This window comes from Salmonella sp. 741265055_HSA, assembly GCF_046569525.1.
Taxonomy (GTDB): domain Bacteria; phylum Pseudomonadota; class Gammaproteobacteria; order Enterobacterales; family Enterobacteriaceae; genus Salmonella; species Salmonella enterica.
Genome location: NZ_JBKFSQ010000001.1, coordinates 1 through 115343, shown reverse-complemented (window position 1 = coordinate 115343; position 115343 = coordinate 1). Strand labels below are relative to the sequence as shown.

Here is a 115343-nt window from a genome sequence, read left to right as displayed (position 1 = left end):
ATCAACGGATAATAGCTGTTTCAGAATGTCTTCGGGTACTTTATTTTTCTGATTTTCTTTCATCATCATACCTATTGATTGTTATTTTCACGTGATAATGATTTACGTCAGGAAGGTCATTTAAAAACGTCGCTGGATAAGATGCTCGGCGGATAAAATTGTCCAGTCATCGCCATCAAACTGTGTAAAGGTCGCTCCCATTACTGTCAGAATGCGCAATAATTTCCTGCGTAGCATGGCTTTTTTTTCATCCAGAACATCGGTGATTATCAACATCTTTAAACATGTTAACTGCGGGTGATGTACAAATATCCCGCGTAAAAGTCCCAGTAAGTGAAACAATTGCTGTGGTCGAGGTTGCCCGGGCGTCAGGCGCCTGAACTCACAAATAATCATTTCTTTTGCCTCAATACGATAGATCACCAGGTAAGGCGATAATATAAACTGCTGCCCAAGTAATATGGCGGTCTCCCCTAAATATGCAGGCTCAGTAAACACCTGATGCCGACGCAACCATTGCTCTATTTCTTGCACCATGTTTACCTCGTTAATGCCCGGAGTATTTCAGCAAGAACCGTGACCAGTGACGCCCCACCCCCATGATTTGCTGCATAATTTCAGCTGCTTTCTCCATAATATCCGTCAGGCATTTATTATAAGATTGGGCCCCATTTTCTTGCAGCTCGGCAATCGCTTTATCTTGATCACTTTGACGTTGCGCTACACCGGCCCCCAGCCCCATGACTCCCCCGACAGTGTGGCCTGTGGCTTGACCCGCTATAAGGCCGCTTTCCCCGCCTACAGCCCCGAGTCCTATCGTCAGTACTCCCGACAACATTGCGCCACACGCAGTAATCATTGATGCTTTAAACGCTTCATCAATTGTTTTCATTTGCGTCTGTAAAGCATTGACCTGCAGGTCCCAGGCCAGCCGTTGTTTTTCTACGTTATAGCTGCGCATGATATCGCGCAGCTTTTTGGCAAGCTCCATTAACTTCGTCCAGATATCATCAAATAACAGAAGCATTGATTCAGTACCCATTCCCTCCCCGGAGGGTGATGGAGTGGAAGAAGGCGTTAACAAGGACGGCGTTGGTAATACCAGTGCTACGTTACTCGCTTCCATATTTTTATCCTCAGATTAAGCGCGACAGCCAGCTATTCTCGCCTGAACGCTACTATAGTGATCAATGGTCTCTAATACATCTCTAAGCGCGGCACCGCTACTCTTATAAAGCTCCTCTAAGCGTTTTTGTTCTATCTTTTTTTGGTCTTCCGTTTGTTGCAAAATGTAATCCAGAAACCGTTGCTGAGTTATTAATTGCTCTATTTTCTTTTCGAGCTTCGCTTTATCTGCGTTAACCATGCCAGTATTCATCTGACTGGCACCCTCGGTTGCACATCTGATAGCCTGTAAGCCTTTAAATGAACAATCACTCAGTAAGGCATACAGGATTTTTTTGAACATATTCCAGAGAACTTTATTACGAAAATTTTTTAACAGAAACTTTCCCCCTTCTTGCGCACATTTTTCCAGGGCTTCTTTTGCCGCTTCTTTTGCCATGGCTTTCACCCCCTCTTTCGTAAAACTTTTTCCCGCATTTTTTGTCATATTATTTTCTACCTTACGAGAAAACTCAGCAGACTCCTCTTCCATCTCGCCCGGCGAAACCATTTCACGTTCAATCGCCTCAAATTGTTTGGAAAACTTTTCGCTCACCTCTTCGCCAAACTTTTCAGCCAACTCCTCTATTTCTGCTTCCCCTGCACCAACCATACGCTCAACCATTTCTTCGCCTAAGCCGGAGTCAAGCACTTTTGCAGCTGCGCCAGATAAGCCTCTCGTCGCCATAAAAGCACGACCAATCTGGAAAACATCCAGTGCCATCGCGACGACTTCACAACCAACTTGAATTTTACTTGCCACGTCAATAATCGCCTGACAGGTATCGTGGTCAGCACCGCACATCATTGCCGTTTCGGCTCCGGCTTTAACCATTCCTGCACAACCTGCGGCTATATAAGCTACGCCGCTAGCCATTTCTGCGGGATTACCGGACAGAAAACCTTCCACAACTTTTAAGGCGCCAATCACGGTTTCAAATATGCCAGTAAGCCAGTCAAAAATAGCGCCAAAAATGCCCGCTTTACGCGCTTTATCCTCCTGCTCTATCGCTTTCTGGATCTGCTCCTGATACTCCTTTACCTGCTTATTACGCAATGCATTTTGCACCTCAGTTGCCCGCTCAAGCTGTTGACATAACGATTGAGCGTTATTACCAAAGACGTTGAGTATTAATGACGTCATCATCATTGATAAAACAGTGGGATTGATATGCAAAAAGTCAGGCAATGATGATGGACGCTTATCATTTCCGGGTACGGCATCAAGCAGTTGCTTCAACGCATTGCTTGCCTCCTGAAGACTAATTTTCCCGGATAGCAGACACGCGGCGTTGCCATCGCCAAAAGTAGAATTCACACGATGCTGGCGCTTTCCCAGCGAACCTGAGGAAACGCAACTGACATTGCTTAAGTGATGATGTGTTAAGGCGGTTACTCCTGCGGCGCTATCGCTATTACTGTGAATTCGATTCATTTTTAGCTCCTGTCAGAAAGTTGCTGTAACATCTTTTCTGCACGCAATCGAAGGATTTGATGTTCACTGACCTCGCCGCAAATACGCACCACGGCCTTTAACGCTTTTATTGCATAACAAACGTTATCACACGCGAGGTAGCATTCCGCTGCGGCCCATGGCGCCTGCGGCGCATCAATCTTAATTTGTGCCGCGCGTCCATAAGCGTATATCGCTTCCCCCCAATGTTTTTGAGCCTGGCAGCATTCCCCTAACCGAAACCAGTAGTCAAATGACCAGGCATCATATATCGTCAGTAATTGAAAAAGTCGCGCTGCGCCGGCGAACTCTTTTACCTCCATAAGCTGCATGGCATAGTGATACAGAGTATTAAGCGGCTGTGTAACATCGTCATCCAACAACATACGCAGCGAGCCGCCACGCCGGAAAAATCGCATCGTGTCATGTGCCTGTTGTAGGGTCGGGTCTTTTTTCATGAGTACGTTTTCTGAGCTATCATACTGGAAATTTCCCCCCACTTACTGATAAGCCCCGTCAGTTGGGTAAGGACAGCGTTAAGCTCCTGAGACATTTTTTGAATTGTTATCTGCCCCTGACTCATAAGATCCGTATTCCGGTTGGCGTCATTATCCAAAGCCGCTTTGATCGCCTGTAGGCCACCTTTATCCAGCTTCCCATGATCGCCATATTTAGCCATATAATCCTCAATGGTCATACCATCGATGAGAATACCGTGTTCACGCATGTATATAATGACATCCTCAGGCACCTCCTCTTTGGTTTTAGCATCCCCTTTGGCTGCTTTAGCAATCACCTCATCCATCTCATTTGACTTTGCCTGGGTATTTCTGGCACGTTCAGCGTTCCTCTGGACTTCAATAAATTTATCGTTTGCAATAGCCTGAATAACCATAAGGAGAATAAGCAAAACACTATACCCTTCGGCAAACGGATTTTGCTGGGATAAGTCATCCTGACTCCCGGTATCAGTGCTGCCGACGCCGAAGCTATGTTTAAACACAATAGGGCTTTGATTTCCCCATAAGATGTTTCCTGAAGACATGATGCTTTACCTTTTTGTTTTTCCTGACGGTATCTCCACCGGGGCTTGAGCATTAAGTTGTTGCAATCGTACTTCAAGTTGTTTAAACAAACTTACTATTTTCTTTAAATCCTTCTCGGCCTCCTGGTTAACCCCGGCAACGCCTTGTGGAAATAGGTTATGAAGAATACTCTCTGTCTCTCTGCTCTTTTTTGGGCTCTCTGCCCTTTCAGAAAGCTGTTGACTCACCTTAGCCCTGATTTGGTGAAATTTTTTAAGACAGTGATTTAGCTGCATGTAACTTTGCTCTAAATCACGATATTCACTAACCGCAGCCTTTTTCTTTATCATCATTCACCTCCACACGATAGATAATTAACGTGCTAACCAAGAGCTTATCCCATTAGGGCTATTTTACTTGCCATTTTGGTCCTGGGCAGTGCTCAAAATCCTCACGTACTACGTGTACGCTCCGGTTTTTGCGCGCTGTCCGTGTCCAATCTGGCTGCACCAATAACGCCTGGTGGGATAGGCTCTAAGATATTTTTACTTTACTCTTGCTCACTCACTACAAGTGCGCTGTTATGGTAACGATAATAAATAGTTTTGATAATATTTTCGGCCTGTTCGATCGCTTCAAGCAATAAGGTGTTTTGCTGATATTGCTGCGGATCCTGTAACTTACCGTTGTTCTCTTCTAACTGTTGCCGGGCAGCCCTTAATTGTAAAATTATTCCTTTGGCCTCTTCACGCGAATGAAGCAGCAAATCTTCTAACCGGGTCAGAGTTGTCATTTTCCACTCACTTAAAATCTAATGGATAGTTAATCAAAGTATCATAATGTTTAATCGTTACCACATCGGCACTCAGATGGACAATTTCTCCCCCATTGGGTAACAATGCCCCTACGCGTAAACGCTCTTTGTTCGTCAGTAATAAATAATTACCATGACGACTCTGTACAAAGCCAGCCACTGGCGCAGGCAGATACCTGCTTTCATCATGAGAAAGCGCAATATCCTGATAAATTAAAGAAAGAGCAGGGTCCTTTTTCTTTAATGCTGCTAATGTTTCTTGCAAAATGCGTTGATGCGATTCATCCAGTACACCACTGATAACAAAAGAGCGCCGCATTGGCGTAACATTGACAAGCCCCACTAAACCGTTCTCTATTATCGCAGCAATAATATCATCCCCCTGAGATTGATGAGAATGACTAATCTTCCAGTGCAATAATCCGGGAATATCTGCAAGTAATGGTTGAACCTTACGCCATTGCTGATCCATCTGTATATCATCATGAATTAACACGCTCCCCGGCCCTTCGCTGGATACTTCAGCATGCGGGTAACCCATTTTTATCAAAACATCCTGCACTTCTCGTATCAATAAGTCATCACAGATTACACCATCCCGATACATGACCCCCCATGATTCGAGAGTCGCTCTCACCTTTTGCATCTGTTCGCGTGACGAGCAATAACCGGACAACTGCAGGCTTCCATCCTCTTTCCATTGCGCCCGCACATAATGAATGTTGCTTTTGTCTAATAAAAACTTAACCCGCAAAGGTAAGTCATTTACCGTTTCAGGCTGACCGCCAACACTTAACAGGACACCCATCCCACCGATGAAAACCAAGAATACGCCAGTCAACCACCAGTACCCTGATCTGGAAACGGGTATTTGATAACCAGCAAGTTCACAATCCTGTTTACCAAACGCGATAGCCACTCCCGCAACCTGCAAAACCCCACTGGATGGTAGCGGCTTATTTGGATTAAATCTGCGGCCATTAACTCTAACTCTGGCTTTCCCGGCATCAACAAACAAACTATCTGCCTGTTCTCTCAGAATAATTTTTTCATTTATAGTAAGCGGAATACAAATATCGCACCCCTTCTCCCCCAGTGACAGGTTCCCTTCATTCAGCCAGACTTCCCGGCCTTGTAAGGCGTGACCTAAAAAACGTATTTTCCAGGAACTTTTTGGATTAACCATGAGATATGCCATTATTTACTACTGAGGCTTTAATCAAAAAAAGCCTGATTACACTATGTACTTGCGTCGTATCATTGCGAAACAAATGACCTATGACAGGAATATCACCCAATAATGGGATTTTGTTTTGCGAGTGGATTTGTTTACCTTGTTTAAATCCTCCCAGCAATAGACTTTGTCCGGCCAATAATGTGGCTTGCGAAGCAATTTCCGAATTTTGCACTTCGGGCAGCGGGTTTGTTTCGCTTTGCGTATCACTTTGTTGTCCATCCTGAATATTAAGATTAAGCATTATTTTTTGCGTGCCATTGTCATTTAACAACCGAGGTGTAACGCGCAACAAAGAACCCGTAGTGATGGATTCAAGTTTAGCCACTTTTTCCCCCTGCAGTTTGGTATAGAAAGTAATATTTTTATCCAGTACCGCCTGGATATTATTTAAAGTCACCACAGATGGTTGGGAAAGTACATAAGCCTGAGAGCTTTTTTCCAGTGCATTCAAACGCACCATAAAGTTTGAGGTATCGCTGATTACCGTTGAAAAACCGTTAGCACCACCGTCATTCAAACCTGTATTGAACGCAATTTTCTTTCCACCCAGCGACACTGCCGTTCCCCAGTCGATGCCTAATTGATTAATATCTCCAGCATTAACATCAATAATTTTTACCGAAATCTCTATCATCTGCTGGCGTTGATCTAATTCTGTGATGAGTTTCTGATACCCGGCCATATTGGCCGCATAATCACGAACGATCACTGCATTCTGGCGTGGGTCGGCAGCAAACATGGGCAATGTCTGTGTAGCGGGTGAACCATTGTTCGTCAATGACGCCGGTTCGCTGGTTTTACTCATCTCACGCAATACACTCACGACCCCAGGAACCACGACGGCCTGATCGCGATATTGGTATTGGGTATCCATCGCAGTGGCATACTTAAGCGTGAATATACTCACACTAACCGCACTGTCTTTTCGTTTGATTAACGCATTATCCAGCACTGAAGCTAATTGACTAATACGAGTCAGACAACTGGGAACACCACTCACCTCCACAGCGCTGGTACCGGTAATTTCTTTAACCTCGCATCCCGGTGATGAAAGGATATTCTGGCTGCGTAAGTAATGAATGAACCGTCCAGTAGACAAAATATTGAAAGTGATAACCTGATGTTTTAATAAAGATGCTGGATATACATATAACATGTTGCCATCAAACCAGGTAAGCAAATCATATTGTGCTGCCAGGTTATTCAAAATATCGATCGGTGATCCAGGCGGAATTTTTCCACTAAATGTAGCTGTTATCGATGGGCTAATAGTAATAGCCGTATCATAGTTTTCTGAGAGCAGATGTAAAACCTCTGCTAATGGCATTTGTCTGGCATAGAGGGTGAAGTCATTGCCTTTCCATGATAACTCATCACTCTTTGCCGCATTGAGTATAAATAGTAAAATTAAGATCAAACGTTTATCTACTACCATTTTATACCCCACCAGAATAAAGTTTATGGTGATTACGTATTACATTTTTTAAAATGCAAGTTAAAGCCAGGTGTTTTTCTATCTCAATAGCAATAAGCTCAGAGCTACTACTTGTGGTATAATAACCGTTTAACCATCCTCCATCCGCAGTGAGCTGTATAGCATAATCATAGACGTCCGGGTGCGCTGCAAGCAGTAGTGTCACATAGGCAAGACAAGGCTTAGGTAAACTTTCCAGGTCATTTAAGAACAAAGAAATAGAAAATGCTTCTGAGAAAATTTCTCCTCTGGCAGGATGCCCATCAATAGTCATTATCCAGGATCGGCTATTACCTTCGGCCTTGATATCCTGAATTAATGGAATGCCTTTTAAAACTGCCAGCATGAATCCCTCCTCAGACATAAAAGAGAGTTTCTATCAAATTCGCTCACAACCACATCCGTAAAAAGCCTGATTCACATTTATTTCAACTATACTCTTCTTGTACAATATCAGGATGCTGTCTACATATATCTTGTCACAGGCGATTCTATCATTCGGATTTTTCGATGAATTCACAATTACATTTTCAGCATCGACACAAAAAATTACAATTTGAAAAATTATTTATTAAATAAACTGTTACGATGTTTTCACATCGCCACCTTATTAAAAAGTAATTGTAGTCATCGAGTGGGTTATATATGAAGAAATTTATCTTCCTAATGATAACACCATCGATTAATCTTCTGGTGAAACTATATATACTGCGATAGTGATCAAGTGCCAAAGATTTTGCAACAGGCAACAGAAGGAAAGCATTATGAATTTGCTGAATCCCAAGAATACGCTGCAAACATCTTTAGTAATCAGGCTAATTTTTTTATTCTTATTAACAATAATAATTATTTGGCTGCTATCTGTACTTACTGCAGCTTATATATCAATGGTTCAGGAACGGCAGCATATAATAGAGGACTTATCCGCTCTATCCGAGATGAATATTGTACAAAGCAATCAACGATTTGGAGAGGCTGAGCGTGACGCTAAAAATTTAATGTATCAATGCTCATTAGCGACTGTGATTCATCATAACGATACTTTTCCTGAGGTGAGTCGGCGTCTATCTGTCGATCCTTCAAATTGCACGCCGACGCTAAACGGAGAGAAGCATCGTCTCTTTCTGCAGTCCTCTGATATCGATGAAAAAAGCTTTCGTCGCGATAGTTTTATTCTTAACCATAAAAATGAGGTTTCGGTATTATCTACTGATAACCCTTCAGATTATTCTACTCTACAGCTTATAACGCGAAAAAGATTTCCTTTATACCCAACCCATGCCGGGTTTTACTGGAGTGAACCAGAATACATAAACGGCAAAGAATGGCATGTTTCCGTTGCGGTTGCCGATCAGCAAGGTGTATTTTTTGGGGTGACGGTTAAACTTCCCGATCTCATTACCAAGAGCCACCTACCATTAGATGATAGTATTCATGTATGGCTGGATCAAAACAACCACTTACTGCCGTTTTCATACATACCGCAAAAAATACGTACACGACTAGAAAATGTAACGCTGCATGACGGATGGCAACAAATTCCCGGATTTCTGATATTACGCACAACCTTGCATGGCCCCGGATGGAGTCTGGTTACCCTGTACCCATACGGTAATCTACATAGTCGTATCTTAAAAACTATCCTTCAACAAATCCCCTTTACATTAACAGCATTGGTGTTGATGACGTCGGCTTTTTGTTGGTTACTACATCGCTCACTGGCCAAACCGTTATGGCGTTTTGTCGATGTCATTAATAAAACCGCAACTGCACCGCTGAGCACACGTTTACCAGCACAACGACTGGATGAATTAGATAGTATTGCCTGTGCTTTTAACCAACTGCTTGATACTCTACAAGTACAATACGACAATCTGGAAAACAAAGTCGCAGAGCGCACGCAGGCGCTAAATGAAGCAAAAAAACGCGCTGAGCAAGCTAACAAACGTAAAAGCATTCATCTGACGGTAATAAGTCATGAGTTACGTACTCCGATGAATGGCGTACTCGGTGCGATTGAATTATTACAAACCACCCCTTTAAACATAGAGCAGCAAGGATTAGCTGATACCGCCAGGAATTGTACACTGTCTTTGTTAGCTATTATTAATAATCTGCTGGATTTTTCACGCATCGAGTCTGGTCATTTCACATTACATATGGAAGAAACAGCGTTACTGCCGTTACTGGACCAGGCAATGCAAACCATCCAGGGGCCGGCGCAAAGCAAAAAGTTGTCATTACGTACTTTTGTCGGCCAACATGTCCCTCTCTATTTTCATACCGACAGTATCCGTTTACGGCAAATTTTGGTTAATTTACTCGGGAACGCGGTAAAATTTACCGAAACCGGAGGGATACGTCTGACGGTCAAGCGTCATGGGGAACAATTAATATTTCTGGTTAGCGATAGCGGTAAAGGGATTGAAATACAGCAGCAGTCTCAAATCTTTACTGCTTTTTATCAAGCAGACACAAATTCGCAAGGTACAGGAATTGGACTGACTATTGCGTCAAGCCTGGCTAAAATGATGGGCGGTAATCTGACACTAACAAGTGTCCCCGGGGTTGGAACCTGTGTCTCGCTAGTATTACCCTTACAAGAATACCAGCCGCCTCAACCAATTAAAGGGACACTGTCAGCGCCTTTCGGCCTGCATCGCCAACTGGCTTGCTGGGGAATACGCAGCGAATCACCCCACCAGCAAAATGCGCTTCTCAATGCAGAGCTTCTGTACTTCCCCGGAAAACTCTACGACCTGGCACAACAGTTAATATTGTGTATACCAAATATACCAGTAATAAATAATTTGTTACCTCCCTGGCAGTTGCAGATTCTTTTGGTTGATGATGCCGATATTAATCGGGATATCATCGGCAAAATGCTTGTCAGCCTGGGCCAACATGTCACTATTGCCGCCAGCAGTAACGAGGCTCTGACTTTATCACAACAGCAGCGATTCGATTTAGTACTGATTGACATTAGAATGCCAGAAATAGATGGTATTGAATGTGTACAATTATGGCATGATGGGCCGAATAATTTAGATCCTGACTGCATGTTTGTGGCGCTATCCGCTAGCGTAGCGACAGAAGATATTCATCGTTGTAAAAAAAATGGGATTCATCATTACATTACCAAACCAGTGACATTGGCTACCTTAGCTCGCTATATCAGTATTGCCGCAGAATACCAACTTTTACGAAATATAGAGCTACAGGAGCAGGATCCGAGTCGCTGTTCAGCGCTACTGGCGACAGATGATATGGTCATTAATAGCAAGATTTTCCAATCACTGGACCTCTTGCTGGCTGATATTGAAAATGCCGTATCGGCTGGAAAAAAAATCGATCAGTTAATTCACACATTAAAAGGCTGTTTAGGTCAAATAGGGCAGACTGAATTGGTATGCGATGTCGTAGACATTGAGAATCGCGTAAAAATGGGGAAAATCATCGCGCTGGAGGAACTAACCGACTTACGCCAGAAAATACGTATGATCTTCAAAAACCACACCATTACTTAATATTATCTTAATTTTCGCGAGGGCAGCAAAATGAAAGAATATAAGATCTTATTAGTAGACGATCATGAGATCATCATTAACGGCATTATGAATGCCTTACTACCCTGGCCTCATTTTAAAATTGTAGAACATGTTAAAAATGGTCTTGAGGTTTATAATGCCTGTTGTGCATACGAGCCTGACATAATTATCCTTGATCTTAGCTTACCTGGTATCAATGGCCTGGATATCATTCCTCAATTACATCAGCGTTGGCCAGCAATGAATATTCTGGTTTACACGGCATACCAACAAGAGTATATGACCATTAAAACTTTAGCCGCAGGGGCTAATGGCTATGTTTTAAAAAGCAGTAGTCAGCAAGTTCTGTTAGCGGCATTACAAACGGTAGCAGTAAACAAGCGTTACATTGACCCGACGTTGAATCGGGAAGCTATCCTGGCTGAATTAAACACTGACACGACCAATCATCAACTGCTTACTTTACGCGAACGTCAGGTTCTTAAGCTTATTGACGAGGGGTATACCAATCATGGGATCAGCGAAAAGCTACATATCAGTATAAAAACCGTCGAAACACACCGGATGAATATGATGAGAAAGCTACAGGTTCATAAAGTGACAGAGTTACTTAACTGCGCCCGAAGAATGAGGTTAATAGAGTATTAACCAGGGGCATCCGATGGTATTAAGCATTGGTCATATTTTGATGAGCCTTACGCCACGTAGTATTGCTCATCATCGACAAAATCCATACGGATGCCCTGGTATGCCGCACCATTTATCACTGCCTTAGAGCCTATCCCAGTAGGTGTAATTGTTGAAGCCAGTTTGGGGCAGGCCAGCGCGCAGAAACCGGAGCGTACACGTAGTACGTGAGGATTTTGAGCACTGCCTGGTCCCAAAATGGCGAATAAAATAGCCTAATGGGATAGGCTCTTAGTCTTCATTTAATCATGATATAGTAGAATCCCCTTATTTAACGGGCTTTACCATGTCGTATTCTATCGGCGAATTTGCCAGACTATGCGGTATCAATGCCGCCACGCTAAGGGCATGGCAGCGACGCTATGGTTTATTGAAACCGCAGCGTACTGATGGCGGACATCGCTTATACAGCGATGACGATATTCGACAAGCGCTTAACATCCTCGACTGGGTGAGAAAAGGCGTACCGATAAGCCAGGTCAAACCCTTACTGTCGCGTCCGGTCATTCGCCTGGGCGATAACTGGATAACGATCCAGGAGACGATGCTTCAACATCTCCACGAAGGGCGAACTGACGCGCTACGGCAGTTGATTTATGACTGTGGCCGGGAATATCCCCGTGCAGAACTGGTGACCCATTTATTGCGTCCGTTGCGCAGCAAAGTGTCAGCGCATCTTCCCGCCGTGATGACGCTGCGCGAAGTACTGGATGGCATCATTATTGCCTACACCTCTTTTTGCCTTGAAGCCGACAGAAAAGCGCCTGGCCACAACGCATTTATTAGCGGATGGAATCTCTCGGATCACTGTGAAATCTGGCTGGAAGCGTTGACTCGTACCGGACAAGAGCTGCGGCTCAATGTGCTTCCCTCTCCACCAACCGTGCTGGTACCCGAGCTGTTCGCCCAGAGAAAATGGTTCCTGGTGACCACCGGAAAGCTCACTGCCGGGCAGAAAAAACAGCTTGCCCAGTGGCGCAACATTGTCGCTTCGCTGGAGGTTATCACACTATAAGCGCTGAAATAGATTTCTTCCCCTCATGCTATCTTATTGATATTTAACTACGTCAAAAAAATCCCCGCGAAAACTTAGACAAAAAAACAAAGTTGTGTAAGTTTTAAATCAGCGTGAGATAACATTTTGCGCCATTGGCGTCAGTCGTCGTACTTTCAATAAGGGGGAATCATGAATAACAAACCCGTAGTCGGCATTAGCGGATGTCTGACTGGCGCCGCGGTACGCTTTGATGGCGGACATAAGCGTATGGATTTCGTCATGAACTCTCTGGCATCGTGGGTGGCCTACAAACCGATCTGCCCGGAGGTGGCGATCGGCCTGCCCGTTCCTCGCCCTGCGCTGCGTCTTATCCAGACGACCTGTGGCGACATTCGGATGCGCTATAGCCATGCCCCGCACGATGACGTCACCGAGCGAATGAATGCCTTTGCCGATCGGTTTCTGCCAACAATAGGCGAACTGGCGGGGTTTATTGTGTGTGCAAAATCGCCCAGTTGCGGAATGGAGCGCGTTCGCCTGTATGATGAAAAGGGTAACAGGGGCCGCAAAGCTGGCACGGGGCTGTTTACCGCCGCGATGATGGAGAAATATCCCTGGCTGCCGATAGAGGAAGATGGTCGCCTGCACGATCCGGTACTACGCGAGAACTTCATCGCACGTATCTTCGCGCTACATGAATTAAATGCGCTACGCGCGCAGGGCTTGAGTCGTCACAGTTTGCTCGCGTTTCATAGCCGATACAAACTTCAGCTTCTCGCCCATCACCAGGCCGGCTATCGCGAAATTGGCCCTTTCGTCGCGCGTCTGCATGAGTGGGACGATCTGGATGCCTTCTTTGTCCGATACAGAGAAAAACTGATGGCTATCCTGCGCCATCCCGCTTCACGTAAAAATCACACCAATGTGCTGATGCATATCCAGGGCTATTTTCACCGCGCGTTGAACAGCAGGCAACGCACGGAATTACGCGAGGTGATTCTCGGCTACCGGGCGGGCCGACTACCTATCCTGGCACCGTTAACGCTGCTGAAGCACTATCTGGCGGAACATCCGGATGACTATCTACGCAGCCAGAATTATTTTGAGCCGTACCCTGATACGTTAGGGCTGCGCTTAGCCATCACCTGATAACCCTGCGCATCGCTAACGGCGGGCAACAAGCCCGCCATGGTGACAATCGCGACGATTCAAAGGCGATTTCGTTATTGCCACCCTGATAGCGGCTATGACCGCGCCAGAGCGTTAATCACGGTTTCCATCGCCTGTTTTTCTAACGCGCTACGTTGGATGCGTTGATTCGCCAGCGCGGTTCTTAACACGCCCGCAATAACAATATATTTAGGCTCCTGCCCTAGATCGCGCATTTCCAGCACGACCTTGCCCACCACCCGGCACATCTCGCGGTACAGTTCGTCATCTTTTGTCGGTTTTGTCATACGTTTTACTCGTCGCCAGCTCAAACCAACAGAATATAACAGTCTTCTCAATTAAACAAAATTTGATTCAAATCAAAGAAATAACGCGATTTATTATTCATGACTCATACGTTGTTCGTATTCTGGTCTCTGGCGAGACCATTTTTTCGAAACGCCTAATCAGCTCCGCCAGGCTACCGGCCTGCATTTTTTCCATAACTCTGGCGCGGTGAACCTCTACGGTACGCACCGCGATATTCATCGCTTCCGCAATTTCACGGTTCATAAATCCTTTTGCCACCAGGCTGGCCAGCTCACGCTCTTTCGGCGTCAATTGCTGGTAACACAGTATAATCTCACGGCGCGCCACCGCTGCCGATGAAACCGTCAGCGCACGCTCCAGCGCCGCCTGTAGCGGTTTTACCGATACCGGTTTTTGCAGAAAATCGACGGCGCCGCGTTTCATCTGCTCCACGGCCATCGGTACATCGCCATGCCCGGTAAGAAAAACAACCGCCAGGGTACTTCCGCACTGGCGCAACGCATCATGAACGCCCTGCCCATCCAGTACCGGCATTCGCATATCCAGTAATACGACCCCGGCCTGATACAGACTGGCCTGCGCCAAAAAATCCGTCCCCTGCGCCCAGCATTTTACGTCATATCCCAGACTTTCCAGTAAAAACGCGCACGCGTTAGTGACCGCCGTATCATCATCCAGTAGATGAATTGTCGCCATCCCTGCCCCCATGCTCATGTAAGAAATGTATCGTGACCATCGTTCCCGACAGACCGTCCGGCGCGGTCTGGTTCCTGATGCTGATATCGCCCCGCCCATACCGCACCAGCCGCTGGCAAATTGCCAGCCCTAAGCCCATCCCCTCTTTGCGGGTGGTCATAAACGGCTGAAACGCCTGGCGTAATAGCGCCTCATCGATTCCCCCGGCGTTATCCTGTAAAACGATACTGATGCCGTTTTCAGTGCGTTCAGCAACGACCCATAAATGGGTGGCGCCCGCCTGAGCCGCATTAAGAATGATATTCGCCAGTACCTGCTCCAGCAGCACTGACGGCAGCGTTACGCGCAGCGCAGCGCTAACCTCGGTATGCAGAGTCACTGCCGGAAACTGTTGCGCCATACGCAACAATTGCCAGACATGATCAATCGCCTCGCGAATGGCTATGGCCTTCCACGCTTCGGTTAGCACCGGGTTGCCCTGCGCCTGGCTAACCCAGTGACGCAGGTTACGCAGAGTATCCGCACCGCGTTGCGCCTGCTGGTCAATCTGCTCCAGCGCCGGCAGCAAGGGATGCTGTTCATCTGCAACGCGCAGTCGAATCAGGCACCCCTGGGCATAATGTCGAATCGCGGAAAGCGGCTGATTAAGCTCATGGGCAAACCCGGAGGTCATTTCACCCAACACGCTCATTTGCCGGGCGGTTTCCAGCGCCCGCTCATGCTGATGAAGAACTACGCTATTACGTTCCAGTTGTTTTCCGCGTCGACGCACCAGCAGCATGACCCAAATATAATTGAGCGTGAGCAACAGGAACGCCAGAATCACGCCGCCAACCATTAGCTGGTGCTGGATTAACCAACTTTTGACATCCAGCCACAGTCGACGCTGCTGAGGGTGCTGACGAACATCACGCAGCAACGCTTCTACCTGACTGGTCGACGCTGGCGCGCCCCAGTGAAATGACGCGGCGGCGGGCGCGTTGAATAGCGCTCGCGTTACGCGATCCGCCAGCGCATCGCTTACCGCAGGTAGCGCCGCGAACGACCAGTCAGGATATAACGGCGTACTGGTTAAGCAAGGCAGGGGCGTCGGTCGGGCAAGCAGCGCGATAAAGTCCTTTTTATTAATCAAGCCTTCCTGATCCATATTTTCTAACAGGCACACTGGCACAATTGCCGCCTGCACCGCTTTTTCGCGCAGCATATAGACTAGGGCATCGCCAGGAAATCCGGTAAAACGAAGATGAAAATCGCGCTCCGGGCGTAAGCCCGCGTCGCTGAGCGCTTTATAGCCTAATAAATAGCCGCCAAACGCCTGAGCATCAATCGCGCCGACTGTCTTACCGATGAGATCATGCGCCGTGGTGATGCCGCTATCGCGCCGGGTCAAAATCACGCTGCCAATAACATTACTCACCGCTTTCCCATCGCGCGTGGAGCGCAGGGAAGCTAACCAGCGGAGCGGCGCATGGCTGTTCAGTTGGACAAATTGCGCCGGGTTGGTTATCACAAACTGCACGGTTCCCTGGTTAACGGCTTCCTGCATTTGATGCAGATCCAGCGGCTGGATGTGAAAGGTTTCGCCTGGAAGCTGTTGGCTTAATGTCTTTGCCAACGGTTGCCAGTGGCTACGCGTAGACGCCTCGCCGCGCATGGCCAAAATACCGATATTCCACGTCCCTGCCCACGCGCCATGACAAAGCAGCCCTACTGCCGCCAACACCGCCAGGCGCCTTACGGTTTTACCTCTCACCCCAATATCCCTGTCAATTATGTTGTTTTAGATCAACAACAAGCCGGGTATGTGGTTAACCACAATAGAGCGTACCCCGCCTCGATTTTTACACTGTAAATCATCAACATTTTTTATTCATTACACATAAACCAACATCGTGACAAATGTTTCATTGTTGGCAATGTGGACGGGAGTCAATATGGACAACAGTAAACGGCAATTTCTCCAGCAGCTCGGCGTCCTGACCGCTGGCGCCTCGCTGGTTCCGCTGGCTGAAGCGAAATTTCCTTTTTCGCCGGAGCGGCATGAAGGCTCTCCCCGACACCGTTACGCCATGCTTATCGACCTGCGGCGTTGTATCGGCTGTCAGTCCTGTACCGTAAGTTGCACTATTGAAAACCAAACGCCGCAGGGCGCGTTTCGTACGACGGTAAACCAATACCAGGTCCAGCGTGAAGGTAGTCAGGAAGTCACGAATGTGCTGTTGCCGCGTCTGTGCAACCATTGCGATAACCCCCCCTGCGTGCCGGTCTGCCCGGTACAAGCCACCTTTCAGCGGGAAGACGGCATTGTGGTGGTGGATAACAAACGCTGCGTCGGCTGCGCCTATTGTGTACAGGCGTGTCCTTACGACGCCCGATTTATCAATCATGAAACGCAAACTGCCGATAAATGCACGTTTTGCGTCCATCGTCTGGAAGCCGGACTGTTACCCGCTTGCGTAGAGTCCTGCGTCGGCGGCGCGCGTATTATTGGCGATATCAAAGATCCCCATAGCCGCATCGCCACCCTGCTTCATCAACATCGCGACGCTATCAAGGTATTAAAGCCGGAAAACGGCACGTCGCCCCATGTTTTCTACCTGGGTCTGGACGACGCCTTTGTCACCCCATTAATGGGCCGTGCGCAGCCCGCGCTTTGGCAGGAGGTCTGAATGACGCATTCACTCATCATTGAAGAAGTGCTGGCTCACCCGCAGGACATTAGCTGGCTGCCGTGGGCGGTACAATATTTCTTTTTTATTGGCATTGCCGCCTGCGCCGCACTGTTTGCCTGTTATCTTCACTGGCGGAAAAAAGACGCCGCAACAGAAGAAAATCGGGCATTACTGATTGCCATTACCTGTGCGATTACCGCACCGCTGGCGCTGACGGCGGATCTGCACCAGACCGCCCGCGTCTGGCATTTCTATGCCTGGCCGACGCCCTGGTCGTGGATGCCCTGGGGAGCGTTGTTCCTGCCGCTGTTTACCGGATTTCTCGCGCTGTGGTTCCTGGCGCAGCAGATAAAACGATTATTCAATAAAAGTTACAACGTCACAAAATGGTTGGCGTTAGCCAGCGCGCTTTGCGCGGTGGGCCTGTTGATTTATACCGGCCGCGAAGTCTCCGTTGTGCTGGCGCGCCCAATCTGGTTTAGCTACGCCTTCCCCGTGGCGATGTTTCTTAGCGCCTTACAGGCGTTCTTCGCGCTGATGATTGTCGCCGCCCGACGCGACTCGGTAAGGCTGCCAAAAATATTGTGGGGACAACTCTGGACGCTGGCGGCGCTGGGGCTGGTTGTGGCCATGTGGGTTAGCGGCGATACGCTTTCCGGCACGGCAATCCGTCAGTGGATTACTGTCGCCCTGTCAGCCAAATATTACGCTGTCGGCTGGCTAGCGCTGTGGGTATTCACACTACTGTTCTGTAGCCTGGCGCTACGTCATCCGTTATCGCAGCTAAGACGCGTCCTGCTGGTTCTGAGCGCGCTGGCGCTATGTTGGCTGATGCGCTGGACATTGTTGATTCAGGTACAAACCGTACCCAAGTTCAACGCGCAATTTAACCCTTACTCGTTACCAGGCGGAACGGATGGCTGGCTGGCTATTCTCGGCACCTTCGGCCTGTGGATAGCGCTACTGATTATTATTCGTGAAACGCTGAACGGACTCACCAGGAGATTACAACATGGCTAATTTAACCCGTCGTCAGTGGCTAAAAGTCGGTCTCGCCGTCGGTGGGATGGTCACTTTTGGTCTGAGCTACCGTGATGTGGCGAAACGCGCAATTGATGGCCTGTTAAACGGGACGTCCGGCAAGGTAACGCGCGACCGCATCTTTGGCAATGCGTTAATTCCGGAGGCGCAGGCGCAAACGCACTGGCAGCAAAATCCACAACAAACCATCGCCATGACGCAATGCTTCGGCTGTTGGACACAGTGCGGTATCCGCGCCAGGGTAAATGCCGATGGCAAAGTGATACGCATCGCCGGCAATCCCTATCACCCCTTGTCGCAGGAACACCCGATTGACTCATCCGTGCCTTTTAGCGAAGCCATGGAGCAACTGGCGGGAGAAAGCGGTCTTGACGCCCGCTCAACCGCCTGCGCGCGCGGCGCCACACTGCTGGAAAGCCTGTACAGTCCGCTGCGACTGCTTGAACCAATGAAACGCGTGGGTAAACGCGGCGAAGGGAAATGGCAGCGCATCAGCTTTGAGCAGCTTATTGAAGAAGTCGTGGAAGGCGGCGATCTGTTTGGCGAAGGTCATGTGGACGGACTGCGCGCTATTCATGCGCCGGATACGCCAATTGACGCAAAGCATCCCAGTTTCGGGCCCAAAACCAATCAGTTACTGGTCACGAATACCAGCGACGAAGGCCGCGATGCGTTTCTGCGTCGTTTTGCGCTAAATAGCTTCGGCAGCAAGAATTTCGGCGCGCATGGCGCCTACTGTGGACTGGCTTACCGGGCCGGCTCCGGGGCATTGATGGGCGATCTGGATAAAAACCCGCATGTCAAACCCGACTGGGAAAACGTGGAGTTTGCGCTCTTTATGGGCACCTCCCCGGCACAGTCCGGTAATCCCTTTAAACGCCAGGCGCGTCAGTTGGCGAGCGCCCGGCTGCGTGAGAATTTTCAATACGTCGTGGTCGCCCCCGCCCTCCCCTTATCAACGGTGCTCGCCGATCCTCGCGGTCGCTGGCAACCGGTCATGCCCGGCAGCGATTCGGCGCTGGCAATGGGGATGATCCGCTGGATCATAGATAATCAACGTTATAATGCTGATTATCTGGCGATTCCCGGCGTACAGGCGATGCAGCAGGCCGGCGAGCAAAGTTGGACCAACGCCACGCACCTGGTCATTGCGGATGAACTGCCGACGCTTGCCGGACAACACCTGACGCTACGCCATCTTACGCCCGATGGCGAAGAGACCCCTGTCGTACTGAATACCGACGGCGAGTTGGTCGATGCCTCCACTTGCCGACAGGCACGGCTTTTCGTGACGCAGTACGTTACGCTCGCCGACGGCCAACGGGTCACGGTGAAGAGCGGGTTGCAACGCCTGAAAGAGGCGGCAGAAAAGCTCTCGTTGGCGCAATACAGCGAACAGTGCGGCGTGCCGGAAGCGCAAATTATCGCGCTGGCGGAAACCTTTACCGCTCACGGACGTAAAGCCGCAGTCATCAGTCACGGCGGCATGATGGCCGGCAATGGGTTTTATAACGCCTGGTCGGTCATGATGCTTAACGCGCTGATCGGCAACCTCAGCTTGTCCGGCGGCGTCTTTGTCGGCGGCGGCAAATTCAACGGCGTTAGCGACGGCCCCCGCTACAACATGAACAGTTTTGCCGGAAAAGTGAAACCGTCCGGGTTAAGTATTGCCCGTAGCAAAACCGCTTATGAAGCATCGGAAGAATACCGCGACAAAATTGCCGACGGGCAATCCCCTTATCCAGCCAAAGCGCCGTGGTATCCCTTTGTGGCAGGCCAGCTTACCGAACTGTTGACCTCCGCGCTCGAAGGCTATCCTTATCCGCTTAAAGCCTGGATTTCCAATATGAGCAACCCGTTTTACGGTGTTCCCGGTCTACGCGCCGTGGCGGAAGAAAAGCTAAAAGACCCTCGCCGACTGCCGCTCTTTATCGCGATTGACGCCTTTATGAATGAAACGACGGCGCTGGCGGATTACATTGTGCCGGATACGCACAATTTTGAGAGCTGGGGATTTACGGCGCCCTGGGGCGGCGTAGCCAGTAAAGCCACTACCGCCCGCTGGCCGGTTGTCGCCCCCGCCACTCACCGAACGGCGGACGGGCAACCTGTCTCAATGGAAGCATTTTGTATTGCGGTAGCAAAACGGCTCCATCTGCCCGGCTTCGGCGACCGGGCGATAACCGATCCGCAGGGCAATGCTTTTCCACTGAACCGGGCGGAAGACTTCTATCTGCGCGTAGCCGCTAATATCGCCTTTATGGGCAAGACACCGGTCGCGCCGGCAAATCAGGAAGATATTTCGCTTACCGGCGTCAGCCGCATTCTGCCAGCAATTCAGCACACGCTTAAAGCTGATGAGGTTGGTCGTGTGGCGTTTATCTACTCGCGTGGCGGCCGGTTTGCGCCCGAGGATAGCGGCTATACGGAGCAACGGTTAGGTAACGCGTGGAAAAAACCCTTACAGATCTGGAATGCAGATGTCGCCGCCCACCGTCACGCCATCACCGGGGAGCGTTTCAGCGGTTGCCCGGTCTGGTATCCGGCGCGTTTGTCAGATGGTCGTGCGATTGACGACCAGTTTCCCATTGGGCAATGGCCGCTGAAACTGATTTCATTTAAATCAAATACCATGTCCAGCTCAACAGCCGTCATCCCGCGCTTACACCATGTGAAGCCAGCAAACCTGGTGGCGCTGAATCCGCAAGACGGCGAGCGTTATGGACTGCAACATGGCGATCGGGTACGGATCATTACGCCGGGCGGTCAGGTCGTGGCGCAAATCAGTTTGTTAAATGGCGTGATGCCAGGCGTCATCGCCATCGAACACGGATATGGCCACCGCGAGATGGGCGCAACGCAGCACTCTCTGGATGGCGTGCCTATGCCGTATGATCCACAAATCAGGGCAGGCATAAATCTTAACGATCTGGGCTTTGCCGATCCGACAAGAACCATTACCAACACCTGGCTCGACTGGGTTTCTGGCGCGGCGGTACGTCAGGGGCTGCCGGCAAAAATCGAGCGTATATAACCCCAGGGCCGGAGAGCGATATCGTCTTATTTCGTCGAGGGTAGCGACTGATAAGCGAACGCTGTCCGGCTGCATATACTCACTGAATCGTGCAAGCCCAACTATTTTACGTTCACCCCGTCATATTACATAGAAAATATATGACAACACTCACAAAACTATTTCCCCCTTCTGTAAGCAATTAATATTTAACACATTGACTGCGCTTCTGATTATTGACATTCATTTGAGGTTACTTCCGGTTGACCGCATAATCTGTGATTGAATTCACCGCATGACAACATTGCTATAAATACAATTCAACTCACTACCCGGAGGCAATATGTTTAAAGAAGAAAGACGTCATGCCATCATTAATTTACTGATAAAGGATAATAGTGTTAGCGTCAGTAAACTTTCAGACCTTTATAAGGTTAGCCAGGAGACTATTCGTTCCGATCTACGCTATTTCCAGAAATCAGGTATGCTTCAGCGTTGCTATGGCGGAGGGATTTTAAACCGTGACGCGCTGAGTAAGCTTATCACTGAAAATAAGATTGATATCTCCAGCACTATCGCCACACCAATCCATCAGGATGCAAAACTGCGCCGGGAAAGCACAAAAAAAGCAGGCAAGGTGTGTGTTTTAGGCTCATTTAATATTGATGTTTCAGCAACCGTGCCGTGGTTTCCACAAAGCGGAGAATCCATTCTGGCCAGTCAATTTGGATTCTATCCTGGCGGTAAAGGAGCCAACCAGGCTTTAGCGGCAAACAATGCCGGCGCTGCGGCACATTTTATTTTTAAAGTGGGCAAAGATCAGTTCAGCGCATTTGCTATGAATCATATTATTCAATCAGGCATCGCCTCATACAGCGCGTATCAAACAGATAAAGCGCCCACCGGTAGCGCATTAATCTATGTCTCCGCCGTGGATGGCGATAATATTATCGCCATCTACCCTGGCGCCAATATGATGCTCACCACGCAAGAGATTAACGAGCAACACCGTTATATCGCCGAGTCTGACGTTATGTTAATGCAGCTCGAAACGAACATTGAAGCGTTGACTGAATTTATTCGCCTGGGCAAACAAGAAAATAAAATGATCATGCTGAATCCTGCCCCCTATACGAAACAGGTGACGCATTTACTATCTGATATTGACATCATCACGCCGAATGAAACTGAAGCCTCTTTTTTATCCGGCGTAACTATTACTGATATTAATGATGCGAAAAAAGCCGGAAATATTATTCTGCAATCCGGGGTGAAAAAAGTCATCATTACCCTTGGCGCCCGTGGTTCTCTGCTCTGTGAGCACGCCCGCACGTTGTATATTCCTGCGTGGAGCGCCGTGGTAAAAGATGCCGCTGGGGCCGGTGACGCTTTTAATGGCGCCTTAGCCGCCGCGCTGGCGCGACAAGCAGATATGGTCGCAGCCATTCAATATGCCTCCGCTTTCGCTTCTCTGGCGGTGGAACAAGTCGGTGCGTCGAGTATGCCTCAGCACTTGCAGGTTTTACATCGAATGCGTACCCAATCTAATAAAGTCATTAACATTAATTAACAGGTGACATAATGAAAATTTTATTTATTGGCGAATCCTGGCACATTCATATGATTCACTCTAAAGGTTTTGATAGCTTTACATCGAGCAAATATGAAGAAGGCGCAGACTATTTATTATCCTGCTTACGCCAGGGTAATATTGATGTGGACTACATGCCTGCCCATATTGTGCAAACTCGTTTTCCGCAAACCGTCGAAGCATTAGCCTGCTATGATGCGATCGTCATCAGTGATATCGGTAGCAATACGTTCCTGTTACAAAACAGAACGTTTTATAATATGGACATTATTCCTGATGCGTTACAACTTATCACGGATTATGTTGCTGAGGGCGGCGGTCTGTTGAAGATCGGCGGGTATTTATCCTTTACGGGAATAGAAGCAAAAGCCAATTATAAAAATACGGTTCTGGCGGAGGTATTGCCGGTTGATATGCTGGATGTAGATGACCGCGTAGAACTACCGCAAGGATGTAAAGCAATAAATACTGCGGTAGAGCATGTTATTACCCAGCCATTTAGTGAATGGCCGCCGCTGTTGGGTTATAACAAGCTTATCGCCAAAGAAAATAGTCAAATCCTTGCTGAAATTAATGGCGATCCACTGTTAGTTATGGGTACTTACCATAAAGGGAAAGTATGTTGCTTTGCCAGTGATTGTTCGCCGCACTGGGGAAGCCCGCAGTTTCTGCAATGGGAACATTACGCCACCTTCTGGTGTAATGTTTTACACACAATAAAAAAATAATATTATCCAGGCGAATATAAATTTCGCCTGCCCTGCCACACACTGAGTCATTAAGAATATGAATGATACTTATCTCTATGGCGAAATGTTTTCTGAAAACATATTGACAAGCTATCGGATTTATGGAGACAGAAAATCATTACTCACGCCGCTCATTATCCTTCACGGCGGCCCTTCTGGCGGCTTTGATTATTTATTAAATTATCGCCGTCTGGCTGATGACGGGCGCATGGTAATATTTTACGATCAATATGGCTGCGGTCGTTCAACGCATTTTCCTCATGCCGATGCGTCTTTCTGGACGATTGCGCGTTATCTCCGTCAATTAACCCAATTAATTCATCACCTGGGTATTGGACACGGGTATTCGATACTGGGACATTCCTGGGGCGGAATGCTTGCCGCAGAGCACGCCTGCTTACAGCCTGCCGGGCTTCGCGGGACGATACTGGCCAGTTCGCCGGCCAGTATCGCCCTGTGGCAACAGGAAGCCATACGGCTCTTTAACGCTCTGACGCCAATGTCCGATGACGATATCAAAAACGTCATTATGCCCGCCGTCATTTATCAAAACCCACCGGAACAGCTGGTCGCTTACTATGCCAGGCACGTTTATACCCTCGCGGAAGAAGCCGTTCATGTTCAGCGATCTAATGCGCAGTTCGCCGCCGACCCTACGGGTTATCACATTTTATGGGGAACCAATGAACTGGCGGCAAATGGCAAACTTGCCGACTGGGATATTACGCCCCATTTGTGCCAGATACGCTGTCCTGTTCTGGTACTACGCGGCGAAAACGATCAGGCAACCGAGCGCGTCGTCTCGCCGCTTCTCTCTCACATTTCAGACTGCCGCGCGGTCACTATTCCCGGCAGCAGCCATAACCCACATGAAGAAAATATCGCGCCCTGCCTCGCAGCGGTAAGCGCGTTTTTACGCGACCTGGCATAAAAAGCCATTAAGGTATTTATCATGAAAAAAGTCAAAAAATTGTCTCTTACCGATTTAGTGCTTTATGGTCTGGTGTTTATGGTGCCTATCGCACCAGTCTCTCTTTATGGCGTCGTTTATAATCTTTCGCACGGTATGGTTGCGCTGGTTTATATTATTGGCGCTATCGCGATGTTTTTTACCGCGTACAGCTACTCTACCTTATCGCAGCATATCTCCTCGTCGGGTTCGGCCTATGCGTATGCTGGCGTATGTATTAATCCCGCCGTAGGGTTTCTTACCGGATGGATATTATTGCTGGATTATCTTTTGTTCCCTACGCTTGTGGCAGTGCTGGGCGGCGTCGCGGTCCACGCTATTTTACCGCAAATCCCGGTCTGGGTCTGGCCGTTGATTTATGTGGCTATTGGCACCGGAATCAACTATCTCGGGATACAGCAAACGGCGAAATTCGATAAGTTACTGGTCTTTATTCAACTCGGTATTCTGGCGATTTTCGTGCTACTCATTGTCCGTCTGATGATGCAGGACAGTAGTCAGATAACGCTTTCCTTCCGGCCTTTTTTCGATTCACAGTGGTTCACCCCAGGGCTCATCGCGACGGCGATTTCGGTGGCTGCGCTGAATTTTCTCGGCTTTGACGCTATCAGTACATTAAGTGAAGAAAGCGAAGGCGGGGGACGCGCCGTCAGTAAAGCAACGCTGTTGGCGTTAGTTTTGGCGACGGTATTGTTTATTATCGTTGTAGCGTTTGCGGCTTTCGCCACCGGTAATGTCGACCGCTTCGCGGAAGGTAATGCGACGAATGAAGCATTTTTCACCATTGCCGGCAACGTTGGCGGTATCTGGCTCAAAGTGGCGTTTTCCATCATTGTGGCGTTTGTGTGCGCCGTCGGCAACATTATTACCGCGCAAACGGCGGTGTCCAGAGTGCTATTTTCAATGGGGCGTGACCGAATGTTGCCTGCCTTCCTCGCTCACGTCCATACCACGCGTAAAACGCCAGATTATGCCATTCTGTTTACCGGCGGCGTCACCCTGCTGCTCAGCTACCTGTTTTCCGGCAAGATTGAATCTATCTCCACGCTGGTGAACTTTGGCGCGCTTTTCGCCTTTTTTGTCGTGAACCTATGTGTGTTTATCCTGTTCAATTTCCGGATGAAAGCCCAGCGGCGCATTTTCGCCCATGTCATTTCGCCGATCATGGGGATGATCGTCATCGGCTACGTCTGTTTAAACATGAACATTCACGCTCTGGTACTCGGAATTAGCTGGGCGGCGATCGGGATAGCGATTCTGTGCTATCGAAAAGCGCATAACCAAAACATCGCCATCGACCTGGAAGGCAAAAAGTTGCTCGATTGACATTATGCGCAACAATACCCGCTGTTGCGCAACGCCGCCCCTGTTCGGGCGGCGTCATCACCAGCGACATCGTAAACAGCGTAATAACAAACCGTTGTGGATCTGCACAGATGTCTTTTGAAACAGGGTTTTCATTTTCCTTTTCTGTAAATTTCAGCGTATAATGCGCGCCAATTGTCTCTTGAATGGTTTCAGCGCATTGGACTGTAAAACTCAACGACTAAAATTATCCCCTTCCCGTTGGGCTGAAACGCGAGCACACATTCCTCTGCACGCTCTTTCGATGTCACCTATCCTTAGAGCGAGGCATCATCACTTTAGCAACACAGGCTTAGCTTCCGGGCCGTGCGCGCCCGAAGCCAGATTTCCATATCCTCCTCAACTTAAAGACTAAGACTGTCATGAAAAAGACGAAAATTGTTTGTACTATCGGTCCGAAAACCGAATCCGAAGAGATGTTAAGCAAAATGCTGGACGCGGGCATGAACGTGATGCGTCTGAACTTCTCTCATGGCGATTATGCAGAACACGGTCAGCGTATCCAGAACTTGCGCAACGTGATGAGCAAAACCGGTAAAAAAGCCGCTATTCTGCTTGATACTAAAGGGCCAGAAATCCGCACCATTAAACTGGAAGGCGGTAACGACGTTTCGCTGAAAGCGGGTCAAACCTTTACTTTTACCACCGACAAATCCGTGGTCGGTAATAATGAAATCGTTGCCGTCACCTATGAAGGCTTCACCAGCGACCTGAGCGTTGGCAATACCGTACTGGTTGACGATGGTCTGATCGGTATGGAAGTGACCGCCATCGAAGGCAATAAAGTCATTTGTAAGGTGCTGAACAACGGCGACCTGGGCGAGAACAAAGGCGTTAACCTGCCGGGCGTTTCTATTGCTCTGCCGGCGCTGGCTGAAAAAGACAAACAGGACCTGATCTTCGGTTGCGAGCAGGGCGTTGACTTTGTTGCGGCGTCCTTTATCCGTAAACGTTCTGACGTTGTCGAAATTCGCGAGCATCTGAAAGCCCACGGCGGCGAAAACATCCAGATTATCTCTAAGATCGAAAACCAGGAAGGCCTGAACAACTTCGATGAAATTCTCGAAGCTTCCGACGGCATCATGGTTGCGCGTGGCGACCTGGGCGTAGAAATCCCGGTTGAAGAAGTGATTTTTGCACAGAAAATGATGATCGAAAAATGTATCCGCGCACGTAAAGTCGTGATCACCGCGACTCAGATGCTGGATTCTATGATCAAAAACCCGCGTCCGACCCGCGCAGAAGCAGGCGACGTTGCGAACGCCATCCTCGACGGTACGGATGCGGTTATGCTGTCCGGCGAATCCGCAAAAGGGAAATACCCGCTGGAAGCCGTTTCTATCATGGCGACCATCTGCGAACGTACCGACCGCGTCATGAACAGCCGTCTGGACTACAACAACGACAGCCGTAAACTGCGCATTACGGAAGCAGTATGCCGCGGCGCGGTAGAAACCGCCGAAAAACTGGAAGCGCCGCTGATCGTGGTAGCGACCCAGGGCGGTAAATCCGCTCGCGCCGTGCGTAAATACTTCCCGGACGCCACCATCCTGGCATTGACCACCAATGAAGTGACCGCCCGTCAGTTAGTACTGAGCAAAGGCGTGGTATCGCAGCTGGTGAAAGAAATCAATTCTACTGATGATTTCTACCGTCTGGGCAAAGATGTCGCCCTGCAAAGCGGCCTCGCCCAGAAAGGCGACGTCGTCGTGATGGTCTCCGGCGCGCTGGTTCCAAGCGGCACCACTAACACCGCCTCTGTTCACGTACTGTAATAATTGTTGTGTGAATTAATTTGTTTAAAAAAGCGCCCTTCCGGCGCTTTTTTTATTTAATCGATAGCCACTATTAATAAAAAAATCAAATCGGATTTTACTATCTAATTGCGGATTATCTAAGAAGAATCCGATGGAAGCCCCCTGTTTTCTTTCGGTTTTTTAGGGACTTTCATGCATTTCGATGCTTCTTTGAGCGAACGATCAAAAATAAGTGCATTCCCATCAAAAAAATATTCTCAACATAAAAAAGTTTGTGTAATACTTGTAACGCTACATGGAGATTAACTCAATCTAGAGGGTATTAATAATGAATCGTACTAAACTGGTACTGGGCGCGGTAATCCTGGGTTCTACTCTGCTGGCTGGTTGCTCCAGCAACGCTAAAATCGATCAGCTGTCTTCTGACGTTCAGACTCTGAACGCTAAAGTTGACCAGCTGAGCAACGACGTGAACGCAATGCGTTCCGACGTTCAGGCTGCTAAAGACGACGCAGCTCGCGCTAACCAGCGTCTGGACAACCAGGCTACTAAATACCGTAAGTAATAGTACCTGCGTAATAAAAATGGCGCACATCGTGCGCCATTTTTTTGTCCGTCGTTTGCTGCGAAGGCTACTGCGTCGCGCGCGTTTGCCCCTCTTCCCCGACAAAACCGTTCTGAGCGGATTCGACTGCGGTCGTATTTACCGCTGGCGTCTGCCCGGCGCTCACGCTGACAGGATACCCGGCTCGCCGGTATAGCGCCTTATCGACCAGGCGACTATCCACCCCTTGCGCGTTTCTGAACGCGGTAAATTCCGCAGGCAATACGTAAGGCATTGTCTGCACGTTTTGCTCTTCTTCCGGCGATAGCGGCCTGTGTACCTCTACATAACGAATGCCATTCGGCTCGACAGAGAATTTCACCGGCTGATTAATCACTTTTACCGGCGTCCCCGTTCTGACCTGCGCAAATAACGCTTTGATGTCCGGCGCGTTCATGCGAATGCAACCGGAACTCACGCGCAGACCCACGCTATCCGGCGCGCTGGTGCCATGAATGAGATATTCCCCATTACCGTGCGCCAGACGCAGCGCATAGCGTCCCAGCGGGTTATTTGGCCCGGCAGGGATCACCGGCGGCAGCGTGATCCCCCGCTCAAGCGAACGTTGGCGTATGCCCGCCGTCGGCGTCCACGTCGGGTTGGGGATCTTTTGCCCTATCCGGGTGTCCATGACGGGAGTTTCCAGTCCCTGCAAACCGATGCCGATGGGATACACCTGAACGCGGTTTTCTCCCGGCGGGTAATAATACAACCGTAGCTCCGCGAGGTTGACGATAACGCCCTCCCTGGGCGCATCCGGCAATAGCATCTGCGAGGGAATGGTAATTAGCGTACCGGGCTTAGGCACCGGCGCAATCGTATTGTTCGCTTCAAGAATGAGCATCGCCGCCGTATCAAAACGCCGGGCGATAGCCTGCAGGTTTTTATCACCTTCCTGTACGGTATAGGTTTGATTCTGACCAATAAGACGGCTGCCTTCGGGCGGTAATGGATAATCAACCGCCCAGGCTGCCTGTAACGCGCTATACGCGCCGATAATAGTTAGCGTAATGAAAGACGCACGTTTCATACCAAACCTCCTGTATTCCTGGTGATGCCCTCTGCGACGACTGGTAGCGCTTCGCTTATCAGAACAACAAAATATACGCTCTGTCCACTCTGGATAAAGCGACGTCGCCGTCCGACAAAGGATTTGACATCAGGTAGAACGCTGTCTGTACAGTTTAGCTAAGAGTGGCGGCCTTAGCGCGAATTGCGCGAATCATTGCTTCCAGCCCCTGAGAACGAGAAGGCGTGAGGTGCTGCGTAAGCGCCATTCTTTCGAACCATGGCCGGACATCAAAATGCACAATATCCTGCACCGTCATTTGGTGGTACAAAATAAATACCACCGCCATAAGGCCTTTAACGATCGCCGCGTCGCTGTCGCCCTGCAATTCGATAATGCCGTTGGCGTTTCGCCGCATCACGATCCACACCTGGCTCTGACAGCCATGAATCGTATTTTGCGGATTGCGATCCTGCGGATTTAACTCCGCCAGGCGCTGCCCCAACTCAATAATATATAAATATTTCTCTTCCCAATTAGCGCAACGCGTAAAGTTACGCAGCAATTTTTCTTTATCCGGTAGCGCAGCCATAAAACCTCACTGTTATCCCAATAAGCGGTGGATACGCGTTAATCCTGCCACCAGTCGGTCCACTTCTTCATGGGTGTTATACATCGCCAGCGAAGCCCGGCACATTGCTGGCACGCCATACCAGGCCATGAGCGGCATCGCGCAGTGATGCCCCGTTCGTACCGCGATACCGTAATTATCAAGAAAGCTGCCAACGTCGTAAGCATGGTGTTTACCCAGATTAAACGCGATGACGCCCAACCGCTGCGCCGGGCCATATAGCGTGATATCAGGCACCTGCGCCAGTTGCTCCAGCGCATAGCGCATCAGCATCTGCTCATAATCGCCAATCTTATCCAGTCCCAGCGACGTCACATAGTCAATCGCCGCGCCCAGACCGACGATGCCGCCAGTATTCGGCGTTCCCGCCTCAAAACGCCAGGGCGCTTTCGCCCATGTCGTTCCCTGCGTCAGGCTGACGGTCGAAATCATCGATCCGCCCCCTTCCCACGGCGGCATTTCTTGCAGCAACGCCTCTTTAACATACAGAATGCCGATGCCGGTCGGCCCGTAAAGTTTATGGCCGGAGAAAACGTAAAAATCGCAGTCCAGCGCCTGGACGTCAACAGCATGGTGCATCACGGCCTGGGCGCCATCCACCAGCACTTTCGCCCCATGCTGGCGCGCCAGCGCAATCATGTCCGGCAGCGGGTTTTCCGTCCCCAGCACATTGGAAACATGGGTAATGGCCAGCAGTCGAGTCCGGTCATCGAACAGCGCAGCTAAGGTCTCCAGCCGCAGCGTACCGTCATGATGCAACGGGATCACGCGCAGTTCAGCGCCTTTGCGCTCGCACAGCATCTGCCAGGGAACGATATTGGCATGATGCTCCATCTCGCTGATGATAATGTTATCCCCGGCGCGAATATTTTCCGTTCCCCAACTGTTGGCGACAAGGTTAATGCCCTCCGTCGTACCGCGCACGAACACCAGTTCTTCTGCGGAGCGGGCGTTAATAAACCGCGACGCCTGCTTACGCACATTCTCCATGCTTTCGGTCGCCTGTGCGCTTAACGTATGGATACCTCGATGTACCGCAGCATAGCCGTGACGGTAGAAGGCAGATTCAGCATCAATCACCTGATTAGGTTTTTGAGCGCTGGCTGCGCTGTCCAGGTAAGCCAGCGGCAGGCCGTTAACTTCACGCTGCAGTATGGGAAAATCCGCCCGTACTTTTTCTACAGGAAATGTCATACCAGGCCTCCGGGCAGTCGCTGGCCGATTCGCGCCAGCACCTGCTGTTTAAGGGCGCTATCATGGATAGCTTCCGTTAACTCTGCGGCAAACGCGTAAAGAATCATGTGCCGCGCCTCCTGCTGTCTGATGCCGCGTGATTGCAGATAAAACATCTGCTCATCGTCAATACGCCCGATCGTCGCGCCGTGGCTGCACTTCACGTCATCGGCATAGATCTCCAATTGCGGTTTGGTATCGACTTCAGCCAGTTTCCCCAACAACAGGTTATTATTGGTCATCTGGCCGTCGGTTTTAATGGCGTGTTGCGCCACATTAATCAGGCCATTAAAGATCGCGCGTCCTTTGTCGCTGACGATGGTCTTGTGCAACTGGCGGCTGTTACAGTAGCCTTTGTTATGTTCCAGCCATGTCCGCGTATCGCAGACTTCATTTTTCACCGGCATCGCCAGACTATTCAGTCGAAGCGTCGCGTTTTCACCATTCAGTTGTGAGCTGCTGTGGTGACGTAGTACTGCGGCGCCCAGCAGAAAACTGTGGCTAAACGCCGAGGCGTCTGTCGCCAGCAGAAGATCGTTATGCGCAAAGTGGTAGCTGGACGCATTTTCAAACGCCAGTTTGATATGGCGCAGTTGCGCATTGTCTGCAACGTTCATCGTCAGACGCGCGCCGGTAAAATGTTTTGCCGCTGTAAGGCTGACATAATGCTCAATAACCGTCGCTTCCGCGCCTTCCGCCAGCGCCAGATGGTGGCGATAATGCGCGGTATTCAGCTCGTCGCCATCCACGCCCTGCGTGATATGCAGTAACAGTAGCGGCCTGGTCGGACGCTGATTTCGCCGTACCTGTATATACGTGACACATTGCGCCAGGCTTTCCGTCAGATGCAGAAAAACCTCGGGATGTACCGGCGCGGCAAGCGTCTGGCGCTCATCCCTGACGCTAACGTTAAATCCGCTGTTTTGCGTGCTATCACTGAGCTCTGGCATAAACCGTCCGTCGACAAACACCAGCCGCACGGCATCGATTTGCAGCGCCAGCGCATCACGCTGTGCGGTGCTGATAGTCGTACACTGCTGAATAAACTGGCTATGGGTTAAGCCCTCCAGCGGCGTGTATTTCCAGTCTTCATGTTTACGTGTCGGCAATCCCAGACGCAACATCTGTTGTAAATGTTGTCTTGCCTGCTCAGTTCGACTTTCTCCTTTTTCTTCAAAGAGATGCTGCCATTGCTGTAGCGCTTTACTGCTGTTCGGTAAGCCAGCCATAACCCTGCTCCTCCAGTTGTTTGACCAGAGTAAAATCGCCGGATCGGACAATTCGCCCCTGATAGAGGACATGGACGTAATCGGGCTTGATATAGTCCAGTATGCGCTGATAGTGGGTCACGATAATAAAAGCGCGTTTATCGTCGCGTAACGCGTTGACGCCTTCCGCCACAATTTTCAACGCATCGATATCCAGTCCGGAGTCCGACTCATCAAGGATGCACAGTTCCGGCTCCAGCACCGCCATTTGCAAAATATCATTGCGCTTTTTCTCCCCGCCGGAAAAACCGACGTTTACCGAACGGGTCAGTAAATCTTCCGGCATTTTCAGCAATGCGATCTTTTCTTCCATCAGATCCTGAAAATCAAAGCGATCCAACGACGCCTGCCCGCGGTAGGCGCGCACGGCATTCAGCGCGGTTTGCAGGAAAAACTGGTTACTGACGCCGGGGATTTCTACCGGGTACTGGAAGGCCATAAAAATCCCTTCGCCCGCCCGTTCCTCCGGCGACAGTTCAAGCAGATCTTTACCTTTGAACGTAACCGAGCCGCCGGTGACCTCGTAATCTTCACGTCCCGCCAGGGTGGCGGAGAGCGTGCTTTTCCCGGAACCGTTCGGCCCCATAATGGCGTGAACTTCGCCGGGGCGAATCTCCAGATTCAGGCCACGCAAAATCGCTTTTTCTTCCACACTGACCTGTAAATCTTTAATGCTTAACATGGGTTTTCCTTCATCATTAACCGACGCTGTGCTCAAGGCTAATCGCCAGCAGTTTTTGCGCTTCAACGGCGAACTCCAGCGGCAGTTCCGAGAAAACGTCTTTACAGAAACCGTTGACGATCATCGAAATAGCGTCTTCTTCGCTGATACCGCGTTGCAAACAATAGAAAAGCTGATCTTCACCGATGCGTGATGTTGTCGCCTCGTGCTCCAGCTGCGCGCTGTTATTGCGGCATTCAACATACGGGAACGTATGTGCGCCGCAGTCCGCGCCAATCAACATGGAGTCGCATTGGGTGAAATTTCGGGCGTTGGTTGCCGTCGGCATAATTTTTACCAGCCCACGGTAGCTGTTCTGGCTGTGGCCGGCGGAAATGCCTTTTGAGATAATGGTTGAGCGCGTGTTTTTACCGATATGGATCATTTTTGTGCCGGTGTCAGCCTGCTGATGTCCACTGGTCAGCGCAACGGAATAGAACTCGCCGATAGAATTATCACCGCGCAGAATACAGCTCGGGTATTTCCAGGTAATCGCCGAACCGGTTTCCGACTGGGTCCACGACATCTTGCTGTTTTCCCCTTCGCACAACGCCCGCTTGGTCACAAAGTTCAGAATACCGCCCGTGTTGTTGTCGCCCGGGAACCAGTTTTGTACGGTGGAATATTTTACTTCAGCATCTTTATGGATGATGACTTCCACTACCGCGGCGTGGAGCTGATAACTGTCGCGTACGGGCGCGGAGCAGCCTTCGATATAACTCACATAGCTGCCTTCATCCGCCACCAGAATCGTGCGCTCAAACTGACCGGTTTTCTCAGCGTTAATGCGAAAATAGGTGGATAACTCCATCGGGCAACGCACGCCTTTGGGAATATAGATAAATGTCCCATCGGAAGCGACTGCCGCATTCAGCGCGGCAAAAAAGTTATCGTTCCCCGGCACGACGGTGCCAAGATATTTCCTGACCAGGTCAGGGTGATCGTGTATCGCTTCGCCAAAAGAACAGAAAATAATGCCCTGTTCCGCCAGTTTTTCACGGTATGTGGTCGCTACGGAGACCGAGTCAAAAATCGCATCGACGGCGACCTCTTTCCCTTCGCGAACCGGAACGCCAAGTTGCTCGAAGGCGTCTTCAACCTCTTTACTCAAAAAGGTATTCGCGCCCGTTTGCTGTACGGCTCCCGGCTGGGAAACGCAGCTATCGTCGCAGTTTCCGCATGATGGCGCAGAGTAATAGCTGTAGTCCTGATAGTTCAGTTTATCGTAGTGCGCCTTCAGCCAGTGCGGTTCATCCATGTCCAGCCAGGCTCTATAGGCATTGAGACGAAATTCCAGCATCCACTCAGGTTCGTTACGCTTTGCGGAAATCGCGCGCACCACCTCTTCGCTGATGCCTTTTGCCAGTTCATCAGTGGGTAATTGCGTGAAAAATCCTTCTTTGTAATTAAGGCGTCCGCCTGTCCAGATGCCGACCTCTTCCGTTGCTTCAGTATTACGAGACATAGTACCGCCTATACCCCAAAACTTTCGCCGCAGCCGCATTCATTCTGGGCTTTGGGGTTATGAAATTTAAATAACTGGTTCAGCCCTTCCTGTACGTAATCCACTTCTGTTCCGTCAATAAAAGGCATCGCCTGTAACGGTGCGAAAAGCTTTGCGCCTTCGGCTTCAAAAACCAGATCGTCTTTATCCGGCTCCCGAACGGTATCCAGAACATAGCCGAATCCGGCACATCCCGTCTGTTTTACGCTTAACCGCACGCCCAACATGCCCGGCTGCTTTGCTGCCAGTTCACGTATGTGCGCTGCCGCCGCTGGCGTTAGCGTCAGCCCTTGCCAGGGGAAGTCCTCCGGGTTAAACGTGTCTGAATGCAATTCCATAGAGTTACCTCGCGTTCTAAATCACCAGGATATAACAGCATGTTAGTGATAATGATTATCACTTCAACCCCTTAACCGCAGGGACTTTCCAACAAATGGTCATATTGAGCGCCTTTTATTAAGCATAGACCCTGTCCGCCAGGTCATACGACAGACAAAAAATCTCCTAATATTTTGATAAGTAATGATTTATAAGATGTTAACCGTTCTGGCGGGTCAAAAACGAAAAGATGTATAGAAAATGACTATTTAATTAATAGGCTGTCGACATTGCCGGGCGGCGAGGTCAGAACCCCATTTTTTGTATGGATATCTGGCGTTGCGCTCTTTATAATCCGCTGCGGTTCTATAACTCAGTTTGGGCTATAGGTTTATGTAAACTCTTTCCGGCATTTCAGGTGCTGAATGAGGCAAGAGGCTTAAAATATGGTTGTTACGCTCGCGTATATCGCACTTTTTTTGGTTTTCTCGTGGGTCATCTTAAGAATTAATCAAAAAAGCGATTCCCTGTCGAAAAGCGTTTTTATCGCTATCTTTTTAGGGGCTGTTATTGGTTTATCCCTGCATTTTATTTCAGCAAATCACACTAAAACCATTATCGAATGGTACAGCATAGTCGGCAATGGTTACGTCCACCTGTTAAAACTGGTCGCTATACCGCTAATTTTTATTTCTATTCTTTCCGCCATCAATAAACTGGAAAATAGCGCCGGCATCGGAAAAATGTCGCTGACGATCGTCGGATGCATGTTATGCCTGGTGATGGCTGCCGGTTTTATCGGATTACTGACCGCTCATATACTGGGGCTTGACGCCAGCGCTTTTATGCACATGCCGTCAATGTTAACTACGGAAGAAGTCAATAAGACTGCCGCGGTGTCGATTCCCCAGTTAGTGACATCGCTGATCCCGACTAATATTTTTCTTGATCTTACGGGAGCCAGAAGTGTTTCCGTCATCGGCATCGTTATCTTCACGCTAATAGCGGGGATCGCCCTGTTAAAAGTCAAAAAGGAAGCACCGGCAGAAGGTCAGAAATTAAGCGCAGGCATTAACGCTATTCAGATCTGGGTCATGAAGATGGTACGTATCGTTATTGCATTAACGCCCTATGGCGTCATGGCATTAATGACTGCCGTCTTTTCATCATACCACCTTGAACAATTCGCCAGCTTACTTGGTTTTATCGGCGCCTGTTATATCGCGATTTTCATGATGTTTATCGTGCACGCCATCTTGCTGGTCCTCAGCGGTAATAATCCAGCGCGTTATTTCAGAATGGTCTGGCCCGTCTTAACCTTTGCGTTTGTTTCCCGCAGCAGCGCAGCCTCTATTCCGCTGGCCATTTCCGCCCAGGAAAAATTTGGCGTACAAAGCACCATTGCCAATATTTCCGCCTCGTTTGGCTCCAGTATGGGGCAAAATGGCTGCGCCGGGATTTATCCAGCTATTATGGTAGCGATGATTGCGCCCACCATCGGCATTGATCCGCTCTCGCTGCATTTTCTGGCCGCGATGTTGCCTGCCATTGCGCTAGGGTCTATTGGCGTGGCCGGCGTCGGCGGCGGTGGTACGTTCGCGGCGCTGATTGTCCTGTCGACGTTGAATTTTCCCGTTGCGCTGGTCGGTATTTTTATTGCCATCGAACCTATCGTTGATATGGCCCGCACGGCACTGAACGTTAACGGATCGATGATGTCAGGTGTGCTGGCCAACCGTATTTTGAATAATCATACGGCTGACGACATGCCGGCGGTTATTGACAGACCTTAGTTTTTTACGCGCCCGGAAAAGAAAAACCCTTAAGTCTGTTCAATACAGGCTTAAGGGTTCCGGCCCCATCCGGCGCTTATCTCCGGCACTCTTAATGGCTTAGCTCTTGAAGGGGCATAAGAATAATCTCATAAAGAGCGCGCGCCTTTTTAGCACAAATGGCGATCTGTATTTTTTTTAAACAAAATCAAGGGGATTATCTATTACCGGGGGACAGTGTCTGGTGAGATTGCCTGGTAACATAGCCGGATGGCGGCTAACGCCTTATCCGGCCTACACAGACTTTATTAATGCACGCCCAACCGCCAGGCGAAATAGATCTCTTCTTTCAGTTCGGTTGCAGAGAGGGTGAGGAGATCGGCAAACTCTAACTCCAGCTGTTTTAAACGCTTCAAATACTGCGCGGGAGAAAGTTCGGTTTTATCACGGCGTAAAAATTCAATCGCCAGTTGGGTTGGGTCTAAATCAGTAGACATATCATCCTCGCTTATGTGTAAACGTGCACAGTATATCACCTTTTTCTGCGCACATTTTGACCAAAAGCAATATGCATCACACTTTTATGGTGACAACGTCACACAATCGCCGTAGTAAGACGCGAAGAACAGCACAGACGTCCCTGTTCATCAAAGATCTCTATCTGCCAGACCTGATGGCGAGCCCCAGTATGCAACGCTTTACAGACGCCTCGTACGCGCCCCTGACGCGCCGACCGTACATGGTTGGCATTCACCTCCAGCCCCACCACCTTTTGCTCCCCCTGCGTACACAGATAGCCTGCGACCGAGCCGATACTTTCCGCCAGCACCACAGACGCGCCGCCATGCAGCAAGCCGAACGGCTGTTTGGTGCGATGATCGACGGGCATTGTCGCTTCCAGCGTATCGTCCCCAATATGCTCAAAGCGGATATCAAGCAGGCCAACCATATTCCCTTCCCCCATCGCATTAAGCGCATCGAGGGTCACTTCACGTTTCCAGATCATCCCATAATCTCCAGTAATGCCTGCAACGGGTGACGCACGCCCGTACCTTCAATGCGTTTAACCTGGCTTCGGCAGGAATAGCCGGTTGCCAGGCAGCGGTTTCGCGGTAGACGTTGCATCGCCTGATGCCAGGATAGCTCATAAATTCCCAGCGAATTTTTATGATTGGTGAGTTCATGTCCATAAGTGCCCGCCATACCGCAGCAGCCTACGCTGACATTTTCCAGCTTCGCGCCAAAATGGGCAAAGATGGCGGCCCACTGCGCAGGCGCGCCGGGTAAAGCCGTGACTTCCGTACAATGACCAAAAAAGTACCACGGTTCGCCGCTCACCTCGACGGACAGTCTTGCATTTATTTCCTGCGCCAGCCATTCATTCACCAGCAACACATGAAAATCGCCGCGCTGTTCGCCCAGCGCCAGTTTGTATTCGTCGCGATAACACAGAACCAGCGCCGGATCGACGCCCACCATCGGCATCCCCAACGCGGCGATCCGATTAAGGAACTCAGAGGTTTTTTTCGCCGTTTTCGCAAAGCGATTAAGAAAACCTTTAATATGCTGTGCCTTACCATTCGGCGAGAACGGTAACAATACCGGCCTCCTGCCCAGTTTTTCCGCCAGGCGGATAAAGTCCGCCACGACCCGAGCGTCGTAGTAGCTGGTAAACGGGTCCTGAACCACCAGTACCGTTTTCGCTTTTTGCTCGGCGCTCATGCGCTCCAGTTGCTCAAGCGTCATATTGGCAGACGGATGGCCCACCAGTTGCTGTTGCAATGAAGGGGCAGAAAGCAGAGGTAAATCCACCATACCGATATGTTTTTTCGCCAGATTACGAACCACCGGTTGGTTAATAAAAAAGTTAAAGGTCTTTGGCGCACGCGCCATCAGCGGCGCGTAGGTCTCGACCGTCGCCACCAGATGATCGCGTACCGGACGCAGATAACGCGTATGGTAAAGCTGTAAGAAACGTGAACGAAACTCCGGAACATCGATTTTAATCGGACACTGGGTCGTACAGGCTTTACATGCCAGACAGCCGGACATGGCCTCTTTAACTTCATGGGAAAAGTCATACTCGCCTTTGCGTTTGTGCCAACTATTCCGGGTGCGGGCAATCAGCGTGCGTAAGCTGGCGCGTTTTTCTGGCAACTCCTTTTCCAGTTTCAACGGATCGACGCCGCGATCGGCCAATAGTCGGAGCCATTCCCGCACCAGCGTCGCCCGCCCTTTCGGCGAATGGATCCGGTTAAGGCTAATTTTCATCGACGGGCACATCGGGCTTTTCGCATCGAAATTAAAGCACAGGCCGTTACCATTACACTCCATAGCGCCGCGCCAGGTCTGCCGTACCGCCAGCGGGATTTGCCGATCCCAGGTGCCGCGTTTTACCGCATCCACCTTCATCATCGGCGCCTCTATCCCCTGCGGCGGACAGATTTTACCCGGGTTAAGTCGATTATGCGGATCAAAAGCCGCTTTTATTTTGCGCAGCTCGCCATACAGGACTTCGCCGAAAAAGGCCGGGCTGTATTCCGCACGGAAGCCTTTTCCATGCTCGCCCCACAACAGCCCGCCATATCTGGCGGTCAGCGCGACGACCTCATCGGAGATCTGTTTCATCAGCAGTTCCTGCTGCGGATCGCACATATCCAGCGCCGGACGCACATGCAGCACCCCGGCATCCACGTGACCGAACATGCCGTAACTTAAGCCATGACCATCCAGCAGGGCGCGAAATTCGGCGATGTAATCGGCCAGATGTTCAGGCGGCACGCAGGTATCTTCCGCAAAAGGAATCGGTTTGGCAGCGCCTTTCGCATTACCCAGCAGCCCTACCGCTTTTTTACGCATCGCGTAAATACGCTCAATCCCCGTTAAATCGCTACAAAGTTGCCAGCCGATCACGCCCGCTTCCGCACGCGCCATCAGGCCATCCAGTCGGTGGCACAGCGCCTCGACCTGTCCGTCAATAAGCGCTTCATCGTCACCCGCGAACTCCACGATATTCAGGCCAAGCATCTCTTTATCCGGCACATCGGTAATCAATTCGCTAACGGAGTGCCAGACAATATCTTCCCGCGCGAGGTTAAGGACTTTGGAATCGACCGTCTCGACGGATAAGGCGCGCGCGTCAACCATAAAGGGGGCGTTACGCAGCGCGGAATCAAAGGAGTCGTATTTTACATTCACCAGACGGCGGACTTTGGGTATCGGGGTAATATCCAGCCGGGCTTCAGTAATAAACGCCAGCGTCCCTTCCGACCCCGTTAAGATGCGGGTGAGATCGAAGCGGGTCATGTCATCGTTAAAAACGTGGCGTAAATCGTAGCCTGTCAGGAAGCGATTGAGCTTTGGAAAGCTATCGAGGATAAGTTGACGGTTTTCCAGGCTGGACTGATAGACGGTCTGATAGATGCGGCCTGGCGTCGTTGTGTTTTCACCCAGCGTCCGGGCAAGCTCTACGGGCATCGATTGCGTGTCAAGGATATCGCCCCCCAACAATACGGCCCGTATGCCTAAGACGTGATCTGACGTTTTTCCATAGACCAGCGAACCCTGACCAGAGGCATCGGTATTAATCATACCGCCAAGCGTGGCGCGATTACTGGTGGAAAGTTCCGGCGCAAAAAAATAGTCATACGGCTTTAACGCCTCATTAAGCTGATCTTTTATCACTCCCGCCTCTACCCGCACCCATCCCTCTTCAGGATTAATTTCAATAATGCGGTTCATATAGCGGGACATATCAACAATAATGCCCTGGTTTAGCGCCTGGCCATTCGTGCCAGTACCGCCGCCTCGCGGGGTAAATATCAGCGACGTAAAGCGCGGCTCCGCCGCCAGACGGGCAAGAAGCGCGACATCCGCCGTAGAGCGAGGAAACACAACAGCATCGGGAAGAAGCTGGTAGATACTGTTATCGGTCGACATTGTCAGACGGTCGGCATAGCTGGTTGCCGTATCGCCCGTAAACCCTTGCTGCTCCAGCGCCTGCAAAAAATTGAGCACCAGCTGAACGACGCCGGGTGCCTGAGAAATTTGTGGAATCATTATATTGACCCTTTCCTGCGGTCTATGTTGTGAACGGTGGCGCCCAACCCGGCGAGCGCGAGCGGTCTACGCACAGGAAGGGATGCTTAATCGTTTGCGTGTTGCGTTATTTGTTGTATCACATTTTTTTCCTGTGCGCCCAACAGAATTACATGCAGAATCGGTCTGTTAAAAACCGCTGAAATTGCTCATCATTATAGGGTGTGGTTTGCATGTTCACGTCGCGCCAACGTTCTGGCGCAAAGACAAAGGTGAAAAGTATTTATGGTAAATGTTCGTCAGCCCAGGGATATTGCGCAAGTGCTGCTATCGGTGCTGTTTTTAGCCATCATGATTGTGGCCTGTTTGTGGATAGTACAGCCTTTTATTTTGGGGTTTGCATGGGCAGGTACGATAGTTATCGCGACCTGGCCCGTTTTGCTGAAATTACAAAAAATATTGTGGGGTCGCCGCTCGCTTGCCGTACTGGTCATGACGCTGCTGTTAGTGCTGCTCTTCGTTATTCCCGTCGCCTTGCTGGTGAACAGCATTGTCGACGGTAGCGGCCCGCTCATCCATGCAGTGACTGGCGGCGATATGACGCTACCCGATCTGGCATGGTTAAATAATATTCCGTTAGTTGGTGCCAAACTGTATGCCGGATGGCATAGCCTGCTGGATATGGGCGGTAGCGCTATTATGGCGAAAGTGCGACCTTATATCGGCACAACCACGACCTGGTTTGTCGGTCAGGCGGCGCATATCGGACGCTTTATGATGCACTGCGCCCTGATGCTGTTGTTTAGCGCCCTGCTTTACTGGCGCGGCGAACAAGTGGCGATGGGAATACGCCATTTTGCCTGTCGTCTCGCGGCTAAACGCGGCGATGCGGCGGTTCTGCTGGCTGCCCAGGCGATCCGCGCCGTGGCGCTTGGCGTGGTGGTCACCGCGCTGGTACAGGCGGTACTTGGTGGCGTCGGGCTGGCGATTTCCGGCGTGCCTTACGCTACCCTGTTGACGGTAGTGATGATCCTTTCGTGTCTGGTTCAGTTGGGGCCGTTGCCGGTATTGATTCCAGCCATTATCTGGCTTTACTGGACAGGCGACACCACCTGGGGCACCGTGCTGCTGGTTTGGAGTGCCGTCGTCGGCACGCTGGATAACGTGATTCGCCCGGTACTCATCCGCATGGGCGCCGATTTACCGCTGCTTCTGATCCTTTCCGGGGTAATCGGCGGCCTGATTGCATTCGGTATGATTGGTCTGTTTATTGGACCGGTACTTCTGGCCGTGACCTGGCGTTTGTTCTCCGCATGGGTACATGAAGTTCCGGCGCCGACGAATGAACCAGAGGAGATCCTTGAAGAGCTGGATGACATCGAGGAAGCCAACAAGCAGTCATAATTCCGTGGGCGGCATTGCCGCCCGATGCTTTAGCAACGTTTATCAATTCAACGCACACCCCATTTTGATTCGCCCGTCTGTTCCCCGCCGCATCTCATTTCTGTCGCAAATCCGTTACAGTTTTTAAACTATTGAGACGAATCTGATCGACGCAAAAAGTGCTCATGCCTACTATTAGCACACGGTTATAAATCAACACATTGATTTATAAGCATGGAAATCCCCTGAGTGAAACAACGAATTGCTGTGTGTAGTCTTTGCCCGTCTCCTACGATGGGCTTTTTTTTTAACTTTTTTCGCCGCATTGTTACATAAGCCAGCTCCCGTTTTCCTTCAACACTGCGATATCTGCAACGAACAAATAATATTGCACAAAATAGTGTGATTCTGTTCAAGTCGAAACGGTGTCGGTGGTGCTATTTATAGCATCACTTTTTTCATATAAAAGCCTAAAAAATGATGAACGCGTTAGAACTACAAGCACTACGGCGTATTTTTGATATGACGATTGAAGAATGCACAATCTATATCACCCAGGATAATAATTCGACAACCTGGCAACGATGGGAAGCTGGCGACACTCCCATCTCTCCAGAAATCATTGCCAGGCTAAAGGAAATGAAAGCCAAGAGACAGCGACGAATTAACGCCATTGTGGACAAAATAAATAACCGCATCGGTAATAATACAATGCGTTACTTCCCTGATTTATCTTCTTTTCAGTCCATTTATACAGAGGGTGATTTTATCGAGTGGAAAATTTATCAATCTGTTGCTGCCGAACTTTTCGCACATGATCTGGAGCGGCTGTGTTAGACGTAAAATTTATCGCCGCATCGTATTGATACCGGATAGAAAACCACACAATCACGACATTGACTTGTCACCCTATCCAATATGCTTCCTGCCTGTGTATACCACTGTAACGTTCAGGCGGCATCTCTGAGTCAGATAATATGAAAAATCGTTATTTCCCTACCGCTGTAGGGTTGTATTTTAATTACTTTGTACATGGCATGGGGGTTATCCTGATGAGCCTGAACATGTCATCGCTTGAACAGCAATGGCATACCAGTGCCGCTGGCGTATCTATTGTGATCTCTTCGCTTGGTATTGGCCGGTTAAGCGTTTTGTTAATCGCCGGTATGCTTTCCGATCGCTTTGGTCGCCGTCCTTTTATCATTCTGGGGACCGCCTGTTACCTGATTTTTTTCATTGGCATTCTTTATGCTCAGACGATCTTTGTCGCTTATGCCTGTGGCTTTTTAGCGGGTATGGCCAACAGTTTTTTGGATGCGGGTACCTATCCCAGTTTGATGGAAGCCTTCCCTCGCTCCCCCAGTACGGCAAATATTCTGATCAAAGCATTTGTCTCTGGCGGGCAATTCTTGTTGCCCATTATTATCAGTTTATTAGTCTGGGCTAATATGTGGTTTGGCTGGTCCTTTCTGCTTGCCGGGGCGATCATGCTTATTAATGCTCTGTTTTTATTACGCTGCCCTTTTCCACCCTATCCTGGTCGAATAGTAAAGCCTAAAATCTCGCAAACGCCTGTCGCAGGCGTACATCATTGCTCCCTCATCGATCTTATCAGCTATACCCTTTATGGCTACATCTCGATGGCAACCTTTTATCTTATCAGCCAGTGGCTGGCGCAGTATGGACAATTCGTCGCAGGAATGTCGTATACCCAATCCATCAAATTGTTAAGTATTTATACCTGCGGCTCGCTACTGTGCGTTTTTATTACCGCCCCGCTGGTCAGAAAAACAATTCGCTCTACCACGTTATTGATGTTTTATACCTTTATCTCTTTTATTGCGCTTCTGACGGTCTGTCTGCATCCTCAGGTCTATGTTGTTATGATCTTCGCATTCGTCATTGGATTCTCTTCCGCCGGCGGCGTAGTACAAATCGGCCTGACGCTGATGGCGGCCCGTTTTCCACAGGAGAAAGGTAAAGCGACCGGCATTTATTACAGCGCCGGCAGTATCGCGACGTTCACTATTCCGTTGATCACGGCGCGGATTTCAGAACTGAGCATTGCACATATTATGTGGTTTGATGCCGGTATCGCCGCTGCGGGATTTCTCCTCGCACTGTTCATCGGTTACCGAAGTCGGGCTGAATCACAACATCACGCTGAAGCAGCGTCAACTGCACAATAAATGTTAGCATGCCAGTTGCAATATTATTGCCTTGCTATGCAAAATAAAACGTTAGCCATTATCACCGGGAAACAAAAAATGTAATTTTCGTGTTAATTATTATTCATTATCTTCACACTTATCAGAAAAATTGCGATGAGCATCACGAGTTATAGGTGTTAAACAACAACTCTGCAGCAATCTTTATATTTCCTGGCTAACAAATGAAATGCTATCAATGCAATAAACCTGGCATTTTAAACGCCATGTTATGTACATATAACGACAGTACCGACTTATAGTGTTACTGAAAAATCGCTGCATGTAGTAATAGCAGTAATAAGCAGAACATTGAATCAAACCATCAGCAAGGAGCTGTGAACAAATGTCTCAGAACAAGGCTCGCAACATGCCATATTTGCTGGCTGTTATCTGCATTTATTTTAGTTACTTTCTCCACGGCATGAGTGTTATTACACTAGCCCAGAACATGACCTCCCTTGCACAGAAATTCTCCACGGATAGTGCCGGTATCGCCTATTTAATCTCTGGCATTGGTCTTGGCCGTCTGGTCAGTATTTTATTCTTTGGCGTGCTGTCCGATAAATTTGGCCGTCGGGCAATAATACTGCTTGGCGCCGTACTATATATGCTGTTTTTCTTCGGTATTCCCGCCAGTCCTAACCTGATGATCGCTTTCATATTAGCGGTGTGTGTCGGCGTGGCGAACTCCGCGCTGGATACCGGCGGATACCCTGCATTAATGGAGTGTTTTCCCAAAGCATCGGGCTCGGCAGTTATTCTGGTTAAAGCGATGGTCTCTTTTGGGCAAATGATTTATCCCCTTATTGTCAGCGCCTTGTTAGTCAACCATATCTGGTACGGCTACGCGGTGGTAATCCCCGGTATCCTTTTCGTCCTCATCACGTTGATGCTGTTGAAAAGCCGCTTTCCCAGCCAACTTGTCGATGCCAGTATTGCGAAAGAATTACCCCAGATGAACAGTACTCCCCTCGTCTGGCTGGAAGGCGTAGCTTCCGTTTTATTTGGCGTCGCCGCGTTCTCAACCTTCTATGTGATTGTGGTCTGGATGCCTAAATATGCGATGGCCTTCGCCGGAATGGCGGAATCCGACGCGCTGAAAACCATCTCTTATTACAGTATGGGATCGTTGGTTTGCGTGTTTATTTTTGCCGCATTGCTGAAAAAAATGGTTCGCCCCATCTGGGCCAATGTTTTCAATGCCGGGCTGGCGACACTCACCGCTGCGGCAATTTACCTGTATCCCTCTCCACTGATCTGTAATGCTGGCGCCTTCGTGATTGGTTTTTCCGCTGCTGGAGGTATTTTACAATTAGGCGTATCGGTAATGTCGGAATTTTTCCCTAAGAGTAAAGCTAAAGTCACCAGTATATATATGATGATGGGGGGAGTAGCTAACTTTATTATTCCACTGATCACCGGTTATCTCTCTACTATTGGCCTGCAATATATCATTTTGTTAGATTTTGCCTTTGCACTACTGACATTTATCACCGCTATTATTGTATTTGTTCGCTATTATCGCGTATTTAAGATCCCGCAAAACGATGTCCGATTTGGCGAACGTTATTTCCAGTAAAAATGTTAACTATGCGCAACAGGCATGCGCCCTGCTCTGCACTGTCCACTTATGAAGGAGTATGAAATGGATGTTACCGCAAAATATGAATTAATTGGTCTTATGGCGTATCCTATTCGTCATAGCTTATCGCCCGAAATGCAAAACAAAGCGTTAGAAAAAGCGGGGCTACCCTATACCTATATGGCTTTCGAAGTTGATAACACGACGTTTGCCAGCGCCATTGAAGGACTGAAAGCATTAAAAATGCGCGGTACGGGCGTCTCCATGCCAAACAAACAGCTCGCATGTGAGTATGTCGATGAATTAACACCAGCAGCAAAACTGGTTGGCGCTATCAACACCATTGTTAACGATGACGGCTATCTACGCGGCTACAATACGGATGGTACGGGCCATATTCGGGCAATTAAAGAAAGCGGTTTCGATATTCGAGGAAAAACCATGGTGCTGCTCGGCGCGGGAGGCGCGGCTACCGCCATTGGCGCCCAGGCAGCCATTGAAGGCATTAAGGAAATTAAACTGTTTAACCGTAAAGATGACTTTTTCGAAAAAGCGGTTGCCTTTGCGAAGCGGGTGAATGAAAACACCGATTGCGTCGTTACCGTCACCGATCTTGCCGATCAGCACGCTTTTACTGAAGCGCTTGCCAGCGCAGATATTCTGACGAACGGCACCAAAGTTGGCATGAAACCATTGGAGAACGAATCCCTGATCGGCGATGTTTCCCTGCTCCGCCCTGAATTGCTGGTCACCGAATGTGTTTATAATCCGCATATGACAAAGTTATTGCAACAGGCGCAACAAGCTGGTTGCAAAACAATTGATGGTTACGGCATGTTGTTATGGCAAGGAGCCGAACAGTTTGAACTGTGGACAGGAAAAGCATTTCCATTGGACTATGTGAAGCAGGTGATGGGATTCACAGCCTGACCGGTAAAATTATAATTGCGACGAATGACAATGAAGGGTACCAAATGAAAACCGTAACTGTAAGAGATCTCGTGGTTGGCGAAGGCGCGCCAAAGATCATTGTGTCGCTAATGGGAAAAACCATTACCGATGTGAAATCGGAAGCACTCGCCTACCGTGAAGCGGATTTCGATATTCTGGAGTGGCGCGTTGACCATTTTGCCAACGTGACGACGACGGAAAGCGTACTTGAGGCCGCCAGTGCCATCCGGGAGATTATTACCGATAAGCCCTTGCTATTTACCTTCCGCAGCGCGAAAGAAGGCGGCGAGCAGGCGCTAACCACCGGACAGTATATCGCTCTGAATCGTGCAGCGGTTGACAGCGGTCTGGTCGATATGATCGATCTTGAGCTTTTTACCGGCGACGATGAGGTGAAAGCCACCGTCGGCTATGCTCATCAACACAACGTTGCGGTGATCATGTCTAACCATGATTTTCATAAAACGCCCGCTGCGGAAGAGATTGTTCAGCGTCTGCGTAAAATGCAGGAACTGGGCGCCGATATTCCGAAGATCGCCGTCATGCCGCAGACTAAAGCCGATGTCCTGACCTTACTTACCGCCACTGTAGAAATGCAGGAGCGCTATGCGGATCGTCCGATTATTACCATGTCGATGTCGAAAACCGGGGTAATATCTCGTCTTGCCGGCGAAGTGTTCGGTTCTGCAGCAACGTTTGGCGCGGTGAAAAAAGCATCTGCGCCGGGACAAATATCGGTAGCCGATCTGCGTACCGTATTAACCATATTGCACCAGGCGTAATACTTTATCGTGTGGCGGAATATTCTCTTTCTGCCACAATAAAATAAATAGTTATCTGACATGAATATGTTCCATATTCATTGAAAGCCGCTGTCTTTATTACCTTAACACGGTTATATCGATATTGCTTTCAGGGATAATAGTGGAGTAAATATGAAAATCAATAAGCCATCACGCATTAATGGCCGCGTTCCCGTGCTCTCTGCACAAGAAGCAGTAAATTATATTCCAGACGAGGCCACTTTATGTATTCTGGGCGCAGGCGGCGGCATTCTCGAAGCGACAACATTAATTACCGCACTGGCAGATAAATATCAAACAACCCAGTCACCACGAGATTTATCTATTATTAGCCCTACCGGATTAGGTGACCGCGCCGATCGCGGCATCAGCCCGCTGGCGCAGGAGGGGCTGGTAAAATGGGCGCTATGCGGACATTGGGGGCAGTCTCCCCGTATTTCTGAACTGGCTGAACAAAATAAAATCGCCGCCTATAACTACCCGCAAGGCGTATTAACCCAGACGCTGCGCGCCAGCGCCGCACACCAGCCTGGTATTCTGAGCGATATTGGCATTGGTACCTTTGTCGACCCTCGCCAACAGGGCGGAAAATTAAACGACGTGACTAAAGAAGATCTCATTAAGCTGGTAGAGATCGATAATAAAGAATATCTCTATTATAAAGCGATAGCGCCTAATGTGGCTTTTATCCGCGCCACTACCTGCGACAGCGAAGGCTATGCATCATTTGAAGATGAGGTGATGTATCTTGATGCGCTGGTGATCGCCCAGGCCGTTCACAATAATGGCGGTATTGTAATGATGCAGGTGCAGAAAATGGTAAAAAAAGCCACGCTGCATCCAAAATCCGTGCGTATTCCCGGCTATCTGGTGGATATTGTGGTCGTCGATGCCGACCAGACGCAACTGTATGGCGGCGCGCCGGTGAACCGATTTATCTCCGGGGATTTTACTCTTGATGATAGTACCCAGCTTACCCTGCCCCTTAATCAGCGCAAACTGGTAGCCCGACGCGCGCTGTTTGAAATGCGTAAAGGCGCGGTAGGCAATGTGGGCGTAGGCATTGCCGACGGTATTGGTCTGGTCGCTCGCGAGGAAGGCTGCGCCGATGACTTCGTGCTGACCGTGGAAACCGGCCCGGTGGGCGGTATTACCTCTCAGGGCGTGGCCTTCGGCGCCAATGTCAATACCCGCGCGATCCTCGATATGACCTCACAATTTGATTTTTATCACGGCGGTGGGCTCGATGTCTGCTATTTAAGTTTTGCCGAAGTGGATCAACACGGTAATGTCGGTGTACATAAATTCAACGGCAAAATTATGGGCACCGGCGGGTTTATCGATATTAGCGCAACGTCGCAAAAAATTATTTTCTGCGGAACTCTGACGGCCGGAAGTTTAAAAACTGAAATTACCGATGGCAAATTAAATATTCTGCAGGAAGGTCGCGTGAAAAAATTCGTCAGCGAACTGCCAGAAATTACGTTCAGTGGAAAAATTGCGCTTGAGCGAGGGTTAGACGTGCGTTACATCACTGAACGTGCGGTTTTCACTCTCAAACAAGATGGCCTGCATTTAATTGAAATTGCGCCTGGCGTCGATCTGCAACGGGATATTCTTGACAAGATGGATTTTTCACCGGTTATCTCACCAGATTTAAAACTGATGGACACAAGATTATTTACCGATGGCACTATGGGATTCACGCTTCCTGACGCAACACATTAAAAGGAGTACAAATATGGATTTTTCATTAACTGAAGAACAAGAACTATTACTGGCCAGTATTCGCGAGTTAATCACCAGCAATTTTCCGGAAGAGTATTTCCGTACCTGCGATCAAACGGGCACCTATCCCAGAGAATTTATGCAGGCGCTGGCAGAAAACGGTATTTCGATGCTGGGCGTCCCGGAAGAATTTGGCGGCATTCCGGCTGACTATGTAACGCAAATGCTGGCGCTGATGGAAATCTCAAAATGCGGCGCTCCGGCCTTTTTGATTACCAACGGCCAATGCATTCACAGTATGCGCCGTTTTGGTTCCGCAGAACAACTGCGTAAAACAGCGGAAAGTACTCTGGCCACCGGCGATCCTGCATATGCGCTAGCCTTAACAGAACCTGGCGCGGGATCTGATAATAATAGCGCCACAACAACCTGGACGCGTAAAAACGGCAAGGTTTATCTTAACGGTCAGAAAACGTTTATCACCGGTGCAAAAGAATATCCTTACATGCTGGTTCTGGCGCGCGATACGGAGCCAAAAGATCCTAAAAAAGCGTTCACGCTTTGGTGGGTGGACTCAAATAAACCGGGCATAAAGATTAATCCGCTGCATAAAATTGGCTGGCACATGTTGAGTACATGCGAAGTTTATCTCGATAATGTCGAGGTGGACGAAAGCGACCGGGTCGGTGAAGAAGGCATGGGTTTCCTCAATGTCATGTACAATTTTGAAATGGAGCGTTTGATTAATGCGGCGCGCAGTACAGGTTTCGCCGAATGCGCGTTTGAAGATGCCGCCCGTTACGCCAACCAGCGTATCGCCTTTGGTAAACCCATCGGCCATAACCAGATGATCCAGGAAAAGCTGGCGTTAATGGCCATCAAAATCGAAAACATGCGCAATATGGTGTTGAAAGTCGCCTGGCAGGCCGATCGGGAAGAGTCACTGCGTACCAGCGCCGCGCTGGCTAAGCTGCACTGCGCACGCACAGCGATGGAAGTGATTGACGATGCGATTCAGATTATGGGTGGGCTTGGCTATACTGACGAAGCCCGTGTCTCCCGCTTCTGGCGCGATGTTCGCTGCGAACGTATCGGTGGCGGCACGGATGAAATTATGATCTATGTGGCAGGACGCCAGATTCTGAAAGACTATCAGAACAAGTAAGGATCGTACCGGAACGTCTTATTCGGCCTGACTGCTTTACGGCATCAGGCCGAATAAATCAGATAAATTTCGCCGTCAGGTATTTGGCAGCAAATACGCCTGCTCAACCAGACTATTTTTAAATTGCTTACGATAATCGTTGGGAGAACATCCTACATGCCGCATAAACAATTTGGCAAAATGGTCCACATTTTCATATCCTACCCGCCATGAAATTTCTGCCAGTGGCGACTCGGTGTTTGTCAGCGCAAACTTGGCCTCGGTCATACGTCGTTGAATAACATAGTTGATAGGGGATATATGATATTCTTTGGCAAATTCATGGCATATATAACTGACGCTGGCGCGAAATTTTTTTGATAGCTGGTCAAGCGTGATTTTTTCACGATAATTATTATTGAGATAAACAAGTACATCCTTAATTAATACATCTTTTTTAATGTAGCCTTGTTCAGAACGATAGGCATTTTTAAAATTTTCATAGTAAAGTGCAGTCAGAGTGTAAGCAAATGCATCGTATACAGAGGAAGCCAATACATTTTTTCCCTGCGGAAGTAACACGCTTAATTCATTAAAGATACTTTTAATAACCTCTTTCCCCTGGACCACGGAAACTACCGGGCAGGAATGACTCTGCAATAGTTGGTTTTCTTCCCAACCTGGAAAACAAAACCCATACAGCGCACAGGTATAGGTGGTAGCCGGCGAATTGCTGTCGGATGCTACCGCGTGTAGCCGCCCCCGCTCAACGACGACAATATCGTCCGCATGCGCGACGTAGAGTGAAGAATCAATAATTAACCTGGCTATCCCTTTTTTGACGTAAATAAGCTCTGTTTCATTATCATGCATATGATGGCCAGACTCCCAGTTTGGATCATCGCTAATGACGAAACGTGAAAATCGAGGGGTCTTGTCCTGTTCAAAAATTGTCTCCGCGGCGGAGTCAAAACAGCGCTGATACATAATAACCTCTGTCAGGTTTAAAAAGATAACCAGGATAAAATAAAGCGAGCGTCAGTGTTGTACAACCGTGGAGATTACCAGCAAAACAAGATTATTCGTTCCAAATGCAAGATATTATGTTCTTTTGCAGACAGCTCATATTACTTGTCGATAGCGTATTATCAGACAAAAATACATAGCCGACATATCTTTGATGTTTTCTTTTAACCTCACAGAAACAACATTGCACATTTCATGTTAAAAAATGATGATATGTTTCGCACTTATTATTCTCACTACCGTATTTATATTTTTATGACACCCTTTTCAGATGTTTGCTAACGATTCTCTGTTTGCAGATTTTTTGTGCAAGATTGTTGGCAAGGAAAACAGATTGACCCATCGTAAACCTCTTCAGACTGCCGCAGACTATTTTCAGTCAGATTTACGTTACTTATCCGCACGCGACTCACTGGAGATGCAATGAAAATAATAACCTGCTTTAAGTTGGTGCCTGAAGAACAGGACATTACCGTGACCCCGGAGCATTCACTCAATTTTGATCGTGCCGAGGCCAAAATCAGCCAGTTTGATTTAAATGCAATTGAGGCCGCCGCGCAGTTAGCTGGCGATGGCGACGAGATCGCCGCGCTCACCGTCGGTGGCTCTCTGTTGCAAAATTCAAAAGTCCGCAAAGATGTGTTATCCCGCGGGCCGGATGCGCTTTTTATGGTTCAGGATGCGCAACTGGAGCACGCCCTGCCCAAAGAAACCGCGCTGGCGCTAGCATCCGCGGCGGAGAAAATCGGCTTTGACCTGCTGCTCTTTGGAGAGGGCTCCGGCGATATTTATGCCCAACAGGTGGGCCTGCTGACTGGCGAACTCCTGAAACTCCCCGTCATCAACGCAGTAAGCCATATTCAACGCGACGGCGACAAAATCATCGTTGAACGCACACTGGAAGAAGACGTTGAAATTATCGAGCTCACGCTGCCCGCGGTGCTTTGCGTGACCTCAGATATTAACGTTCCACGCATCCCGTCAATGAAAGCCATTCTCGGCGCCGGGAAAAAAGCCGTTACGTCGTGGCTGGCGAGCGATATCCACTGGACCCCAACCACGCCACTGGCGGAACTGGTCGCCATCTCGGTACCGCCGCAGACAGAACGCAAGCATATCATTCTCGATAACGATTCGCCGGAAGCCATTACCGCATTGGCCGACCATTTGAAAAAATCCCTGAACTAAACCCAACGGAGAAAAATTATCATGAATCATTTAGCTAACGTATGGGTATTTAGCGATAACGTAGAGCGTTATGCCGAATTAATGACCGGCGCGCGGCAGTGGGGAGAAAAAGTTTACGCCATCGTGCAAGGAAACACGGAGATCGACTACGTGAAAGCGCTTGGCGCTGATGAGATAGTCGTTCTTGAATCGCATACGGATTTGCAGCGCGTGGAAAACTATGCCGAAACGCTGGCCTCGTTATTAGGCGACCAAAATGGGCTGCTGCTCATGGCGGCGACCAAGCGCTGTAAAGCGCTGGGTGCCCGGCTGAGCATCCAGCTTGACGCAGTGATGGTGAACGACGCGACGTCTATTGACCTCCTCGACGGGACGCTACACGCAGAGCATCGCATGTACGGCGGACTTGCTTTCGGCAAAGAGAAATTAAACAGTCCGCAGGCGATTATTACGCTGGCACCCGGCGTGCTGGAACCCGCCGCCCCTCTCCCCGGTCATACTTGCCCGCAGACCACGCTGGCATATATTGCCCCACGCCACGAGGTATTGTGCCAGCAGCGGCGCGCGAAATCGTTAAGCAGCGTCGATTTGAGCAAAGCCAAACGGGTCATCGGCGTAGGACGAGGCCTGGCGGCGCAAAGCGATCTGGATATGGTGCATAAACTGGCGACCGTCCTCGGCGCAGAAGTGGGCTGTTCCCGCCCCATTGCGGAAGGTGAAAACTGGATGGAACGCGAGCGTTATATTGGCGTATCCGGCGTTCTGTTGAAATCCGATCTCTATCTGACGCTGGGCATTTCCGGCCAAATTCAACATATGGTGGGTGGAAACGGCGCAAAAATTATTGTCGCAATTAACAAAGATAAAAACGCGCCCATTTTCAATTATGCCGATTATGGTCTGGTGGGCGATATCTATAAGGTTGTTCCTGCCCTCATCGACCAGTTAAGCCGCTAATTCCTTTTTCAACGCACATCTCCCGTCGTCGATACGGCGGGAAAGGAGCATAAAGCATGTCGGATGATAAATTTGACGCTATTGTGGTGGGCGCAGGCGTAGCAGGAACGGTCGCCGCGTATGTGATGGCAAAAGCGGGACTGGATGTACTGGTTATTGAACGCGGAAACAGCGCGGGCAGCAAAAATATGACCGGTGGCCGGCTCTACGCTCACAGTATCGAGAGTATTATGCCGGGATTCGCAACGTCCGCCCCCATCGAACGCGTCGTTACCCGTGAAAAAATCTCCTTTTTAACCGAAGAAAGCGCCGTCACACTTGATTTTCACCGCGCGCCCCCTACTCCGCCCCTTACGTCATATACCGTACTGCGCAACAAACTGGACCCGTGGTTAATGGCGCAGGCAGAACAGGCTGGCGCGCAGTTTATCCCAGGTGTACGGGTCGACGCTCTGGTACGTGAAGGCAATCGCGTCACTGGCGTTCAGGCCGGGGATGATATTCTGGATGCGAATATTGTGATTCTCGCGGACGGCGTGAATTCCATGCTGGGCCGTTCACTGGACATGGTGCCTGTCTCTTCTGCGCATCACTATGCCGTCGGCGTAAAAGAGTTGATTGGGCTCTCTCCGGCACTTATTGAAGAGCGCTTTAATCTGGCGTCCCATGAAGGTGCCGCCTGGTTATTCGCTGGCGCGCCCTCCAACGGGCTCATGGGCGGCGGGTTTCTTTATACCAACCGCGATTCGGTTTCTCTGGGGCTGGTATGTGGACTGGGCGACATTGCTCACGCGACCAAAAGCGTACCGCAAATGCTGGAAGATTTTAAACAGCATCCGGTAATACGCCCTTTGATTCAGGGGGGAACGCTGCTCGAATACTCCGCTCATATGGTGCCCGAAGGCGGCATAGCAATGATGCCGGAGCTGGCAAATGACGGCGTGATGATTGTCGGCGACGCCGCCGGTCTTTGTCTGAATCTCGGCTATACCGTCCGCGGCATGGATTTAGCCATCGCGTCCGCGCAAGCGGCCGCTCAAACCGCCATTGACGCTAAAGCGCGGCAAGATTTTTCCGCCGCGAGTCTTGCCGGTTACAAACGCGCGCTGGAGAAAAACGGCGTGTTACGCGATATGCGGCATTTCCGCAAACTCCCCGGATTAATGGAAAACCCACGGCTTTTTACCGAGTACCCGCGAATGGCGGCAAACATTGTGGGTGATCTGTTCACCGTTGATGGCGGTCCAATCCCACCGTTGCGTAAAACTATCCTGTCACATGCGAAAAAAATTGGACTGGTGAATCTATTAAAAGACGGCATAAAAGGGGCTACGGCATTATGAGTTCGGACAATAAGGTGAATGTTGACGTCAAATTGGGCGTAAATAAATTTTACGTAGATGAAGGACACCCACATATCATTTTGCGATCCTCGCCTGACATGCAGGAGTTTAATAAATTAATAAAAGCCTGCCCTGCCGGACTCTATAAGCTGGACGATGCGGGAAATATTCATTTTGACTCCGCGGGCTGCCTGGAATGCGGAACCTGCAGGGTTCTCTGCGGCAATACTCTTCTCGAAAAATGGGAATACCCGGCGGGAACGTTCGGCGTTGAGTTTCGCTACGGCTGACGCTCTGAAACACCGGATAACGACGCTACGGCGTCTTATTCGGCTTGCCCCCCCGGAGATTACGTCATTTGTATTAATAGAGAACAAGTCAATGAGTGTTACATTAACGTTTGACGCCGCGCGGCGGAAAACCTATCGCGAGTCCGGCTACTGGGGCGATGCTTCACTGGGCGACTACTGGCGGCAAACCGCACGCGCCGTACCCGATAAAATCGCCGTGGTCGATAATCATGGCGCGTCCTGGACCTACGCCGCGCTCGACTGCGCGGCAAGCCGCCTGGCAAACTGGTTACTGTCTCAGGGGATTCAACCGGGCGATCGCGTGGCCTTTCAGCTTCCGGGCTGGTGTGAGTTTACCCTCATTTACCTGGCCTGCCTGAAAACGGGCGCGGTATCTGTCCCGCTACTTCCCGCCTGGCGAGAAGCAGAGCTGGTTTGGGTGCTGAACAAATGTCAGGCTAAAATATTCTTCGCCCCCACCGTGTTCAAACAAAATCGTCCGGTCGATCTTATCCTTCCGCTACAAAATCAACTGCGCCATCTGACGCATATTGTCGGCGTGGATAAACTGGCGCCTGCCACCACAGCGCTTGCGCTTAGTCAAATCATCGACCGCAGCGAACCGTTGCAGTCAGACATTAACGTTCACGGTGATGAACTGGCGGCAGTGCTGTTTACCTCCGGCACAGAAGGAATGCCGAAAGGGGTGATGTTGACCCACAATAATATTCTTGCCAGCGAACGGGCGTATTGCGCGCGGTTAAATTTAACCTGGCAAGATGTGTTCCTGATGCCTGCGCCACTGGGCCACGCCACCGGATTTTTACACGGCGTCACCGCGCCCTTTTTGATCGGTGCGCGTAGCGTATTGCTGGACATCTTTACCCCAGAAGCCTGCCTTACCTTATTAGCGCAGCAACGCTGTACCTGTATGTCAGGCGCGACGCCGTTTATTTACGATCTGCTTTGTGCCGTTGAGCAACAGCCTGCTGACCTCTCCTCACTGCGATTCTTCTTATGTGGCGGCACGACTATTCCCCGGAAGGTTGCCCGCGACTGCCAGCGGCGCGGTATCAAATTATTGAGTATTTACGGTTCTACAGAAAGTTCTCCACACTCGATGGTTAATCTGGGTGATTCGACTTCACGCATGATGAACACCGATGGTTATGCCGCCACCGGTGTAGAAATTAAAATCGTGGATGAAGATCGCAATACGCTTCCAGCAGGCCACGAAGGCGAAGAAGCCTCGCGCGGGCCGAACGTTTTTATGGGATACCTGGACGAACCGGAACTTACCGCCCGCGCACTGGATAATGAGGGCTGGTATTACAGCGGCGACCTCTGCCGCATGGATGAAGACGGTTATATCAAAATTACCGGGCGCAAAAAGGATATTATTATACGTGGAGGTGAAAATATCAGCAGTCGCGAGGTGGAGGATATTTTATTGCAGCATCCACGCATTCATGATGCTTGCGTTGTCGCGATGCCAGACGAACGGTTAGGTGAAAGATCGTGCGCTTACGTGGTACTCAAACCCCCACACCATTCGCTGTCGCTGGAATCTGTCGTCGCCTTTTTTAGCCGCAAGCGGGTGGCAAAATACAAATACCCGGAGCACATTGTGGTTGTAGAAAAATTACCACGCACGGCGTCCGGCAAGGTACAAAAATACCAGCTTCGTCAGGATATTATTAAACGTTTGAGCATGGAGAGTGTTACAGGATAAAGCGCCGGATGGCGATACTAACGCATCTTATCCGGCCTACGTTGAATAGGCCGGATAAAGCATGATGTTACTTGTTCAGTTCAGCCAGACTCAGCCAGGTCTGAACCACGGTGTCCGGGTTCAGCGACAGACTGTCGATCCCCTCTTCCATCAGCCAGGCAGCAAAGTCTTCATGGTCGGACGGACCCTGACCGCAAATTCCAACATATTTGCCCTGTTTTTTCGCCGCGCGGATCGCCATCGACAGCAGCGCTTTCACCGCGTCGTTACGCTCGTCAAACAGTTCAGACACCACGCCGGAATCGCGATCCAGCCCCAGCGCCAGCTGCGTCATGTCGTTAGAACCAATCGAGAATCCATCAAAATATTCGAGGAACTGTTCAGCCAGCAAGGCATTGGACGGGATCTCGCACATCATGATGATCTTCAGCCCGTTCTCGCCGCGTTTGAGCCCCTGACGCGCCAGCTCTTCGATGACCGCTTTCGCCTGATCAACCGTCCGCACGAACGGGATCATGATTTCGACGTTGGTAAGGCCCATATCGTTGCGCACGCGTTTCACCGCTTCACATTCCAGCGCAAAACAATCGCGGAAACTTTCTGCGACGTAACGGCCCGCGCCGCGGAAGCCCAGCATCGGGTTTTCTTCATGCGGCTCATAGCGTTCGCCGCCGACCAGGTTGGCGTATTCGTTGGACTTAAAGTCAGACAGGCGAACGATGACGCGTTTCGGGTAGAAGGCGGCGCCTAACGTCGCGATCCCTTCCGTCAGTCGACCAACGTAAAATTCACGCGGCGAGTCAAACCCTTTCATCATCTCACGAATGTCGTTTTGCAGCGCGGCATCCTGGTCGTCAAACTCCAGCAGCGCACGCGGGTGAACGCCAATCATACGGTTAATGATGAATTCCAGTCGCGCCAGACCTACACCTTCATTCGGCAGGCAGGCAAAGTCAAATGCCCTGTCCGGGTTGCCGACGTTCATCATGACCTTCAGCGGTAGCTCTGGCATGGTATCTACGCTGGAGCTTTTTACGCTGAAATCCAGCATGTCGGCATACACATAACCGGTATCACCTTCCGCACAGGAGACGGTTACTTTTTCGCCATCTTTCATGCGTTCGGTGGCGTCGCCGCAGCCGACTACCGCCGGAATGCCCAATTCGCGGGCGATAATCGCCGCGTGACAGGTGCGCCCGCCACGGTTAGTGACAATCGCCGCCGCTTTTTTCATGATCGGTTCCCAGTCCGGGTCGGTCATATCGGTGACAAGCACATCGCCAGGCTCAATACGGTTCATTTCGCCAATATCGTGAATAACTTTTACCGTACCTGCGCCGATACGATGCCCAATGGCGCGACCTTCGGCAATGATTTTCCCTTGCGCATGTAGCGTATAACGCTCCATCACCTGGCCACGGGAGCGCACGGTTTCCGGACGTGCCTGCACAATAAAGAGCTTACCGGTATGACCGTCTTTCGCCCATTCGATATCCATCGGACGACCATAGTGCTGCTCAATCTGCACCGCTTGTTTAGCCAGTTCCTGCACTTCTTCGTTGGTGAGCGAGAAAATGTCGCGCTGTTCCTGCGGCACATCCTCAATCTTCACTTGCTTGCCGTGCTCCTGGGTGGCGGCGTAAACCATGCGGATTTTTTTCGACCCCATGGTGCGGCGTACGATGGCCGGACGGCCTGCCGCCAGGGTTGGCTTATGGACATAAAATTCATCCGGGTTAACCGCGCCCTGCACCACCATTTCACCCAGTCCCCATGCCGAGGTGATAAAGACCACCTGGTCAAAGCCGGATTCGGTATCGATAGAGAACATCACCCCTGACGAGGCGAGATCGGAGCGAACCATCCGCTGCACGCCAGCGGAAAGCGCTACGCCGCGATGATCATATCCCTGGTGAACGCGATAAGAGATGGCGCGATCGTTAAACAGAGAAGCAAATACGTGTTTCACTGCCACCAGCACCGCGTCGAAGCCCTGAACGTTAAGAAACGTTTCCTGTTGACCCGCAAACGAAGCATCTGGCATATCTTCCGCCGTGGCGGAGGAACGCACGGCAAAAGAGGCATTTTCATCATCCGACGAAAGCTGTGCATAGGCATCGCGGATGGCGTTTTCCAGCTCCGGCTGGAAAGGAGTGTCGATAATCCACTGGCGGATCTGCGCGCCCGCTTTCGCCAGCTGGGAGACATCATCAATATCTGTCTTATCCAGCAGCTCATAAATGCGCTGGTTTACGCCGCTTTGATCCAAAAACTGGTTAAACGCATCGGCAGTGGTTGCAAAACCATTCGGAACGGATACGCCCATGCCGGAAAGGTTAGTAATCATTTCACCCAGGGAGGCATTTTTGCCCCCAACTCTGTCTACATCATTCATGCCGAGTTGGTTATACCAAAGCACCAGCGGTGACGAGCCATTGTTGGACATCGAACAATCCTTTTGTGATAAATGAACGAGTTTAAGAAACACATAGTTGCGTATTTATCCTGGCATACTTAAACCCGCGAAAAAAACGGTGAATCGTTCAAGCAAATTTATTTTTTCATTTTTTCAGATTGTTTACGTAGTTGCGCAAACCCGCGCATAGCACGGCATTCCCTTAATAACCCCCGGTATAAACTGCGTTTCCAGGAAATGAAACACACTTTTCATTAATTATAAAAAGTGTCTGTCATTTTATAAAATAAGCGACAAGTTATACGTTTCCCGTTACTTTTAATTTATGCTTTCAGATAATTATGTTTACTCTTCAGGATGAACAGAATGGATAGTGTTGTTGATCGCCATGTTTTCTATATTTCTGATGGTACCGCCATCACCGCCGAGGTCCTGGGTCACGCGGTTATGTCGCAGTTTCCGGTGACGATCAGCAGCATCACGCTGCCATTCGTGGAAAACGAAAGTCGCGCCCGCGCCGTCAAAGACCAAATTGACGCCATTTATCAGCAAACCGGCGTTCGCCCGTTGGTGTTTTACTCGATTGTTTTACCTGAAATTCGCGCCATCATCTTACAGAGCGAAGGTTTCTGCCAGGATATCGTCCAGGCGCTGGTGGCGCCGCTTCAGCAGGAGATGAAACTGGATCCGACGCCGATCGCTCATCGTACTCATGGGCTTAATCCGGGTAACCTGAACAAGTATGACGCGCGTATTGCCGCTATCGATTATACCCTGGCGCATGATGATGGCATTTCATTGCGCAACCTCGATCAGGCTCAGGTCATTTTACTTGGCGTTTCGCGCTGTGGAAAAACGCCCACCAGCCTCTATCTGGCAATGCAATTCGGTATTCGTGCGGCTAACTACCCTTTCATCGCCGATGATATGGATAATTTGACGCTGCCCACATCGTTAAAACCGCTACAACATAAACTGTTCGGCCTGACAATTGACCCTGAACGCCTGGCGGCAATTCGCGAAGAACGCCGTGAAAACAGTCGCTATGCCTCGTTGCGTCAGTGCCGCATGGAAGTGGCGGAGGTCGAAGCGCTGTATCGTAAGAATCAGATCCCCTGCCTGAACAGCACCAATTATTCCGTTGAAGAGATAGCCACCAAAATTCTCGACATTATGGGGCTTAACCGCAGGATGTACTAGCAAACTAGTTTAATGGGTTGGTTTTTGTTATCATGCCGTTCTGCCTGCGAGGTGTGACACGCCTCGCACTTGAAATCAGCAGGGATTGGTTTATCGTGATGCCCATCACTTCCCGGTAGTCCTGCCGTTGAAGCAACAAATTTCTGAGACTTGTAATGAACAGAACCGACGAACTCCGTACTGCGCGTATCGACAGCCTGGTAACACCGACCGAACTCGCGCAGCGGTATCCTGTATCGTCCTCCGTCGCCAGTCACGTTACCGACTCCCGACGCCGGATAGAAAAGATTTTAAATGGTGAAGATCCACGGCTACTGGTCGTCATTGGCCCCTGTTCGATTCACGATCTGAATGCTGCCATGGAATACGCGACGCAGCTCCAGGCACAACGCCAAAAGCATCAGGCGCGTCTGGAAATCGTCATGCGCACCTATTTTGAAAAACCGCGCACCGTTGTGGGATGGAAAGGCCTGATTTCCGATCCCGACTTGAATGGAAGTTACCGCGTCAATTATGGGCTTGAACTGGCGCGTCGCTTGCTATTGCAGGTGAACGAACTGGGAGTACCGACCGCCACAGAATTTCTTGATATGGTCACCGGCCAGTTTATTGCCGATCTGATCAGTTGGGGAGCGATTGGCGCGCGTACCACCGAAAGCCAAATCCATCGGGAAATGGCTTCCGCACTCTCTTGTCCGGTCGGCTTTAAAAATGGTACGGATGGCAATACTCGCATTGCCGTTGACGCTATTCGCGCCTCCCGCGCCAGCCATATGTTTCTCTCGCCGGATAAAGACGGACAGATGACCATCTACCAGACGAGTGGCAACCCGTATGGGCACATCATCATGCGCGGCGGTAAAAAACCGAACTACCACGCTGAAGATATTGCCGCCGCCTGCGACACGTTGCATGAATTTGATCTGCCGGAACATCTGGTCGTCGACTTCAGCCACGGCAACTGTCAAAAACAGCATCGCCGCCAGTTGGAGGTATGTGATGATATTTGCCAGCAGATTCGTAATGGCTCCACGGCAATTGCCGGGATTATGGCCGAGAGTTTTTTACGGGAAGGCACGCAAAAAATTATCAGCGGTCAACCATTAATCTATGGTCAGTCCATTACCGATCCCTGCCTGAACTGGGAAGATACGGAAGTTTTGTTGGAAAAACTTGCCGCAGCGGTAGACAGCCGCTTTTAATAGCTCGCCCATCCTGTCGGGATGGGCGTTTCTTCGATGCGTTACCCGCCCTTTTCTCTACGCGCGCATATATCACTCCACAGAATTAGCACTTGCTGTTATCGCATTAATTATTGATAATAATAATCATTGTGAGTTTGATTATTAATAAATAACATGTCGCGTATGGATAACACCGAGCTGCCTCACCCTAAGGAAATAGACAATGAAACGCTTCTCCCTGCCGCTGAACGGCGCGTCAACAGTCAGGCGCTATTAGGTCCGGACGGCAAAGTCATTATCGATCACAACGGTCAGGAGTATCTGTTGCGCAAAACTCAGGCCGGGAAGCTACTGTTAACCAAATAACGCTGCGCCAGCAGACGATGCTACTGGCGTCAGGCTAACTTGAACAACTGACCTCCAGCCGCTTTCCCCACTCCGGTGGTCGGCTGGCATAGTCATCATCTCGATCGGTAAAAGGTTGACGTAAAACTTCATGCAACCGATGCAGTTCTGCCATGTCTCCCTGTTCAGCCGCATCTATCGCGCGTTGCGCCAGCCAGTTGCGCAACACAATCGCAGGATTCACGCGTTGCATCTGCTGCTGGCGCAGCGCGTCATCAACCGCCTCTGTGCGCAATCGCGCCCGGTAGCGGTCGAACCAGGCATCGAACGCCGCGCGATCGATAAACGTATCCCGCAACGGCGAGGAAGCGCTCTGTTGCTCCGTATGGCTTAACATCCGAAATGTACGGGTATAGTCACTCCCTTCGCGCGCCATCAGACTAAACAATTCATTCAGTAAAGCGTTATCGTCTTTTTGCTCGGTAAAGAAGCCCAGCTTCTGGCGCATTCGCTGCCCATAGTGCGTTAACAACGCGTCCTGGTAGCGATCCAGCGCTCTGTTTAACGCGTCGATCTCAATAAAAGGGGTTAACGTCTGCGCCAGACGTTGTAAATTCCACAGCGCCACCGACGGTTGATTATCGAAGCGGTAACGTCCCTGATGATCGGAATGGTTACCAATGAAGCCGGGATCGTAGTCATCGAGAAAACCAAAGGGACCATAGTCGATGGTCAGCCCCAGAATCGACATGTTATCCGTATTCATAACGCCGTGCGAAAAACCGACGGTTTGCCACTCGGCGATGAGTCTTCCGGTACGCGCCGCCACCTCTTCAAACCACAAAGCATATTTTTCCGGGACATCCTGCCATTGCGGCCAGTAATGACGAATAGCGAAATCAGCCAGTTGCTGAACTTTTTCCGGCTCACGGCGGTAATAGAAATGTTCGAAATGACCAAAACGCATATGACTTTGCGCCAGACGCATTAACATCGCGCCCGTTTCCTGCGTCTCTCGCTGAACCGGCGTATCGCTGGCTACGATAGATAACGCGCGCGTCGTGGGAATACCCAGATAATGCATGGCTTCGCTGGCAAGACTTTCTCGTATGGTTGAACGCAGGACGGCGCGCCCATCCCCCATTCGCGAATAGGGTGTTAATCCGGCGCCTTTCAGATGCCAGTCGAGGGTCGAGCCATCCGCCAGGAGCTGTTCGCCCAGCAAAATACCGCGTCCGTCGCCGAGTTGCCCCGCCCAGACGCCGAACTGATGCCCGCTATATACCTGCGCGACAGGCGACATACCGGGTAATAAGGTTTCGCCGCCCCAAACGCCAGCGCCATTAGTAGCGTCAAATAACGACGCGGGAATGGCTAACTGCTGCGCCAGTTCGTCGTTATACCAAATCAGTCGCGCATTTTTTAACGGTGTGGGTAAAAGCGCGGTATACGTTGCTGGCAATTCATCGCGCCAACGGGCAGTAAAAGACAGGGTCATAGGGCCTCCTGTCTTCAGTGTAGACGGTTAATCACCGGTTAAACACCGGCAAACAGAAAGGTTATCGCTGAACGAGTTTAATGAGCTGGCTTACCGGCACCGAAGGCCATAGTCCGCCCTGGAATGCGCTAAACCCCAATGGCGCTGCGCGCGCAAACATCGCCTCAGTATCAATACCGGCAATCATCAGCGACTCGCAGCTGGAGGAGATCTGGGCAACAATAGCGTGCATGAATGGTTCGAATGAGATCATTTCAGCTCGCTGCTGAATAAAATTTTTATCCAACATGACTCGTTTGAAAAGCCCATCGAAAATAGCTTTAGTCGATGCCTCGCCTGCCCCAAAATTTGCCAGCATTAATGGAAAATGCATTGCCAGATTAGCTAACGTTTCATTGTTTTTGCCCTGGTTTAACCCAGGATAATTCTCATTTATAGCTAATTCAAGAAACGGAAAGCGCGCTGCCTGGGAAAAAAGTTCGCTATCTAATAATAATAAGTCACTAATTGCAGGCGGTAAATTAAGCCATGCAATAAGTTTATGCTGAATAAAAAAGTGCTGACAGGTTTCTAACAACGCCAGTTTTTCAACAAACAGACAGTATTGTTCCTCCACCGAAAGGCGAGGCGCTACCAACTCAGTCGGCATCCGCACGGCGCCGTCTTCAGCGGCAAACGTTGCAATAATCTCTAAACCAACAAGCCGAGCGTTTTCATCCATGACGGGAAGGAAAAAGAGTTCGGAATGGTAAAGCTCATCAAGTGAAGCAATCATTACGCCAGTCCCATGGTTAGGACGCTATTCGCCATCCAGTCACTACGGACGGAAACAGACGTAACTTCAGATACTAATTGAAGCGTCATCATTTTTCTTGTTTACCGGTGAACCGGTTCCTTTTTTTAACTTACTCTGATTATAAACCAATATCCAATGTTGTACTTTTAACAGGGCGTGAGCACGCCCGTTTTTAATAAAAGTACGTTTGTAAATGCTACGGTTATATCATTATATATGATGACAACAGATGTCATAAGTTCAACCGGCGATATGTTAAAAATAGACTATAAAATTTATATCGTCTGCGGGGTTAAATTCGCCGTGCCTGCCAGAAGTTTTTTCGCCAGTACACATTATCCAGCGATGAACGCATCACGCCACGACTGGTAGAGGCATGAATAAACTCATTATTTGTATCGTAAATACCAACATGTAAACCACTTTCGCCCGAACCGGTTTTAAAGAAAACCAAATCTCCGGGCAGCAATTCATCTTTATCGATTCTGGTGCCGATTTTTGATTGTTCACGCGTATCACGAGGCAACTGCAAATCAAACTTGTCGCGCATAGTGACTACCACAAAGCCGGAACAGTCCACGCCTCTACGACTCATGCCGCCGTAGCGGTATGGCGTACCGCGCCAGGACTGCAACTGATCGTTCAGACCCGCAATGACGGTAATGGAGTCTGATAATCTGGCATTTGGCGCCGGTGCCCGATGAGTACTGCATCCTGCCAGGAACAATGCTGTGATAACAAGAAGCCAAAAACGCATGCCGCAACAATCCTCTGTTTTTATTTTGGTATTAATTTAGCGTCGAAATTACCTGCTTTTCAAGAAACGATTTTACTTAAGTGGCCGAAATGAGCATTGGATGCCCCTCGACGTCGAGTCGTCGAAAGCACAGACCGTAGGCTTGCGCCAGATAAGAGGGGGTGAGCACCTCTTCCCGGCGGCCGCAGGCAATGAGTTTACCGCGCTTTAGTAACCAGGCTTTATGCGCATGGCGCAGCGTGTGGTTCAGATCATGGCTACTCATCACAATCGCAATTCCTGCCTGACATAAATGATGTAATACCCGATCCAGAGCGTTTTGTTGCGCAACATCGAGACTGTTCATCGGCTCATCAAGCAGCAATAATTGACCGACCGGATTAGCGTCGGGATGAATTTGTAGTACAACGGCAGCAAGGCGAACGCGCTGCCACTCGCCACCGGAAAGCTGATTCACGCTTCGCCCCAGTTTGTCGCCCAATCCAAGCATATCGGCCACCTCGTTAAGCTGCCCGGTTCGCGTTTTATCAGGTTGATGCAATGTCAGGTAATGCCAGACCGGCATGGCGAACGGCGGATTTTGCTGTTGCGCAAGATAAGCGCGGTGTTGGGCAAGCGTTGCCGTCGCCCATGCCTCCAGCGGCGCTCCGCCAAACCTGATGCTCCCCTCGCCGGAGGTTAACCCCGCCATACGCGCCAGTAGCGTGCTTTTCCCGGCGCCGTTCGGCCCGACAAGATGAAGGATCTCTCCTGCGCTTACTTCGCCGGAAAGCGGCCCCAGGCGGGTGCTCTCGGCGACGTCCTTTAATTGCATCAATTGAGACATTATTTTGCCAACGCGATTTTTATGCTTTCCATCACAATAGGATCTTCAGGCGTCATATCCGGCGAAAAACGCTGTACTACCTGACCATCCCGGCCTACCAAAAATTTTTCAAAATTCCACAGAATATCATCCGGATAGAGTGGCGTACGCCCTTTGCTTACCATCCGTTCGTAAAAGCCGCTCTTCTCCGGCGCGACTGCCGTTGGCGCAGCGGCAATCAGTTTTTGATACAGCGGATGGCGCGCGTCGCCATTCACATCAATTTTACTGAACATCGGGAACGTGACGCCCCAGGTGCTGGCGCAATAGGTTTTAATCTCCTCTTCGCTGCCTGGCTCCTGCCCCATAAACTGGTTGCAGGGAAAACCCAACACGATAAACCCCTGATCTGCCCACGCCTTCTGGATATTTTCCAGCTGTTCATATTGCGGCGTCAGACCACATCTGGAGGCGACGTTTACAATGAGCAGCACTTTTCCGGCGTATTTCTCAAGAGTGGTGACTTCTCCATCAATCGTCGTAACGTGAGTATTAAGAAGCGAGTTTTGCATGGTGTCTCCCTGATGTCGGTAGAATAGCGGGTTTCATCGTTAGCCTTTAATCATAGACTGCGAATGATGAAAGCAGTTGTTTACCAATGCGCTAACGCGCGGATTTGAGCAGCAGCCAGATAAACACTGGCGCCCCCAATGTGGCGGTAACCACCCCGATAGGCAGTTCAGCCGACGCCAGCGCCAGTCGGGCGACCACATCAGCCAATAGCAGGGCGATAGCCCCGGCCAGCGCGCAGCCGGGAAGTAAAACCCGGTGATCGGTTAAACCACATAAGCGCAGGATGTGCGGAATAACCAGACCGATAAAACCAATCGCCCCCGCCATCGCCACGCTGACGCCCACCATCCAGCCGGTGGCGACGACCAACAAATTGCGCCAGAACCACAGCGGCAGGCCAAGCTGCCGCGCCGAGGTTTCCCCTAGCGCCAGCATATTCAGCGGTTGCGACTGGCAACATATCCAGATCAGTACCGGGATGAGCGCAATCATTAGCCAGCTCTGCTGCCAGTCAACGCCGCCGAATCCTCCCATCATCCAGTACATTAATTGCCGCAGATCGAAAGAGGTGGAAAAATAGATAGCCCACGTCATCAGCGCGCTACAGATAATGCCCAGCGCGACGCCCGCCAACAACAAGCGGCTGGTAGAGAGATGGCGGCGCGCAAAACGCAGCAGGATTAACGTAATAGTGAGCGCGCCAGCTATAGCGCACAGTCCCAGCGCCCATCCTGGCAGTTGCCCCTGCCCCAGTAAGACGGCGGCAATAAGCCCAACACCGGCCCCATTCGAAACGCCGAGCAGGCCCGGTTCAGCAAGTGGGTTTTCAAACAGCGCCTGCATCACGGTGCCAGATAGCGCCAGCGCAGCGCCAACCAGCAATACCGCAAGCGTGCGGGGAAGGCGGATTTGCCAGACAAACAGTTCCCCCCGGGCGCTTAACCAGTCACCGGGGGTAATCCACTGTTCGCCTGCGCATAAGCTCAGAAGTGTAGCCAGTAGCATCAGCAGTGACAGGCTCAGAAGCCAGCGAACGTTTCGTCGCTGTTGTTGGCGGGCAAAAGTCAGCATGTTATCCATTCAGCTGAAAAGAGGTAGCGTGATTTTACGGTGGGTATCCTCTACTTGAAAGAAAAAAGGCCGCAATGCGGCCTTTTTAGTTATACGAGTCATCTTTCAGACTGACAGATACGCTGTCATCCCGCTGATCTACTTTCGGGATGGCAGCGTATCTGCCGCAATACACCCTGATGGATGTTATGCCTGGATCTGATTACTCTTCTTTGGGCGAAGCGTTTTCGACCCGGCTCTTTAACTTCTGCCCGGGTCTGAAGGTCACCACGCGCCGTGCTGTAATAGGAATATCTTCACCCGTTTTCGGGTTACGCCCCGGACGTTGATTTTTATCACGCAGATCGAAGTTACCAAAACCAGAGAGTTTCACCTGCTCACCGTTTTCCAGAGCACGACGGATCTCTTCGAAAAACAGTTCAACCAGTTCTTTGGCATCCCGCTTGCTAAGCCCAAGCTTATCAAACAGATATTCTGACATTTCAGCTTTTGTAAGCGCCATAGGTTCAATCCCTCAATGATGCCTGGAATCGCTCTTTTAATGCCTCTACACATTTGGCGACGGTAGCGGCAATCTCCTCTTCTTCGAGTGTACGGTTGGTATCCTGAAGGATCAGGCTGATAGCGAGGCTCTTATAACCCTCCGCAACACCCTTACCGCGGTACACGTCAAATAAGTTTACGCCAACTACCTGATTTACGCCAACTTTCTTACATTCGGATAAAATATCCGCTGCGGGAACGTTTTCTGCAACAACAACCGCAATATCGCGACGGTTGGCCGGGAAGCGTGAAATCTCCCGCGCCTGCGGCACGATACGGTCTGCGAGCTTATTCCATTCCAGTTCAAACACCAGCGTACGACCATTCAGATCCAGTTTACGTTCCAGTTCAGGATGAACAACCCCAATAAAACCAATACGTTCATCTTTCAGATAAATCGCTGCCGACTGTCCCGGATGCAGAGCCGGATTCATCTCCGCCTTAAACTGGATATCACCCAGTTTGCCGGTTAAATCCAATACCGCTTCCAGATCGCCTTTCAAATCATAGAAATCAACGGTCTCTTTTGCCAGGTTCCAGTGCTCATCATAGCGGTTGCCGCAAATCACGCCAGCCAGCATCAGATCCTGTCGAATACCCAGATTGGCTTGTGTATCCGGAACGAAACGTAAACCGGTTTCAAAAATACGCACGCGATTCTGCTGACGGTTTTGGTTATAGACCACCGTCGCCAACAATCCGCTCCACAGAGACAGACGCATCGCCGACATCTCAACGGAGATAGGGTTTGGCAGCAGCAGCGCTTCTGCGCCTGGATGGATGAGCTGTTGTACTTTAGGATCGACAAAGCTATAGGTAATCACTTCCTGATAGCCTTTGTCGTTCAGCATGGTTTTAACCCGCTTCAACGACAGATCGGCTTCACGGTGCGTCCCCATGATTAAACCGGCCTGGATTGGCTCGTCCGGAATATTGTTATAGCCGTAAACGCGGGCCACCTCTTCCACCAGATCTTCTTCAATTTCCATATCGAAACGCCAGGTCGGCGCCACGGCTTTCCACTCGTCCTGTCCTTCGGTCACTTCACAGCCCAGACGACGCAGAATATCACTGACCTGCTCATCCGTAATATGATGCCCGATCAGGCGATCCAGTTTACTGCGACGCAGCGTAATGGTGGCGCGTTTCGGCAACGTTGCTTCGTTGCTCACATCAATTATCGGACCCGCATCACCGCCACAGATATCAAGAAGCAGACGAGTAGCGCGCTCTATCGCTTTATATTGCAGCGCCGGGTCCACCCCGCGCTCGTAGCGATGAGATGCATCGGTATGCAGACCGTGGCGGCGAGCGCGACCGGTGATAGACAGCGGATTAAAGTACGCACACTCCAGCAGCACATTTTGCGTTTCGCCATTCACGCCGGAATGTTCGCCGCCAAAAATACCGGCTATCCCCAGCGCCTTATGGTGATCGGCGATCACCAGCGTGTCCGCATTTAACGTCGCTTCGCTACCGTCCAGCAGGACGACGGTTTCACCCTCTTTTGCCATCCGCACGACAATACCGCCATCAATGCGATCTTTATCGAAAGCATGCATTGGCTGACCCAGTTCGAGCAGCACATAGTTCGTGACGTCAACCACCGCATCGATGGAGCGAATACCGCAGCGACGCAGTTTCTCTTTCATCCACAGCGGCGTCGGCGCGTTAACATTGATGCCTTTTACCACCCGGCCAAGATAGCGTGGACACGCATCAGCGGCCTCTACTGTAATCGGCAGCGTATCGCTGATGGTTGCCGTAACCGGCGCCATTTCAGGCTCCTGGAGCGGCGCTTTGTTCAGTACCGCCACATCACGCGCAACGCCGATGATACCTAAGCAATCCGCACGGTTCGGCGTGACGCTAATTTCGATGGTATTGTCGTCAAGCTTCAGGTATTCACGGATATCGGTACCCAGCGGCGCATCCGCCGGCAGTTCGATAATGCCGCTGTGATCGTCGGAAATCCCCAGTTCGGAGAAGGAGCACAGCATCCCTTCAGACGGTTCGCCGCGCAGTTTCGCCGCTTTAATTTTGAAATCGCCCGGCAGGATGGCGCCAATGGTGGCCACCGCTACTTTCAGCCCCTGACGACAGTTTGGCGCGCCGCAGACGATATCCAACAGGCGTTCTCCGCCAACGTTGACTTTCGTTACACGCAATTTGTCAGCGTTCGGATGCTGGGCGCACTCAACCACTTCCCCAACCACAACGCCATTGAAGCTTCCCGCGACCGGCTCAACGCCGTCTACTTCCAGGCCAGCCATCGTAATCTGGTTAGCCAACGCATCGCTATCAATTGCCGGGTTAACCCACTCGCGTAACCACAGTTCGCTGAATTTCATTGTTTTATCCTGCCTTTATTTAAACTGTTTGAGGAAACGCAGATCGTTTTCGAAGAATGAACGCAGGTCGGTGACGCCGTAACGCAACATGGTCAGACGTTCCATCCCCATACCAAAAGCGAAGCCAGAATAGATTTCCGGATCGATACCGACATTACGCAGCACATTCGGATGCACCATCCCGCAGCCCAGCACTTCCAGCCATTTGCCGTTTTTACCCATCACATCCACTTCCGCAGAAGGTTCGGTAAACGGAAAATAAGAAGGACGGAAGCGAATCTGCAGATCCTCCTCAAAGAAATTACGCAGGAAGTCGTGCAGCGTACCTTTGAGGTTGGTGAAGCTGATGTTGGTATCAACAATCAGACCTTCCATCTGATGGAACATCGGAGTATGCGTCTGGTCGTAGTCATTACGGTATACACGGCCCGGCGCAATAATACGGATCGGCGGTTGCTGCGCTTTCATCGTCCGGATCTGGACGCCAGACGTCTGGGTCCGCAGCAGACGGGTCGCGTCAAACCAGAAGGTATCATGATCGGCGCGGGCCGGATGATGACCCGGAATGTTTAACGCATCGAAGTTATGGTAGTCATCTTCGATTTCCGGGCCAGTCGCCACGGTAAAACCAAGCTCGCCGAAGAAACTTTCAATACGGTCAATGGTACGTGTGACCGGATGCAGACCGCCGTTCTCAATACGGCGCCCCGGCAGGGAGATATCGATGGTTTCAGCGGCCAGACGGGCGTTAAGCGCTGCGCTTTCCAGCTCGGCTTTACGCGCGTTAAGAGCCTGTTGTACCTGCTCTTTCGCGGCGTTAATGACTGCCCCGGCTGCTGGACGCTCTTCCGGCGGCAGATCGCGTAGGGTCGTCATCTGAAGGGTTAAATGCCCTTTCTTGCCCAAATATTCGACGCGTACATTGTCTAACGCGGCAACATCTGACGCCTGGTTAATGGCGGCCGCTGCATTGGCAACCAGCTCTGCGAGATGTGACATGGTTTTCCTCATTGTGTCGGTGAAGACACCGGTTCATTGGACGTAATCTCTCGATTTCAGATACAAAAAAAGCCTCCATCAGGAGGCTTTTTTGCGCTGTTTTTCGTTTCGTTTTTCACGCGCTAGCCTCCTGGGATCAGGTGCTAAAGTAAAAAAAGAAACGGAAAATAGCAGCGTTCATGCTTGCGTTACCTTATGTGGTAAAACCGAATATCCTTTATTGAAAAGGGTTACAGGTCAATTGTCAACTCACTGAACAGTAAATAAAAGAGAGGGAGCCAGGCTCCCTCTTTTCACTGGCTTATGCCAGAGCTGCTTTCGCTTTTTCAACCAGCGCGGTGAACGCGACTTTGTCGAATACGGCGATATCAGCCAGGATCTTACGGTCGATTTCAACAGAGGCTTTTTTCAGGCCGTTGATGAATTTGCTGTAAGAAATACCGTTCTGACGTGCTGCTGCGTTGATACGCGCAATCCACAGTTGACGGAACTGACGCTTACGTTGACGACGGTCACGGTAAGCATACTGACCAGCTTTGATAACTGCCTGGAAGGCAACGCGGTATACGCGAGAACGCGCACCGTAGTAGCCTTTGGCTTGTTTCAAAATTTTCTTGTGACGTGCGCGTGCAATTACACCACGTTTTACGCGAGCCATATGTGCTCTCCTGTATCTATTCTAATTAAAAAGTTAAAAACGTTAACGGCTTATGCGTACGGCAGGCACGCGATAACCAGGCCCAGATCGCCTTTAGAAACCATGGCTTTCGGACGCAGGTGACGTTTACGTTTAGTCGCTTTTTTGGTCAGAATGTGACGCAGGTTAGCGTGCTTGTGCTTAAAACCACCTTTACCGGTTTTTTTGAAGCGCTTAGCAGCACCGCGTACGGTCTTAATTTTTGGCATTTTAATAACTTCCACTTCGCATTGTTAATAAACGAAACATAGGCGAACAAAACCTGTGAAGCCCGAAGGCTTCACAGAATTGTTACTTGAAGGCCTTACTGTTTCTTCTTAGGAGCAAGCACCATGATCATCTGGCGGCCTTCGATCTTCGTTGGGAAGGATTCGACCACTGCCAGTTCTTGCAAATCGTCTTTCACGCGATTAAGCACTTCCATACCGATTTGCTGGTGGGCCATCTCACGGCCGCGGAAACGCAGCGTGATTTTGGCCTTATCGCCCTCTTCGAGAAAGCGAATCAGGCTGCGGAGTTTTACCTGATAGTCGCCTTCATCTGTCCCAGGACGGAATTTAATTTCCTTCACCTGGATAACTTTTTGCTTTTTCTTCTGTTCCTTAGAAGACTTACTCTTTTCATAGAGGAATTTGCCGTAATCCATTATACGACAAACCGGCGGCTCGGCGTTAGGGCTGATTTCGACTAAGTCTACTCCGGCTTCTTCAGCTTTTTCCAGAGCTTCTCTCAGACTCACAATACCAAGCTGCTCGCCTTCCAGACCTGTTAAGCGAACTTCTTGCGCGCGAATTTCGCTATTAATACGATTCGGACGCGCCGTTTGAACTCGTTTTCCGCCTTTAATACTTTATTCCTCCAGTTGTTGAAGACTGCGGCTGCGAATCTCTTGTTGCAGCTTCTCAATCACGTCATTTACGTCCAGACTGCCCAGGTCTTTACCGCGGCGGGTGCGAACGGCAACTTTGCCTGCTTCCACCTCTTTATCACCACAGACCAACATATAAGGGACACGACGTAAAGTGTGCTCGCGGATTTTAAAGCCAATCTTCTCATTTCTCAAGTCTGCTTTTACACGAATGCCCGCATTTTGTAGTTTCTGCGTCAATTCGTTAACGTATTCAGACTGCGAATCGGTAATATTCATCACGACTACCTGAACCGGCGCAAGCCATGTCGGGAAGAAACCAGCGAACTCTTCGGTCAGGATACCGATGAAGCGTTCCATCGACCCAAGAATCGCACGGTGAATCATTACCGGCACCTTACGCTCGTTGTCTTCGCCTACATAGGAGGCGCTCAGACGAGACGGTAAGGAGAAGTCCAGCTGTACTGTACCGCACTGCCATGCACGATCGAGGCAGTCATATAAGGTAAATTCAATTTTCGGACCGTAGAATGCGCCTTCACCCAGTTGATACTCAAACGGGATATTATTTTCTTCCAGCGCAACCGCCAGATCCGCCTCAGCACGATCCCACATCTCATCGCTGCCAATACGCTTGTCAGGACGAGTGGAAAGCTTGACGACGATCTTCTCGAAGCCAAAGGTGCTGTACATATCGTAGACCATACGAATACAAGCGTTAACTTCATCGCGGATCTGCTCTTCGGTGCAGAAGATATGCGCATCATCCTGCGTAAAGCCGCGTACGCGCATCAGACCATGCAGCGCGCCTGATGGCTCGTTACGGTGGCAGCTACCGAATTCCGCCATACGCAGCGGCAAATCACGATAGGATTTCAGACCCTGGTTAAAGATCTGAACGTGGCCCGGGCAGTTCATCGGCTTGATGCAATATTCGCGGTTTTCTGAGGACGTGGTGAACATCGCATCTTTATAGTTGTCCCAGTGCCCGGTTTTTTCCCACAGCACACGGTCCATCATGAACGGGCCTTTAACTTCTTGATACTGGTACTCTTTGAGTTTAGAACGAACAAAGACCTCCAGCTCGCGGAAGATAGTCCAGCCGTCGTTATGCCAGAACACCATGCCCGGCGCTTCTTCCTGCATATGATACAGGTCGAGCTGCTTACCAATTTTACGGTGGTCGCGTTTTGCGGCCTCTTCCAGGCGCTGCAGATAAGCGTTCAGGGCTTTTTTATCTGCCCATGCCGTACCGTAAATACGCTGCAACATCTTATTATTGCTGTCACCGCGCCAGTATGCGCCGGCAGTTTTCATCAGTTTAAAGTGATGGCAGAAACGCATATTCGGCACGTGCGGACCACGACACATGTCGACATATTCTTCATGATGGTACAAGCCTGGCTTGTCATCATGAGCAATGTTTTCATCAAGAATGGAAACTTTGTAGCTTTCACCACGCTTCACGAAGGTTTCACGCGCTTCGTGCCAGCTGACTTTCTTCTTGATAACGTCGTAATTTTTCTCGGCGAGCTCATGCATCCGCTTTTCGAGCGCTTCGACATCTTCCTGAGTTAGCGTGCGGTCAAGATCAACGTCATAGTAAAAACCGTTGTCGACAACCGGGCCGATCGCCATTTTCGTGTGCGGCCAAAGTTGCTTGATAGCGTGACCTAACAGATGCGCGCAAGAGTGACGAATGATCTCCAGACCCTCTTCATCTTTTGCGGTGATGATGGAAAGCGTCGCATCATTTTCAATCAGATCGGAAGCATCAACCAGCTCGCCATTCACACGGCCCGCAATGGTGGCTTTCGCCAGGCCAGGACCAATGTCCAGAGCAACATCCATCGGGCTTACAGGGTGGTCATAATGGCGTTGGCTGCCATCAGGAAGAGTAATAACAGGCATGTTATATCCTTATTTGCAGTGGTGACCCATACGCAAGATCACATACAAAGAGAAAATGAATTTATTGACAGTGAGTTGTGTATCCATCTAGCCAACCATTGCTAAATTGGCGCACAACCTTCGACACAGACGAAAATCGCTATTTTCGCCTGGCATGATGATGGTAACACTAAAAAAAGGGAGATTGCATCACTCTGTAGCAAATCAAGACCCTTGACAGGATTTCTCCGTTATCTTTCTACGCGCCGTATAGCGCTTCTCATCGACAACCTAACTTCTGCGCCAGACTCCCCTTTGTTGTTTTCACCTCGCTGGCTACCGCTTCAGGCAAGGCAGACCACAGCGTCAGCACTGGCTTCGTATTATGTTCGATAGCCTCCACGGTAACCTGATAGTCGCAAAAATTCGCCGAACGGGGCGTATTCTGATCCATAATAAACGCAGCGTAATTTCCTTCACTTTTTGACGGCGCCGTTCCGGTGAATAAAACTTTCCAGTACCCGCTGGGAATTTCTACCGCAGCATCTTCTGGCAATGTGGCGATATGCCGCTCAAAAAGGGGGCCGGTCACTACGTGCACTGCAGATACATCAGCCTGTTTGGCAAGTTCGCGCACCCGGTTTTCCAGTGCAGCCCATGCTCCCTGGTTCAGGGCGGATTTCTGCGGCGTAATATTCGATAAATAATTTAACGACGGCCAGTCCGAAACGCCGCCCAATCCTGCCAACGGGGCCTGGTGTCCCCTGTCGACTTTTAATAGCGTATGGGCATTTTTATAGGCCGAAGGGGCCAACGTATCCGAGGACGGTAAATCGGGGTCCTGCGCCCAGTTCCGCGGGCGACCGCTTGCCTGGCTGGTCTTTGTCACGCTATAGGCAACCCAGTTGGCAAATTTCGTGGCGCTATTATTATTGAGCGTATAGACATGGCGATAAATTGTTTGTTGACTTCCTCCTTGAGGACAGCCAACGCTACAGTTATCAGGTTGCTGGGCGATTACGTTACGATGGGGTAACTCGGGTGCCGATGTTGTATCCTGGGGAGGATACGATGTAGTACATGCGCTTAATAATACTACGGGCAGTAATTTTAGCAGATTAATGATTTTATTCATTTTTTCTTCCTTAATAATAACCGCCCTAATAGTTCGGATGGTAATAATTTGGTTATATTACCCTACCAATCGTTAAATACTCTCATCATTAAAGACAACACTATCACGGTAAAAATTAATAACAGATAAACATCGAAGCCCTCAAAGAAAATGAGCTCAAAAGAATACAACATGATATTCATGTTGATACCAAAAAACATCGTATTATATGCATAATCGTGAAGCCAATAATTTCTCGCACTCAGATAGCGAATGAAAGATGGATATTCAATAATATCTGACGCATGTTTTTCAACACCATTTTTCAACATTAAGGCAACGTATCCTCTCAATGACTCGCTGCTGGCAGGAGTTTAGTTATATTTAGAGCCTATCCCACCAGGCGTTATTGGCGCAGCCAGTTTGGACACGGACAGCGCGCAAAAACCGGAGCGTACACGTAGTACGTGAGGATTTTGAGCACTGCCCAGGTCCAAAATGGCAAGTAAAATAGCCCTAATGGGATAGGCTCTTAAAGGTTTAATAAGCACTGCGCATCATGCTGCTGTACTTATTACTTTGTAAAAATAAGAGTATTCACTTTCATATTCAGGGGTAAAAAGTGAACAAATACAGCTATTGCGCAACGATGATTGCCGCCATACTCAGTACGACCACAATGGCCAATGCCAGTAGCCTTGCTATTTCAGTGGCGAATGATGATGCAGGTATATTTCAACCATCCTTAAATGCCCTTTATGGGCACCCGGCTGCAGACCGGGGTGATTATACTGCCGGGCTCTTTTTAGGCTACAGCCACGATCTCACTGACGCCAGTCAACTCTCTTTTCATATCGCGCAAGATATTTATTCTCCATCAGGCGCCAATAAGAGAAAGCCTGAAGCCGTCAAAGGCGACCGCGCGTTCAGCGCCTTTCTTCATACCGGACTGGAGTGGAATTCATTAGCCACCAATTGGTTACGTTATCGTTTAGGTACCGATATCGGCGTTATTGGTCCTGACGCAGGCGGTCAGGAGGTTCAGAATCGGGCGCATCGAATAATAGGCGCAGAAAAATACCCTGCCTGGCAGGATCAAATTGAAAACCGTTATGGTTACATGGCAAAAGGAATGGTCTCCCTTACGCCAGCTATTGATATTCTGGGCGTCAATGTGGGCTTCTATCCAGAAGTCTCTGCTGTCGGCGGCAATCTCTTCCAGTATTTAGGGTACGGCGCAACCGTTGCGCTGGGAAATGATAAGACCTTCAACTCTGATAATGGGTTTGGGTTACTGTCCCGCCGAGGGTTAATACACACTCAAAAAGAGGGATTGATCTATAAGGTATTTGCTGGCGTTGAGCGCAGGGAAGTTGATAAAAACTACACGTTACAGGGGAAAACGCTGCAAACAAAAATGGAAACGGTGGATATTAATAAAACCGTGGATGAATATCGCGTCGGTGCTACCGTCGGCTATTCTCCCGTCGCATTTTCTCTTTCCTTAAACAAAGTCACGTCGGAATTTCGCACCGGAGACGACTATTCTTATATCAACGGCGACATCACCTTCTTCTTCTGAGGCGTCACCACGGAATAACCGGGCTACGTAACGTAACCCGGTACAATATTACATCTTATAGCCAAGCGTTACCGTAGTGCGACGATCGGTATGTTCCGGCGCTGATTCAGGCGGCTGCGAGTTCCACGTTAAATTATACCCCACCTTTAGACCAAAATGTTCGTTAATGGCGACATTGAGGGCTGTTTCCGAATTTAGTGTGGTGTCTTCTGCGCCAAATACTGACACCCCCTGTGTAAACTTAGCATTGTCAGTTAACTGCCAGGCATAGCTGCCGGAAGCATAACCCAACGGCTGCGTTTCAGTGGTATCGTCCGTATGTTCGTCATAGCGAACCCCTGGACCGAATTCAAAACGGAAGCTGTGTACTGGACCATTAAGGAACTGCCGCCCGTAACCGGCGGTCAGTACGTCGCGCTGACGATAACCGTTGAAACGGTCTGTCAGCCAACTGGCCTGGCCAAAGGTATAATCATAATCCGTCATATTAAAACGGTTACGCGCGCCTACCGCATATTTTTCTGAAGAGCGTTCATCATTAGAGGAGGTATTGCTGGCATTGCCCCATAATGACCAGGCGGTACGTTGTCCATACCAGGTCATCGCCGTGTCAGCCGTTAAGGAAGAACTTTTAGTATTGCCTGACTGAGCAAGGTAGCCCGCATTCAGATTACCTTCAAAAGGTTTTTTCGCGGTGGAGGGATCATCCATGACAGTAAAAACGGAATCATCGGCGGCGGCATACAGAGACGCGAACACGCCACCCGCCAGCATAACTACAGCGGGTACTGCCTTCAAAAGCTTCATTTATATAGAGTCCGTACAACTAAAAAAGAGACCACGACGGTCCCGGAAACTTTCATAGGGATCAATGACAAACGCCCCTGGAAAGGTAGCGAATTATAAGAAGCCCCGAATAACATAGCAATCAATTACTATTTCATTTTTTGAATAAGAACCCTCCCGAAGCATTCATTTATTTATATAACTTTACATCGTACTTCTTTAAATAAAGATCCGGAAAATCATATTGTTAATTCCTTCACTTTCCGGGGATTAAGTGCCAGACTGAAATCAGCCTAACAGGAGGTAACGATGGTACGTATCTATACGTTGACGCTTGCGCCCTCTCTCGATAGCGCAACAATCACGCCGCAAATTTATCCCGAAGGTAAACTGCGGTGCTCCGCGCCGGTATTCGAACCCGGCGGCGGGGGTATTAATGTCGCTCGCGCCATTGCGCATCTTGGCGGCACCGCGACCGCAATTTTCCCGGCTGGCGGCGCTACCGGCGAACATCTGGTCGCACTACTGGCTGACGAAAATGTCCCCGTGTCTACCGTCGATGCGAAAGACTGGACGCGTCAGAACCTGCACGTCCACGTCGAGTCCAGCGGCGAACAGTATCGTTTTGTTATGCCCGGCGCCACGCTGGACGATGATGAATTTCGCCAGCTTGAAGAACAGGTACTGGAAATTGAATCCGGGGCAATTTTGGTTATCAGCGGCAGCCTTCCGCCCGGCGTTAAGGTCGAGAAACTTACGCAACTGATTTCCGCCGCGCAGAAGCAAGGCATTCGCTGCATTATTGATAGCTCTGGCGACGCGCTCACCGCCGCGCTGGCGCTTGGCGATATCGAACTGGTGAAACCTAACCTGAAAGAATTGAGCGCGTTGGTCAATCGCGATCTGACGCAGCCTGATGATGTGCGTAAAGCGGCCCAGGAATTAGTGCAAAGCGGCAAGGCTCGCCGGGTAGTGGTCTCTCTGGGGCCGCAAGGGGCGCTGGGCATAGACAGTGAGAATTGCATCCAGGTTGTTCCTCCCCCGGTGAAAAGTCAAAGTACTGTCGGCGCAGGCGACAGTATGGTAGGCGCGATGACGTTAAAACTGGCGCAAGACGCGTCGCTGGAAGAGATGGTGCGCTTCGGTGTGGCGGCAGGCAGCGCCGCTACGCTCAATCAAGGTACGCGTCTGTGTTCTCGTGACGATACCCAAAAAATATACGCCTATCTTTCCGCGCAATAACCGTATCCCCCTCCCCGAGGGGGATACCGGAAAATCGGTTAACGGGCGGCGCATCCGCCGCTGTTAAAAACACAGTTGCTCCCAACGAGGTGAACGATGGCCAGTGGCGATATTACCCGTTATGTTATTACCGTAACCTTCCATGAAGATTCCCTGACCGAGATTAACGAACTCAATAACCATCTGACGCGTAGCGGTTTTTTGCTGACATTAACGGACGATGAAGGGAATGTGCATGAGCTCGGCACCAATACGTTTGGCTTTATTAGCGCTCAGAGCGCTGATGAAATCAAAGCGCTTGTCGCCGGACTTGCGAAAAGCGCGTTAGATAAGGATGTCGACATTACCGTGGCGACCTGGGAGGCGTGGAGTAAAAACGCACAATAAGTGCCATTCCCGCCGCGGCGCGTCCGTGATGTGCGTTAGTTCGTATTTTTTAACCGCATTTTTGCGCTAACCTTATGATCTGGCAGACAACGTGGGGAGAGACATTATGTGGCAAGCTATCAGTCGTCTTTTAAGCGAGCAAGTCGGTGAAGGCGAAATCGAACTGCGTAATGAACTGCCAAGCGGAGAAGTTCATGCCGCATGGCATTTACGTTATGCAGGCCATGATTTTTTCGTGAAGTGCGATGAACGAGAAATGCTTCGCGGTTTTACCGCTGAAGCCGATCAGCTGGAACTGCTCTCCCGCAGTAAAACCGTTGTTGTGCCTAAGGTATGGGCGGTAGGTTCGGATCGGGATTACAGCTTTTTAGTTATGGACTACCTCTCGCCCCGCCCGCTGGATGCCCATAATGCGTTTATTCTTGGGCAACAGCTGGCGCGCCTGCACCAATGGAGCGACCAACCTCAATTCGGCCTCGATTTTGATAACGCGCTCTCTACCACGCCGCAGCCGAATACCTGGCAACGCCGTTGGTCGACTTTTTTCGCCGAACAGCGCATTGGCTGGCAGCTTGAACTCGCCGCGGAAAAAGGCATTACTTTTGGTAATATTGACGCCATTGTTGAACATATTCAGCAACGTCTGGCGTCGCATCAACCGCAGCCTTCTCTTTTGCATGGCGATCTATGGTCGGCGAACTGCGCGCTTGGCCCTGACGGCCCCTATATCTTCGATCCAGCCTGCTATTGGGGCGACAGAGAATGCGATCTGGCGATGCTACCGCTGCATACCGATCAGCCACCGCAGATTTATGATGGCTATCAGTCCGTTTCGCCGCTACCGCTGGATTTTCTCGACAGGCAGCCGATTTACCAGCTCTACACCCTGCTTAATCGGGCAAGGCTGTTTGGCGGTCAGCACCTGGCTACTGCGCAAAAAGCGATGGATCGGCTGCTTGCAGTATAGGTACAGCCCATGCCGGATACGGGCTATCCGGCATTTTTCAGTTTACATGAAGCCTAACAAGGAAAAGAAAAAGTAGCCGAGCACGATAATAATGACCGGCAAAATATAGAGCGGGAAAAACTGTAAAAAGATGGTATGGTGCGGCACCACGATACGTGACTCTATCTGCTCACGCGTTAGTCCTTCCGCGCCTTTTGCTTTTTCCAGGATCAACTGATCTTCCACGCCTTCACGTAAAAAACGTGACTGGCGGCTCATTCTGGCGCCGGAATCCTGCATCGCCAGCCCGACAAAAATCAGAATAAAAATGAGCCAGAAACCGATATTCAGGCTTCCCTGAAAATTCGGCGTCGGCGAGTTGTACCAAAAAACATTCAGAAACGGCGTATTCACGCGCATCATGTCTATCATTACGTGGGTAAAATCCAGCATTACCGCATTTATCCCCTCCTGCTTTTCACTGTGCGCATACATAAATTTAAGGACTGAGATGAGCGTGGAAAGCAGTGCCGGAATAAAAATAACCCACCCAACAACTCTTTTTAGGATTGCAATGCGTCCAGCTTGTTGATACGTCATGAGTTCCCCTTGATAAAGACGCGTCGTTTTGGCCTAAGTCTACCTGTTGATTCCCGTTTTCGCCTGATCTTTAAGGGCGATATACTAAGAACATGGTCATAATGAACGCTTAATTCGTTATTTTTTAATCTCAACAGGAGAGGTTGTGATGTCAACCCCACGTCAAATTCTTGCTGCAATTTTCGATATGGATGGACTACTGATCGATTCCGAACCGCTCTGGGATCGCGCTGAACTGGACGTGATGGCAAGTTTAGGCGTAGATATTACTCGGCGCCATGAGTTACCAGACACGCTTGGGCTACGCATTGATATGGTTGTCGATCTCTGGTTTGCGCAGCAACCGTGGAGCGGCCCCGATCGCCAGGAAGTGACAAACCGTGTTATTGCCCGCGCGATTACGCTTATCGAAGAGACGCGCCCTCTTTTGCCGGGTGTGCGCGAGGCCGTGGCGCTGTGTAAAGCGCAGGGGCTATTAGTGGGGCTTGCCTCGGCATCGCCGCTGCATATGCTGGAAAAAGTGCTCACCATGTTTGAACTGCGCGACAGTTTTGACGCGCTGGCCTCTGCGGAAAAATTGCCCTACAGCAAACCGCACCCGCAGGTTTATCTGGATTGTGCGGCCAAATTAGGCGTTGATCCATTAACCTGCGTGGCGCTGGAAGATTCGGTGAATGGTTTAATCGCGGCAAAGGCGGCGCGAATGCGCGCCATTGTGGTGCCAGCAGAAGAAAACCAGCATGATCCGCGCTTTGCGCTGGCGAATGTCAAACTTAACTCACTGACAGAGCTGACGGCGGCGCATCTACTCGGTTAAGATGTTTCCGAAACAAAGTCAACGGGCAATTAGCCGCTGAGCCAGACGGCAAGCGGCTTTGACAGAGACAAAGAGTTACAACGTCACCACTTCCGCCTACTGTATAAAAACCCTATACTGTATGAATTGACAGTTTAATGGGTTTTATCATGACGGCGGAAGGACATCTTCTTTTTTCTATAGCCAGCGCGGTTTTCGCCAAGAATGCCGAGTTAACGCCCGTCCTTGCGCACGGCGACTGGTGGCATATTATTCCTTCGGCTATTTTGACCTGTCTGCTGCCGGATATCGACCACCCCAAATCTTTTCTTGGTCAGCGCCTGAAATGGGTATCGAAACCGATCGCCCGCGCGTTCGGTCACCGGGGCTTTACCCATAGTCTGCTGGCGGTCTTTGCCCTACTGGCGACCTTTTATCTCAAGGTGCCGGATACGTGGATTATCCCGGCGGATGCGCTGCAAGGCATGGTACTTGGCTATTTAAGCCATATCGTCGCGGATATGCTCACCCCCGCAGGCGTTCCCTTACTGTGGCCGTGCCGCTGGCGTTTCCGCCTGCCTATTCTGGCGCCGCGCAAAGGCAATCAACTGGAGCGATTTTTATGTATGGCGTTGTTTGCCTGGGCGGTGTGGATGCCGCAGTCCATGCCGGAAAACAACGTCATACGCTGGTCTTCGCAGATGATCACTATCCTGCAAATGCAGTTCAATCGTTTTATAAATCACCAGATTGATTAGTAAATCAACGCCAAAGTCATTTTTGGTATAAACCATTCCATTTGAATATAAGAGCCAGCTCACAGTTCTGCTAATCTTGCGCGAACAGAATCGCTAAAACACAGCGCTTCATAATAAAAAAATCAGGAGAACGGGGATGAATTTTCCATTAATTGCGAACATTGCGGTGTTCGTCATTCTGCTGTTTGTACTGGCGCAGGCCCGTCATAAACAGTGGAGTCTGGCTAAAAAAGTGCTTGTCGGCCTTGTGATGGGCGTGGTCTTTGGTCTGGCCCTGCACACCATTTATGGCGCTGACAGTCAGGTGTTAAAAGACTCCATTCAGTGGTTCAATATTGTCGGCAACGGTTATGTGCAATTACTACAAATGATTGTGATGCCGCTGGTATTCGCCTCTATTTTAAGCGCCGTGGCACGACTGCATAACGCCTCTCAATTGGGGAAAATCAGTTTTCTGACTATCGGCACGCTGCTGTTTACTACCCTTATCGCAGCGCTGGTGGGCGTGCTGGTCACCAATCTGTTCGGACTGACGGCGGAAGGTCTGGTTCAGGGCGGCGCGGAAACCGCGCGTCTGAATGCCATTGAGACGAGCTATGTCGGCAAAGTGGCCGATCTCAGCGTGCCGCAACTGGTGCTGTCTTTTGTACCGAAAAATCCGTTTGCGGATCTGACTGGCGCCAATCCTACGTCTATTATCAGCGTGGTGATTTTCGCCGCATTCCTGGGCGTGGCCGCGCTTAAACTGCTGAAAGATGATGCGCCAAAAGGCGAGCGTGTGCTTGTTGCTATCGATACCCTGCAAAGCTGGGTGATGAAGCTGGTGCGTCTGGTGATGCAACTTACGCCTTATGGCGTACTGGCGCTGATGACGAAAGTGGTTGCCGGCTCTAATCTGCAGGACATCATTAAGCTTGGAAGCTTCGTGGTAGCGTCATATCTTGGTCTGGCGATAATGTTTGTGGTTCACGGCATACTATTGGGCGTGAACGGGATTAGCCCGCTGAAATATTTCCGCAAGGTGTGGCCGGTGCTGACATTTGCCTTTACCAGCCGCTCCAGCGCCGCCTCCATTCCACTTAATGTGGAAGCGCAAACCCGCCGCCTGGGCGTGCCGGAGTCCATCGCCAGCTTTGCTGCCTCTTTTGGCGCGACCATCGGCCAAAACGGTTGTGCCGGTCTTTATCCTGCAATGTTAGCGGTAATGGTTGCGCCGACGGTCGGCATCAACCCCTTAGACCCCGTATGGATAGCCACGCTGGTGGGTATCGTTACCGTAAGTTCGGCGGGTGTTGCCGGCGTTGGCGGCGGCGCGACCTTCGCCGCGCTGATAGTGCTGCCTGCCATGGGCTTACCGGTCACGCTGGTCGCGCTGTTAATCTCCGTCGAACCGTTGATTGATATGGGCCGTACCGCACTGAACGTGAGCGGCTCAATGACCGCGGGTACGCTGACCAGCCAGTGGCTGAAGCAGACCGATAAAACCATTCTCGATAGCGAAGAAGACGCTGAACTGGCGCATCGATAATACATTATCGGGCGTTCACATCGTCTGAGACACGACGATCAGCAACTCAAAATGTCTGTCACTAAAAACGCCGGTCTCCAGTACCGGCATTTTGTTTTTTTCTTAGTCAGCGATTTCGTTTTCCTGGCGAACCTGATTCGCCCAACGCTGCGCCGATTCTGGCACGCTAAAGGCGGGCGACCGTTGAAATGACTCCCCCATCAGAACAAAGGCAACATACTTACCGCGCAGTATCCAGACGTCGCGAAACGTATCCATTTTTATCGCATGTTCCGGCGGCGCGGGTTCAACACGCGGAATATAGCTAATAATCTGGCGATTTTGCTGGCGAAGAGGTTTCATCATTAATGCTTCACTAAAAGAGGCTAAGAGCCTATCCCATTAGGGCTATTTTACTTGCCATTTTGGTCCTGGGCAGTGCTCAAAATCCTCACGTACTACGTGTACGCTCCGGTTTTTGCGCGCTGTCCGTGTCCAAACTGGCTGCGCCAATAACGCCTACTGGGATAGGCTCTAAGGCTAAAAATCAGAAAAACACTATTTTAGCCGATCTTCGCCCCCGACGTCCTGTTCCGCGCGTGCGATTTCCCTGTTATACCCTGTCTGCTGTTCCGCTCTCCCCCGGCATAATTGCTGAAATGTTCTATAGTTAGAGTGATTTTGACTACTACCACGCCCATTTCAGTGATGAAAGCAGGAGACGAGTTCAATGTCGCATAATGAGAAATCCCCCCATCAGTCCCCCGTGCATGATACCCGTGAATCACAGCCCGGCCTGGACTCCCTGGCGCCGTCAGACGGTTCACATCGCCCCACGCCAGAACCGACGCCGCCGGGCGCGCAACCAACGGCCCCCGGCAGCTTAAAAGCGCCCGAGACCGCGAATGATAAGCTCACCGCCCTCGACGCCTTTCGTAAAGGCAGCGAAAATTATGCGCTGACCACCAATCAGGGCGTGCGCATCGCCGACGATCAAAATTCTCTTCGCGCCGGCAGCCGTGGCCCTACGCTGTTGGAAGATTTTATCCTGCGCGAGAAAATTACCCACTTTGACCATGAGCGTATCCCGGAGAGGATCGTTCACGCCCGCGGATCTGCAGCGCACGGTTATTTCCAGCCATATAAAGACCTGAGCGACATCACGAAAGCCGCGTTTCTGTGCGATCCACAGAAAATTACCCCGGTCTTTGTTCGCTTTTCGACAGTACAGGGCGGCGCGGGGTCTGCTGATACCGTACGTGATATCCGCGGTTTTGCGACCAAATTTTATACCGAAGAGGGAATTTTCGATCTCGTCGGTAATAACACGCCGATCTTTTTTATCCAGGATGCGCATAAGTTTCCAGATTTTGTGCACGCCGTTAAGCCCGAACCTCATTGGGCTATTCCGCAAGGACAGAGCGCGCACGACACCTTCTGGGACTATGTTTCCTTACAGCCTGAGACGCTGCACAACGTCATGTGGGCAATGTCGGATCGCGGTATTCCACGCAGTTATCGGACGATGGAAGGGTTCGGCATTCACACCTTCCGTCTGATCAATGCACAAGGGAAAGCGACCTTTGTCCGTTTCCACTGGAAACCGTTGGCAGGTAAAGCCTCGCTGGTGTGGGATGAGTCACAAAAACTGACCGGTCGCGATCCGGATTTTCACCGCCGGGATCTGTGGGAGGCCATCGAAGCGGGCGATTTCCCGGAATACGAGCTGGGCCTACAACTCATTGCCGAAGAGGATGAATTTAAATTCGATTTTGATCTGCTCGATCCGACCAAACTGATTCCGGAAGAGTTGGTGCCAGTACAACGCGTCGGCAAAATGGTGTTAAACCGTAATCCGGATAACTTTTTCGCTGAAAACGAACAGGCGGCATTTCATCCAGGACATATTGTTCCCGGCATTGATTTTACCAACGATCCGCTGTTACAGGGGCGTCTGTTCTCTTATACCGACACGCAAATCAGTCGTCTGGGCGGGCCAAACTTCCACGAAATTCCGATTAACCGCCCTACCTGCCCCTACCATAACTTCCAGCGTGACGGTATGCACCGGATGGATATCGACACCAATCCGGCGAACTATGAACCAAACTCCATTAATGACAACTGGCCACGCGAAACGCCGCCAGCGCCAAAACGCGGCGGCTTCGAATCATACCAGGAACGCGTGGATGGCAATAAAATCCGCGAACGCAGCCCTTCTTTTGGTGAATATTACGCGCATCCCCGCCTGTTCTGGCTCAGTCAGACGCCGATAGAGCAGCAGCATATTATTGACGCGTTCAGCTTTGAACTGGGTAAAGTCGCCCGCGCGTATATTCGGGAGCGGGTGGTCGATCAGTTAGCGCATATTGATGTCACGCTGGCTCAGGGCGTCGCGCATAATCTCGGTTTTGCACTCACCCATGAACAAACGCAAATTGCCCCGCCTCCTGATGTCAACGGTCTGAAAAAAGATCCGGCGCTCAGCCTGTATGCGGTGCCGGACGGCGATGTTAAAGGCCGCGTGGTCGCTATCCTGCTGAACGACAAGGTTAACGCCGCCGAACTGTTGACCATTTTGCAGGCTTTAAAAGCCAAAGGCGTCCACGCAAAACTGCTCTATTCACGGATGGGTGAAGTAACGGCTGATGACGGTTCAACATTAACTATTGCGGCAACCTTTGCCGGCGCGCCGTCGCTAACGGTCGATGCGGTAATAGTACCGTGCGGCAATATTGCCGATATCGAGAGTTGCGGCGATGCCCGTTACTACCTTCTGGAAGCCTACAAACATCTGAAGCCCATCGCACTGGCAGGCGACGCCCGACGGTTTAAGGCGCTTTTAAACATTGATAGCCAGGGGGAAGAAGGACTTGTTGAGGCAGATAACGTTGACCACCACTTTATGGACACTCTGCTGACGCTGATGGCGGCACACCGTGTCTGGTCGCGTGCGGGGAAAATTAACGCGATTCCTGCATAAACGACAAAAAATGCGGCGCATTCTTGCGCCGCAAACTCAGGAGCTAAATATCAAGAAAACTGCCAGGACGATATCCACGTTCCGCAATCGCTGCCTTGAGTGACGCAGACGTCAACACCTCCAGTTCAGTTAAGCGGGGGTAACAATAGGCGCTCTGGCGAATAATGTTGTCCACAAACGCCGGATGACACATCACCTCCAGAGAGGCCTCTCCTCGATGCGCCGAGGCATCCAGAATGCGTAAAAAGCACGCTTCGGTGATCTCCTCGCCGTAAAATTCACTACTAAATCCTTGAGTGCTGCGCAAATCCGACGGCAGATCGTCGGCGTTCAACACCGTCTGGCGGTCAATACGTAACGCAATCCCGCGCTGCGCCGCAAAGCGGGCGACGATGGGGAAAATTTGCGGGAGCATATGCACATGATGGTGGCTGTCGAGATGCGTTGGCTCGCGGCCAAATACGTCGATGAAACGCTGATACTGACACGCCAGTTCATGCGCAATTTCATCCAGCGGAAGCGTATCCTCCTCCGCCATTTGCCAGATCCATTTCCCCAACAGGCCGTCCCGCGTCAGGCCCGGCATCTCTGACACCGGTTTGCCTAACGTCAAAACAAAATGCATTCCCACCCCAAGCGCAGGCAGCTCGCGGCTAAGCTGCGCCGCATGGCCAATAGCCTCGCCATTGACCAGCGCCGTCGTGGAGGTCACAACGCCATTGCGATATGCTTCAACAATGCCGTAATTTTGCCCTTTACTCAGGCCAAAATCATCAGCATTCACAATCAACACGCGTTCCATAGCCTACCTCTGTCAGTGGTGCTTACCTTTAAGCGCTTCGATGCAAGCGGCAAAATTAGGCAGCCATTTTTCATGCGCCAGAATGAGCTCACGCGCCAGGACTTCTGCGTCACGGTCGGAATGCACCAGCGGACTCAGGTTAAGCGCCAGCAGAACATCATTAAAGTTTCCGCTCAGCGCCGCATTGCTGGCCGCGACCTCAAATCCTTTAATAGTATGGATAAGCCCCAGCACTTTTTCGTCAAAACGGGTGATACGCGGGTGCGGCGTCGCGCCATTGCGTCCCAGAATGCAGGTCATTTCCACCGCCCAGTCCGCCGGAATATTCTCGACATGCCCATGATGTGGAATATTAACGTAATGCTCAGTCTGCTTGTCATTATAAATAGCGTTAATGACTTCACAAGCGGCATCGGAATAATAAGCGCCGCCGCGTTGCTCAAGCTCTTTCGGCTTCACGTTTAGCTCAGGATTTTTGTACAAGTCGAAGAGTTGTTTCTCCACTTTTTGTACGACCTGAGCGCGCGCGCCGCCTTTGTAATATTCGCCCATTTCAATCGCCAGCATCTCTTTTTGCTTGAAGTAATACAACAAATAAGAGCACGGCAGCATGTTCAGCGAGCGAATCAATCCTTCACTAAACGGCAGATCAAAGATATTTTTTACGGTTGACGCTTTCAACTGACCGGACGCCACGCCATCCAGTAATTCTGCGAACCGTGAGGTGCCATTCACCAGCACGTCTTTAATAAAGACCATATGGTTTAGACCAAACAGGTCAATGGAAAGATCGTCAGTCTCATTCAGCGCCAGCACGTCATGAATAAACATTTTCATGCCGACAGGAATATTACATACGCCAATGAACTTTTTAAAGTTGGTATGACGATAAACCGCTTCCGTCACCATCCCCGCCGGATTAGTAAAGTTAATGACCCACGCATTCGGACATAATTCCTCAACATCCTTAATGATGTCAAAAATAACCGGAATGGTGCGCAACCCTTTAAATAAACCGCCAGCGCCGTTGGTTTCTTGCCCCAGATAGCCGTGGCTAAGCGGGATACGCTCGTCCAGTTCACGGGCTTTGAGTTGACCAACGCGTAGCTGGGTAGTAACAAAATTAGCGTCTTTCAGCGCTTCCCGACGATCCAGCGTTTTATACAATTTTAGCGGAACGCCTGCTTTATCAATCATTCGCTGGCAGAGATCATAAATAATGCCCAGCTTCTCTTTCCCATCTTCAACGTCAACCAACCATAATTCGGTGACAGGTAATTCATGGTAGCGTTTAATAAAGCCTTCAAGTAATTCAGGGGTGTAGCTGCTCCCGCCACCAATAGTGACGACTTTTAATTTCTGGCTCATAATATCTCCCTTCAGTGTATGACACTGATATGTATTACGCTATGCCCGCTCGTAAGAAATAGCGTGACGTTCCCCTGCTATTGGGGCAAGCGTGAAATGTAACTAATCGAGCAATGCAAACCGTTACTCATTAATTTCCGTCAATCGCTTCCGATAACTATTCGGCGTGAATGAGGTCATCTTCTTAAACGTTTTAATAAACAGACTTGGACTGCTATACCCGGCTTCATAAGCAATATCCGTAACCGAATAATTGGTCATTTCCAACTGTTTCTTGGCAAAATTAATGCGAATCTCATTAATGATTTGCATCGGCGTTTTGCTGTAATAACGTCGGGTGGCGCGCGTTAGATACTCCTGGGATTTTGCCGACAGGCGCACCATATTTTCCAGCGCATGTTCGCCAAACTGCGATTTATCGTGCATTATCTCCACGGTGGCTTTCAGCCATTGTGGGATATCATCATAAACCTGCTCTTCGCGGTAATGACGTAAGCGGTTTATAATATAAAATGTCACCACTTCGATAAATTCGTCGAGCCCATTGCCGCGAAAATTCAACGACGCAATCACCGTTTCAATATAGGTAAGGAAGGTGCTATTCGCCCTGTATACCTGCGATGCCACAAAACAAAACGGCAGTAACGGAAGATAATGCTGTTCAAAAAAACGTTTACTAATTCCTACGTTCAGAATACGCGTTGCGCCAAACTCATAGAAACTTTGGTGATTCGACCCCACCGGGATAAAAACAAAATCTCCACGTTCCAGCAGCACACGCTTCCCGTTGATCTCCTGGTAATAACGTCCGGTCAATACCAGGGTAAATTCATAGTAGTCGTGCTGATGCAGCCCGGTGACGCTTTCCGTCTTGTTATAGATAAACACATGGAAATTTTTGCCATTGAAGAGCTGCTGCTCATAAACCGTTTTGATTTCCGTTGCGTTAACCTGTAGCTGCATCATCCGCCCCCTGTTATTTCAGTTTCTCATGGAGCTCAATTAACTCAGCAATCAGTTCACGAGCCAGCATTGATGTCATCAAATGATCCTGAGCGTGAACCAGGACCAGACTGACTTTCATTTTGCCTTCGCCCTGATCGCCTTCGATGAGTTTTGTCTGCACAAGATGCGCTTCATTGAGCGCCATGCGCGACTGGTCCATCATCGCTTTCGCCGCCTCAAAATCGCCTTCTTTCGCTTTTCTGAGCGCGCCATATGCCAGGCTGCGCGCCTGACCAGAATTGATGATAAGCCCCATAACGACTTCTTCGAGTTCCTCAGCCGCTGTCTGGTTATCTACAACATTTTCAAGATCAAACATAGTCTTTCCTCTGATTCAGCCCGGCATGGCATCCCATGCCGACGCGGAGTTTAGAATTTCAGTGCGTTAGCGATATCTTCTTCGCTTTCTTCCTGCTCAATGGCGTTCTGCGCTTTGTTAGCCACCACCACGAAGGGGAGATAAATCAGGGTAGCGACCGCCAGGTTAAATAGCGCAACCAGTAATGCGGCGACGCTGCCGTTGGTGTTAAAGAACGCCCCCAGCCCGGTTGGCATAGTCCACGGCGCAATATTGGTAATCGGCGGAATAATACCCAAATAGTAAGCCACCAGCGTAATCGCCGCCAGAATCGGCTGTACCAGAATGAAGGGGATAAACATCACCGGGTTCATAATGATCGGCAGGCCAAACAGGATGGGTTCGTTAATCTGGAAGATACCTGACGGCAGAGCCAGTTTTGCCACCTGGCGATAGTCCGCGCGACGGGATGCCAGGAAGATAGCGATGATCAGACCCAGCGTTGCGCCGCTACCACCGAGGAAGATATAAGAATCCAGCATCGGTTTCGCCCAGATATGGAACGTTTTACCGGCTTCCAGTGCCGCATCGACGGAGCCATACTGCTGGTAAATAGAGATGTTTTCCAGCGCCCAGGGCGTCATGATGCCGCTGTCCAGCGCGGTCAGTGCCAGCGAACCATGAATACCAAAGAACCACAGCAGCGGTACAAAAATGACATATGCCCACCCTACCACGCTACCCAGCGATGCCAGCGGCGTAGAGATAGTGTCCATAATGATCTGATGGAAGTTAGAACCGTAATTAGACAGCGCCCAGGCAATAATCCCCATAATAGAGAGAATAATAAAGCCGGGAATTAATGCTGAGAATGAACGAGACACCGAAGCCGGTACGCTGTCCGGTAGTTTAATCACCCAGTTGCGCCGGACAACAAATGTAAACATCTCCGCGACCACCAGGCCAATAATAATACCGGAGATAATATTCGCGCCGCCCAGCCAGTTAGCGCCTACGGCATAGGCCTCGCCGACACTATACGGCGTTACGGTCATAAATGCCGCCACGGAGAGCAGTCCGGCGGCCAGCGCATCAACCTTGCGCTCTTCCGCCAACGCCATGCCGATAAAAAATGGTGCCATGAGCGACATAATGCCCAATGTGCCGTTATAGACGTTCCCGCCGATGCCTTTCAATCCATTAAGAGTTTCAATGGTTGAGGCATCAAGCCGAATGCCCATGGAATAAAAAAACGACCCCTCCCCAAAGCTCAGGAAAACGTTATTAATTAATACAAACATCGCCCCCGCAAGGGTTAATGGCATTAAACGAATAAAGCCGTTCTTGATTGCATTAACGTGTGGCTGCTTTCCTATTTTTACAGCAAAAGGAAGGAGTACCTTTTCAAGTGAAGCAATGACGTTACTCATAGAAAAATACCCTTAAATACCGCAATAAAATATTGCGGTTAGTGTATGAAATAACTCTTTGACGGGAAAAATTAAAAAATAATTAATTCGCGGCGGCTTTTTTAATTGCCGCTACCGCAGCTTTAAGCACGCCTAAACCATCTACCTTGCCGTACAACATTGAATCAATGACTTCTACCGGTTTACCGGGTAATAAACGCTGAATTTCGGGGAGCATATAAGCAATTTGCGGGCCTAATAACACGACGTCCGCTGCCGGGCCTTTTTCACCGGCCAGGGTTTCAGGGAATGCTTCAATAATCACCGGCACTTCATATTTTTCAGCCTGAGCGCGCATTTTTGATACCAGTAACGATGTTGACATGCCCGCAGAACAAAACAGATAAATGTGTTTCTTTTCCATAAAAACCTTCCTCATGTGCGATTATCTGTCAACCAGATACGCCGCAAGCCTCAACCTGCATCCATACTCTGGGCGACTTGCGTAACCGGATTTACTTTTTTAGGTGGCTGAAATGAGTATATGGGATCGGACCGCCGGATGGTATTTCCTTGACCCACTAAATTGTCTCTCATTGACCTGGCGTTATGACCCCCCTCACATTTCGGGTAAATAATTCGCGATAATAAATAAGGTTATTGCAGGCACAAAAAAACCGGCTCGCAGGCCGGTTTCCTTGAATGTTCAGGCAATGTACAGTTGTTACTGCTTCGGCGCCTGTGGGTCAGTGTCGTACTCCGCACAGGTCTGGTAGCCGGAGTTAATCACGTGCCCAGTATCATCCAGCGCAACAAAGTAGGTTTCCGCTTTACCATCACGTTGACCCAGGATGTAGGTCTGACAGGTACCGCGCGCATGAATCATGCTCACTTCAGATGACGGTTTGCCCGCAATCTGCGCAACTTGCGCCCTGCTCATTCCTTTTTTAACATCTTTAACGACAGGCTCAACAAATTGGTCTTTTGTACGATCATACGCCGTACAGCCTGCCAGCATAGTCATTACCGCCGCTGCGCTTAAAATTCCTGCTACGTTCTTGTTCATTTTCCGTCCTCTTGTTTATCAGCGTGTTATGTAAGCCTGGAATACATCAGAACATTTTTCAAGCCGCGCCTCGCCACAAAAAGCCTTTCGGAAAATTCTCTAACGCAGCGACATGTTGTTTTAAACACCGCTTAGCCCGCCAAACCTTGTCGTTTCAGCGGCGAAGGGGTAGCTTTAACAGGGTAAAGATTCATTTTTTTAATGTCGAAGGGGGTTAAATGACTCTGCAGCAAGAGATAATCCAGGCGCTTGGCGCGAAACCGCATATCAACCCTGAAGAAGAAATTCGCCGCAGCGTGGATTTTCTTAAAGCGTACCTGAAAACCTATCCCTTTTTGAAATCGCTGGTGTTAGGCATCAGCGGCGGGCAGGATTCGACGCTGGCCGGGAAACTCAGCCAGATGGCTATCGCCGAATTGCGGGAAGAGACCGGTGATAATGCGCTGCAGTTTATCGCCGTTCGTCTGCCTTATGGCGTGCAGGCCGATGAACAGGATTGCCAGGACGCCATTGCTTTTATTCAGCCGGACAGAGTACTCACCGTCAATATTAAAGGCGCCGTCCTCGCCAGCGAACAGGCGCTGCGCGAAGCGGGAATTGAGCTGAGCGATTTTGTTCGCGGCAATGAAAAAGCGCGTGAGCGAATGAAAGCGCAATATAGCATCGCCGGTATGACTCACGGCGTCGTGGTGGGTACCGACCATGCGGCGGAAGCGATAACCGGGTTCTTCACCAAATATGGCGATGGCGGTACCGATATTAACCCGCTTCATCGCCTTAACAAACGCCAGGGCAAACAGCTTCTCGCAGCGCTGGGCTGTCCTGAGCATCTGTATAAAAAAGTCCCCACCGCCGATTTGGAAGACGACCGCCCTTCACTGCCTGATGAAGCCGCGCTGGGCGTAACATATGACAATATTGACGATTACCTGGAAGGCAAAACGCTGGACCCCGCCATCGCTAAAACTATCGAAGGCTGGTATGTAAAAACTGAACATAAGCGCCGTTTACCGATTACGGTATTCGACGACTTTTGGAAAAAGTAAGCGTACTTCTACTGTTGCGCCGGATATCGCTCGTCTATCCGGCCTCCTCTCTTTCCAGCCTCTTTTTTAATCACCCATCCGCTGTTATACTGGATGAATAACCAGTTAACGGAGATCACTGTGGTACGGCGTCAATCAGCCCCCCGCCTTGAGTTTGAAGCGGCGGCCATTTACGAATATCCAGAACATTTACGTCCTTTCCTCAGCGAAGCGCCAGCCTTACCGGGCGTCTATATATTTCATAGCGAAAGCGATACGCTGCCGCTTTATATCGGTAAAAGCGTAAATATCCGCAGCCGGGTGCTCTCACATCTGCGAACGCCTGACGAGGCCGCGATGCTGCGACAGGCGCGGCGGATAAGCTGGATCTGCACCGCTGGGGAAATGGGCGCGTTGCTGCTGGAGGCGCGGCTGATCAAAGAACAACAGCCGCTGTTTAACAAGCGGTTACGTCGTAATCGCCAGCTTTGCTCTCTACAGTTGAGCGAACAAAAGATTGAGGTCGTTTCCGCCCGCAGCGTCGATTTTTCCCATGAGCCGAACCTGTTTGGGCTCTTCGCCAACCGTCGGGCAGCGCTGCAAAGCTTACAGAACCTCGCCGATGAACAAAAATTGTGTTATGGCCTGCTGGGGCTTGAATCGGTAAGCCGTGGGCGCGCCTGTTTTCGTTTCGCTCTGAAGCGCTGCGCTGGCGCGTGTTGCGGACAAGAAAGCCTGCAGACGCATTTTCTTCGTCTGCAGGCATCACTGGAACGGTTACGTGTGGTTTGCTGGCCCTGGAAAGGCGCTATCGCGTTAAAAGAGAGTCGCCCACAAATGACCCAGTTCCACATTATCAACAACTGGTTATGGCTGGGGGCGGTACCCTCGCTGGATGAGGCCGCCACCCTGGTGCGCGCACCTGCGGGCTTTGATCAGGACGGCTATAAAATTCTCTGTAAGCCACTAATGTCAGGTCAATATGAGATCATTGAACTGCACACCGACTGTCGCCAGTCATAAAGAAAACCGCCGATCCTGTCCACCTCAACGATTGTGTTGTCGACAAGACCGGCGGTCTTAAATTATGCAGAAAGTTATTCTGCCGCAGCAGGCATTTTACCTTCTTGCGCCGGGCGTTCTGTCAGACGCTTCTCAAAATTAGCGTTATATTGCTTTTTCTGCTCCGGCGTCAGAACGTTATAAATTTTATTCTGGGTTTCCATATGCGCCAGCATATTGGCCTTGCGCTGCGCTTCCATTTTCGTAATTTGCGCTTCGGCTTTGGCTTTATCGAAGGTATCGCTGGCAATAATATCATGCATGGCGCGACGCTCTTCCAGCGGCGGACGTTTCATTTGCTCGCGCTGCGCTTTCATAATGTCGCGAATTTGTTGCTTCTGTGCGTCTGTCAGGTTCAGGTTTTTAAACATCATATCGTGATGTGGGCCAAATTTACCTTTATGCTGCATCATTGGCTTCGCATCCGCTGGCGCGGCGGTGGTAGTCTCGGCGGCATGAGCCAGATTCGCAGCACCCATCGCCAGGGTAGAGGCAACAAATAGAGCAGTCAGTTTACGCATATTTCCATCCTTCCTTTCAGTTATTTTTACGGCATATTTAAAACAGCGCCGTGTTGTCGTGATTAACTTTAACCGTCTTAGCGTCAATTAGTCATAACAATGGTAAAACAATGAAAGTATAAAAAACACTTTTTCGCCAATTGTGAAGAAAAAAAGAATAAATTGCGCAGATTTGAAAGAGAAATATACAGCAGCATGATATAGCAGAAATTATGCAGAACTATAACGCAGCAACGCTTATTAATAAAGCAATTCTCCAGGAATAATCCGTAATAGCATGAAACTGTATCCCAAATCATCCCTGTAATCCTAACGTGAGCTTACAGGGACATTTATCAGGGCAGTCTTTCCAGCATTAATCCAGCCCGCAATCCGCAGGCGACAGAGGGATTAGGAAAGAGAACATATTCAACGTCATGCGTCACCGTCACGCGCTTATCCCCCTCCTCGGCCAGCAACGTTCCCTTCGCAAAGGCAGTAAAATTCAGCGTTTGCGCATCCATATAAAGCGTGAACTTGTCGCTGTGACGCGTGATTTGCGACACCACCCGATAGCGTAGCGGCGGCGAAGACGAGGTTGACGTTTCGACACCGCTCAGCAGCGCCGACAACGCCTGCGAGGTTACACTGAACTGCGTCAGATCGTTTTGCCCAAACGGCAACGCCTTTCCCAACTCCAGCGTACAGGAAAGCGCGCCGAAATGTTCAGAGCTAAAGTGCGTAAACGTACCGCCGGGTGCCTGATGAAATACCAACGCCTCCAGTCCTGCCGCGCCCAGCCACGCCAGAAAATCCGCCTCCCACGGACGGTCGCGCTGCGGCAATACGCCAAAACGCAAATGATACGAGCCACGAATGGCGGTATGCAGATCCAGATGCCAGCGTACCCGCGCCTGGCCAGATGAAAAGAAGGTCTCCAGACTTAGCTCCAGCTCACGCGCCCGCCGCGTTTCATCGCTTTCGGCAAAGGACTGCCAACGCCCGCCAAACATACGGTTCATATCGCTGTGACAATAGCGTATTCCCGCCGCCAGCGCCTGCGGATTGCCGAGTACCACCAGCACTCGCCACGTTAACGTCAAGCTGCCTGAATACAGCGCCGACAGCAGCTTATCCAGCATCTCTACCGGCGCGGTTTCATTCCCGTGTATCCCCGCAGAAAGAATTAACGCGCGGTCGACCGGCGCATCGGGCGTGAGTTCAAGCAGACCATGGCCTAACCAGCGCCAGCGAAAACCCGCGCCCTTCCCCTGCCTCACCCGTGGTGTCGTGCCGCTTAGCGTCAACGCCAGAAAGTTATCCATCAGCCGCCCCCGTTTGCTGGAAAGGATAAACCGACCCCAAATCCAGCAGACGCGTTAACACATCCAGCGCCTCCCGGCCTTCTCGCAATAATAACGGATCGGCCAGATCGGCAGCGGTCAGGCGATCGCGATAATAACGATCCGCCCACGCGTTAAGGGCCGTAAACAGAGCGTCATTCATCATTACCGCTGGATTCACCGCCCGTCGTTCTTCTTCTGTTAACACCACGCGTAATCGCAGACAGGCCGGGCCACCGCCGTTGGCCATACTTTCTCGCAAATCAAACACCTGCATCGCGCTGATGGGGTTATCCTCCGCCACCAGCTTATTCAGATAACGCCAGACGCCGACATGGTCCTGACATTCCCGCGGCAACACTAACAGCATTGAGCCGTCGTTACGGCTTAACAACTGACTATTAAACAGGTAGGTGGCCACAGCATCTGATACAGAAACCTCTCCGGCGGGCACCTCTATCGCCATAAAACCGTCAACGCGCGTACGCAACTGATTAGTGAGCACTTTCTGCCGGGCAAATGCCGCTTCGTGACAAAACAATACCTGTCGATTCGAAACGGCGATGACATCATTATGGAATACGCCTTGATCGATGACCTCCGGGTTTTGCTGAGCGAAGATAACCTGTTGCGGATTCACCTGATTAAGACGCGCCACGGCCTCGCTGGCTTCGCGGCTCTGGCGCGCCGGATAACGAGCGGGTCGTATTTCATTCTCCTCTTCGCGCCCATAGACAAAAAGCTGCACGCCTGCCGAACCATACTCGCCGCCAAGACGGTTATGATTCGCCGCGCCTTCATCTCCCAATAATGCGACCTGCGGTAACGCGCTATGCACTGAAAACTGACTTTCATCGCGAAATATGGCGCGTAGCAGCGCTTCGGTAACAGGCGCCTCAAGAGCGCGATGAAATTTATTGTTTAAATTCGCCACCGTCAGGTGAACTTTTCCGTCCAGCGCGTCTGCCGATGGGCAAACCGTCGCCGCATTCGCAACCCACATTGGCGACGCGGAACTCACGCTGGAAAGCCAGCGTGGCGCCTGACGCGCAACCTTATCCAGAATCTGCTCATCGCTACCCGTGAAGCCGAGCTGACGCAACGCCGGAATAAAAGGCCGCTCATGCGGCGGGATCACCGCCTGGGGAAAGCCGGCATCCGCCAAAGCCTTCATCTTTAGCAGCCCCTGCTTTACCGCCAGACGAGGATTCGACACCTGAAAACGGTGGCGGGTCGATGCCTCATTGCCGAAGGATAGCCCGGCATAATGGTGCGTAAGCCCCACCAGCCCGTCAAAATTAACTTCATGCGCCGTCATACCGCCTCCCTGCGAGAAAAGTCGAGGCCGGGGCTTAATGTCGCAGGCAACGTTAGTTCGGGAGATTCCAGACTGGCCATCGGCCAGGCGCAATAATCGGCGGCATACCAGGCGCTGGGCCGATGGTTGCCAGACGCGCCGACACCACCAAACGGCGCAGTACTCGCTGCCCCGGTGAGCGGTTTATTCCAGTTAACGATCCCTGCCCGCGCCTCCAGCAAGAGCTGTGCGAACTGCGCGCGATCCGTCGACACCAGCCCACACGACAGACCAAAACGGGTATTATTCGCCAGACGAATCGCCTCATCGAAATGCGCATAACGCCAGACGTTCAGCAGCGGACCAAACACCTCTTCATCCGGCACATCCGCGACGCCCGTCAGCTCAATGATGCCAGGCGTCAGCAGAGAGGTTCCCTCTTTGACCTTCCGCGGCGCCAGTAGCGTGCGACCGCCTAATGCCTCTCGTTGACGCCAGGCCTCCATCACATGCTGTGCCGCCTGCACTGAAATCAGTCCGCCGATAAACGGCTGCGGATCGTCGTCCCATCTGCCGGGCTGCAGACGTCCGGCGACGTCAACCAGCCGCGCCAGAAATGCATCTCCCTGCGCACCCTGTTTTACCAGAAGGCGTCGCGCGCAGGTACAGCGCTGTCCGGCGGTAATAAACGCCGATTGCAGCGTCAGATGTACCGCCGCATCTATATTTGCCACATCCTCAATAATGAGCGGATTGTTTCCGCCCATTTCCAGGGCCAGTATTTTTTCCGGCTGGCCGGATAGCTGGCGATGAAGCTGATATCCGGTACTGGCGCTGCCGGTAAACAGCAGTCCGTCGAGATCGTCGAGCGAACTCAGCGCTTGTCCGGTCTCCCGGCCGCCCTGCACCAGATTAAGAACGCCTGCCGGTAGCCCAGCCCGTTCCCAGAGTTTTATTACCGTTTCCCCGGTCCATGGCGTTAGCTCGCTAGGTTTGAAAATCAGCGTATTGCCTGCCAGCAACGCGGGCACAATATGGCCATTCGGTAAATGGCCGGGAAAGTTATAAGGGCCGAATACCGCCAGCACACCGTGAGGACGATGGCGCAACGTCGCGACGCCATCGACAAGTTCGCTTTTTTGTTCGCCTGTTCTGGCGTGGTAAGCCTTAATCGAGATGGCAATCTTATTGATCATCGCCGTCACTTCCGTTGCCGCCTCCCAGCGCGGTTTACCGGTTTCACACGCGATGACCTCCGTGAGCTCGGCTTTATGCGCCTCCAGCAGGGCGGCAAATTTCTCTACGATAGCCTGTCGTGCCGCAAAAGGCTGTCTGGCCCAACGAGGAAACGCCGCGCGCGCCGCCTGACAGGCCTCGGCGACCTGTGCCGCATTAGCGTCATTCCCCTGCCAAAGTATCTCCGCGCTCACCGGATTCGTTTTGCGGCGGCGTTCGCCCTGACCGGTTATCCAGTCGCCGTTTATCCATAGCGTCATACGGTTTTCTCCTCTGCGCAAAGGCGTACCAGCCGAACGTGGTCGCCCGTGCGACATTTCAGCGCATCCAACTGCGCGGCGGTCAGTACAAGTCGTGAAGTCTGCGGATCGGCACGCACCAGCGCGGCCCGAAAGTGGTGATAGTTTTCATTGGCGACCAGACATGCCGGATAGTCGCCAGGCGCGGGTTGCCCTTCCGCGACTTCCACCAGTCGGCTTTTACGAATGGCCCGCACGCGGTCAATATCACACTCCAGCGTCGGCCCGCCGTCGAAGATGTCGATATAGTGGCGATAGCGAAAACCTTCCTTTTCCAGCACCGCGCGGGCTGGCGCCGTTTGCGGGTGGACTTCGCCAATCACGGCCTGTGCCTCTTCAGATAAGAAGTGGGTATAAATAGGATGTTTGGGCATCAGCTCGGCGATAAACGCTTTTTGCCCGGTACCGCATAAAAAATCCGCCCGGCTGAAATCCATAGAAAAAAAGCGTTTGCCGAGACTTTGCCAGAAGGGAGAATAACCGTGCTCGTCAATGACGCCGCGCATTTCCGCCACCACTTTCTCATTGAATTTATCGCGAAACGCGGCCATAAACATAAAGCGCGATTTTGACAACAGGTAGCCGTTACCCTCTTTACGCCATTCGGGATCGAGAAACAGCGTGCAAAGCTCACTGCTGCCAGTGTGATCATTACTCAGGAATAATGTTGGCAACGCGTTATATACATTCAGCTCTTTGGAGGCATGAACCAGCGTACCGACACGATAGTTATACCAGGGGTCGTTAAGACCGACCGCGACCTCAATGGCGCAGATCCCGCCGACCTCACCCGTTTCACTGTCCTCGAGAACGAATACATACCCTTGTTCGCCTTTTGGCAGCTCGTCGGACCAGGTTTTTAGCGCGCGTTCAATGCGGGCCGCCAGCGTCGCTTCATTTGCCGGTAGCGAGGTTAAGCCGCCGCCCGTTTTGCCTGCAAGCTGCATCAGCGCGGCGATATCCGCATGTTCGACAGGACGAATCACCCGCATGATGCGCCTCCCGTCTGAAGGCGTTCGCACGCCATGGCAAAACGATCAAGCCCGGTGGCTATCTCCTCGTCGCTCACATTTAACGCTGGCGCAAAACGCACCACGTCGCCACCGGCAATGAGCACCATCACGCCTGCTTTTGCCGCTTCCTGGGCGATGAGTTTAGCTTTTCCGGCAAACTCCGTCTGTAGCACACAGCCAAGCAGTAGCCCCAGCCCGCGAATTTCACTGAACATGCCAAAACGCACATTAAGGGTATTTAGACGTTCAATAAACGCATCGTGGCGCTGTCTGACGCCGTTTTGCATCTCCGGCGTATTGATGATATCCAGTACTTTTCCGGCAACTGCCGTCGCCAGCGGATTACCGCCGTAGGTGGTGCCATGCGTGCCTGGCGTCATGACGCTGGCATAGTCTTGCGTGGTCAGCATCGCGCCGATCGGGAAGCCGCCGCCCAACGCTTTAGCGGTCGTCAGGATATCGGGCGTAACGCCATAATGCATATATGCATACAGTTCGCCGGTACGTCCGACGCCCGTCTGCACCTCATCAAAAATCAGTAACGCCTGATGCCGGTCGCACAATTCACGCAGCCCCTGCAAAAAAGCTTTCGTGGCGGGGATCACGCCGCCCTCGCCCTGCACAGGTTCTACGATCACGGCGCAGGTATTGTCATCAATTAGCGCGCTGGCGGAGTTCAGATCGTTATAGGCTGCATGACGAATATCCGGCGGCAGCGGCGCAAAGTCCTGTGAATAGGTGGGTTGACCGCCAGCGCTGACGGTAAAGAGCGTGCGGCCATGGAACGCGTTTTTAAAGGCCACAATGCCGCTTTTATGATTGCCGACACGATCGTGGGCATATTTGCGCGCCAGTTTTAATGCTGCTTCATTTGCTTCAGCGCCTGAATTACAAAAGAAAACGCGTTCGGCGAAGGTCGCATCGATCAGTTTTTTCGCCAGTCGCAGCGCCGGTTCATTGGTGTAACCGTTCCCGGTATGCCAGAAGCGATTCGCCTGTTCATTTAACGCCTCGCGCAGCGCCGGATGCGCATGTCCCAAGGCGTTGACCGCGATCCCGCCAGCAAAATCAATATACTCTTTCCCCTGCTGATCCCACAGGCGTGAGCCTTCTCCGCGTACAGGAATAAAAGGCGCGGGAACATATACCGGCACCATCCATTCATCAAAGTTTTCGCGCGTAATTGACAGAGACATAGCGACCTCTTTTGGTAAAAATAAAGTTATTTATATGTTAATTAATATGAGTGTTTGCACTGTAAATGTAGATTGCAGCATTCGTGCCAGCCAGCGTTAAAATTGCATAAACAGAAGTGATAGACGGTAAATCAATGGGTTACAGCGTAGCGATATTCACTTTTACTGCATGAAAAGTGAATATTCCCGCATAATCGGTGGCTAAAAAGAGGAAAAAGCGAAATATTATTCAGTTGCCAAATATAATTCTGGAATTGTGATCTTATACGAAATTTACTGGAAATTACCGCCCCGTTCTGGCGCATCTGCACGCAAACCGTACCATTTTCGCACTATAGAAAACACCATATGCTTCCATTGGCCGAATCTGACGATGAGTGGCAGTCACCCGGTAAAATTTCTGCTACCATCCCAACACGATTCATCTTGCAAAGTGGCAGTGACTATGAAATTTGTCTCTTTTAATATCAACGGCCTGCGCGCCCGTCCCCATCAGCTTGAAGCGATTGTCGAAAAACACCAGCCCGATGTGATCGGTCTACAGGAGACAAAAGTCCACGACGAAATGTTCCCGCTCGAAGAGGTCGCGAAGCTGGGCTATAACGTTTTCTATCATGGACAAAAAGGCCATTACGGCGTCGCGCTGCTAACAAAAGCCACGCCCATTTCCGTCAGACGCGGTTTCCCGGATGATGGCGAAGAGGCGCAACGCCGCATTATCATGGCGGAAATCCCCTCGCCGCTGGGTAATATCACCGTCATTAACGGCTATTTCCCGCAGGGGGAAAGCCGGGATCATCCGTTGAAGTTCCCCGCGAAAGCGCAGTTTTACCAGAACTTGCAGAACTATCTTGAAACGGAACTCAAGTGCGATAATCCGGTATTAATTATGGGCGACATGAATATCAGCCCAACCGATCTGGATATTGGCATCGGCGAAGAGAACCGCAAACGCTGGCTGCGTACCGGTAAATGCTCCTTCCTGCCGGAGGAGCGTGAATGGATGTCGCGGTTACTGAAGTGGGGATTAGTGGACACGTTCCGTGAGGCGAATCCGCAAACGATGGATAAATTTTCGTGGTTTGATTACCGCTCAAAAGGTTTCGTGGATAATCGCGGACTGCGTATCGACCTCTTGCTGGCGAGCGCTCCGCTGGCGGAACGTTGCGCAGAAACCGGTATAGACTACGACATTCGCAGTATGGAAAAACCCTCCGACCATGCGCCGGTCTGGGCGACGTTTCGTGTTTGATTCCGCTTTCTGATTAACCGTAAGGCCGGGATAGCGCGACGCTTCCCGGCAGGAATAACGACCTTAACGACAATGATAAAAAAACTCGATGTTGTTGCCGCCATCATTGAACGCGACGGCAAAATTCTGCTGGCCCAGCGCCCAGCTCATGCGGATCAAGCCGGTTTATGGGAGTTTGCCGGCGGTAAAGTCGAACCCGGCGAAACCCAGCCGCAGGCGCTTATCCGCGAGCTACGCGAAGAGTTAGGGATTGACGCCACGCCCGGCGTCTATATCGCCAGCCATCAACGCGACGTGTCTGGCCGACGAATTCATTTGCACGCCTGGCATGTGCCTGCGTTTAACGGTCTGATACGTGCGCTGGAACATCAGGCATTAGCCTGGTGTACGCCGGAAGAGGCGCTGGAGTACCCCCTCGCCCCGGCGGATATTCCGCTATTGCAGGCGTTTATGGCTTTACGCGACGCCAGATTAACGGATTCGTGCTGATGGTTTTTTCGTCACGCTGGCACTGGAGCAAGACGCCTTCCACTTTTATTACCGCGCCTTCGGAGTAATTCTGATCCTGGTAAACGCAGCACTGAATGCAGGGCTGGGACGACTGACCGCGCGTGCTGAAAACTTCCGGCGGGACATTCACCTGAATATCAGGACGACTGTTCTGGTTTGCCAGCCCGACCATTGGCATTATCGCCATCACGGCGACCACGAGGCTTCGGCACATAGGAGTTCCTTATTTTTCTAAGTATATTCTCAGTATAACGGTAAGCCGCCGTGAAAACTTTAATCCTCTTTTGTCATCGCTTTTAGTTATGACCCTCGCCCCGTTATGAATTTACTTAGCAGCGTCATTTTTTTCTTGCTTACCGTCACATTGCTGATGGTATAGTCGAAAACTGCAAATACATATTCTGATAAAACGCAAATACAACCACATTAATATATAAGAGGTTTTTATATCTATGGATCAGACATGTTCTCTGGAATCGTTCCTCAACCATGTACAAAAGCGCGACCCGCATCAAACCGAGTTCGCGCAAGCCGTCCGTGAAGTCATGACCACCCTGTGGCCGTTTCTTGAACAAAACCCCCGTTACCGCCACATGTCTTTACTGGAACGTTTGGTTGAACCAGAGCGCGTAATTCAGTTTCGCGTAGTGTGGCTGGACGACAAAAACCAGGTGCAGGTAAATCGCGCCTGGCGCGTGCAGTTCAACTCTGCTATCGGCCCCTATAAAGGCGGTATGCGCTTCCATCCTTCGGTAAACCTTTCCATCCTTAAGTTCCTCGGCTTTGAGCAAACCTTTAAAAATGCCCTCACCACGTTGCCGATGGGCGGCGGTAAAGGCGGCAGCGATTTCGATCCGAAAGGGAAAAGCGAAGGCGAAGTGATGCGTTTCTGCCAGGCGCTGATGACTGAACTGTATCGCCATTTAGGGCCGGATACCGACGTGCCTGCCGGGGATATCGGCGTGGGCGGGCGCGAAGTGGGCTTTATGGCGGGAATGATGCGCAAGCTTTCCAATAACAGCGCCTGCGTCTTCACCGGCAAAGGGCTTTCCTTCGGCGGCAGCCTGATTCGCCCGGAGGCGACGGGCTATGGCCTGGTCTACTTCACTGAAGCGATGCTTAAACGTCATGGTCTTGGTTTCGAAGGGATGCGCGTCGCCGTGTCCGGCTCCGGCAACGTCGCGCAATACGCCATTGAGAAAGCGATGGCCTTTGGCGCGCGCGTGGTTACCGCGTCGGATTCGAGCGGGACGGTGGTCGATGAAAGTGGCTTCACGCCAGAGAAGCTGGCGCGTCTGTGTGAAATTAAAGCCAGCCGTGACGGTCGCGTCGCTGACTACGCCCGTGAGTTTGGCTTAACCTATCTGGAAGGCCAGCAGCCCTGGAACGTACCGGTGGATATCGCCCTGCCATGCGCGACGCAGAACGAACTGGACGTTGACGCCGCGCGCGTACTGATTGCCAATGGCGTAAAAGCCGTGGCGGAAGGGGCAAATATGCCAACCACGATTGAAGCGACCGATCTCTTCCTTGAGGCGGGCGTACTGTTTGCGCCGGGTAAAGCCGCCAACGCGGGCGGCGTGGCGACATCAGGTCTGGAAATGGCGCAGAACGCCGCGCGGTTGAGCTGGAAAGCCGAGAAAGTGGACGCCCGTCTGCATCACATTATGCTGGATATCCACCACGCCTGTGTCGAGTACGGCGGCGATAATAAGCATACCAACTACGTTCAGGGCGCCAACATCGCCGGTTTCGTGAAAGTCGCCGACGCCATGCTGGCGCAGGGCGTCATTTAATCCCGTCGTCAGGCCAGATAGCTTTACGCTTATTCGGTCTGACGGCCTGTCTCCTCAGCCGGCGGGCTTTTTTTGCCCGCTCGCTTACGCGGCGCGCTCTTTTTCTTGTCTCCACCGCCTGGCGCGACTATCCCTCTGAAGCGCTTCACCGGCGTGCGCTTAGCCTGATCGATCAGCTGATATAACGTGCCGACCAGCGGTTGCATAAAATCCTGGTAACGGCACTGCTTTTCGCTGATTTGCGTCAAAACAGATTCCCAGTGCGCGGTCATATCTGGACGGGCCGCCATTTCCGGCAGCGAATGTATTAACGCTTTGCCAGCATCGGTAGAATGAATGTAGCGCCCTTTTTTGGTCAGAAAGCTACGTTTGAACAGCAGCTCGATAATCCCGGCGCGCGTGGCTTCCGTCCCCAGCCCATCGGTCGCGCGCAGGATCTTTTTCAGATCTTTATCCTGCACGAAGCGGGCAATTCCGGTCATCGCGGAAAGCAATGTCGCATCGGTGAAATGACGCGGCGGCTGGGTTTGGCGCTCGACCACTTCCCCCTTTTCACACAGCAACTCATCACCTTTGGCGACAACCGGCAGCGGCGTACCGTCGTTTTCCTCGTCGCGCTCTTTACTGCCCAGTAACGTCCGCCAACCGGCCTCCGCCAGAAAACGCGCTTTGGCGACAAATTTTCCTTTGGCGATTTCCAGTTCAATAACGCATTTACGAAACACCGCGTCCGGGCAGAACTGCATCAGATACTGACGCGCAATCAGGGTGTACACTTTCGCTTCGTTTTCCGTCAGATGGACAGAAGAACTGCGCGCCGTCGGGATAATTGCGTGGTGCGCATCCACTTTTTTGTCATCCCAGCAGCGATTGCGCGTATCAGGATTAACCACAGGCTGCGGCAGTAAATCCGGGGCGTGGACGCTAATCGCGTTCATGACCGCCTGCCGTCCGGCAAAGTGTTCTTCCGGCAGATAACGGCAGTCGGAACGCGGATAGGTAATCAGTTTGTGGGTTTCATATAGCTTCTGACAAATATCAAGCACGTTTTGCGCGCTCAGGCCAAAGCGTTTGGCGGCTTCAATCTGTAGCGTCGAGAGCGAAAACGGCAGCGGCGCGGATTCTGATTCCCGTTTATCATTATAACTGGTTACCAGCGCGGGCTGACCGTTGATTCGGTTCACTACATGCTCCGCCAGCGGACGATGAAGCAAGCGCCCCTCTTCATCCTGATAAGGTTCGCACGCCTCGCTCGGCTGCCAGATAGCGGTAAAACGCTCGTCGGCAGGCGTAACGATGTGCGCCTTTACTTCAAAGAAGTCTTTGGCGACGAAGTTCTCAATCTCTTCGTCTCGCCGCACCACCAGCCCCAGTACCGGCGTCTGCACGCGTCCCACGGATAACACGCCCTGATAGCCGGCATTCCGGCCCAGGATCGTGTAAGCGCGGGTCATATTAATGCCATACAGCCAGTCCGCTCGCGCTCGCGCCAGCGCGGAGACGCACAGCGGCACGAAGTCGCTGTTCGCCCGCAACCTGTCGATAGCACGCTCGACCGCCTGCGGGTTAAGGTCGTTTATCAGACAACGCCGCACCTGCTGGCGCTTTTCGGCAGGAAGCTGGAGATAATCCAGCACTTCATCAACCAGAAGCTGCCCTTCTCGATCCGGGTCGCCGGCGTGAATAATTTCACCGGCTTGATGCAAAAAGCGCTTAATCACATTGAGCTGTTTGGTGACGGAAGGACGAGGCTGAAGCTGCCATTTTTCCGGCACGATAGGCAGGTCAGCCAGATTCCAGCGAGCATAACGGCTGTCATACGCATCCGGCTGCGCCTGTTCCAGCAAATGACCAATACACCAGGTGACGACCTGCCCGTTTCCGCACTCAATAAAACCATCGCCTTTACGGTGCGGTTTTGGCAGCACATCCGCAATGGCGCGCCCCAGACTCGGTTTTTCGGCAATAAACAACCGCATCAGGTTAACGAATCTCAACCATAGCGCGACCGCCGCGGGCCTCGACCAGTTCGCCAATCGCGGTCAGATCGATACCAAATTCCGCCGCGGTGGCTTTAACATCGTCTTCGGCGTCCGGCGTTACCGCCAACAACAGACCGCCTGACGTTTGCGGATCGCACAGCAGGCTACGAACTTCACGCAACATGTCGCCCATCAAATGACCATAGCTGGCGAAGTTGCGCTCTGTGCCGCCCGGTACGGCGCCCAGAGCAATATACTCTTCCACGCCCGGCAGTTTAGGGATGTCCTGATAGCAAAGCAGCGCCTGCACGCCTGCGCCCTGGCACATCTCGCTCAGGTGCCCCAGCAGGCCAAAACCGGTAACGTCAGTCATAGCTTTTACGCCGTCGATATTGGCAAACGCCGCGCCAGCAATGTTCATCCGACACATGACTTCCGTCGCCAGCCCCTGATGTTCAGGCTTAAGCAGCGATTTTTTCTCGGCGGTGGTCAACACGCCAATCCCCAACGGTTTGGTCAGAAAGAGTTTGCATCCCGCCTGCGCGGTACTGTTTTTCTTCACCCGTTCGGTCGGCACTACGCCTGTGACCGCGAGACCAAAGATCGGCTCCGGGGCGTCAATAGAGTGTCCGCCCGCCAGCGCGATACCGGCCTGACGGCAGGCAAAACGCCCCCCCTCGGTCACTTCACGCGCAATATCGGGCGACAGGGTATTAATCGGCCAGCCAAGGATCGCGATCGCCATAATCGGTTTGCCGCCCATCGCAAAAATATCGCTGATGGCGTTTGTTGCCGCAATGCGGCCAAAATCAAACGGGTTGTCGACTATCGGCATAAAGAAGTCGGTGGTGCTGATAATACTGGTGCCATTACCCAGATCGTAAACCGCCGCATCATCGCGGGTTTCATTACCCACCAGCAGGTTCGGGTCGACGAACTTCGCCTGCTCGCTATGCAGGATAGTCTCCAGCACTTTAGGGGAAATTTTACAACCGCAACCAGCGCCGTGGCTGTATTGCGTTAAACGAATGGCTTGCTCGCTCATGGACATCTCCTGTCATTGCATTCGCGCTATGGTAGCGCTCATTCCCTGATGTGGTAAGTATCACTGTCTGAATTACCGCGCCTTTGCTCAGAATCCAGACAGTTTTATCCCTCAGCGTCAGAAATAACGCACAAACGGCGTGGGGTCGGGGGTACTGATCGTCATTGACGCTTTGAGCTGCGGCGTGCCGAGATAGAGAAAACCAACAATTTTATCCTGCGGGCGGCACTCAAAGGCTTCCCGCACGATAGCGCTCTCCGTTAATGCGCCGCTACGCCAGATACCATTAAACCCTTGCGCAATCGCCGCCATTTGCATCGCCATCACCGCGCATCCGGCAGACATCTCCTGCTCCCACACTGGAACCTTATGGTTTTCTTCGCATTTCGCCACCACGGTAATGATCAGCGGTGCGCGAAACGGCGCATTACGCGCTTTTTCGATCGCTTTCTCATCGCCCCCGGCAGCGACAGCGCCTTGTTCAAGCACGGCGCTGAAGCGGTCGCGCCCCTCTCCTTCAATCACAAAAAAACGCCACGGCTGTAGAGATTTATGATCGGGAACACGCATTCCCGCCCGCAGAATGTTCTGTAATTGCTCTCCGACAGGCGCCGGTTCTGCGAGACGAGAGGCGCTACGACGGTTGACCAGCAGTTCTAGTGCATCCATTTGATTAACTCCAGCAATGATATTTATTCACAAAATTAACACGGGAGCGGATTTTGTTACAGCGCAGGCAGTGATTCCTGCTGACAACTGCCTGATGGGTCATTACGATAGCCACATCTTAATGCTTTATCCTCACCAAGGTACAAGCGTTGTTACTCAGATAGGGAGAATACATGCGAACCCTGTGGCGATTTATTGCCGGATTTTTTAAATGGACGTGGCGAGTGTTGAACCTCGTCCGTGAAATGGTACTCAACCTGTTCTTTATTTTTTTGGTTCTGGTGGGCGTTGGGATCTGGATGCAGATCGGTAACGGCAGCAACAGTGAGCAAACGGCGCGCGGCGCTTTGCTGCTGGATATTTCCGGCGTCATTGTGGATAAACCCTCCACCAATCACCGTCTGGGCGCGCTGGGACGCCAGTTATTTGGCGCCAGCTCCGACCGTCTGCAGGAAAACTCCCTGTTTGACATCGTCAACGCTATTCGTCAGGCGAAAGATGACCGTAACATCACGGGTATCGTTCTGGATCTGAAAAACTTCACCGGTGCCGATCAGCCGTCAATGCGCTATATCGGTAAAGCGCTGCGCGAATTCCGCGATAGCGGCAAACCGGTTTTCGCCGTGGGTGAAAACTACAGCCAGGGTCAGTATTACCTCGCCAGTTTCGCCAATAAAATTTGGCTTTCCCCACAGGGTCAGGTAGATCTTCACGGCTTCGCTACGAATGGCCTGTACTACAAAACGCTGCTGGATAAACTGAAAGTCTCTACCCACGTTTTCCGGGTCGGCACCTATAAATCCGCCGTCGAGCCGTTTATCCGCGACGATATGTCGCCCGCCGCCCGCGAGGCCGACAGCCGCTGGATAGGCGAACTGTGGCAGAACTACCTGCATACCGTTTCCGCCAATCGCCAGATTTCGCCGCAACAACTCTTCCCCGGCGCGCAGGCTATTATCGACGGGTTAACCAGCGTGGGCGGCGACACCGCCAAATATGCGCTCGACCATAAACTGGTGGACGCCCTCGCCTCCAGCGCAGATGTTGAAAAAGCGCTGACGAAGCAGTTTGGCTGGAGCAAAACCGAAAATAACTATCGCGCGATCAGCTATTACGATTATTCGCTGAAAACGCCTGCGGATACCGGCGGTACTATTGCGGTTATTTTCGCCAATGGCGCGATTATGGATGGCGAAGAAACGCCAGGGAATGTCGGCGGCGACACTACGGCATCGCAGATCCGTGACGCACGCCTTGATCCTAAAGTGAAAGCGATTGTGCTGCGCGTCAATAGCCCAGGCGGTAGCGTCAACGCCTCCGAAGTTATCCGCGCCGAACTGGCGGCGGCAAGAGCGGCTGGCAAACCGGTGGTGGTCTCAATGGGCGGTATGGCGGCCTCCGGCGGTTACTGGATCTCTACGCCGGCAAACTATATCGTGGCCAGCCCCAGCACGCTGACGGGTTCAATTGGCATCTTCGGCGTCATCAATACGGTAGAAAACAGCCTGTCGTCGATTGGCGTACACAGCGACGGCGTTTCCACCTCGCCGCTGGCGGATATTTCGATGACCAAAGCACTGTCACCGGAAGTGCAGCAGATGATGCAACTCAGTATTGAGTACGGCTACAAACGCTTTATCACGCTGGTGGCAGACGCGCGTAAGCGTACGCCGGAGCAAATTGATAAAATCGCACAAGGCCATGTCTGGACCGGAGAAGACGCGAAAGCCAATGGTCTGGTGGACAGTCTCGGCGACTTTGACGACGCCGTCGCCAAAGCGGCGGAGCTGGCGAAACTGAAACAGTGGCATCTTGATTACTATCAGGACGAGCCGACGGTCCTTGATATGGTCATGGACAGTATGACCGGATCTGTACGCGCCATGCTGCCGGAGGCCATTCAGGCGATGCTCCCGGCGCCGCTCGTTTCCGCCGCCAACACGGTGAAGGCCGAGGGGGATAAACTGGCGGCATTTAACGATCCGCAAAACCGTTATGCGTTCTGTTTGACTTGCGCGAACGTTCGCTAATGCTTCATCAATAGCCATACCGGATGGCGGCGTCTGCCCATAGCCGCCATCCGATAATCATTAATACGTCCTTCGCGACACGACTGAACATTATCATGCAAAAGAAATCAATTTACGTTGCCTATACCGGCGGTACTATCGGTATGCAGCGCTCAGATAAAGGGTATATCCCGGTGTCCGGGCACCTTCAGCGCCAGCTGGCGCTGATGCCAGAATTCCACCGCCCGGAGATGCCGGATTTTACCATCCATGAATATGCCCCGCTGATGGATTCATCAGATATGACGCCGGAAGACTGGCAGCATATCGCTGCAGATATCAAAGCGCACTACGATGAGTATGACGGTTTTGTTATTCTGCACGGCACCGACACGATGGCGTTTACCGCATCGGCGCTCTCTTTCATGCTGGAAAATCTGGGTAAACCGGTTATTGTGACAGGGTCACAAATTCCGCTGGCTGAGCTGCGCTCCGACGGGCAAATTAATTTGCTGAATGCGCTTTATGTCGCCGCCAACTATCCTGTTAATGAAGTAACGCTGTTTTTTAATAATCGTCTGTTCCGCGGCAATCGCACGACCAAAGCCCATGCGGATGGTTTTGACGCTTTTGCCTCTCCTAATCTGCCGCCCTTGCTGGAAGCAGGAATTCACATTCGCCGTTTAAATACGCCTCCCGCGCCCTACGGTTTTGGTGAATTAATCGTACACCCTATTACGCCGCAACCGATAGGCGTAGTGACGATTTATCCGGGGATTTCCGCCGAGGTAGTACGTAACTTTCTGCGTCAGCCGGTAAAAGCGCTGATTCTGCGCTCTTATGGCGTAGGCAACGCGCCGCAAAATAAAGCGTTTTTACAGGAGCTGAAAGAGGCCAGTTCGCGCGGCATCGTGGTGGTTAACCTGACGCAATGCATGTCAGGGCGAGTCAATATGGGCGGGTACGCTACCGGTAATGCGCTGGCGCACGCTGGCGTGATTGGCGGTGCCGATATGACCGTCGAAGCCACCTTAACCAAACTGCATTATTTGTTAAGCCAGGGTCTGGACACTCAGGCGATTCGTAGCGCGATGGCGCAAAACTTGCGTGGTGAATTGACGCCGGATGATTAAAAAATCCCGACGACAAGGAGAAGATAATGACAAACCGGGCCTTATTACTGGTCGACTTGCAAAATGACTTTTGCGCCGGCGGCGCGCTGGCTGTAGCGGAAGGCGACAGCACCATCGACATCGCTAACGCTCTTATTGACTGGTGCCAGCCCCGGCAGATTCCGGTGCTGGCCAGTCAGGACTGGCATCCCGCGCAGCATGGCAGCTTCGCCAGCCAGCATCAGGCGGAACCCTATAGTCAGGGAAAGTTGGACGGGCTGCCGCAAACGCTCTGGCCGGATCACTGCGTTCAACATACCGACGGCGCGGCGTTACATCCCCTGCTTAACCAACATGCGATTGACGCCTGCATCTATAAGGGTGAAAACCCGCTGATTGATAGCTACAGCGCGTTTTTTGACAACGAACATCGGCAGAAAACTACCCTTGATACCTGGCTTCGCGAGCATGACGTTACCGAGCTTATCGTGATGGGGTTGGCGACCGATTACTGCGTAAAATTTACGGTGCTGGATGCGCTAGAGTTGGGCTATGCCGTTAACGTTATCACCGATGGCTGTCGCGGCGTGAATATTCACCCGCAGGATAGCGCACACGCGTTTATGGAGATGGCGGCGGCAGGCGCGACGCTGTATACGCTGGCAGACTGGGAAGAGACGCAGGGCCAGGCTGTCGCCAGGTAGCGGAGCAGGTATCGTATCCGGTCAATACATCACGCAACGATGAGACCATTGCATAGATCTTTGAGGCCGGATACGTCACGCCAGCATCGCTACCTGGCAAAGCTCAACGCAGGCTGGAGAGCGCTTCTAACGAAACTCTTCTCGTTTCAATGCCAAAACAAAATAATATCAGCGCGCACGCCGCCAGCAGCATACCCAGCACAACAAAAACGGTGACAGATCCATAGCGGGTCAATAAAACCGCCACGCCGTAGGGGGTAAAGACAGCGACAATCCGCCCTACCGCATTCACAAAACCCGATCCACGTAGTCTAAGGTGCGTAGGCCATAATTCAGGAACGTAAACCGCTGAGGCAAAGCAGACGTACATATACAGAAAGGAAATCATTACCAGTCCATAAACCAGAATGGCCCATTCCTCAGTCTGTATTGAGTAAAAATATCCTACTACCGCAATAACGATAAGCAACAGCGAACCAAATAACCGTCTGGGGAAATGATCAATAATGAGCGCGGCGATAAATATGCCCACCGGCGCGCCAATCATAATGATGGCGGTCATGAAAATAGATTTTGTAACATCAATTCCTGAATTAACAAAAATTGTCGGAATCCATACCGTAATGGTATAAAGCGAAATGTTCATCGCAATCAATACAGTGATCGCCACTAACGTGCGCCGCAGCATTTGTCCTTTGAATAGTAGCCAGAATGTACCGTTTTCAAAGCGCGACTCCATGGATTTATTGCTTTCCTGATGCGGCGGCAAAATAATACTTTTTTCTTTTTCTATTTGCGACTCAATCATGAGAAGCTGCTGTTCAGCCTCGCGTTGCCGCCCTTTACCTGCTAACCACCTGGGCGATTCGATAAAGTACTTTCCTGAAAGAGACCACGCCAGCAGCATCCCTATCCCACCAAGAAGAAACATCATCCGCCAGCTTAAAAACGCAATGACCACTACGCCAATTCCCGCAGACAGCATCGGTGACCAGTTCCCTACAAAAGAGAGGCGCGCGGACCATTTTCCTCGTACAACGGGAGGGATAAACTCGGTAAAAGAAGCATATCCAACCATAATCAATGCCCCCATGCCTGTCCCCATCAGACAACGAAAGAAAATCAGCCAGTACATATCGGGAACAAATGCGGCAGCCGTTGCGGAGATACCCACAAGCAACAAATTAATGCGAAACGCTTTTCGACGCCCCAGGTAATCCCCAATAAAACCGCCGGTAAGCGAACCAATAAAATAGCCAAGCATCAGTGCCGATGTGAACGCGGCATTAAGATAATTATTCGACCAGCCATTGTTTATCAATTTGGCCAGAACCACATTCCCTGAGTAACTCAAAAACCCCGTTAATAGCAGGCCAAAACTAATTATTCCAAAAATACGAAAATGAAACCGAGATAAAGGTAAGCGGTCTAAATAGCTGCGCCTAATACCGCTACACTTTTGCCAGACCATGTTTCCCTCCGGG

The 115343-nt window shown here is 50.8% G+C and carries 107 protein-coding genes, 1 other RNA gene, 2 pseudogenes and 1 other annotated feature (1 of these 111 running past the window's edge); of the genes and pseudogenes, 47 read left to right on the top strand and 63 right to left on the bottom strand.

All coding sequences use genetic code 11. From position 1 onward, the window contains the following. The 11 genes and pseudogenes from sscB to spiC form a co-directional block, all read right to left on the bottom strand. Positions 1–69, bottom strand: partial view of a SycD/LcrH family type III secretion system chaperone SscB gene (gene sscB, locus ACLD4K_RS00550; RefSeq protein ID WP_058331531.1) — the beginning only. It extends 366 nt beyond the left edge of the window; the window shows 69 of its 435 coding nt (coding positions 1–69); the start codon lies at positions 67–69; the stop codon falls past the left edge of the window. Between the two features lie 51 nt (positions 70–120). After that, complete coding sequence (sseE, locus tag ACLD4K_RS00545; RefSeq protein ID WP_411011205.1) at positions 121–537, bottom strand: LcrR family type III secretion system chaperone SseE; 417 nt, start codon at positions 535–537, stop codon at positions 121–123. A 2-nt stretch (positions 538–539) separates the two neighbouring features. Beyond that, positions 540–1126: pseudogene (gene sseD / locus ACLD4K_RS00540) on the bottom strand (SPI-2 type III secretion system translocon protein SseD). A gap of 15 nt (positions 1127–1141) precedes the next feature. Next, positions 1142–2599 carry a type III secretion system translocon protein gene (locus tag ACLD4K_RS00535; RefSeq protein ID WP_411011204.1) on the bottom strand — a complete coding sequence of 486 codons (1458 nt, stop codon included), beginning with the start codon at positions 2597–2599 and terminating at the stop codon, positions 1142–1144. A 2-nt stretch (positions 2600–2601) separates the two neighbouring features. Continuing rightward, the gene (sscA, locus tag ACLD4K_RS00530) at positions 2602–3075 is read right to left on the bottom strand and encodes a SycD/LcrH family type III secretion system chaperone SscA (protein ID WP_000711019.1); all 474 of its coding nucleotides are present in this window, start codon (positions 3073–3075) and stop codon (positions 2602–2604) included. Beyond that, positions 3072–3662 (bottom strand): SPI-2 type III secretion system translocon protein SseB, encoded by a 591-nt coding sequence (gene sseB, locus ACLD4K_RS00525; RefSeq protein WP_411011203.1) that lies wholly within the window; start codon positions 3660–3662, stop codon positions 3072–3074. The genes sscA and sseB overlap by 4 nt, the downstream gene beginning before the upstream one ends. 6 nt (positions 3663–3668) lie before the next feature. Continuing rightward, positions 3669–3995: an SPI-2 type III secretion system chaperone SseA gene (sseA, locus tag ACLD4K_RS00520; RefSeq protein WP_058331536.1), complete on the bottom strand. Its 327-nt coding sequence runs from the start codon at positions 3993–3995 to the stop codon at positions 3669–3671. Between the two features lie 197 nt (positions 3996–4192). Continuing rightward, entirely contained in the window at positions 4193–4435 is a 243-nt protein-coding gene (ssaE, locus tag ACLD4K_RS00515; protein ID WP_411011202.1) for a YscE family type III secretion system co-chaperone SsaE, read from the bottom strand. 7 nt (positions 4436–4442) lie between these two features. After that, positions 4443–5654: a SctD family type III secretion system inner membrane ring subunit SsaD gene (ssaD, locus tag ACLD4K_RS00510; RefSeq protein WP_058331538.1), complete on the bottom strand. Its 1212-nt coding sequence runs from the start codon at positions 5652–5654 to the stop codon at positions 4443–4445. Beyond that, positions 5635–7128 (bottom strand): SPI-2 type III secretion system protein SpiA, encoded by a 1494-nt coding sequence (gene spiA / locus ACLD4K_RS00505; protein WP_411011201.1) that lies wholly within the window; start codon positions 7126–7128, stop codon positions 5635–5637. Before spiA ends, ssaD begins: the two co-directional genes overlap by 20 nt. A gap of 1 nt (position 7129) precedes the next feature. After that, positions 7130–7531: an SPI-2 type III secretion system protein SpiC gene (spiC, locus tag ACLD4K_RS00500; protein ID WP_411011200.1), complete on the bottom strand. Its 402-nt coding sequence runs from the start codon at positions 7529–7531 to the stop codon at positions 7130–7132. Positions 7532–7931: 400 nt separating this feature from the next. Here spiC and ACLD4K_RS00495 point away from each other — a divergent pair, with 400 nt between their 5' ends. The 4 genes from ACLD4K_RS00495 (at position 7932) to mlrB (ending at position 13548) form a co-directional block, all read left to right on the top strand. Next, on the top strand, positions 7932–10694 hold the full coding sequence (locus ACLD4K_RS00495; protein WP_411011199.1) for a two component system sensor kinase: 2763 nt from the start codon (positions 7932–7934) through the stop codon (positions 10692–10694). A gap of 30 nt (positions 10695–10724) precedes the next feature. Continuing rightward, a complete protein-coding gene (locus tag ACLD4K_RS00490; RefSeq protein WP_411011198.1) occupies positions 10725–11363 on the top strand; it encodes a two component system response regulator in 639 nt (212 codons plus the stop codon). 325 nt (positions 11364–11688) lie between these two features. Beyond that, positions 11689–12417, top strand: coding sequence for a MerR family transcriptional regulator (locus ACLD4K_RS00485; protein ID WP_411011197.1), 729 nt, complete (start codon positions 11689–11691; stop codon positions 12415–12417). Positions 12418–12588: 171 nt separating this feature from the next. Further along, the gene (gene mlrB / locus ACLD4K_RS00480) at positions 12589–13548 is read left to right on the top strand and encodes a transcriptional regulator MlrB (RefSeq protein ID WP_411011196.1); all 960 of its coding nucleotides are present in this window, start codon (positions 12589–12591) and stop codon (positions 13546–13548) included. 95 nt (positions 13549–13643) lie between these two features. On the opposite strand, the gene fumD is transcribed toward mlrB, so the two are convergent. The 3 genes from fumD to ttrS form a co-directional block, all read right to left on the bottom strand. After that, positions 13644–13856: a fumarate hydratase FumD gene (gene fumD / locus ACLD4K_RS00475; protein WP_000165779.1), complete on the bottom strand. Its 213-nt coding sequence runs from the start codon at positions 13854–13856 to the stop codon at positions 13644–13646. 97 nt (positions 13857–13953) lie between these two features. After that, entirely contained in the window at positions 13954–14574 is a 621-nt protein-coding gene (ttrR, locus tag ACLD4K_RS00470; protein WP_411011195.1) for a tetrathionate respiration response regulator TtrR, read from the bottom strand. Next, entirely contained in the window at positions 14549–16327 is a 1779-nt protein-coding gene (gene ttrS, locus ACLD4K_RS00465) for a tetrathionate respiration histidine kinase TtrS (protein ID WP_411011194.1), read from the bottom strand. The genes ttrR and ttrS overlap by 26 nt, the downstream gene beginning before the upstream one ends. A gap of 181 nt (positions 16328–16508) precedes the next feature. Between ttrS and ttrB the strand changes: the two genes are divergently transcribed. The 9 genes from ttrB to lpp all read left to right on the top strand — a co-directional run bounded on the left by ttrB (position 16509) and on the right by lpp (position 28297). Continuing rightward, positions 16509–17243, top strand: coding sequence for a tetrathionate reductase subunit TtrB (gene ttrB / locus ACLD4K_RS00460; RefSeq protein WP_411011193.1), 735 nt, complete (start codon positions 16509–16511; stop codon positions 17241–17243). Beyond that, positions 17244–18266, top strand: coding sequence for a tetrathionate reductase subunit TtrC (gene ttrC, locus ACLD4K_RS00455; RefSeq protein ID WP_000149766.1), 1023 nt, complete (start codon positions 17244–17246; stop codon positions 18264–18266). Further along, a complete protein-coding gene (gene ttrA / locus ACLD4K_RS00450; RefSeq protein WP_411011192.1) occupies positions 18259–21321 on the top strand; it encodes a tetrathionate reductase subunit TtrA in 3063 nt (1020 codons plus the stop codon). Before ttrC ends, ttrA begins: the two co-directional genes overlap by 8 nt. A 322-nt stretch (positions 21322–21643) precedes the next feature. Continuing rightward, a complete protein-coding gene (locus tag ACLD4K_RS00445) occupies positions 21644–22870 on the top strand; it encodes a PfkB family carbohydrate kinase (protein WP_411011191.1) in 1227 nt (408 codons plus the stop codon). Between the two features lie 11 nt (positions 22871–22881). Next, complete coding sequence (locus ACLD4K_RS00440) at positions 22882–23619, top strand: glutamine amidotransferase (protein WP_411011190.1); 738 nt, start codon at positions 22882–22884, stop codon at positions 23617–23619. A gap of 58 nt (positions 23620–23677) precedes the next feature. After that, complete coding sequence (locus ACLD4K_RS00435; protein WP_001000508.1) at positions 23678–24571, top strand: proline iminopeptidase-family hydrolase; 894 nt, start codon at positions 23678–23680, stop codon at positions 24569–24571. Positions 24572–24592: 21 nt separating this feature from the next. Beyond that, positions 24593–25936 (top strand): APC family permease, encoded by a 1344-nt coding sequence (locus tag ACLD4K_RS00430; protein WP_183059088.1) that lies wholly within the window; start codon positions 24593–24595, stop codon positions 25934–25936. A gap of 401 nt (positions 25937–26337) precedes the next feature. Then, complete coding sequence (gene pykF, locus ACLD4K_RS00425; RefSeq protein WP_000751447.1) at positions 26338–27750, top strand: pyruvate kinase PykF; 1413 nt, start codon at positions 26338–26340, stop codon at positions 27748–27750. 310 nt (positions 27751–28060) lie between these two features. Next, positions 28061–28297, top strand: a complete 237-nt coding sequence (gene lpp / locus ACLD4K_RS00420) for a murein lipoprotein Lpp (protein WP_001082307.1) — start codon at positions 28061–28063, stop codon at positions 28295–28297. 67 nt (positions 28298–28364) lie between these two features. Here the strand turns inward: lpp and ACLD4K_RS00415 are convergent, their stop codons facing one another. The 7 genes from ACLD4K_RS00415 to sufA form a co-directional block, all read right to left on the bottom strand. Then, positions 28365–29366: a L,D-transpeptidase family protein gene (locus ACLD4K_RS00415; protein WP_000817059.1), complete on the bottom strand. Its 1002-nt coding sequence runs from the start codon at positions 29364–29366 to the stop codon at positions 28365–28367. 154 nt (positions 29367–29520) lie between these two features. Then, the gene (gene sufE / locus ACLD4K_RS00410) at positions 29521–29937 is read right to left on the bottom strand and encodes a cysteine desulfuration protein SufE (protein ID WP_411011189.1); all 417 of its coding nucleotides are present in this window, start codon (positions 29935–29937) and stop codon (positions 29521–29523) included. Positions 29938–29949: 12 nt separating this feature from the next. Then, a complete protein-coding gene (gene sufS, locus ACLD4K_RS00405; RefSeq protein WP_411011188.1) occupies positions 29950–31170 on the bottom strand; it encodes a cysteine desulfurase SufS in 1221 nt (406 codons plus the stop codon). Beyond that, the gene (gene sufD, locus ACLD4K_RS00400) at positions 31167–32438 is read right to left on the bottom strand and encodes a Fe-S cluster assembly protein SufD (protein ID WP_411011187.1); all 1272 of its coding nucleotides are present in this window, start codon (positions 32436–32438) and stop codon (positions 31167–31169) included. Before sufD ends, sufS begins: the two co-directional genes overlap by 4 nt. Then, positions 32413–33159: a Fe-S cluster assembly ATPase SufC gene (gene sufC / locus ACLD4K_RS00395; RefSeq protein ID WP_000948902.1), complete on the bottom strand. Its 747-nt coding sequence runs from the start codon at positions 33157–33159 to the stop codon at positions 32413–32415. The genes sufD and sufC overlap by 26 nt, the downstream gene beginning before the upstream one ends. A 16-nt stretch (positions 33160–33175) precedes the next feature. Beyond that, complete coding sequence (gene sufB / locus ACLD4K_RS00390; RefSeq protein ID WP_411011186.1) at positions 33176–34663, bottom strand: Fe-S cluster assembly protein SufB; 1488 nt, start codon at positions 34661–34663, stop codon at positions 33176–33178. An 8-nt stretch (positions 34664–34671) separates the two neighbouring features. Continuing rightward, a complete protein-coding gene (gene sufA / locus ACLD4K_RS00385) occupies positions 34672–35040 on the bottom strand; it encodes a Fe-S cluster assembly scaffold SufA (RefSeq protein ID WP_000418969.1) in 369 nt (122 codons plus the stop codon). Positions 35041–35466: 426 nt separating this feature from the next. On the opposite strand from sufA, the gene ACLD4K_RS00380 reads away from it, so the two are divergent. After that, on the top strand, positions 35467–36813 hold the full coding sequence (locus ACLD4K_RS00380; RefSeq protein WP_411011185.1) for a cation:dicarboxylate symporter family transporter: 1347 nt from the start codon (positions 35467–35469) through the stop codon (positions 36811–36813). Between the two features lie 287 nt (positions 36814–37100). Here ACLD4K_RS00380 and ACLD4K_RS00375 read toward each other — a convergent pair whose 3' ends face one another. The 3 genes from ACLD4K_RS00375 to ACLD4K_RS00365 all read right to left on the bottom strand — a co-directional run bounded on the left by ACLD4K_RS00375 (position 37101) and on the right by ACLD4K_RS00365 (position 40851). Then, positions 37101–37289 (bottom strand): YdiH family protein, encoded by a 189-nt coding sequence (locus ACLD4K_RS00375; RefSeq protein ID WP_001537749.1) that lies wholly within the window; start codon positions 37287–37289, stop codon positions 37101–37103. Positions 37290–37387: 98 nt separating this feature from the next. After that, complete coding sequence (menI, locus tag ACLD4K_RS00370) at positions 37388–37798, bottom strand: 1,4-dihydroxy-2-naphthoyl-CoA hydrolase (protein WP_000637926.1); 411 nt, start codon at positions 37796–37798, stop codon at positions 37388–37390. After that, positions 37795–40851 (bottom strand): FAD-binding and (Fe-S)-binding domain-containing protein, encoded by a 3057-nt coding sequence (locus tag ACLD4K_RS00365; protein ID WP_411011184.1) that lies wholly within the window; start codon positions 40849–40851, stop codon positions 37795–37797. The genes menI and ACLD4K_RS00365 overlap by 4 nt, the downstream gene beginning before the upstream one ends. A gap of 264 nt (positions 40852–41115) precedes the next feature. Between ACLD4K_RS00365 and ydiK the strand changes: the two genes are divergently transcribed. The 9 genes from ydiK to ACLD4K_RS00320 all read left to right on the top strand — a co-directional run bounded on the left by ydiK (position 41116) and on the right by ACLD4K_RS00320 (position 50652). After that, entirely contained in the window at positions 41116–42234 is a 1119-nt protein-coding gene (gene ydiK / locus ACLD4K_RS00360; RefSeq protein ID WP_000248615.1) for an AI-2E family transporter YdiK, read from the top strand. Positions 42235–42415: 181 nt separating this feature from the next. Beyond that, positions 42416–42523, top strand: an RNA gene (gene rprA / locus ACLD4K_RS00355) — antisense sRNA RprA. 167 nt (positions 42524–42690) lie between these two features. Then, on the top strand, positions 42691–43050 hold the full coding sequence (locus ACLD4K_RS00350; RefSeq protein WP_000980457.1) for a YdiL family protein: 360 nt from the start codon (positions 42691–42693) through the stop codon (positions 43048–43050). 140 nt (positions 43051–43190) lie between these two features. Beyond that, complete coding sequence (locus tag ACLD4K_RS00345) at positions 43191–44402, top strand: MFS transporter (protein ID WP_411011183.1); 1212 nt, start codon at positions 43191–43193, stop codon at positions 44400–44402. 364 nt (positions 44403–44766) lie between these two features. Next, positions 44767–46002 carry an MFS transporter gene (locus tag ACLD4K_RS00340; protein ID WP_183059096.1) on the top strand — a complete coding sequence of 412 codons (1236 nt, stop codon included), beginning with the start codon at positions 44767–44769 and terminating at the stop codon, positions 46000–46002. A gap of 66 nt (positions 46003–46068) precedes the next feature. Then, positions 46069–46935 carry a quinate/shikimate dehydrogenase gene (gene ydiB, locus ACLD4K_RS00335; RefSeq protein WP_000383488.1) on the top strand — a complete coding sequence of 289 codons (867 nt, stop codon included), beginning with the start codon at positions 46069–46071 and terminating at the stop codon, positions 46933–46935. A 44-nt stretch (positions 46936–46979) separates the two neighbouring features. Continuing rightward, positions 46980–47738: a type I 3-dehydroquinate dehydratase gene (gene aroD, locus ACLD4K_RS00330; RefSeq protein ID WP_411011182.1), complete on the top strand. Its 759-nt coding sequence runs from the start codon at positions 46980–46982 to the stop codon at positions 47736–47738. Between the two features lie 153 nt (positions 47739–47891). Then, positions 47892–49487 carry an acyl CoA:acetate/3-ketoacid CoA transferase gene (locus tag ACLD4K_RS00325; protein WP_109272649.1) on the top strand — a complete coding sequence of 532 codons (1596 nt, stop codon included), beginning with the start codon at positions 47892–47894 and terminating at the stop codon, positions 49485–49487. Positions 49488–49500: 13 nt separating this feature from the next. Next, the gene (locus ACLD4K_RS00320) at positions 49501–50652 is read left to right on the top strand and encodes an acyl-CoA dehydrogenase (RefSeq protein ID WP_411011181.1); all 1152 of its coding nucleotides are present in this window, start codon (positions 49501–49503) and stop codon (positions 50650–50652) included. A 75-nt stretch (positions 50653–50727) separates the two neighbouring features. On the opposite strand, the gene ACLD4K_RS00315 is transcribed toward ACLD4K_RS00320, so the two are convergent. After that, a complete protein-coding gene (locus tag ACLD4K_RS00315) occupies positions 50728–51618 on the bottom strand; it encodes an AraC family transcriptional regulator (RefSeq protein WP_000284832.1) in 891 nt (296 codons plus the stop codon). Between the two features lie 462 nt (positions 51619–52080). Here ACLD4K_RS00315 and ACLD4K_RS00310 point away from each other — a divergent pair, with 462 nt between their 5' ends. The 5 genes from ACLD4K_RS00310 to fadK all read left to right on the top strand — a co-directional run bounded on the left by ACLD4K_RS00310 (position 52081) and on the right by fadK (position 57167). Then, on the top strand, positions 52081–52845 hold the full coding sequence (locus tag ACLD4K_RS00310; RefSeq protein WP_000692095.1) for an electron transfer flavoprotein: 765 nt from the start codon (positions 52081–52083) through the stop codon (positions 52843–52845). Between the two features lie 21 nt (positions 52846–52866). Then, positions 52867–53802, top strand: a complete 936-nt coding sequence (locus ACLD4K_RS00305) for an electron transfer flavoprotein subunit alpha (RefSeq protein ID WP_079788381.1) — start codon at positions 52867–52869, stop codon at positions 53800–53802. Between the two features lie 56 nt (positions 53803–53858). Further along, positions 53859–55145 carry an FAD-dependent oxidoreductase gene (locus tag ACLD4K_RS00300; RefSeq protein ID WP_411011180.1) on the top strand — a complete coding sequence of 429 codons (1287 nt, stop codon included), beginning with the start codon at positions 53859–53861 and terminating at the stop codon, positions 55143–55145. Continuing rightward, positions 55142–55435, top strand: coding sequence for a ferredoxin family protein (locus ACLD4K_RS00295; RefSeq protein ID WP_000093362.1), 294 nt, complete (start codon positions 55142–55144; stop codon positions 55433–55435). Before ACLD4K_RS00300 ends, ACLD4K_RS00295 begins: the two co-directional genes overlap by 4 nt. A 91-nt stretch (positions 55436–55526) precedes the next feature. Continuing rightward, positions 55527–57167 (top strand): medium-chain fatty-acid--CoA ligase, encoded by a 1641-nt coding sequence (fadK, locus tag ACLD4K_RS00290; RefSeq protein WP_411011179.1) that lies wholly within the window; start codon positions 55527–55529, stop codon positions 57165–57167. A 67-nt stretch (positions 57168–57234) separates the two neighbouring features. Here fadK and ppsA read toward each other — a convergent pair whose 3' ends face one another. Further along, positions 57235–59613 (bottom strand): phosphoenolpyruvate synthase, encoded by a 2379-nt coding sequence (ppsA, locus tag ACLD4K_RS00285; RefSeq protein WP_411011178.1) that lies wholly within the window; start codon positions 59611–59613, stop codon positions 57235–57237. Positions 59614–59949: 336 nt separating this feature from the next. On the opposite strand from ppsA, the gene ppsR reads away from it, so the two are divergent. From ppsR to hemP, 3 genes are all read left to right on the top strand, one after another. Further along, positions 59950–60783, top strand: a complete 834-nt coding sequence (gene ppsR, locus ACLD4K_RS00280) for a posphoenolpyruvate synthetase regulatory kinase/phosphorylase PpsR (protein WP_183059099.1) — start codon at positions 59950–59952, stop codon at positions 60781–60783. A 155-nt stretch (positions 60784–60938) separates the two neighbouring features. Then, positions 60939–61985: a 3-deoxy-7-phosphoheptulonate synthase AroH gene (gene aroH / locus ACLD4K_RS00275; RefSeq protein WP_001082196.1), complete on the top strand. Its 1047-nt coding sequence runs from the start codon at positions 60939–60941 to the stop codon at positions 61983–61985. Positions 61986–62141: 156 nt separating this feature from the next. Further along, positions 62142–62333: a hemin uptake protein HemP gene (gene hemP / locus ACLD4K_RS00270; protein ID WP_000089115.1), complete on the top strand. Its 192-nt coding sequence runs from the start codon at positions 62142–62144 to the stop codon at positions 62331–62333. A gap of 34 nt (positions 62334–62367) precedes the next feature. On the opposite strand, the gene selO is transcribed toward hemP, so the two are convergent. From selO to ACLD4K_RS00190, 16 genes and pseudogenes are all read right to left on the bottom strand, one after another. Continuing rightward, a complete protein-coding gene (gene selO, locus ACLD4K_RS00265; RefSeq protein WP_000175665.1) occupies positions 62368–63810 on the bottom strand; it encodes a protein adenylyltransferase SelO in 1443 nt (480 codons plus the stop codon). Between the two features lie 61 nt (positions 63811–63871). Then, positions 63872–64585 carry an anti-FlhDC factor YdiV gene (ydiV, locus tag ACLD4K_RS00260; protein ID WP_411011177.1) on the bottom strand — a complete coding sequence of 238 codons (714 nt, stop codon included), beginning with the start codon at positions 64583–64585 and terminating at the stop codon, positions 63872–63874. Positions 64586–64898: 313 nt separating this feature from the next. Then, positions 64899–65363: a C40 family peptidase gene (locus ACLD4K_RS00255; protein ID WP_001213256.1), complete on the bottom strand. Its 465-nt coding sequence runs from the start codon at positions 65361–65363 to the stop codon at positions 64899–64901. Between the two features lie 76 nt (positions 65364–65439). Continuing rightward, positions 65440–66189 carry a vitamin B12 ABC transporter ATP-binding protein BtuD gene (btuD, locus tag ACLD4K_RS00250; RefSeq protein ID WP_080193936.1) on the bottom strand — a complete coding sequence of 250 codons (750 nt, stop codon included), beginning with the start codon at positions 66187–66189 and terminating at the stop codon, positions 65440–65442. Continuing rightward, on the bottom strand, positions 66189–66740 hold the full coding sequence (locus tag ACLD4K_RS00245; RefSeq protein ID WP_076726458.1) for a glutathione peroxidase: 552 nt from the start codon (positions 66738–66740) through the stop codon (positions 66189–66191). The genes btuD and ACLD4K_RS00245 overlap by 1 nt, the downstream gene beginning before the upstream one ends. Positions 66741–66831: 91 nt before the next feature. Then, on the bottom strand, positions 66832–67812 hold the full coding sequence (gene btuC / locus ACLD4K_RS00240; RefSeq protein ID WP_411011176.1) for a vitamin B12 ABC transporter permease BtuC: 981 nt from the start codon (positions 67810–67812) through the stop codon (positions 66832–66834). A 202-nt stretch (positions 67813–68014) separates the two neighbouring features. Next, complete coding sequence (gene ihfA, locus ACLD4K_RS00235; protein WP_001229266.1) at positions 68015–68314, bottom strand: integration host factor subunit alpha; 300 nt, start codon at positions 68312–68314, stop codon at positions 68015–68017. 4 nt (positions 68315–68318) lie between these two features. Continuing rightward, complete coding sequence (pheT, locus tag ACLD4K_RS00230) at positions 68319–70706, bottom strand: phenylalanine--tRNA ligase subunit beta (RefSeq protein WP_058821236.1); 2388 nt, start codon at positions 70704–70706, stop codon at positions 68319–68321. 15 nt (positions 70707–70721) lie between these two features. Then, positions 70722–71705: a phenylalanine--tRNA ligase subunit alpha gene (gene pheS, locus ACLD4K_RS00225; RefSeq protein WP_000018570.1), complete on the bottom strand. Its 984-nt coding sequence runs from the start codon at positions 71703–71705 to the stop codon at positions 70722–70724. A gap of 62 nt (positions 71706–71767) precedes the next feature. Further along, positions 71768–71891, bottom strand: a sequence feature (Phe leader region). After that, complete coding sequence (gene pheM, locus ACLD4K_RS00220) at positions 71842–71886, bottom strand: pheST operon leader peptide PheM (protein ID WP_001386830.1); 45 nt, start codon at positions 71884–71886, stop codon at positions 71842–71844. Its footprint overlaps the feature before it by 45 nt. Positions 71892–72006: 115 nt before the next feature. Further along, positions 72007–72363: a 50S ribosomal protein L20 gene (gene rplT / locus ACLD4K_RS00215; RefSeq protein WP_000124850.1), complete on the bottom strand. Its 357-nt coding sequence runs from the start codon at positions 72361–72363 to the stop codon at positions 72007–72009. A 50-nt stretch (positions 72364–72413) separates the two neighbouring features. After that, on the bottom strand, positions 72414–72611 hold the full coding sequence (gene rpmI, locus ACLD4K_RS00210) for a 50S ribosomal protein L35 (RefSeq protein ID WP_001124225.1): 198 nt from the start codon (positions 72609–72611) through the stop codon (positions 72414–72416). 95 nt (positions 72612–72706) lie between these two features. Next, the gene (infC, locus tag ACLD4K_RS00205; RefSeq protein WP_001574431.1) at positions 72707–73249 is read right to left on the bottom strand and encodes a translation initiation factor IF-3; all 543 of its coding nucleotides are present in this window, start codon (positions 73247–73249) and stop codon (positions 72707–72709) included. 3 nt (positions 73250–73252) lie between these two features. Further along, complete coding sequence (gene thrS / locus ACLD4K_RS00200) at positions 73253–75181, bottom strand: threonine--tRNA ligase (protein WP_001144226.1); 1929 nt, start codon at positions 75179–75181, stop codon at positions 73253–73255. Positions 75182–75440: 259 nt separating this feature from the next. Next, a complete protein-coding gene (locus ACLD4K_RS00195) occupies positions 75441–76295 on the bottom strand; it encodes a DNA/RNA non-specific endonuclease (RefSeq protein WP_411011175.1) in 855 nt (284 codons plus the stop codon). Further along, a pseudogene (locus ACLD4K_RS00190) lies at positions 76292–76606 on the bottom strand (hypothetical protein). Before ACLD4K_RS00190 ends, ACLD4K_RS00195 begins: the two are co-directional and overlap by 4 nt. A 290-nt stretch (positions 76607–76896) precedes the next feature. On the opposite strand from ACLD4K_RS00190, the gene ACLD4K_RS00185 reads away from it, so the two are divergent. Continuing rightward, on the top strand, positions 76897–77856 hold the full coding sequence (locus ACLD4K_RS00185; RefSeq protein WP_411011174.1) for a lipid A deacylase LpxR family protein: 960 nt from the start codon (positions 76897–76899) through the stop codon (positions 77854–77856). A gap of 48 nt (positions 77857–77904) precedes the next feature. Here ACLD4K_RS00185 and ACLD4K_RS00180 read toward each other — a convergent pair whose 3' ends face one another. Next, positions 77905–78663: a YdiY family protein gene (locus ACLD4K_RS00180; protein WP_000770981.1), complete on the bottom strand. Its 759-nt coding sequence runs from the start codon at positions 78661–78663 to the stop codon at positions 77905–77907. A 288-nt stretch (positions 78664–78951) separates the two neighbouring features. On the opposite strand from ACLD4K_RS00180, the gene pfkB reads away from it, so the two are divergent. The 3 genes from pfkB to ACLD4K_RS00165 all read left to right on the top strand — a co-directional run bounded on the left by pfkB (position 78952) and on the right by ACLD4K_RS00165 (position 81238). Further along, positions 78952–79884, top strand: coding sequence for a 6-phosphofructokinase II (gene pfkB / locus ACLD4K_RS00175; RefSeq protein ID WP_000251707.1), 933 nt, complete (start codon positions 78952–78954; stop codon positions 79882–79884). 96 nt (positions 79885–79980) lie between these two features. Further along, positions 79981–80271: a type V toxin-antitoxin system endoribonuclease antitoxin GhoS gene (gene ghoS / locus ACLD4K_RS00170; RefSeq protein WP_000146129.1), complete on the top strand. Its 291-nt coding sequence runs from the start codon at positions 79981–79983 to the stop codon at positions 80269–80271. A gap of 106 nt (positions 80272–80377) precedes the next feature. Further along, on the top strand, positions 80378–81238 hold the full coding sequence (locus tag ACLD4K_RS00165) for a fructosamine kinase family protein (protein WP_411011173.1): 861 nt from the start codon (positions 80378–80380) through the stop codon (positions 81236–81238). A 42-nt stretch (positions 81239–81280) separates the two neighbouring features. Here the strand turns inward: ACLD4K_RS00165 and ACLD4K_RS00160 are convergent, their stop codons facing one another. After that, entirely contained in the window at positions 81281–81817 is a 537-nt protein-coding gene (locus ACLD4K_RS00160) for a YniB family protein (protein WP_000222158.1), read from the bottom strand. A 148-nt stretch (positions 81818–81965) separates the two neighbouring features. Here ACLD4K_RS00160 and hxpB point away from each other — a divergent pair, with 148 nt between their 5' ends. From hxpB to tcyP, 3 genes are all read left to right on the top strand, one after another. After that, positions 81966–82634 carry a hexitol phosphatase HxpB gene (gene hxpB / locus ACLD4K_RS00155; protein ID WP_000106854.1) on the top strand — a complete coding sequence of 223 codons (669 nt, stop codon included), beginning with the start codon at positions 81966–81968 and terminating at the stop codon, positions 82632–82634. 137 nt (positions 82635–82771) lie between these two features. Next, entirely contained in the window at positions 82772–83371 is a 600-nt protein-coding gene (locus ACLD4K_RS00150; RefSeq protein ID WP_000505804.1) for a metal-dependent hydrolase, read from the top strand. 136 nt (positions 83372–83507) lie between these two features. Then, on the top strand, positions 83508–84899 hold the full coding sequence (gene tcyP, locus ACLD4K_RS00145; RefSeq protein WP_001010662.1) for a cystine/sulfocysteine:cation symporter: 1392 nt from the start codon (positions 83508–83510) through the stop codon (positions 84897–84899). A gap of 102 nt (positions 84900–85001) precedes the next feature. Here the strand turns inward: tcyP and cedA are convergent, their stop codons facing one another. Next, positions 85002–85244 (bottom strand): cell division activator CedA, encoded by a 243-nt coding sequence (cedA, locus tag ACLD4K_RS00140; protein WP_000977509.1) that lies wholly within the window; start codon positions 85242–85244, stop codon positions 85002–85004. Positions 85245–85608: 364 nt separating this feature from the next. On the opposite strand from cedA, the gene katE reads away from it, so the two are divergent. Continuing rightward, complete coding sequence (katE, locus tag ACLD4K_RS00135) at positions 85609–87861, top strand: catalase HPII (protein WP_135370559.1); 2253 nt, start codon at positions 85609–85611, stop codon at positions 87859–87861. 43 nt (positions 87862–87904) lie between these two features. On the opposite strand, the gene chbG is transcribed toward katE, so the two are convergent. From chbG to osmE, 7 genes are all read right to left on the bottom strand, one after another. Continuing rightward, positions 87905–88663 (bottom strand): chitin disaccharide deacetylase, encoded by a 759-nt coding sequence (chbG, locus tag ACLD4K_RS00130; protein ID WP_411011172.1) that lies wholly within the window; start codon positions 88661–88663, stop codon positions 87905–87907. A 12-nt stretch (positions 88664–88675) separates the two neighbouring features. After that, complete coding sequence (locus ACLD4K_RS00125; protein ID WP_000078780.1) at positions 88676–90031, bottom strand: 6-phospho-beta-glucosidase; 1356 nt, start codon at positions 90029–90031, stop codon at positions 88676–88678. A gap of 123 nt (positions 90032–90154) precedes the next feature. Next, positions 90155–90997 (bottom strand): transcriptional regulator ChbR, encoded by an 843-nt coding sequence (gene chbR, locus ACLD4K_RS00120; RefSeq protein WP_079944262.1) that lies wholly within the window; start codon positions 90995–90997, stop codon positions 90155–90157. Between the two features lie 10 nt (positions 90998–91007). Beyond that, a complete protein-coding gene (gene chbA / locus ACLD4K_RS00115) occupies positions 91008–91355 on the bottom strand; it encodes a PTS N,N'-diacetylchitobiose transporter subunit IIA (protein ID WP_079944263.1) in 348 nt (115 codons plus the stop codon). A 50-nt stretch (positions 91356–91405) separates the two neighbouring features. After that, positions 91406–92764 carry a PTS N,N'-diacetylchitobiose transporter subunit IIC gene (gene chbC / locus ACLD4K_RS00110; protein ID WP_000073067.1) on the bottom strand — a complete coding sequence of 453 codons (1359 nt, stop codon included), beginning with the start codon at positions 92762–92764 and terminating at the stop codon, positions 91406–91408. Positions 92765–92846: 82 nt separating this feature from the next. After that, positions 92847–93167, bottom strand: coding sequence for a PTS N,N'-diacetylchitobiose transporter subunit IIB (gene chbB, locus ACLD4K_RS00105; RefSeq protein ID WP_000412161.1), 321 nt, complete (start codon positions 93165–93167; stop codon positions 92847–92849). Positions 93168–93467: 300 nt separating this feature from the next. Then, on the bottom strand, positions 93468–93809 hold the full coding sequence (osmE, locus tag ACLD4K_RS00100) for an osmotically-inducible lipoprotein OsmE (protein ID WP_001039301.1): 342 nt from the start codon (positions 93807–93809) through the stop codon (positions 93468–93470). Between the two features lie 218 nt (positions 93810–94027). Between osmE and nadE the strand changes: the two genes are divergently transcribed. Continuing rightward, positions 94028–94855 (top strand): ammonia-dependent NAD(+) synthetase, encoded by an 828-nt coding sequence (gene nadE, locus ACLD4K_RS00095; protein WP_000174980.1) that lies wholly within the window; start codon positions 94028–94030, stop codon positions 94853–94855. 120 nt (positions 94856–94975) lie between these two features. Next, entirely contained in the window at positions 94976–95857 is an 882-nt protein-coding gene (gene cho / locus ACLD4K_RS00090) for an excinuclease Cho (protein WP_411011171.1), read from the top strand. A gap of 74 nt (positions 95858–95931) precedes the next feature. Here cho and spy read toward each other — a convergent pair whose 3' ends face one another. From spy to ACLD4K_RS00060, 6 genes are all read right to left on the bottom strand, one after another. Then, positions 95932–96417, bottom strand: coding sequence for an ATP-independent periplasmic protein-refolding chaperone Spy (spy, locus tag ACLD4K_RS00085; RefSeq protein WP_001229001.1), 486 nt, complete (start codon positions 96415–96417; stop codon positions 95932–95934). A gap of 335 nt (positions 96418–96752) precedes the next feature. Continuing rightward, complete coding sequence (gene astE, locus ACLD4K_RS00080) at positions 96753–97721, bottom strand: succinylglutamate desuccinylase (protein ID WP_411011170.1); 969 nt, start codon at positions 97719–97721, stop codon at positions 96753–96755. After that, positions 97714–99057: an N-succinylarginine dihydrolase gene (gene astB, locus ACLD4K_RS00075; protein WP_411011169.1), complete on the bottom strand. Its 1344-nt coding sequence runs from the start codon at positions 99055–99057 to the stop codon at positions 97714–97716. The genes astE and astB overlap by 8 nt, the downstream gene beginning before the upstream one ends. After that, a complete protein-coding gene (gene astD / locus ACLD4K_RS00070) occupies positions 99054–100532 on the bottom strand; it encodes a succinylglutamate-semialdehyde dehydrogenase (RefSeq protein ID WP_411011168.1) in 1479 nt (492 codons plus the stop codon). The genes astB and astD overlap by 4 nt, the downstream gene beginning before the upstream one ends. Further along, complete coding sequence (gene astA, locus ACLD4K_RS00065; protein ID WP_076726450.1) at positions 100529–101563, bottom strand: arginine N-succinyltransferase; 1035 nt, start codon at positions 101561–101563, stop codon at positions 100529–100531. Before astA ends, astD begins: the two co-directional genes overlap by 4 nt. Continuing rightward, the gene (locus ACLD4K_RS00060; protein WP_411011167.1) at positions 101554–102780 is read right to left on the bottom strand and encodes an aspartate aminotransferase family protein; all 1227 of its coding nucleotides are present in this window, start codon (positions 102778–102780) and stop codon (positions 101554–101556) included. The genes astA and ACLD4K_RS00060 overlap by 10 nt, the downstream gene beginning before the upstream one ends. A 445-nt stretch (positions 102781–103225) precedes the next feature. Here ACLD4K_RS00060 and xthA point away from each other — a divergent pair, with 445 nt between their 5' ends. After that, on the top strand, positions 103226–104032 hold the full coding sequence (gene xthA / locus ACLD4K_RS00055; protein WP_000673951.1) for an exodeoxyribonuclease III: 807 nt from the start codon (positions 103226–103228) through the stop codon (positions 104030–104032). A 72-nt stretch (positions 104033–104104) separates the two neighbouring features. Continuing rightward, a complete protein-coding gene (locus tag ACLD4K_RS00050) occupies positions 104105–104521 on the top strand; it encodes a pyrimidine (deoxy)nucleoside triphosphate diphosphatase (RefSeq protein ID WP_000592136.1) in 417 nt (138 codons plus the stop codon). On the opposite strand, the gene ACLD4K_RS00045 is transcribed toward ACLD4K_RS00050, so the two are convergent. Then, a complete protein-coding gene (locus ACLD4K_RS00045) occupies positions 104481–104756 on the bottom strand; it encodes a YnjH family protein (RefSeq protein ID WP_411011166.1) in 276 nt (91 codons plus the stop codon). The two genes, ACLD4K_RS00050 and ACLD4K_RS00045, sit on opposite strands and share 41 nt — an antisense overlap. Positions 104757–104994: 238 nt before the next feature. Here ACLD4K_RS00045 and gdhA point away from each other — a divergent pair, with 238 nt between their 5' ends. Beyond that, positions 104995–106338 carry an NADP-specific glutamate dehydrogenase gene (gene gdhA / locus ACLD4K_RS00040; RefSeq protein WP_023218982.1) on the top strand — a complete coding sequence of 448 codons (1344 nt, stop codon included), beginning with the start codon at positions 104995–104997 and terminating at the stop codon, positions 106336–106338. Between the two features lie 29 nt (positions 106339–106367). Here the strand turns inward: gdhA and topB are convergent, their stop codons facing one another. From topB to ACLD4K_RS00025, 3 genes are all read right to left on the bottom strand, one after another. Beyond that, entirely contained in the window at positions 106368–108317 is a 1950-nt protein-coding gene (gene topB, locus ACLD4K_RS00035; RefSeq protein ID WP_001235862.1) for a DNA topoisomerase III, read from the bottom strand. Between the two features lie 4 nt (positions 108318–108321). After that, a complete protein-coding gene (gene selD, locus ACLD4K_RS00030; protein ID WP_080160026.1) occupies positions 108322–109365 on the bottom strand; it encodes a selenide, water dikinase SelD in 1044 nt (347 codons plus the stop codon). A 117-nt stretch (positions 109366–109482) separates the two neighbouring features. After that, entirely contained in the window at positions 109483–110034 is a 552-nt protein-coding gene (locus ACLD4K_RS00025; protein WP_079981142.1) for an NAD(P)H nitroreductase, read from the bottom strand. 173 nt (positions 110035–110207) lie between these two features. On the opposite strand from ACLD4K_RS00025, the gene sppA reads away from it, so the two are divergent. The 3 genes from sppA to pncA all read left to right on the top strand — a co-directional run bounded on the left by sppA (position 110208) and on the right by pncA (position 113859). After that, complete coding sequence (gene sppA, locus ACLD4K_RS00020; RefSeq protein WP_001259884.1) at positions 110208–112064, top strand: signal peptide peptidase SppA; 1857 nt, start codon at positions 110208–110210, stop codon at positions 112062–112064. Positions 112065–112159: 95 nt separating this feature from the next. Continuing rightward, on the top strand, positions 112160–113176 hold the full coding sequence (gene ansA / locus ACLD4K_RS00015) for an asparaginase (protein ID WP_411011165.1): 1017 nt from the start codon (positions 112160–112162) through the stop codon (positions 113174–113176). A gap of 26 nt (positions 113177–113202) precedes the next feature. Next, entirely contained in the window at positions 113203–113859 is a 657-nt protein-coding gene (gene pncA, locus ACLD4K_RS00010; RefSeq protein ID WP_000184707.1) for a bifunctional nicotinamidase/pyrazinamidase, read from the top strand. 103 nt (positions 113860–113962) lie between these two features. Here pncA and ACLD4K_RS00005 read toward each other — a convergent pair whose 3' ends face one another. Next, positions 113963–115330, bottom strand: coding sequence for an MFS transporter (locus ACLD4K_RS00005; RefSeq protein ID WP_411011249.1), 1368 nt, complete (start codon positions 115328–115330; stop codon positions 113963–113965). Between the last annotated feature and the right edge of the window lie 13 nt (positions 115331–115343).

What these genes read in the sequence shown, in the direction of transcription:
- sseE (WP_411011205.1), bottom strand. Translation starts at nt 537, where the DNA reads ATGGTGCAAGAAATAGAGCAATGGTTGCGTCGGCATCAGGTGTTTACT.
- ACLD4K_RS00535 (WP_411011204.1), bottom strand. Translation starts at nt 2,599, where the DNA reads ATGAATCGAATTCACAGTAATAGCGATAGCGCCGCAGGAGTAACCGCC.
- sscA (WP_000711019.1), bottom strand. Translation starts at nt 3,075, where the DNA reads ATGAAAAAAGACCCGACCCTACAACAGGCACATGACACGATGCGATTT.
- sseB (WP_411011203.1), bottom strand. Translation starts at nt 3,662, where the DNA reads ATGTCTTCAGGAAACATCTTATGGGGAAATCAAAGCCCTATTGTGTTT.
- sseA (WP_058331536.1), bottom strand. Translation starts at nt 3,995, where the DNA reads ATGATGATAAAGAAAAAGGCTGCGGTTAGTGAATATCGTGATTTAGAG.
- ssaE (WP_411011202.1), bottom strand. Translation starts at nt 4,435, where the DNA reads ATGACAACTCTGACCCGGTTAGAAGATTTGCTGCTTCATTCGCGTGAA.
- ssaD (WP_058331538.1), bottom strand. Translation starts at nt 5,654, where the DNA reads ATGGCATATCTCATGGTTAATCCAAAAAGTTCCTGGAAAATACGTTTT.
- spiA (WP_411011201.1), bottom strand. Translation starts at nt 7,128, where the DNA reads ATGGTAGTAGATAAACGTTTGATCTTAATTTTACTATTTATACTCAAT.
- spiC (WP_411011200.1), bottom strand. Translation starts at nt 7,531, where the DNA reads ATGTCTGAGGAGGGATTCATGCTGGCAGTTTTAAAAGGCATTCCATTA.
- ACLD4K_RS00495 (WP_411011199.1), top strand. Translation starts at nt 7,932, where the DNA reads ATGAATTTGCTGAATCCCAAGAATACGCTGCAAACATCTTTAGTAATC.
- ACLD4K_RS00490 (WP_411011198.1), top strand. Translation starts at nt 10,725, where the DNA reads ATGAAAGAATATAAGATCTTATTAGTAGACGATCATGAGATCATCATT.
- ACLD4K_RS00485 (WP_411011197.1), top strand. Translation starts at nt 11,689, where the DNA reads ATGTCGTATTCTATCGGCGAATTTGCCAGACTATGCGGTATCAATGCC.
- mlrB (WP_411011196.1), top strand. Translation starts at nt 12,589, where the DNA reads ATGAATAACAAACCCGTAGTCGGCATTAGCGGATGTCTGACTGGCGCC.
- fumD (WP_000165779.1), bottom strand. Translation starts at nt 13,856, where the DNA reads ATGACAAAACCGACAAAAGATGACGAACTGTACCGCGAGATGTGCCGG.
- ttrR (WP_411011195.1), bottom strand. Translation starts at nt 14,574, where the DNA reads ATGGCGACAATTCATCTACTGGATGATGATACGGCGGTCACTAACGCG.
- ttrB (WP_411011193.1), top strand. Translation starts at nt 16,509, where the DNA reads ATGGACAACAGTAAACGGCAATTTCTCCAGCAGCTCGGCGTCCTGACC.
- ttrC (WP_000149766.1), top strand. Translation starts at nt 17,244, where the DNA reads ATGACGCATTCACTCATCATTGAAGAAGTGCTGGCTCACCCGCAGGAC.
- ttrA (WP_411011192.1), top strand. Translation starts at nt 18,259, where the DNA reads ATGGCTAATTTAACCCGTCGTCAGTGGCTAAAAGTCGGTCTCGCCGTC.
- ACLD4K_RS00445 (WP_411011191.1), top strand. Translation starts at nt 21,644, where the DNA reads ATGTTTAAAGAAGAAAGACGTCATGCCATCATTAATTTACTGATAAAG.
- ACLD4K_RS00440 (WP_411011190.1), top strand. Translation starts at nt 22,882, where the DNA reads ATGAAAATTTTATTTATTGGCGAATCCTGGCACATTCATATGATTCAC.
- ACLD4K_RS00435 (WP_001000508.1), top strand. Translation starts at nt 23,678, where the DNA reads ATGAATGATACTTATCTCTATGGCGAAATGTTTTCTGAAAACATATTG.
- ACLD4K_RS00430 (WP_183059088.1), top strand. Translation starts at nt 24,593, where the DNA reads ATGAAAAAAGTCAAAAAATTGTCTCTTACCGATTTAGTGCTTTATGGT.
- pykF (WP_000751447.1), top strand. Translation starts at nt 26,338, where the DNA reads ATGAAAAAGACGAAAATTGTTTGTACTATCGGTCCGAAAACCGAATCC.
- lpp (WP_001082307.1), top strand. Translation starts at nt 28,061, where the DNA reads ATGAATCGTACTAAACTGGTACTGGGCGCGGTAATCCTGGGTTCTACT.
- ACLD4K_RS00415 (WP_000817059.1), bottom strand. Translation starts at nt 29,366, where the DNA reads ATGAAACGTGCGTCTTTCATTACGCTAACTATTATCGGCGCGTATAGC.
- sufE (WP_411011189.1), bottom strand. Translation starts at nt 29,937, where the DNA reads ATGGCTGCGCTACCGGATAAAGAAAAATTGCTGCGTAACTTTACGCGT.
- sufS (WP_411011188.1), bottom strand. Translation starts at nt 31,170, where the DNA reads ATGACATTTCCTGTAGAAAAAGTACGGGCGGATTTTCCCATACTGCAG.
- sufD (WP_411011187.1), bottom strand. Translation starts at nt 32,438, where the DNA reads ATGGCTGGCTTACCGAACAGCAGTAAAGCGCTACAGCAATGGCAGCAT.
- sufC (WP_000948902.1), bottom strand. Translation starts at nt 33,159, where the DNA reads ATGTTAAGCATTAAAGATTTACAGGTCAGTGTGGAAGAAAAAGCGATT.
- sufB (WP_411011186.1), bottom strand. Translation starts at nt 34,663, where the DNA reads ATGTCTCGTAATACTGAAGCAACGGAAGAGGTCGGCATCTGGACAGGC.
- sufA (WP_000418969.1), bottom strand. Translation starts at nt 35,040, where the DNA reads ATGGAATTGCATTCAGACACGTTTAACCCGGAGGACTTCCCCTGGCAA.
- ACLD4K_RS00380 (WP_411011185.1), top strand. Translation starts at nt 35,467, where the DNA reads ATGGTTGTTACGCTCGCGTATATCGCACTTTTTTTGGTTTTCTCGTGG.
- ACLD4K_RS00375 (WP_001537749.1), bottom strand. Translation starts at nt 37,289, where the DNA reads ATGTCTACTGATTTAGACCCAACCCAACTGGCGATTGAATTTTTACGC.
- menI (WP_000637926.1), bottom strand. Translation starts at nt 37,798, where the DNA reads ATGATCTGGAAACGTGAAGTGACCCTCGATGCGCTTAATGCGATGGGG.
- ACLD4K_RS00365 (WP_411011184.1), bottom strand. Translation starts at nt 40,851, where the DNA reads ATGATTCCACAAATTTCTCAGGCACCCGGCGTCGTTCAGCTGGTGCTC.
- ydiK (WP_000248615.1), top strand. Translation starts at nt 41,116, where the DNA reads ATGGTAAATGTTCGTCAGCCCAGGGATATTGCGCAAGTGCTGCTATCG.
- ACLD4K_RS00350 (WP_000980457.1), top strand. Translation starts at nt 42,691, where the DNA reads ATGATGAACGCGTTAGAACTACAAGCACTACGGCGTATTTTTGATATG.
- ACLD4K_RS00345 (WP_411011183.1), top strand. Translation starts at nt 43,191, where the DNA reads ATGAAAAATCGTTATTTCCCTACCGCTGTAGGGTTGTATTTTAATTAC.
- ACLD4K_RS00340 (WP_183059096.1), top strand. Translation starts at nt 44,767, where the DNA reads ATGTCTCAGAACAAGGCTCGCAACATGCCATATTTGCTGGCTGTTATC.
- ydiB (WP_000383488.1), top strand. Translation starts at nt 46,069, where the DNA reads ATGGATGTTACCGCAAAATATGAATTAATTGGTCTTATGGCGTATCCT.
- aroD (WP_411011182.1), top strand. Translation starts at nt 46,980, where the DNA reads ATGAAAACCGTAACTGTAAGAGATCTCGTGGTTGGCGAAGGCGCGCCA.
- ACLD4K_RS00325 (WP_109272649.1), top strand. Translation starts at nt 47,892, where the DNA reads ATGAAAATCAATAAGCCATCACGCATTAATGGCCGCGTTCCCGTGCTC.
- ACLD4K_RS00320 (WP_411011181.1), top strand. Translation starts at nt 49,501, where the DNA reads ATGGATTTTTCATTAACTGAAGAACAAGAACTATTACTGGCCAGTATT.
- ACLD4K_RS00315 (WP_000284832.1), bottom strand. Translation starts at nt 51,618, where the DNA reads ATGTATCAGCGCTGTTTTGACTCCGCCGCGGAGACAATTTTTGAACAG.
- ACLD4K_RS00310 (WP_000692095.1), top strand. Translation starts at nt 52,081, where the DNA reads ATGAAAATAATAACCTGCTTTAAGTTGGTGCCTGAAGAACAGGACATT.
- ACLD4K_RS00305 (WP_079788381.1), top strand. Translation starts at nt 52,867, where the DNA reads ATGAATCATTTAGCTAACGTATGGGTATTTAGCGATAACGTAGAGCGT.
- ACLD4K_RS00300 (WP_411011180.1), top strand. Translation starts at nt 53,859, where the DNA reads ATGTCGGATGATAAATTTGACGCTATTGTGGTGGGCGCAGGCGTAGCA.
- ACLD4K_RS00295 (WP_000093362.1), top strand. Translation starts at nt 55,142, where the DNA reads ATGAGTTCGGACAATAAGGTGAATGTTGACGTCAAATTGGGCGTAAAT.
- fadK (WP_411011179.1), top strand. Translation starts at nt 55,527, where the DNA reads ATGAGTGTTACATTAACGTTTGACGCCGCGCGGCGGAAAACCTATCGC.
- ppsA (WP_411011178.1), bottom strand. Translation starts at nt 59,613, where the DNA reads ATGTCCAACAATGGCTCGTCACCGCTGGTGCTTTGGTATAACCAACTC.
- ppsR (WP_183059099.1), top strand. Translation starts at nt 59,950, where the DNA reads ATGGATAGTGTTGTTGATCGCCATGTTTTCTATATTTCTGATGGTACC.
- aroH (WP_001082196.1), top strand. Translation starts at nt 60,939, where the DNA reads ATGAACAGAACCGACGAACTCCGTACTGCGCGTATCGACAGCCTGGTA.
- hemP (WP_000089115.1), top strand. Translation starts at nt 62,142, where the DNA reads ATGTCGCGTATGGATAACACCGAGCTGCCTCACCCTAAGGAAATAGAC.
- selO (WP_000175665.1), bottom strand. Translation starts at nt 63,810, where the DNA reads ATGACCCTGTCTTTTACTGCCCGTTGGCGCGATGAATTGCCAGCAACG.
- ydiV (WP_411011177.1), bottom strand. Translation starts at nt 64,585, where the DNA reads ATGATTGCTTCACTTGATGAGCTTTACCATTCCGAACTCTTTTTCCTT.
- ACLD4K_RS00255 (WP_001213256.1), bottom strand. Translation starts at nt 65,363, where the DNA reads ATGCGTTTTTGGCTTCTTGTTATCACAGCATTGTTCCTGGCAGGATGC.
- btuD (WP_080193936.1), bottom strand. Translation starts at nt 66,189, where the DNA reads ATGTCTCAATTGATGCAATTAAAGGACGTCGCCGAGAGCACCCGCCTG.
- ACLD4K_RS00245 (WP_076726458.1), bottom strand. Translation starts at nt 66,740, where the DNA reads ATGCAAAACTCGCTTCTTAATACTCACGTTACGACGATTGATGGAGAA.
- btuC (WP_411011176.1), bottom strand. Translation starts at nt 67,812, where the DNA reads ATGCTGACTTTTGCCCGCCAACAACAGCGACGAAACGTTCGCTGGCTT.
- ihfA (WP_001229266.1), bottom strand. Translation starts at nt 68,314, where the DNA reads ATGGCGCTTACAAAAGCTGAAATGTCAGAATATCTGTTTGATAAGCTT.
- pheT (WP_058821236.1), bottom strand. Translation starts at nt 70,706, where the DNA reads ATGAAATTCAGCGAACTGTGGTTACGCGAGTGGGTTAACCCGGCAATT.
- pheS (WP_000018570.1), bottom strand. Translation starts at nt 71,705, where the DNA reads ATGTCACATCTCGCAGAGCTGGTTGCCAATGCAGCGGCCGCCATTAAC.
- rplT (WP_000124850.1), bottom strand. Translation starts at nt 72,363, where the DNA reads ATGGCTCGCGTAAAACGTGGTGTAATTGCACGCGCACGTCACAAGAAA.
- rpmI (WP_001124225.1), bottom strand. Translation starts at nt 72,611, where the DNA reads ATGCCAAAAATTAAGACCGTACGCGGTGCTGCTAAGCGCTTCAAAAAA.
- thrS (WP_001144226.1), bottom strand. Translation starts at nt 75,181, where the DNA reads ATGCCTGTTATTACTCTTCCTGATGGCAGCCAACGCCATTATGACCAC.
- ACLD4K_RS00195 (WP_411011175.1), bottom strand. Translation starts at nt 76,295, where the DNA reads ATGAATAAAATCATTAATCTGCTAAAATTACTGCCCGTAGTATTATTA.
- ACLD4K_RS00180 (WP_000770981.1), bottom strand. Translation starts at nt 78,663, where the DNA reads ATGAAGCTTTTGAAGGCAGTACCCGCTGTAGTTATGCTGGCGGGTGGC.
- pfkB (WP_000251707.1), top strand. Translation starts at nt 78,952, where the DNA reads ATGGTACGTATCTATACGTTGACGCTTGCGCCCTCTCTCGATAGCGCA.
- ghoS (WP_000146129.1), top strand. Translation starts at nt 79,981, where the DNA reads ATGGCCAGTGGCGATATTACCCGTTATGTTATTACCGTAACCTTCCAT.
- ACLD4K_RS00165 (WP_411011173.1), top strand. Translation starts at nt 80,378, where the DNA reads ATGTGGCAAGCTATCAGTCGTCTTTTAAGCGAGCAAGTCGGTGAAGGC.
- ACLD4K_RS00160 (WP_000222158.1), bottom strand. Translation starts at nt 81,817, where the DNA reads ATGACGTATCAACAAGCTGGACGCATTGCAATCCTAAAAAGAGTTGTT.
- hxpB (WP_000106854.1), top strand. Translation starts at nt 81,966, where the DNA reads ATGTCAACCCCACGTCAAATTCTTGCTGCAATTTTCGATATGGATGGA.
- ACLD4K_RS00150 (WP_000505804.1), top strand. Translation starts at nt 82,772, where the DNA reads ATGGGTTTTATCATGACGGCGGAAGGACATCTTCTTTTTTCTATAGCC.
- tcyP (WP_001010662.1), top strand. Translation starts at nt 83,508, where the DNA reads ATGAATTTTCCATTAATTGCGAACATTGCGGTGTTCGTCATTCTGCTG.
- cedA (WP_000977509.1), bottom strand. Translation starts at nt 85,244, where the DNA reads ATGATGAAACCTCTTCGCCAGCAAAATCGCCAGATTATTAGCTATATT.
- katE (WP_135370559.1), top strand. Translation starts at nt 85,609, where the DNA reads ATGTCGCATAATGAGAAATCCCCCCATCAGTCCCCCGTGCATGATACC.
- chbG (WP_411011172.1), bottom strand. Translation starts at nt 88,663, where the DNA reads ATGGAACGCGTGTTGATTGTGAATGCTGATGATTTTGGCCTGAGTAAA.
- ACLD4K_RS00125 (WP_000078780.1), bottom strand. Translation starts at nt 90,031, where the DNA reads ATGAGCCAGAAATTAAAAGTCGTCACTATTGGTGGCGGGAGCAGCTAC.
- chbR (WP_079944262.1), bottom strand. Translation starts at nt 90,997, where the DNA reads ATGATGCAGCTACAGGTTAACGCAACGGAAATCAAAACGGTTTATGAG.
- chbA (WP_079944263.1), bottom strand. Translation starts at nt 91,355, where the DNA reads ATGTTTGATCTTGAAAATGTTGTAGATAACCAGACAGCGGCTGAGGAA.
- chbC (WP_000073067.1), bottom strand. Translation starts at nt 92,764, where the DNA reads ATGAGTAACGTCATTGCTTCACTTGAAAAGGTACTCCTTCCTTTTGCT.
- chbB (WP_000412161.1), bottom strand. Translation starts at nt 93,167, where the DNA reads ATGGAAAAGAAACACATTTATCTGTTTTGTTCTGCGGGCATGTCAACA.
- osmE (WP_001039301.1), bottom strand. Translation starts at nt 93,809, where the DNA reads ATGAACAAGAACGTAGCAGGAATTTTAAGCGCAGCGGCGGTAATGACT.
- nadE (WP_000174980.1), top strand. Translation starts at nt 94,028, where the DNA reads ATGACTCTGCAGCAAGAGATAATCCAGGCGCTTGGCGCGAAACCGCAT.
- spy (WP_001229001.1), bottom strand. Translation starts at nt 96,417, where the DNA reads ATGCGTAAACTGACTGCTCTATTTGTTGCCTCTACCCTGGCGATGGGT.
- astE (WP_411011170.1), bottom strand. Translation starts at nt 97,721, where the DNA reads ATGGATAACTTTCTGGCGTTGACGCTAAGCGGCACGACACCACGGGTG.
- astB (WP_411011169.1), bottom strand. Translation starts at nt 99,057, where the DNA reads ATGACGGCGCATGAAGTTAATTTTGACGGGCTGGTGGGGCTTACGCAC.
- astD (WP_411011168.1), bottom strand. Translation starts at nt 100,532, where the DNA reads ATGACGCTATGGATAAACGGCGACTGGATAACCGGTCAGGGCGAACGC.
- astA (WP_076726450.1), bottom strand. Translation starts at nt 101,563, where the DNA reads ATGCGGGTGATTCGTCCTGTCGAACATGCGGATATCGCCGCGCTGATG.
- ACLD4K_RS00060 (WP_411011167.1), bottom strand. Translation starts at nt 102,780, where the DNA reads ATGTCTCTGTCAATTACGCGCGAAAACTTTGATGAATGGATGGTGCCG.
- xthA (WP_000673951.1), top strand. Translation starts at nt 103,226, where the DNA reads ATGAAATTTGTCTCTTTTAATATCAACGGCCTGCGCGCCCGTCCCCAT.
- ACLD4K_RS00050 (WP_000592136.1), top strand. Translation starts at nt 104,105, where the DNA reads ATGATAAAAAAACTCGATGTTGTTGCCGCCATCATTGAACGCGACGGC.
- ACLD4K_RS00045 (WP_411011166.1), bottom strand. Translation starts at nt 104,756, where the DNA reads ATGTGCCGAAGCCTCGTGGTCGCCGTGATGGCGATAATGCCAATGGTC.
- gdhA (WP_023218982.1), top strand. Translation starts at nt 104,995, where the DNA reads ATGGATCAGACATGTTCTCTGGAATCGTTCCTCAACCATGTACAAAAG.
- topB (WP_001235862.1), bottom strand. Translation starts at nt 108,317, where the DNA reads ATGCGGTTGTTTATTGCCGAAAAACCGAGTCTGGGGCGCGCCATTGCG.
- selD (WP_080160026.1), bottom strand. Translation starts at nt 109,365, where the DNA reads ATGAGCGAGCAAGCCATTCGTTTAACGCAATACAGCCACGGCGCTGGT.
- ACLD4K_RS00025 (WP_079981142.1), bottom strand. Translation starts at nt 110,034, where the DNA reads ATGGATGCACTAGAACTGCTGGTCAACCGTCGTAGCGCCTCTCGTCTC.
- sppA (WP_001259884.1), top strand. Translation starts at nt 110,208, where the DNA reads ATGCGAACCCTGTGGCGATTTATTGCCGGATTTTTTAAATGGACGTGG.
- ansA (WP_411011165.1), top strand. Translation starts at nt 112,160, where the DNA reads ATGCAAAAGAAATCAATTTACGTTGCCTATACCGGCGGTACTATCGGT.
- pncA (WP_000184707.1), top strand. Translation starts at nt 113,203, where the DNA reads ATGACAAACCGGGCCTTATTACTGGTCGACTTGCAAAATGACTTTTGC.
- ACLD4K_RS00005 (WP_411011249.1), bottom strand. Translation starts at nt 115,330, where the DNA reads ATGGTCTGGCAAAAGTGTAGCGGTATTAGGCGCAGCTATTTAGACCGC.